At 71.1% G+C, this 114646-nt stretch carries 94 protein-coding genes and 4 pseudogenes (2 of these 98 running past the window's edge); 44 read left to right on the plus strand and 54 right to left on the minus strand.

Annotation, left to right across the window (positions count from 1 at the left end; translation table 11 throughout):
- From AC1P0E_RS01650 to AC1P0E_RS01660, 3 genes are all read left to right on the plus strand, one after another.
- Positions 1-1208: the 3' portion of a DUF4331 domain-containing protein gene (locus tag AC1P0E_RS01650; protein WP_482740346.1), read on the plus strand. Its footprint begins 361 nt before the window's first position; the window shows 1208 of its 1569 coding nt (coding positions 362-1569); its start codon lies beyond the left edge, outside the window; its stop codon occupies positions 1206-1208.
- A gap of 224 nt (positions 1209-1432) precedes the next feature.
- Complete coding sequence (locus tag AC1P0E_RS01655; protein WP_482740347.1) at positions 1433-2689, plus strand: tetratricopeptide repeat protein; 1257 nt, start codon at positions 1433-1435, stop codon at positions 2687-2689.
- A complete protein-coding gene (locus AC1P0E_RS01660; RefSeq protein WP_482740348.1) occupies positions 2686-4314 on the plus strand; it encodes a nickel/cobalt transporter in 1629 nt (542 codons plus the stop codon). The genes AC1P0E_RS01655 and AC1P0E_RS01660 overlap by 4 nt, the downstream gene beginning before the upstream one ends.
- A 217-nt stretch (positions 4315-4531) precedes the next feature.
- Here the strand turns inward: AC1P0E_RS01660 and AC1P0E_RS01665 are convergent, their stop codons facing one another.
- Complete coding sequence (locus tag AC1P0E_RS01665) at positions 4532-5137, minus strand: flavodoxin family protein (RefSeq protein WP_482740349.1); 606 nt, start codon at positions 5135-5137, stop codon at positions 4532-4534.
- A gap of 332 nt (positions 5138-5469) precedes the next feature.
- Here AC1P0E_RS01665 and AC1P0E_RS01670 point away from each other — a divergent pair, with 332 nt between their 5' ends.
- On the plus strand, positions 5470-5598 hold the full coding sequence (locus AC1P0E_RS01670; RefSeq protein WP_482740350.1) for a hypothetical protein: 129 nt from the start codon (positions 5470-5472) through the stop codon (positions 5596-5598).
- Positions 5599-5956: 358 nt separating this feature from the next.
- Here the strand turns inward: AC1P0E_RS01670 and AC1P0E_RS01675 are convergent, their stop codons facing one another.
- Both AC1P0E_RS01675 and AC1P0E_RS01680 read right to left on the minus strand, forming a co-directional pair.
- Positions 5957-6358, minus strand: coding sequence for a hypothetical protein (locus tag AC1P0E_RS01675; RefSeq protein ID WP_482740351.1), 402 nt, complete (start codon positions 6356-6358; stop codon positions 5957-5959).
- Between the two features lie 200 nt (positions 6359-6558).
- Positions 6559-7515 (minus strand): ArsR/SmtB family transcription factor, encoded by a 957-nt coding sequence (locus AC1P0E_RS01680; protein WP_482740352.1) that lies wholly within the window; start codon positions 7513-7515, stop codon positions 6559-6561.
- 384 nt (positions 7516-7899) lie between these two features.
- Here AC1P0E_RS01680 and AC1P0E_RS01685 point away from each other — a divergent pair, with 384 nt between their 5' ends.
- The 3 genes from AC1P0E_RS01685 to AC1P0E_RS01695 all read left to right on the plus strand — a co-directional run bounded on the left by AC1P0E_RS01685 (position 7900) and on the right by AC1P0E_RS01695 (position 10575).
- Positions 7900-8373, plus strand: coding sequence for a hypothetical protein (locus tag AC1P0E_RS01685; RefSeq protein ID WP_482740353.1), 474 nt, complete (start codon positions 7900-7902; stop codon positions 8371-8373).
- Between the two features lie 133 nt (positions 8374-8506).
- Positions 8507-9649, plus strand: a complete 1143-nt coding sequence (locus tag AC1P0E_RS01690) for a Gfo/Idh/MocA family protein (protein ID WP_482740354.1) — start codon at positions 8507-8509, stop codon at positions 9647-9649.
- Positions 9646-10575, plus strand: a complete 930-nt coding sequence (locus AC1P0E_RS01695; RefSeq protein ID WP_482740355.1) for a DUF6807 domain-containing protein — start codon at positions 9646-9648, stop codon at positions 10573-10575. The genes AC1P0E_RS01690 and AC1P0E_RS01695 overlap by 4 nt, the downstream gene beginning before the upstream one ends.
- Before the next feature lie 36 nt (positions 10576-10611).
- Here AC1P0E_RS01695 and AC1P0E_RS01700 read toward each other — a convergent pair whose 3' ends face one another.
- From AC1P0E_RS01700 to AC1P0E_RS01725, 6 genes are all read right to left on the minus strand, one after another.
- Positions 10612-11199 (minus strand): hypothetical protein, encoded by a 588-nt coding sequence (locus AC1P0E_RS01700; protein WP_482740356.1) that lies wholly within the window; start codon positions 11197-11199, stop codon positions 10612-10614.
- Between the two features lie 6 nt (positions 11200-11205).
- Complete coding sequence (locus AC1P0E_RS01705; RefSeq protein ID WP_482740357.1) at positions 11206-12066, minus strand: carbohydrate ABC transporter permease; 861 nt, start codon at positions 12064-12066, stop codon at positions 11206-11208.
- The gene (locus AC1P0E_RS01710) at positions 12063-13031 is read right to left on the minus strand and encodes a carbohydrate ABC transporter permease (protein WP_482740358.1); all 969 of its coding nucleotides are present in this window, start codon (positions 13029-13031) and stop codon (positions 12063-12065) included. The genes AC1P0E_RS01705 and AC1P0E_RS01710 overlap by 4 nt, the downstream gene beginning before the upstream one ends.
- 14 nt (positions 13032-13045) lie before the next feature.
- A complete protein-coding gene (locus tag AC1P0E_RS01715; protein ID WP_482740359.1) occupies positions 13046-14329 on the minus strand; it encodes an ABC transporter substrate-binding protein in 1284 nt (427 codons plus the stop codon).
- Positions 14330-14590: 261 nt separating this feature from the next.
- Positions 14591-15640 (minus strand): rhamnogalacturonan acetylesterase, encoded by a 1050-nt coding sequence (locus AC1P0E_RS01720; protein ID WP_482740360.1) that lies wholly within the window; start codon positions 15638-15640, stop codon positions 14591-14593.
- A 47-nt stretch (positions 15641-15687) separates the two neighbouring features.
- A complete protein-coding gene (locus AC1P0E_RS01725; protein ID WP_482740361.1) occupies positions 15688-20166 on the minus strand; it encodes a rhamnogalacturonan lyase family protein in 4479 nt (1492 codons plus the stop codon).
- Between the two features lie 201 nt (positions 20167-20367).
- Here AC1P0E_RS01725 and AC1P0E_RS01730 point away from each other — a divergent pair.
- Positions 20368-21444: pseudogene (locus tag AC1P0E_RS01730) on the plus strand (glycoside hydrolase family 43 protein); the annotation flags it as partial.
- 220 nt (positions 21445-21664) lie between these two features.
- Here the strand turns inward: AC1P0E_RS01730 and AC1P0E_RS01735 are convergent.
- Positions 21665-23233 (minus strand): glycoside hydrolase family 53 protein, encoded by a 1569-nt coding sequence (locus AC1P0E_RS01735; protein WP_482740362.1) that lies wholly within the window; start codon positions 23231-23233, stop codon positions 21665-21667.
- 110 nt (positions 23234-23343) lie between these two features.
- Entirely contained in the window at positions 23344-25368 is a 2025-nt protein-coding gene (locus AC1P0E_RS01740; RefSeq protein WP_482740363.1) for a beta-galactosidase, read from the minus strand.
- 376 nt (positions 25369-25744) lie between these two features.
- Between AC1P0E_RS01740 and AC1P0E_RS01745 the strand changes: the two genes are divergently transcribed.
- From AC1P0E_RS01745 to AC1P0E_RS01760, 4 genes are all read left to right on the plus strand, one after another.
- A complete protein-coding gene (locus AC1P0E_RS01745; RefSeq protein WP_482740364.1) occupies positions 25745-26506 on the plus strand; it encodes a DeoR/GlpR family DNA-binding transcription regulator in 762 nt (253 codons plus the stop codon).
- Positions 26503-27450 carry a 1-phosphofructokinase gene (gene pfkB / locus AC1P0E_RS01750; RefSeq protein WP_482740365.1) on the plus strand — a complete coding sequence of 316 codons (948 nt, stop codon included), beginning with the start codon at positions 26503-26505 and terminating at the stop codon, positions 27448-27450. Before AC1P0E_RS01745 ends, pfkB begins: the two co-directional genes overlap by 4 nt.
- A 144-nt stretch (positions 27451-27594) precedes the next feature.
- Positions 27595-29613: a PTS fructose transporter subunit IIABC gene (locus AC1P0E_RS01755; RefSeq protein ID WP_482740366.1), complete on the plus strand. Its 2019-nt coding sequence runs from the start codon at positions 27595-27597 to the stop codon at positions 29611-29613.
- Positions 29614-29758: 145 nt separating this feature from the next.
- Positions 29759-30037 (plus strand): HPr family phosphocarrier protein, encoded by a 279-nt coding sequence (locus AC1P0E_RS01760; RefSeq protein WP_482740367.1) that lies wholly within the window; start codon positions 29759-29761, stop codon positions 30035-30037.
- 300 nt (positions 30038-30337) lie between these two features.
- On the opposite strand, the gene AC1P0E_RS01765 is transcribed toward AC1P0E_RS01760, so the two are convergent.
- The 5 genes from AC1P0E_RS01765 to AC1P0E_RS01785 form a co-directional block, all read right to left on the minus strand.
- The gene (locus AC1P0E_RS01765) at positions 30338-31363 is read right to left on the minus strand and encodes an ArsR family transcriptional regulator (protein WP_482740368.1); all 1026 of its coding nucleotides are present in this window, start codon (positions 31361-31363) and stop codon (positions 30338-30340) included.
- A gap of 602 nt (positions 31364-31965) precedes the next feature.
- Entirely contained in the window at positions 31966-32319 is a 354-nt protein-coding gene (locus AC1P0E_RS01770; RefSeq protein ID WP_482740369.1) for a peptidoglycan-binding domain-containing protein, read from the minus strand.
- On the minus strand, positions 32316-34235 hold the full coding sequence (locus tag AC1P0E_RS01775; protein WP_482740370.1) for a PhoX family protein: 1920 nt from the start codon (positions 34233-34235) through the stop codon (positions 32316-32318). The genes AC1P0E_RS01770 and AC1P0E_RS01775 overlap by 4 nt, the downstream gene beginning before the upstream one ends.
- Positions 34235-36082, minus strand: coding sequence for a peptidoglycan recognition protein family protein (locus AC1P0E_RS01780; protein WP_482740371.1), 1848 nt, complete (start codon positions 36080-36082; stop codon positions 34235-34237). The genes AC1P0E_RS01775 and AC1P0E_RS01780 overlap by 1 nt, the downstream gene beginning before the upstream one ends.
- A gap of 345 nt (positions 36083-36427) precedes the next feature.
- On the minus strand, positions 36428-36799 hold the full coding sequence (locus AC1P0E_RS01785) for a hypothetical protein (protein ID WP_482740372.1): 372 nt from the start codon (positions 36797-36799) through the stop codon (positions 36428-36430).
- A 778-nt stretch (positions 36800-37577) separates the two neighbouring features.
- Here AC1P0E_RS01785 and AC1P0E_RS01790 point away from each other — a divergent pair.
- From AC1P0E_RS01790 to AC1P0E_RS01805, 4 genes are all read left to right on the plus strand, one after another.
- Entirely contained in the window at positions 37578-37787 is a 210-nt protein-coding gene (locus AC1P0E_RS01790) for a hypothetical protein (RefSeq protein WP_482740373.1), read from the plus strand.
- 354 nt (positions 37788-38141) lie between these two features.
- Entirely contained in the window at positions 38142-39134 is a 993-nt protein-coding gene (gene dhaK, locus AC1P0E_RS01795) for a dihydroxyacetone kinase subunit DhaK (RefSeq protein WP_482740374.1), read from the plus strand.
- 46 nt (positions 39135-39180) lie between these two features.
- A complete protein-coding gene (gene dhaL, locus AC1P0E_RS01800; protein ID WP_482745615.1) occupies positions 39181-39810 on the plus strand; it encodes a dihydroxyacetone kinase subunit DhaL in 630 nt (209 codons plus the stop codon).
- Entirely contained in the window at positions 39807-40217 is a 411-nt protein-coding gene (locus tag AC1P0E_RS01805; protein ID WP_482740375.1) for a PTS-dependent dihydroxyacetone kinase phosphotransferase subunit DhaM, read from the plus strand. The genes dhaL and AC1P0E_RS01805 overlap by 4 nt, the downstream gene beginning before the upstream one ends.
- Before the next feature lie 421 nt (positions 40218-40638).
- On the opposite strand, the gene AC1P0E_RS01810 is transcribed toward AC1P0E_RS01805, so the two are convergent.
- Positions 40639-44193 (minus strand): phosphodiester glycosidase family protein, encoded by a 3555-nt coding sequence (locus AC1P0E_RS01810; protein ID WP_482740376.1) that lies wholly within the window; start codon positions 44191-44193, stop codon positions 40639-40641.
- Positions 44194-44664: 471 nt separating this feature from the next.
- Positions 44665-46050, minus strand: a complete 1386-nt coding sequence (locus AC1P0E_RS01815) for an MFS transporter (protein WP_482740377.1) — start codon at positions 46048-46050, stop codon at positions 44665-44667.
- 216 nt (positions 46051-46266) lie between these two features.
- On the opposite strand from AC1P0E_RS01815, the gene aroQ reads away from it, so the two are divergent.
- The 4 genes from aroQ to AC1P0E_RS01835 are packed head-to-tail and all read left to right on the plus strand — an operon-like array spanning position 46267 to position 50199.
- Positions 46267-46722: a type II 3-dehydroquinate dehydratase gene (aroQ, locus tag AC1P0E_RS01820; RefSeq protein WP_482740378.1), complete on the plus strand. Its 456-nt coding sequence runs from the start codon at positions 46267-46269 to the stop codon at positions 46720-46722.
- Positions 46719-47615 (plus strand): shikimate dehydrogenase, encoded by an 897-nt coding sequence (locus tag AC1P0E_RS01825; RefSeq protein WP_482740379.1) that lies wholly within the window; start codon positions 46719-46721, stop codon positions 47613-47615. The genes aroQ and AC1P0E_RS01825 overlap by 4 nt, the downstream gene beginning before the upstream one ends.
- A gap of 38 nt (positions 47616-47653) precedes the next feature.
- The gene (locus AC1P0E_RS01830) at positions 47654-49492 is read left to right on the plus strand and encodes a bifunctional sugar phosphate isomerase/epimerase/4-hydroxyphenylpyruvate dioxygenase family protein (RefSeq protein ID WP_482745616.1); all 1839 of its coding nucleotides are present in this window, start codon (positions 47654-47656) and stop codon (positions 49490-49492) included.
- A 35-nt stretch (positions 49493-49527) separates the two neighbouring features.
- Complete coding sequence (locus AC1P0E_RS01835) at positions 49528-50199, plus strand: TetR/AcrR family transcriptional regulator (RefSeq protein WP_482740380.1); 672 nt, start codon at positions 49528-49530, stop codon at positions 50197-50199.
- Here AC1P0E_RS01835 and AC1P0E_RS01840 read toward each other — a convergent pair whose 3' ends face one another.
- Positions 50200-51168, minus strand: coding sequence for a DUF4331 family protein (locus AC1P0E_RS01840; protein WP_482740381.1), 969 nt, complete (start codon positions 51166-51168; stop codon positions 50200-50202).
- A 146-nt stretch (positions 51169-51314) separates the two neighbouring features.
- Between AC1P0E_RS01840 and AC1P0E_RS01845 the strand changes: the two genes are divergently transcribed.
- The 3 genes from AC1P0E_RS01845 (at position 51315) to AC1P0E_RS01855 (ending at position 53774) form a co-directional block, all read left to right on the plus strand.
- On the plus strand, positions 51315-52274 hold the full coding sequence (locus AC1P0E_RS01845) for a glycoside hydrolase family 16 protein (RefSeq protein ID WP_482740382.1): 960 nt from the start codon (positions 51315-51317) through the stop codon (positions 52272-52274).
- Positions 52275-52422: 148 nt separating this feature from the next.
- Positions 52423-53022 carry a hypothetical protein gene (locus tag AC1P0E_RS01850; RefSeq protein ID WP_482740383.1) on the plus strand — a complete coding sequence of 200 codons (600 nt, stop codon included), beginning with the start codon at positions 52423-52425 and terminating at the stop codon, positions 53020-53022.
- Positions 53019-53774, plus strand: coding sequence for a fibronectin type III domain-containing protein (locus tag AC1P0E_RS01855; protein ID WP_482740384.1), 756 nt, complete (start codon positions 53019-53021; stop codon positions 53772-53774). Before AC1P0E_RS01850 ends, AC1P0E_RS01855 begins: the two co-directional genes overlap by 4 nt.
- Here AC1P0E_RS01855 and AC1P0E_RS01860 read toward each other — a convergent pair.
- On the minus strand, positions 53761-55230 hold the full coding sequence (locus AC1P0E_RS01860; protein ID WP_482740385.1) for a UDP-N-acetylmuramoyl-L-alanyl-D-glutamate--2,6-diaminopimelate ligase: 1470 nt from the start codon (positions 55228-55230) through the stop codon (positions 53761-53763). The genes AC1P0E_RS01855 and AC1P0E_RS01860 overlap by 14 nt on opposite strands.
- A gap of 408 nt (positions 55231-55638) precedes the next feature.
- Here AC1P0E_RS01860 and AC1P0E_RS01865 point away from each other — a divergent pair, with 408 nt between their 5' ends.
- Positions 55639-56727, plus strand: coding sequence for a magnesium and cobalt transport protein CorA (locus AC1P0E_RS01865; protein ID WP_482740386.1), 1089 nt, complete (start codon positions 55639-55641; stop codon positions 56725-56727).
- Here AC1P0E_RS01865 and AC1P0E_RS01870 read toward each other — a convergent pair.
- Together AC1P0E_RS01870 and AC1P0E_RS01875 are read right to left on the minus strand one after the other, a co-directional pair.
- Positions 56722-58374, minus strand: a complete 1653-nt coding sequence (locus AC1P0E_RS01870) for an amidohydrolase (protein WP_482740387.1) — start codon at positions 58372-58374, stop codon at positions 56722-56724. The genes AC1P0E_RS01865 and AC1P0E_RS01870 overlap by 6 nt on opposite strands.
- 184 nt (positions 58375-58558) lie before the next feature.
- Positions 58559-59950 (minus strand): purine-cytosine permease family protein, encoded by a 1392-nt coding sequence (locus AC1P0E_RS01875; protein ID WP_482740388.1) that lies wholly within the window; start codon positions 59948-59950, stop codon positions 58559-58561.
- A 154-nt stretch (positions 59951-60104) separates the two neighbouring features.
- On the opposite strand from AC1P0E_RS01875, the gene AC1P0E_RS01880 reads away from it, so the two are divergent.
- Positions 60105-60713: a TetR/AcrR family transcriptional regulator gene (locus tag AC1P0E_RS01880; RefSeq protein ID WP_482745617.1), complete on the plus strand. Its 609-nt coding sequence runs from the start codon at positions 60105-60107 to the stop codon at positions 60711-60713.
- A gap of 1 nt (position 60714) precedes the next feature.
- On the opposite strand, the gene AC1P0E_RS01885 is transcribed toward AC1P0E_RS01880, so the two are convergent.
- The 5 genes from AC1P0E_RS01885 to AC1P0E_RS01905 all read right to left on the minus strand — a co-directional run bounded on the left by AC1P0E_RS01885 (position 60715) and on the right by AC1P0E_RS01905 (position 66580).
- Positions 60715-61383, minus strand: coding sequence for a response regulator (locus AC1P0E_RS01885; RefSeq protein WP_482740389.1), 669 nt, complete (start codon positions 61381-61383; stop codon positions 60715-60717).
- Positions 61380-62726, minus strand: a complete 1347-nt coding sequence (locus AC1P0E_RS01890; protein WP_482740390.1) for a sensor histidine kinase — start codon at positions 62724-62726, stop codon at positions 61380-61382. The genes AC1P0E_RS01885 and AC1P0E_RS01890 overlap by 4 nt, the downstream gene beginning before the upstream one ends.
- 25 nt (positions 62727-62751) lie before the next feature.
- Positions 62752-63921 (minus strand): acyltransferase family protein, encoded by a 1170-nt coding sequence (locus AC1P0E_RS01895; RefSeq protein WP_482740391.1) that lies wholly within the window; start codon positions 63919-63921, stop codon positions 62752-62754.
- On the minus strand, positions 63914-64891 hold the full coding sequence (locus AC1P0E_RS01900; RefSeq protein ID WP_482740392.1) for an alpha/beta hydrolase: 978 nt from the start codon (positions 64889-64891) through the stop codon (positions 63914-63916). Before AC1P0E_RS01900 ends, AC1P0E_RS01895 begins: the two co-directional genes overlap by 8 nt.
- A 141-nt stretch (positions 64892-65032) precedes the next feature.
- Entirely contained in the window at positions 65033-66580 is a 1548-nt protein-coding gene (locus AC1P0E_RS01905; RefSeq protein WP_482740393.1) for an MFS transporter, read from the minus strand.
- A 733-nt stretch (positions 66581-67313) separates the two neighbouring features.
- On the opposite strand from AC1P0E_RS01905, the gene AC1P0E_RS01910 reads away from it, so the two are divergent.
- The 3 genes from AC1P0E_RS01910 (at position 67314) to AC1P0E_RS01920 (ending at position 70312) form a co-directional block, all read left to right on the plus strand.
- The gene (locus AC1P0E_RS01910; RefSeq protein ID WP_482745618.1) at positions 67314-69107 is read left to right on the plus strand and encodes an ATP-binding cassette domain-containing protein; all 1794 of its coding nucleotides are present in this window, start codon (positions 67314-67316) and stop codon (positions 69105-69107) included.
- Positions 69108-69276: 169 nt separating this feature from the next.
- Entirely contained in the window at positions 69277-69600 is a 324-nt protein-coding gene (locus AC1P0E_RS01915; RefSeq protein WP_482740394.1) for a putative quinol monooxygenase, read from the plus strand.
- Between the two features lie 16 nt (positions 69601-69616).
- Positions 69617-70312 (plus strand): type 1 glutamine amidotransferase domain-containing protein, encoded by a 696-nt coding sequence (locus AC1P0E_RS01920; RefSeq protein WP_482740395.1) that lies wholly within the window; start codon positions 69617-69619, stop codon positions 70310-70312.
- 6 nt (positions 70313-70318) lie between these two features.
- On the opposite strand, the gene AC1P0E_RS01925 is transcribed toward AC1P0E_RS01920, so the two are convergent.
- The 4 genes from AC1P0E_RS01925 to AC1P0E_RS01940 form a co-directional block, all read right to left on the minus strand.
- Entirely contained in the window at positions 70319-73198 is a 2880-nt protein-coding gene (locus tag AC1P0E_RS01925; RefSeq protein ID WP_482740396.1) for an NHLP bacteriocin export ABC transporter permease/ATPase subunit, read from the minus strand.
- A gap of 1 nt (position 73199) precedes the next feature.
- Positions 73200-75476 (minus strand): NHLP family bacteriocin export ABC transporter peptidase/permease/ATPase subunit, encoded by a 2277-nt coding sequence (locus AC1P0E_RS01930; protein ID WP_482740397.1) that lies wholly within the window; start codon positions 75474-75476, stop codon positions 73200-73202.
- Positions 75473-76279, minus strand: coding sequence for a hypothetical protein (locus AC1P0E_RS01935; protein ID WP_482740398.1), 807 nt, complete (start codon positions 76277-76279; stop codon positions 75473-75475). The genes AC1P0E_RS01930 and AC1P0E_RS01935 overlap by 4 nt, the downstream gene beginning before the upstream one ends.
- Before the next feature lie 207 nt (positions 76280-76486).
- Positions 76487-76711, minus strand: coding sequence for a type A2 lantipeptide (locus AC1P0E_RS01940; protein ID WP_482740399.1), 225 nt, complete (start codon positions 76709-76711; stop codon positions 76487-76489).
- A 464-nt stretch (positions 76712-77175) separates the two neighbouring features.
- Here AC1P0E_RS01940 and AC1P0E_RS01945 point away from each other — a divergent pair, with 464 nt between their 5' ends.
- Positions 77176-77616, plus strand: coding sequence for a hypothetical protein (locus tag AC1P0E_RS01945; protein ID WP_482740400.1), 441 nt, complete (start codon positions 77176-77178; stop codon positions 77614-77616).
- An 18-nt stretch (positions 77617-77634) separates the two neighbouring features.
- Here AC1P0E_RS01945 and AC1P0E_RS01950 read toward each other — a convergent pair whose 3' ends face one another.
- Positions 77635-78360, minus strand: a complete 726-nt coding sequence (locus tag AC1P0E_RS01950; RefSeq protein ID WP_482740401.1) for a class I SAM-dependent methyltransferase — start codon at positions 78358-78360, stop codon at positions 77635-77637.
- A 121-nt stretch (positions 78361-78481) separates the two neighbouring features.
- Between AC1P0E_RS01950 and AC1P0E_RS01955 the strand changes: the two genes are divergently transcribed.
- From AC1P0E_RS01955 to AC1P0E_RS01970, 4 genes are all read left to right on the plus strand, one after another.
- Positions 78482-78964 carry an SPW repeat protein gene (locus tag AC1P0E_RS01955; protein WP_482740402.1) on the plus strand — a complete coding sequence of 161 codons (483 nt, stop codon included), beginning with the start codon at positions 78482-78484 and terminating at the stop codon, positions 78962-78964.
- A gap of 126 nt (positions 78965-79090) precedes the next feature.
- Complete coding sequence (locus AC1P0E_RS01960; protein WP_482740403.1) at positions 79091-81439, plus strand: FHA domain-containing protein; 2349 nt, start codon at positions 79091-79093, stop codon at positions 81437-81439.
- 12 nt (positions 81440-81451) lie between these two features.
- Positions 81452-82435 (plus strand): SH3 domain-containing protein, encoded by a 984-nt coding sequence (locus AC1P0E_RS01965; RefSeq protein WP_482740404.1) that lies wholly within the window; start codon positions 81452-81454, stop codon positions 82433-82435.
- On the plus strand, positions 82435-83442 hold the full coding sequence (locus AC1P0E_RS01970; protein ID WP_482740405.1) for a serine/threonine-protein kinase: 1008 nt from the start codon (positions 82435-82437) through the stop codon (positions 83440-83442). Before AC1P0E_RS01965 ends, AC1P0E_RS01970 begins: the two co-directional genes overlap by 1 nt.
- Positions 83443-83459: 17 nt before the next feature.
- On the opposite strand, the gene AC1P0E_RS01975 is transcribed toward AC1P0E_RS01970, so the two are convergent.
- Positions 83460-84755: a streptophobe family protein gene (locus AC1P0E_RS01975; protein WP_482740406.1), complete on the minus strand. Its 1296-nt coding sequence runs from the start codon at positions 84753-84755 to the stop codon at positions 83460-83462.
- 161 nt (positions 84756-84916) lie between these two features.
- Here AC1P0E_RS01975 and AC1P0E_RS01980 point away from each other — a divergent pair, with 161 nt between their 5' ends.
- The 5 genes and pseudogenes from AC1P0E_RS01980 to AC1P0E_RS02000 all read left to right on the plus strand — a co-directional run.
- Positions 84917-86137, plus strand: a complete 1221-nt coding sequence (locus tag AC1P0E_RS01980) for a DUF6777 domain-containing protein (protein WP_482740407.1) — start codon at positions 84917-84919, stop codon at positions 86135-86137.
- A 121-nt stretch (positions 86138-86258) separates the two neighbouring features.
- Positions 86259-87983, plus strand: coding sequence for an aa3-type cytochrome oxidase subunit I (gene ctaD / locus AC1P0E_RS01985; protein WP_482745619.1), 1725 nt, complete (start codon positions 86259-86261; stop codon positions 87981-87983).
- 32 nt (positions 87984-88015) lie between these two features.
- Complete coding sequence (locus AC1P0E_RS01990; protein ID WP_482745620.1) at positions 88016-88357, plus strand: hypothetical protein; 342 nt, start codon at positions 88016-88018, stop codon at positions 88355-88357.
- A 109-nt stretch (positions 88358-88466) separates the two neighbouring features.
- On the plus strand, positions 88467-89504 hold the full coding sequence (locus tag AC1P0E_RS01995) for an NAD-dependent epimerase/dehydratase family protein (protein WP_482740408.1): 1038 nt from the start codon (positions 88467-88469) through the stop codon (positions 89502-89504).
- Between the two features lie 124 nt (positions 89505-89628).
- Positions 89629-90495 (plus strand): annotated as a pseudogene (locus tag AC1P0E_RS02000) (SigB/SigF/SigG family RNA polymerase sigma factor); the annotation flags it as partial.
- Between the two features lie 13 nt (positions 90496-90508).
- Here the strand turns inward: AC1P0E_RS02000 and AC1P0E_RS02005 are convergent.
- From AC1P0E_RS02005 to AC1P0E_RS02030, 6 genes are all read right to left on the minus strand, one after another.
- Positions 90509-90958, minus strand: coding sequence for an ATP-binding protein (locus AC1P0E_RS02005; protein ID WP_482740409.1), 450 nt, complete (start codon positions 90956-90958; stop codon positions 90509-90511).
- Between the two features lie 57 nt (positions 90959-91015).
- Positions 91016-92155, minus strand: a complete 1140-nt coding sequence (locus AC1P0E_RS02010; protein ID WP_482740410.1) for an FUSC family protein — start codon at positions 92153-92155, stop codon at positions 91016-91018.
- Between the two features lie 103 nt (positions 92156-92258).
- Complete coding sequence (locus AC1P0E_RS02015) at positions 92259-92966, minus strand: HAD family hydrolase (RefSeq protein ID WP_482740411.1); 708 nt, start codon at positions 92964-92966, stop codon at positions 92259-92261.
- Positions 92967-93058: 92 nt separating this feature from the next.
- Complete coding sequence (locus tag AC1P0E_RS02020; RefSeq protein WP_482740412.1) at positions 93059-93235, minus strand: CsbD family protein; 177 nt, start codon at positions 93233-93235, stop codon at positions 93059-93061.
- Between the two features lie 104 nt (positions 93236-93339).
- Positions 93340-93546, minus strand: a complete 207-nt coding sequence (locus tag AC1P0E_RS02025; RefSeq protein WP_482740413.1) for a hypothetical protein — start codon at positions 93544-93546, stop codon at positions 93340-93342.
- 15 nt (positions 93547-93561) lie between these two features.
- Positions 93562-93933, minus strand: a complete 372-nt coding sequence (locus tag AC1P0E_RS02030) for a VOC family protein (RefSeq protein ID WP_482740414.1) — start codon at positions 93931-93933, stop codon at positions 93562-93564.
- Between the two features lie 140 nt (positions 93934-94073).
- Between AC1P0E_RS02030 and AC1P0E_RS02035 the strand changes: the two genes are divergently transcribed.
- The 4 genes from AC1P0E_RS02035 to AC1P0E_RS02050 all read left to right on the plus strand — a co-directional run bounded on the left by AC1P0E_RS02035 (position 94074) and on the right by AC1P0E_RS02050 (position 98013).
- Positions 94074-94616, plus strand: a complete 543-nt coding sequence (locus tag AC1P0E_RS02035) for a 2Fe-2S iron-sulfur cluster-binding protein (RefSeq protein WP_482740415.1) — start codon at positions 94074-94076, stop codon at positions 94614-94616.
- A complete protein-coding gene (locus AC1P0E_RS02040; protein WP_482740416.1) occupies positions 94613-95599 on the plus strand; it encodes an FAD binding domain-containing protein in 987 nt (328 codons plus the stop codon). The genes AC1P0E_RS02035 and AC1P0E_RS02040 overlap by 4 nt, the downstream gene beginning before the upstream one ends.
- Before the next feature lie 15 nt (positions 95600-95614).
- On the plus strand, positions 95615-97720 hold the full coding sequence (locus AC1P0E_RS02045; protein WP_482740417.1) for a xanthine dehydrogenase family protein molybdopterin-binding subunit: 2106 nt from the start codon (positions 95615-95617) through the stop codon (positions 97718-97720).
- 116 nt (positions 97721-97836) lie between these two features.
- Positions 97837-98013, plus strand: a complete 177-nt coding sequence (locus AC1P0E_RS02050) for a hypothetical protein (protein WP_482740418.1) — start codon at positions 97837-97839, stop codon at positions 98011-98013.
- Positions 98014-98061: 48 nt separating this feature from the next.
- Here the strand turns inward: AC1P0E_RS02050 and AC1P0E_RS02055 are convergent.
- Together AC1P0E_RS02055 and AC1P0E_RS02060 are read right to left on the minus strand one after the other, a co-directional pair.
- A pseudogene (locus AC1P0E_RS02055) lies at positions 98062-98271 on the minus strand (family 1 glycosylhydrolase); the annotation flags it as partial.
- Positions 98272-98879: 608 nt separating this feature from the next.
- Positions 98880-99299, minus strand: a complete 420-nt coding sequence (locus AC1P0E_RS02060; protein WP_482740419.1) for a CBS domain-containing protein — start codon at positions 99297-99299, stop codon at positions 98880-98882.
- Positions 99300-99411: 112 nt separating this feature from the next.
- On the opposite strand from AC1P0E_RS02060, the pseudogene AC1P0E_RS02065 reads away from it, so the two are divergent.
- A pseudogene (locus AC1P0E_RS02065) lies at positions 99412-99546 on the plus strand (Rho termination factor N-terminal domain-containing protein); the annotation flags it as partial.
- Positions 99547-99567: 21 nt separating this feature from the next.
- Here AC1P0E_RS02065 and AC1P0E_RS02070 read toward each other — a convergent pair.
- Together AC1P0E_RS02070 and AC1P0E_RS02075 are read right to left on the minus strand one after the other, a co-directional pair.
- On the minus strand, positions 99568-100377 hold the full coding sequence (locus tag AC1P0E_RS02070) for an SDR family oxidoreductase (RefSeq protein WP_482740420.1): 810 nt from the start codon (positions 100375-100377) through the stop codon (positions 99568-99570).
- A gap of 32 nt (positions 100378-100409) precedes the next feature.
- Positions 100410-101159: an SDR family oxidoreductase gene (locus AC1P0E_RS02075; RefSeq protein WP_482740421.1), complete on the minus strand. Its 750-nt coding sequence runs from the start codon at positions 101157-101159 to the stop codon at positions 100410-100412.
- Positions 101160-101794: 635 nt separating this feature from the next.
- Between AC1P0E_RS02075 and AC1P0E_RS02080 the strand changes: the two genes are divergently transcribed.
- Positions 101795-103063 (plus strand): MFS transporter, encoded by a 1269-nt coding sequence (locus tag AC1P0E_RS02080; protein ID WP_482745621.1) that lies wholly within the window; start codon positions 101795-101797, stop codon positions 103061-103063.
- Between the two features lie 19 nt (positions 103064-103082).
- Here the strand turns inward: AC1P0E_RS02080 and AC1P0E_RS02085 are convergent, their stop codons facing one another.
- The 11 genes from AC1P0E_RS02085 to AC1P0E_RS02135 form a co-directional block, all read right to left on the minus strand.
- Positions 103083-103976, minus strand: coding sequence for a glycosyltransferase family 2 protein (locus tag AC1P0E_RS02085; protein ID WP_482745622.1), 894 nt, complete (start codon positions 103974-103976; stop codon positions 103083-103085).
- A gap of 38 nt (positions 103977-104014) precedes the next feature.
- Positions 104015-105085 carry a glycosyltransferase family 9 protein gene (locus AC1P0E_RS02090; protein WP_482740422.1) on the minus strand — a complete coding sequence of 357 codons (1071 nt, stop codon included), beginning with the start codon at positions 105083-105085 and terminating at the stop codon, positions 104015-104017.
- A gap of 60 nt (positions 105086-105145) precedes the next feature.
- Positions 105146-106549, minus strand: a complete 1404-nt coding sequence (rfaE2, locus tag AC1P0E_RS02095; protein ID WP_482740423.1) for a D-glycero-beta-D-manno-heptose 1-phosphate adenylyltransferase — start codon at positions 106547-106549, stop codon at positions 105146-105148.
- Positions 106546-107184 carry a D-sedoheptulose-7-phosphate isomerase gene (locus tag AC1P0E_RS02100; RefSeq protein ID WP_482740424.1) on the minus strand — a complete coding sequence of 213 codons (639 nt, stop codon included), beginning with the start codon at positions 107182-107184 and terminating at the stop codon, positions 106546-106548. Before AC1P0E_RS02100 ends, rfaE2 begins: the two co-directional genes overlap by 4 nt.
- 108 nt (positions 107185-107292) lie before the next feature.
- A complete protein-coding gene (locus AC1P0E_RS02105; RefSeq protein ID WP_482740425.1) occupies positions 107293-108561 on the minus strand; it encodes a glycosyltransferase in 1269 nt (422 codons plus the stop codon).
- Entirely contained in the window at positions 108558-109523 is a 966-nt protein-coding gene (locus tag AC1P0E_RS02110) for a glycosyltransferase (RefSeq protein WP_482740426.1), read from the minus strand. Before AC1P0E_RS02110 ends, AC1P0E_RS02105 begins: the two co-directional genes overlap by 4 nt.
- Positions 109520-110602, minus strand: coding sequence for a glycosyltransferase family 9 protein (locus AC1P0E_RS02115; RefSeq protein ID WP_482740427.1), 1083 nt, complete (start codon positions 110600-110602; stop codon positions 109520-109522). Before AC1P0E_RS02115 ends, AC1P0E_RS02110 begins: the two co-directional genes overlap by 4 nt.
- Positions 110599-111195 carry a D-glycero-alpha-D-manno-heptose-1,7-bisphosphate 7-phosphatase gene (locus AC1P0E_RS02120; protein ID WP_482745623.1) on the minus strand — a complete coding sequence of 199 codons (597 nt, stop codon included), beginning with the start codon at positions 111193-111195 and terminating at the stop codon, positions 110599-110601. Before AC1P0E_RS02120 ends, AC1P0E_RS02115 begins: the two co-directional genes overlap by 4 nt.
- A gap of 167 nt (positions 111196-111362) precedes the next feature.
- Positions 111363-112442, minus strand: a complete 1080-nt coding sequence (locus AC1P0E_RS02125; RefSeq protein WP_482740428.1) for a glycosyltransferase family 2 protein — start codon at positions 112440-112442, stop codon at positions 111363-111365.
- The gene (locus AC1P0E_RS02130) at positions 112439-114112 is read right to left on the minus strand and encodes a carbamoyltransferase family protein (RefSeq protein ID WP_482740429.1); all 1674 of its coding nucleotides are present in this window, start codon (positions 114110-114112) and stop codon (positions 112439-112441) included. Before AC1P0E_RS02130 ends, AC1P0E_RS02125 begins: the two co-directional genes overlap by 4 nt.
- Before the next feature lie 79 nt (positions 114113-114191).
- On the minus strand, positions 114192-114646 hold the final stretch of the coding sequence (locus AC1P0E_RS02135; RefSeq protein ID WP_482740430.1) for an NAD-dependent epimerase/dehydratase family protein. The gene runs 508 nt beyond the window's last position; 455 of the gene's 963 nt are visible here — the last part of the coding sequence; its start codon lies off the right edge, out of view; the stop codon is at positions 114192-114194.

Here is a 114646-nt window from a genome sequence, read left to right on the forward strand (position 1 = left end):
TCAAGAACAAGATCCGCGATGCCGCCGACCAGTTCCTGTACAACACCGGGGTGGTGACGTCACTCAATGACCCGGACTTGAACTTCCGTCAGGTCTACGACCTGACCGTCACCGACTCACGCCGTCGCACCCGCACACTGCTGCGGGACGCGCCCGTCGCACCGTCACGCACCGGTGAGGCGTCGATGCCCGACTACGGCGCTCTGCGCGCGCAGGCCGTGCGCAACGCACCTCGCGGTGCCAAGGCGTTCGCCGGGCAGGCAGAAGACCCGTTCTTCGCCGACCTGCGGGTCTTCGACCTCCTCTACGGCGGGGACCTCAGCAAGCGCGGCCAGGACACCCTGGCCGGCTACAACGTCAACTCCGTGGCACTGCAGATCCCCAAGAGTCAGCTCGCCCTGCGCGGCAACACCTCCCGCAACCCGGTCATCGGTGTGTGGTCGACGACCGAGCGCCGCGGAGCCAACGTCACCGACAGCCGCAAGAAGACGAACGCCGGCTGGCGCCAGGTCTCACGCCTGGGCAACCCGCTGGTCAACGAAGTCGTCGTACCGCTGAAGTTCAAGGACGCGTTCAACTCGAGCTCGCCCCACCGGGACCGCACCGTGCAGGAGGTCGTCGACAAGGTCTACGACCCGATCCTGCCGAAGCTGATCGAGCAGGTGTACAACATCCCGGCGCCCCCGGCGCCGCGCAACGACCTCGCGGAGATCTACCTCACCGGTATCTGCAAGGCGTGCGGCCCCATCGAGGCGGACCTCAACGCCCACAGCCTCAACCAGGACGCGCCCGCCCGCAAGATCGTGCCGGCCGAGGAACTGCGCCTGAACATGGCCGTCCCGCCGGCCCGCGACCCGCAGCGACTGGGCGTCCTCGCCGGTGACCTGGCCGGCTTCCCCAACGGCCGCCGACTGGCCGACGACGTCATCGACATCTCCCTTCAGGCGGTCGAAGGCGCCGCCCAGACGGGCGGGCTCGTCGAGGCGCTGGCCGAGGGCGACAAGGTGGACACCAACGAGGTGCCCTTCAAGGGCAGGTTCCCGTACCTGGCCCTGCCGCACACCAAGAGCGTCAACAGCGGGCCGGGGGGCGGCGGCGTACAGCAGTCGGCCATGAACACCTCGCACGCCTCCGCGCTCGGCGGAGTGGGAGCTCTTCTGCTCGGCGCGGGTGGGTACCGGCTGCGGCGCCGCCGCGCAACCAGCTGACCGACCCCCTCGTCCCAGCCACATTCCAGGCCACGTGCCCGCACGCCGGGCGGGGCTCCCGTACCCCGCCCGGCTGCCTGATCCGACTGCCGCACCGAGGAGTCTCTGTGCCGCCATCACCCATGACCGCTCGGTCCCGCCGATCGCGCACTGCCCGCCACAGGCGGCTGCGCAACACGCTCATCACGCTTGCCCTGGGGTCTGTCCTGTTCACCGTGGGGGCGGTGGGTCTCGCACCACAGGGCCAGCCGGCCACCGACGACGCCCTGGCCAGGTCGAGCGGTGAGCGTGGCGCCGCGGCCGAGTCGTCCCTGGAGGCTTCCGTCGCAGCTCTCAGGGAGCGGGTGCGGCGGCTGCCCGGCGATCCGGTCGGCTGGGCCGCTCTGGGCATGACATACGTCCAGCAGGGCCGTACGACCGCGGATCCCGCCACCTACACACGAGCGCAGACCGCTCTGCGGAAGTCCCTCGGGCTTCAGCCGGACGACAACTTTCAGGCCGAGACCGGCATGGGCGCTCTGGCTGCCGCCCGCCACGACTTCCCGGGCGCCCTGGCCTGGGCCAGGAAGGCCACGGCGACGAACCCGTCCAGCTCCGCGGCGCACGGCGTACTGGCCGACGCCTACACCCAGTTGGGGCAGTACGAGGCCTCCTATCGGGCCGTGCAACGCATGACCGACCTCCGGCCGGACGCCGCCTCCCTGGCCCGCGCCTCCTACACATGGGAGCTGCGGGGCGACACGCGCCGCGCGCGGGAGCTGATGCGCAGGTCGCTCCAAGCGGCGTCCACCGGATCGGAGAGGGCGTTCGCACGTACCCACCTCGCCCTCCTGGCCCTGGAGTCCGGCGGTCCGGTCACGGCGTTGCGTGAAGCGGACGCCGGGTTTCGCGCGGCCCCCCGCGACCCCGCACTGCTGGAAGCGCGGGCCCGTGTTCACGCGGCTCTGGGGAACACCGGGCCCGCCGTCGACGACTACAACGCCGCCATCGCGATCACGCCGCAGCCCCCGTACCTCCTTGGCCTGGGCGAACTCCAGCAGTCACTCGGCCGCGAGGAACAGGCTGAGATTCAGTACGAGTTGCTGCGCGCCCAGGACCGGTTGCGTACCGCGAGCCGGGGCGCCCCGGACGTGGACGCGATCCTCTTCGAGGCCGACCACGGTGATCCGGTCCGGGCCGTCTCGATGGGGCGGCAGGCGCTTCGCGGCCGGCCCTTCATCGCCGTACAGGACGCCTGCGCATGGGCCCTCCATCGCGCCGGCCGTGACGCCGAGGCACTCGAGCATGCCGACCGGGCCCTGGCTCTGGGGACGCGCAGCGCCCTGTTCCATTACCACCGGGCGAAGATCCACCAGGCGCTGGGCGACCCGCGCGCCGCCCGCCAGGACCTCGACCGCGCGGTCACCATCGACCCGCACTTCCACCCGCTGCACGCCTCCGAGGCGCGCACCGCGCTCCGCAGAATCGACGGCACCCGATGAACCCGACCTACCGACGCGCCGCGTCCGGCCTCGTGACGGCCCTCCTGGTCGGCGCGTGCGCCGTGGCCACGGCTCCCGCTGCCACAGCTCATCCGCTGGGAAACTTCACGGTCAACCACTACACGGGGCTGACTCTGCGCCCCGACCGCATCGAGGCTCTGGTGGTCGTGGACCGGGCCGAGATCGCCGCCGCCCAGCAACGTCCGCTCGTCGACCGTGACGGCGACGGCAGCGTCGACGCGCGGGAGGCCCGGACCCACGCCCGACGCGACTGTGCGGAACTGGCCGGTCGGTTGCGGGTGAGCGTGGAAGGCAGTCCTGTCGACTGGAAGCCCGCCGGCAGCGCTCTGACCTACCATCCCGGCGAAGCCGGGCTGAAGACCAGCCGGCTTCAGTGCACACTGATCGCCCGGACAGACCTGCGCTCCCCCGCGGACATCGACGTACGCACCGGCTACGACAGCCGGCGAATCGGCTGGCACGAGATGACAGCTCGCGGCCAAGGCGTCGCCCTCACGCACTCCGACGTGCCCGCCCGCTCGTCCACCAACGAACTGCGAAGCTATCCGCAAGACCCTCTCGCCACCCCACTCGACCAGCGAACGGCCACGCTGCGCGCCGTACCCGGACACGGCGACGTCGGTGGTGCAGCACGGGACTCACTGCCCAACACGGGGCTCATCGGCGCCGTACTGGGCAAGGTTTCCGGCGTGTTCGACTCGCTGGTCGCCTCACGCGAACTGACTTTACCCATCGGGCTCCTGGCGCTGCTGCTCGCCGTGGTCCTCGGTGCTTCTCACGCGGCCATGCCAGGCCACGGCAAGACCATCATGGCTGCCTATCTGGCGGGGAGACGCGGCACACCCAAAGACGCGGTCACCGTAGGGGCCACGGTCACCCTCACCCACACCTCGGGCGTCCTCGTCCTCGGGCTCGCCCTGCCGGCCGCCACCCATCTGGCCGGGGAAACCGTCCTCACCTGGCTGGGAACGGCGAGCGGTCTCATCGTCACGGCCATCGGCCTGTGGCTACTGCGCTCCGCCGTGCTCGACCGGCCCGCTCACCATCATCATCACCATTACCAGCATCACCATCACCATCCTGGCCACACGCACGCCCACGGCCACGACGGCTCCGGTCACGAGCCGCCGGCGCGGGTGCCGGCTCGTCGGCCTCCCCACGAAGGCGCGGAACTCGAGGGGGACGGCTCAGTGGCCGTACTGACCAGGACACGCGACCACCACTCCCACCCGCACTCGGGTCCTACCAGCCGCCGGCCCGGCAGGACGAGGCGCACAGGACTGATCGGCATGGGCATCGCCGGCGGGCTCGTCCCGAGCCCCTCCGCACTCGTCGTCCTGCTCGGAGCGGTCGCCCTGGGCCGCACGGCCTTCGGCGTAACCCTGGTCATCGCCTACGGCCTCGGCATGGCCGGCACGCTCACCCTCGCCGGCCTGGTCCTCGTGCGGCTGCGCGACCGCATCGCGACCGGCATGGACACCACCTCGGCCGACCACTGGGCCCGGCTGAAACGACTCGCCCGTTACGGTCCCGTCGCCACCTCCACTCTCGTCCTGCTCGTCGGCATCGGCCTCACGGTCCGCGCCGCCGAGGGCCCCTGGTGACACGCGCCTCACCGGCTCCGTGTCGTGGTGTTCTGTACGAGGGCGTGCTCGCGGGTAGTCCGACCGGTGACTTCCGGCTCCCGAGCAATGGCCTCGACCGTTCAAGGATGTTTCGCGCCCCACATGTATGGGCGGATCCCTTTCGGAAGTAATTCGTTGCGGTACGAACCCCGGATTGGTGCCGCCGGTTCCCCGCCCGGTCCACCGCCGGTCGCCTTCAGGCGGGAGGCGCCTGCAGGGGGTGAGCGGCCAGTGCCTGGGCCGTGGTGTGCAGGTTGGCGGCCATGGCGCGGCCGGTCTTGTGGGACCAGTCGTGCCCGCGCTCGTCGTCGAGGTAGTCCGGACCGGCGCCCGGGCCCAGGTGCCAGTACGTCCAGGCCTGGCCCGGGATCGTGTAGCCGATGTCGCCCAGGGCTCCGCTGATCTCACTGATGACGTGGTGGGCACCGTCCTCATTTCCGGTCACGACGACACCGGCGACCCTGTTGTACGCCACTGGCCGGTCCTGGTCGTCGGTCTCCGAAAGCATGGCGTCCATCCGCTCCAGCACCCGCTGCGCGACCGAGGACGGCCGGCCGAGCCAGGTCGGGGACGCGACGATGAGGATCTCGGAGTTCAGCAGCTTCGCATGCACCTGTGGCCAGTCGTCACCCCTGCCCATGTCCGACTTCACGCCGGGCAGCAGGTTGAGGTCCACCGCCCGCACCGACTCCACGCTCACCCCCCGCGACACCAGTTCCGCGGTGACCACCTCGGCCAGTGCCTCGGTGTTCGACGGCTGGGGGGAGGGCTTGAGAGTGCAGTTGACAACCAGAGCTCGCATGCATGGTCAACTGCCCCTCCGTCTCGCTGTCACACAGTCCGACCGAACAATTCGCCCGAGGGAACCAGCACCTGCCGGACTCCGCGCCGGAGGGCGTCGGGGGCGCTTCCCCGGCATGGCCTATCGTGGCCGGTCAGACGGGGTGGGGCCGGCCCACCACAGAGGCTCATGGCAGCGGCATCGTCGTAGCTGTACCAGGCCCGGGCCAAACCGTCCCTGCTGATCTCTTCGGAGTGTTGTCGCGGGTGCCATGTGGTGATCCCTGCGGCAGGTCGGGGTATGCGGTACGCGCAGGGCGGCGGAGTGACTGGAGCGGAATCAAGGAACTCTGGATGGCCGGCGAGCCGACTCACGACGATTTCCAGGACCACTTCATCGATGCCGTCGTCGTGGCCGACATCGACGAAGGCACCGACGGCTGGAAGTTGGACGGAAGCGCGTACTCAATCGACCTCAGGTGATACCCGTGTCGAGCCCGCATGGCCAGAAGTGGCCTGATACCGGTCCACGTATCCGACCGGTGTCCGCGGTGCTGGTGAGCCCAGTGCACTCGCAGCTTGCCCTCCGAGATGCTCGGGGGTACACCCGAGCCCTGGCAGGCCGTCACACGGCTTGCCAGGGCACATTGATGGACAGCGGCTTTGCTCCCGTGCCCACGTCCGGCTCGCCTCGAGTGTGCGATTTGGCGAAGCGGAACTCCGTGCTGTGCTTTGGGGGCCTGGCCGTCGATGGAAGGAATCGCTGCCTCGTGGGGACCGGGGCGTCGCGTGTTGTTCCGCCCCAGGGCTGGTGCGGCAACTCACCGACCGGTCGGATGGGTCAGGGCCGGTTGTAGCGCTCGCACTTGAGTGGTTTCGCGTTCGCATCGTCAATACAGACGATGACATATGCGGCCCCACCGGGCACATCCGCGGGGATTCCGATGTTGAACGGATACGTCACGTCGCATTTGGTGCTGGTGCTCCCGGCGCCGAGCTGGTTGCCAGAGGCACTGTACGCGCCGAACCACGCCCTGCGGCAGCCGACGGCCCGGAGTGTTCCAACGGCCCCGACCGACCGGTTGTACCAAGTCAGGGTGCCGCGGACGTAGCTGGCCCCGTATGTGACGTCGAAAGGCTTGGTCGGGTAGGCGGCGGTCTGCGCGCCGGCGGCGGGAGCGCCCAGCAATGTGCCCGCGGTCAGCACGACGGAACCGAGGGCGGCGGCGAGATGAGTCTTCATGCGGTCTCCAGGATGGGATGAGCCGGTTGTGGCTTCACATCCTGGGCGGGTCGGCCACGTGCGGCCTACCTCTTAAGTCACCGCTTAAGGGGGGCGGGACGGCAGGCGCGGCGCCTCACGCACCTCGGCACGAGTGTCCGGTGGCACCCGCGCAGGGCGGCGCTACGCTCACCGGTCTGACGCCGCGGTGCCCTCGGGCCTCACGGTTCCGTCAGGGCACCGGTCCGCAGCAGGGCCAGCCCGAGGGGGGTGATGAGGTGCAGCACGGACCCGCCTCGGCGGCTGGTGGTGATGAGGTCCGTGTTCCGCAGCACGGTCGCGTGCTGACTGGCCGCTGCGGCAGTGACGTTGAGGCGGCGGGCCAGTTCGCTCGTCGTGCAGCCTTCTGCTGTCACCTGCAGGGCGGCAGCTCGCGTGCGGCCGAGCAGAGACTCCAGGTTCCGCACGGCGGAGCCGTCCGCTTCTGCCGTTCCGGTACCGGTCAGCGGCCGGCGGACAGCCGGCACGGTCAGTCGGGGTGGCTGGGCGGTATCGAGCGGGTCCCAGAGAAAGCTCACCGGGCGCTTCGCGAAGACCGTGGGCGTGATGATCAGTCCCCTTCCCTGGAGACGCACCTCGACTCGGCGCGGGTAGGGAGCTTCGAGCACCGGCGGACGCCAGCGGACCAGTGGTGCGCAGATCGAACGCAGCAGCAGATCGATGCCTCCCTCCAACACCAGGTTCGCGCAACGGGTGGACAGCGCGACCAGTTCGGACCGTCCTTGATGCCAGTAGGGCTCCACGGTCAGCCGATGGCAGGCGCGCACGGCCTCGGCGAGCTCCCGCCGCGCGTCGCGGTCGCCCTCGGACACCCGTCTGGCCCATGGCAGGTGCCCTGGGCGGAAGTCGAGACCCTCGAACTCGCGTCGCAGCCGGGACACCGGGGCGTGCAGCAGGTTGTCCACGGCGTGGTCCACAGAGGGCACATCGCCCATCAGGGCCAGCAGATCAAGCCCGGGACCGCGCACCGGAACCAGGGACGTCAGGGGGCGGGTGTCGGCTCCCATCCGGCCCGCGACCGCTGACCGCCACGTGCGGAAGTGAGGAAGCTCCCGGTTCTCTCTCAGCAGCTCCAGGCTGTAGTAGACCTCCGCTGCGACGCCGATCGTTGCAGCCACCCGTGTCCGGGCGAGATCTTCTGTCGTGAAGTGAATGCGTAACACCGACCGGCCTCCTGCCACCGAAGTAGAGCGCGTGAGCGCACCCCCAGCATGCTCCAACCCGCCGCGCCCGATCCGGCATTCAGCGTAGGCCGCGCCCGCTTCCTGACCGCGCATACGCCCGTGAACCGGTTCGTGCGACGGATCGGGCCTGCCCCGGCACGACTCGGATCATCGCTGACATCTCGGTCTTCTTCGGCGGCTTCGTCGCCGGGCCTGACCGCGGCTCGGACAACGGTCTGTGGGCGGTCACACCGGTACCCCGTGGTTCGAGGTGGAGGACGGGAACCACCCGCCGATCGCCGCGTCCGCCCCCACCGCCGTCCCGCCGGAGCAGGGGCGGTGTGGGCATGTCCGCAGCCGGAATTCACCGGCGACGAGATCGGCTTCACGCTCGGCAGCGCGCTGCCCGGCCGGATCCGTCTCTCCGGCCATCTGGACCGCATGACGGCGCATCAGCGCGGGCTCGTGCGCGAAGCCGTGTCGACGTACAAGCGCATCCGCGGCGACCTGCCCGCCGCCACGCCCTTCTGGCCACTCGGCCTGCCAGGCTGGGACGACCCATGGGTCGCGCTCGGCATGCGGTCGGACCGCTGCGCGTACCTCCTCGTGTGGCGCCGCGACGCGAGGGGACCGCACGAACTGCCCATCCCGCTCACGGACCTGAGGGACACGGTGAGCGCTGTGGAGGTGCTGCACCCGACGGGAGGCGACGCCAAAGCGGCGATGCGTCCGGGGGCCGCCGAGGTCGGGGTGACACTGCCCCGTACGCCGACGGCCGCGCTGCTCCGCCTCACCCACGGACGCCCACGGTGAGCGCCCGTCGCGCGAACGCCGTTGTCCGGCCACATGGGGAAGAGCACCTTGTCGCGGGCCGGGCCGCGCCCCTAGAGTTTCCACAGCTCGTGCAGCAAGCGCTTTCTACGGTCGTCGCGAGGAGCAACACTTCATGCCACGTCCCCCAGGCCGGCTGCGTGCCGCCGTCGTCGGTACCGGAGCCATCGCCCGCGGCAGCCATCTGCCCGCGCTCGCGGATCACTCCGACGACATCGAACTCGTCGCCGCCGTCGACGTGAACAGAGCGCAGCTCGACGCGTTCCGCGCCGCAGCCGGCGGCCCGGTCGCGGGCTTCGAGCGCCTCGACGAGATGCTGGCCGCCGCCCGCCCCGACCTGGTGCTGCTCGCGTCGCCGCCGGCGTTCCACCGCGAGCAGACCGTAGAGGCGCTGCGGGCCGGAGCCTGGGTGCTGTGCGAGAAGCCGCTGTGCCTGTCTCTCACCGAGTACGACGCGATCGCCGCGGCCGAGGGCCAGGAGGGCCGGGGCGGGCCGTACGTGTCCGTCGTCTTCCAGCACCGCCACGGCTCCGGCGCCGCGCACGCCCGCGAGCTGCTGGACTCCGGTGAACTGGGCACGCCGCTCGTCGCGCACTGCCAGACGACCTGGTACCGCGACACCGCCTACTACAACGTCCCCTGGCGCGGCCGCTGGTCCACCGAGGGCGGCGGCCCGTCCATGGGACACGGCATCCACCAGATCGATCTGCTGCTGCACCTGCTCGGTGACTGGACCGAGATACGGGCCATGGCGGGCCGACTGGTGCACGACGTGGAGAGTGAGGACGTCTCGACGGCGCTCGTACGGTTCGCGAACGGCGCCCTGGCGACCGTCGTCAACAGCGTCGTGTCACCGCACGAGGTCAGCCGGATCCGGATCGACTGCGCGGACGCCACCCTCGAACTCACCCATCTCTACGGACACTCCAACGACGACTGGGTCTACACCCCGGCCCCGCACGCCGCCGGCGACGCCCGTCGCGTCCACGGCTGGCGCACGCCCGCCGTCGATCTGCCGAGCTCCCACTCCGCCCAGCTGACCGGCGTCATCGCGGCGATGCGCGCCGGGACCCGCCCGCCCGGCGGCGGAGCGGACGCCCGCCGGACCCTGGAGTTCGTCGCCGCTCTCTACAAGGCGGCCTTCACCGGCGTACCCGTACGGGCCGGTGAGATCACGCCCGGCGACCCGTTCCACGCGGCCATGCACGGCGGTCACTGCGACTGGGCTCCCTCCGACGCGAGAAGCGGGGCGCGATGAGCGCCCCCGTCACCGTCACCCATACGCACGGCGAGAAGGTCGTGGTCTCGTACGGCGGGGTGGAGCTCATGACGTACGTCTACCGGCCCGACACCGAGGCGTTCGAGTCCCGCAAGCCCTACGTCCACCCGCTGCGCACCCTCGCGGGCCGCCTCGTGACGGGTTACCGGCCCAGCGACCACCGCTGGCACAAGGGTCTGCAGATGACCGCGAGCCATCTGTCCGGGCAGAACTTCTGGGGCGGCAACTCCTACGTCCACGGTGAGGGTTACCTGCCTCTGAGGGACCGGATCGGATGGATGCGGCACGACGGCTTCGACGCCCTGACGGTGTCGGACGACCGGCTGACGCTCGACGAACGGCTCACCTGGATCGAGAACGGCGGCGCCGAATGGGCGCGCGAGCGGCGCACGGTCGCCGTCCACTCCGTCGACCCGGAGCAGGGCTCCTGGGCACTGGACTGGTCGATCCGTCTCACCAACGTCCGTGACGAGCCGCTGCGATTCGGTTCGCCGACGACCGCCGGACGGAATGCGGCCGGTTACACCGGGCTGCACTGGCGCGGGCCCCGTGACTTCACCGGCGGTGACGTGTCCGGCCCGGACGGGCACGGAGGCGAAGGGGAAGCGGGGGCCTCCGAGATGATGGGCAGCGGTGCGACATGGCTGGCCTTCACCAGCGTGCACGACGAGGCCGACGCGCGCAGCACCCTGGTCTTCGCCCACGCCCCGGAGAACGACGGGGCCGTCCACCCGTCCCACTGGTTCGTACGGAGCGAGCCGACCCCCACGGTCGCCTTCTCCTGGGCCTTCTTCGAGGAGTTCACACTGCCGCCAGGGGCCGGCTTCTCCTACCGCTACCGGATCGTGGTGGCCGACGGCGAGCTGGACCGCAGGCGGATCGAGTCCCACCTGCGGTCCTGGTAGATCCTTCGGTGAGTCCTGGCGGGTGGAGAGTGCTGTTCAGCGGGAGGCGTGGCGGGTCTCGACGGCCAGCGCGGCTGCCGCTACGGCGCCCGTCACCGGGATCGCCAGCGGTGGCATGAACCAGGCGGAGCCGGCGACCACCGCGAACCCGCCGACCAGCAGCAGCGATCCGGCGGGGTCGCGCGCGGTCCGCGCGGCGGCCGCGCGCAGCAGGGCACGCCACGTCGCGCCGGGGTGCCAGGCGGCGGCCGCCCGCAGCACGCTGACCACGGCCCCGATGAAGGCGAGAACGCCCACCGCGCCGACGAACCGCCCGCCGGGCAGCCCGGCCCGTACGGCGGCGAGGTTCAGCCAGAGCAGCCACATTGCGGCGAAGCCGGACAGTCCCACGAGCCAGCCACCGCGAGCCGCGCTGCGGACATCGGCCGTGAACTGCCGCCACCCGGTGGTCTCGTGGCGCAGATGGCGGCGCAGGTGGCGGGCCCCGGCGGCGAAGGCGGCCGGGGCCGTCAGCAGCGGCAGGGCCGCCAGGGTCATCCACACGCCGGTGAGCAGGCACTCGGCGAACACACCGAAACCGGTCGCGAGCCGCGACGTCTGAAACGGGACGGGGCGAGTTGCCACTGCCGGTCAGCCCTTCAGACCTGAAGTCGCCATGCCGTCGATCAGATAGCGCTGGAAGGCGAGGAAGAACGCCAGCACCGGCAGCAGCGCGACCAGCGACATGGCGATCATGCCGCCGTAGTCGGCGACGGCGTCCTGGTCGATGAACATCTTCAGCCCCAGCGCGACCGTGTACTTCTCCGGCTCGTTCAGATAGATTAGCGGGCCCATGAAGTCGTTCCAGGCATTGATGAAGGTGAAGATGGCGCTGGTGATGAGGGCGGGCCGGCACAGCGGAAGCACGATCGACCAGTAGATGCGCAGGTGCCCGCAGCCGTCGAGCCGGGCGGCCTCGTCCAGTTCCCTCGGCAGGTTCCGCATGAACTGGAGCATGAGGAAGACGAAGAAGGCATCGGTGGCGAGGTACTTGCCGAGCAGCAGCGGCACGTAGGTGTTGATCAGTTCCATCTTCTGGAACAGCACGTACTGCGGGATCAGGATGACGTGGTACGGCAGGAGCAGGGTGCCGATCATCAGCGCGAACATCAGGTTCCGCCCGGGGAACCTGATCTTGGCGAAGGCATAGGCCGCGAGCGAGCAGGACAGCAGTACACCGGCGACCGAACCCACCGCGATCAGGGTGGAGTTGATGAAGAACGTGGAGATCGGGATGTCCGCGATGCCCTCGGTCAGCCGCCGGTAGTTGTCCGTGATCGGCTCGGTGGGGAACAGTTCGAGGCTGCCGATGATGTCGCTGCTCGGTTTGAGCGAGCCGCCGACGACCCAGGCGACGGGATAGAGCACCACCGCGAGCAGCGCCAGCGCGCCCAGGTGCCAGAGCAGCGAGCCGGTGCAGCGCCGCCGGGGCGTGGTGAGTGTGTCGCTCATCGGGCCGCCTCCTCGTAGTACACCCAGCGCCGCTGGGACCAGAACAGCACCGCCGTGACCAGGCCGACCGCGATCAGGAGCATCCAGGCCATCGCGGAGGCGAAGCCCATCCGGCTGTTCTCGAAGCCTTGTTGGTACAGGTAGCAGGTGTAGACGAGCGTTGCGTCGGCCGGTCCGCAGCTGCCGTTGCTGACGATGTACGCGGAGCCGAAGATCTGGAACGAATGGATGGTCTCCAGCAGGATGTTGAAGAACATCACCGGCGAGATCATCGGCAGGGTGATGTTCCAGAAGCGCCGCCAGGGCCCGGCGCCGTCGACCTCCGCCGCCTCGTACAGCTCCCGCGGCACCTGCTTGAGGCCCGCCAGGAAGATGACCATCGGTGCCCCGAACTGCCAGACCGTGAGAGCCACCAGGCAGTAGAGGATCCACGCCGGGTCGCCGATCCAGCCGCCCACGTCCATACCGAGGAACGTCTGCGCCCGGTCCACCACCGCCTCGTCGGAGAACAGGGCGCGCCAGACGATGGCGACGGAGACACTGGCGCCGACGAGCGAGGGGGCGTAGAAAGCGGCCCGGTAGAACGACTGCCCACGCCGGCTCTGTGCGAGGAGCAGTGCGATGCCGAGGGCGAGAAGCAGCTTCAGCGGGGTGCCTATGAGGACGTACTTGGCGGTGACCTCGACCGAGGTCCGCCAGCGCGGGTCGGCGAGCATCTCGGAGAAGTTGCCGAAACCGATCCACTTCGGGGAGTCGAAGAGGTTGTAGTCGGTGAACGCGAAGTACAGCGAGGCGACCATGGGTCCTGCGGTGAGCAGCAGGAATCCGGCGATCCAGGGCGACATGAAGAGGTAGCCGACCAGGTCGTCCCGTTTCGCCCTGCCCGGTTGTCCGGCGGCGGGTGCCGCCTCGCTGCCGGACAGTGGCTTGCCCTCCTGTCGCACGGATTTCTCCGCCTGAGTCATGGGTGGGCTTCCCATCACGAGTTGAGCGCCGTCTTCGCCTCGGTGAAGAACTGCTTCACGGAGTCCTCGACGGGTGCCTTGCGGAGCGACATGTCGTTGGCGATCCGCAGGAAGGCCGCCTCCACCACATCGGCGCCGGCCGGGTGCGGGGTGATGGGCTCCAGCACACCGGCGTCGGCTATCTGCTTCTCGTACTCGGCGATCTTCCTGCTGACCGGGTCGGTGGGCCGGAACGCCTCGAACTGCTCGGTGGTCGACAGCACACCCCGGTCGTACCCCATGATCCGGCCGGCCTCCGGGTCGTGGACCATGAAGTCGATGAAGGTCGCTACCTCGGCGGGGTGCTTGGTGCGGGCGCTGCCGCTGAGCATGAGCGAACCGAGGTACTGGCCGGTCCGTTTGCCGTCCTTGGTGGGGATGGGGGCGATGGTGTAGGAACTCTTGCCCTCGGCGCTGTAGCGGGCGGTGAAGTTGTCCCAGGTGAACTCGCCGGCCGCCAGGCCGCCGGCGAGCGCGGACTTGGGCTTGATCTGCTCGACCTTCTTCGGGTCGGCGTACAGTCCGGACTTGATGCGTTTCACCGACTCGGTCCAGTACGGGACGAGATCGCTCTCGTCGAAGCCGAGGTCCTTCTCGGTGAAGAACGCCTTGCCGTTCTGTCGGAGTATCAGGTCGTAGAGGTACATGATGCCGAACGGCCCCGAGTCGCCCGCGATACCGGCCTTGTCGTGGATCCTGATGAGGGCGTCGTCCCAGTCTTCCCAGGTCCAGCCGGGCTCCGGGGTGACGCCCGCCTTCTCGTAGACCTCCTCGTCGATGAGGCAGGCCATCGAGTTGGAACCGACCGGAACGCCGAGCAGTTTGCCGTCGACCTCCCCGAACTTCTCCAGACCGGCCCGGAAGTCGCTCAGGTCGAGGTTGCCCTTCTCCGCCTGGGGAGCGAGGTCGAGCAGCACCCGCTTGGCGTCGTACTTCCTCAGGAAGCCGATCGCGTTCTGGAACACGTCCGGCGGATTGCCGCCTGCGGCCTGGGTGTTGAACTTCTTCCAGAAGTCGCCGTACTGCTGGAAGTCCGTCTTGATCTTGATCTTGGGGTGCTTCTTCTCGAAGAGGACGATGGTCTGATTGATCTTCTTCGCCCGGTCGTCCGCGCCCCACCAGGCGTAGCGGATGGTGACAGGACCGCCGGACGAACCGCTGCCCGCGCCGCAGCCGGCGGCGGTGAGGCCGGCGCCGGCCAGGGACGCACCGGCCGCCTTGAGGAACGTCCGCCTCTCCACATTCCTGGTCATACGCATGATGCACCTTCTCGCCGTAGTTGGATGAAAGCTGGATGAATCGTTTCAGGAAAGCGCTTGCTGCGAAATGTAGGGGCGCCGACAAGACCCGTCAACGGTTCGGACGACACGAAGGAAACCCACACGTCGTCCGAAATACCGAACGCCATACGTGACTTCGGACGGCCAGACCGTAACGGAGCCTTCACATCTGGCGCCAGCCCCCGGCCGGGTCGTTCGACGTATCGCGTGGGGGCACGGCGGCGCCGTGGGGTGGGTCCCTCAGCGCAGGAGACGCTCCCGTACCAGGTGCTGGCTGCGCAGTTCCCCCAGGACCAGCCCGGCGTACTCGGTCGCGCCGCGCACCGAGGTGTGGGTGTTGTCGCGCTTCTCCGCGGTCAGGTAGAGCGGCTTGGACGCCTCGTAGCCGAGTTCCTCCACGCGCGCCTTGGTGAGCGCGGTGAGATCCACCAGCCCGGTGCCCAAACGCGCCGCCAGCGCGCGTATCTCGGCCGGATGGTCCACACCGAGGCCGTTGACCAGCAGGGCGGTGTTGTTGTCGAGAGTGCCGTCAGCGTTGAACCACCGGCGGACGATGGGCGTCACGAGGACCGGCCGGCCGCCGCGCTCGCGTACTCCTTCCACCAGTGTGGTGAGGTTGGCGCGGTAGGTGGCCGCGTCGGTCTGCTTGTCGTTGTGCGCGAGCTGGATCAGCACCAGGTCGCCGTGTTCGACGAGCGGCTGGACGGACGGGAAGAGCGCCGGGTGCCGCAGGTAGCTCTCGCTGCTCTCACCGGAGTCGCCGTAGTTGGCGACCGCCGCACCGCGCCTCAGGAACTGGGGCAGTTGCTGACCCCAGCCGGAGTACGGTTCGCCCGGCTGGTCGCACACCGTCGAGTCCCCGATGAGCAGGATCTTGCGGGCGTGGGGCGCGGGGGTGACCCGGACCGCGGCGACGGCGGGAGCCGCTCCCGCGAAGGTGAGGTCCAGACCCGGGGTGCCGGCCGGGCCCGTGGGTTCGCCCTCCGGGTCGCGGACGTTGACGGTGAAGCTGCGGTGCGTGCGCCGCCCCGGCGCCGTGGCGGTCTCCGCCAGCATGGTGCGGCGGGCCTCGGCGAGGACGGAGGTGCTGCCCGCGCTCTTTCCGCCGAGGGTGACCGATACGTCGTACGTGCCCGGTGCGACGTCGAAATGGCAGACGACGGGCGCGGTTCCCGTGCAGTGGCCGAGTCCTCCCCCGCGCCCGCCGCTGTGGGGCACGGCTCCGGCGGGCACGGCGGTCAGGCAGCCGAGGGTGGCCGTCAGGGCGACCAGCATGGCGGTGCGTTTCATGCGCGCTCCTTCATCAACGGGTGGTACGAAGGGAGTTGGCGGGGTGGTCATCGGCCGCTGTAGCGGATGCTCGGCGCGGGCGGGGTCCGCATCCCGGCGCCGATGAAGAAGCCGGGGTGCGGCGGCTGGTTGTAGCCGGTGTTCTGCCACGCGACCGCCGTGCGGTACTGCGGGTCGTGCATCAGGGTGCGCAGCCTCAACTCCGCCCGGTCGGTGGTGGTGTGGATGCGCAGAGCGGTGCTGTCCTCGTTCCGCCAGATGATCTCCTCGCGCCAGTCGCCGATGAGGTCGGCCTGCAGGACGGGCGTTCCCTTGGTGTGGTTGTTGGACAGCGTGCCGTCGGCGCGGAGGATCTCCACGGCCTCCTGCCGGCCCGGGTGCCACTTGCTGATGGTGCCGACGCCGTGGCCGGCCTGCTCGTCGAAGTCGTGGTCGACGATCTCGCGGAGCGGGTCACCGTCCCACCAGGCCGCGAAGTTCGCCGCCGGAATGCGCGTACCGAGCAGGGTGGAGTCGGCGGCTCTCATCTCCCCCTCGCGGGAGTTCCACACACCGTCGGAGGTGACGGCCCACGACTCGGCGCCGGGGTGTGCGGGGTCGATGTCGCCGGTCGCGGCCCGGCCGGTGTCCTGGTCGGCGGGCATCGACCACAGCACCTTTCCGGTGCGCGCGTCGCGCATGGTCGCCCCGCGGTTGCCGCTGTCGGTCATGCTCTCGTGTGCGGCGAAGACCTCGAGGCCGCCGCGGGCGGGGGCGAAGTCGCCGACGTGGAGGGCGTCCCCGTGGCCGAGTCCGGTGCTGTAGAGGCCCGTTCCGTCGTCGTCGACGGTCGCGGAACCGAAGACGATCTCGTCCTTCTGGTCGCCGTCGACATCGGCGACGGACATCTGGTGGTTGCCCTGGCCGGCGTACGCGCCGTTGCCCGCGTCCTCGGAGTCGAAGGTCCAGCGTTTCCGCAGGCCGGTGCCGTCGAAGTCGTAGGCCGCGATCACCGCCCGCGTGTAGTAGCCGCGGCTGAAGACGACGCTGGGTCTCTCACCGTCGAGGTAGGCGACGGAGGCGAGGAAGCGGTCGACCCGGTTGCCGTAGCCGTCGCCCCACGCGGCGACCTCACCGCGCGGCGGGTCGTACGGCACGGTGTCGACGGCCTCGCCGGTCAGTCCGTCGAAGACGGTCAGGAACTCGGCGCCCCGCAGGATGTAGCCGCTGGAGTCGCGGTGGTCGAGGCCGGGGTCGCCGATGGCCGTGCCCGCGCCGTCGGTGGTGCCGTCGGCGGTCTTCATGACGACCTCGGCCCTGCCGTCCCCGTCCAGGTCGTAGACCATGGGCATCGTGTAGTGCGCACCGGCACGGATGTTCCTGCCGAGGCCGATCCGCCACAGTCGGGTGCCGTCGAGACGGTACGCGTCGAGGTACACGAGGCCCGTGTAGCCGCTCTTGGAGTTGTCCTTGGCGTTGGTGGGCTGCCACAGCTGGAAGATCTCGTACGTGCCGTCTCCGTCCGCGTCTCCCGCACTCGCGTCGCCGGCGGTGTAGGAGTACGGCTGACCGTCCTCGGTGTGGTCGTCGGCCGGCCTGTCGAGGGGCACATCGCGGTACTGCCGAGACCACACCCCGAACTCGGCCGTGGTGCGGTGCCGTGGGTCCCCGCCGCGCGCCACGATCCGGTAGGCCGAGTCGGCGCCGCCCTCCGGGTCGGTGTAGTCGGTGCTCCCGGTGACCGGCTCGCGGTTGATCCTCTTCCCGTCGCGGTACACGTCGAACGAGATGCCCGACGGGTCGAGTCCGAGCATCCGCCAGCCGATGTACACCCCGTCGCCCGCGGCCACGGCGACGGGGGCGCGATCCAGCCGCTCCATCCCGCGGACCAGGGTGGTCACGGCGGGCGTGGTGAGCGCGGCGGACCGCCCGGACACGCCGCCGGCGTTCACGGAGGCCACGGTGTAGTGGTATTCGACGGTGGTCAGGACGTCGTTGTCGGTGTACCGGGTGCGGTCGGTCGTGCCGATGAGCGTATGAGGGCCGTCCTTCTGCTCGGCACGGTAGACCTGGTAGTACAGCGCCCGCGGGGCCCGCTTCCAGCGGAGCGACAGTTCGTTCTTGCCGGCCTTGCCGTGGAGCCTCAGCCCGGCGGGCACTGCCGCCTTCGCCACGGCCGGGTCGACGGCCACGACCGCGAGCGGCTGGGAGCGTACGGACTCCTGCCCCGAGGCGTCGACCGTCGTGACGGCGTAGAGGTGTTCCAGCCCGACGCCGGCTCCGGTGTCGGTGTACGACGGGCGCTCCGTCTGGGCCAGTTGCCGCATCCGGTCGCCGTCCTTGCGGTAGATCCGGTAGGCGGTGGCCTCCTCGGAGGCGTCCCAGGCCAGGTCGACCGTGGCCGTCTCCCCCGCGATGTCGAGGCCCGTCAGGGCGAGCCCGCTCGGGGAGGTGAGGACGGGGGTGACGTCCAGTCCGTTGAGGTGGGCGGTCTGACCGCTGATCACCACGTTCAGCTGTCCGTCGGTGACCTCGATCCCGTTGAACGCACGCTCCGTGATCTTTCTGCTCGCGGAGACCTGCCCCACGTTTCTGCCTTCGACGGTGAGGTCGGTCCTGGCGGTGCCGAGGGTGTCGCCGACATGGGCGTTGAGCGCGTACCGGCCGTTGGGTACGTCGAGTCTGAACTCGTAGCGACCACCGAAGTGGGCGACGAAATCGCGCTCCAGGTCGCCGGTGCCCTCGCCTCGATCACGCTCGATCATGCCGGTCGCGTCGGCGAGTCCGTGACCGCGCTCAGGTGTGTAGGCGGTGGTGCGGGTGACCTCGGTGTACCCGGCGGCGAGCGGGGCGCCGGCCGGCTGGAAGTCGAACCGGTACCGGGGCGTACGGGTCGTGAGGCGCAGCACGTCGGAGGGCGCGGAGTCGCCGCGGCCGTTGACGGCCACCACCCGGATGTCGTACGCACGGCCCGCTGCCAGGCCCGACAGCTCGGCCCGGGGCAGGACAGAGGTGCCCGCGAGCGTATAGGCGTCGTCGCCCTGGGCTGCTTCCTTGCGGAGCACCCGGTAGATGTCCGTGCCCGGTGTGGCGGCCCAGGAGAGCTCGGCCCCGGAGCCGGTGACGCTGCGCGTGGTGAGTCCGGTGGGCTTCGGGGGGACGCGGTCGGGGAGTTCGGTCCCCTTGACCTGGTGCGACAGCGGCAGGTCGAGTGCGGCTGTCCCGTCCGCCACCAGCCGGGCCATCCGGATGGCGCCGTACTCCTGGAAATGGGTGTCGTCGGTGGTGCCGGCGGGCCGGTTCGGGTACACCCCGGCCGGTACGTGCAGGAAGACGGACTTCGCCTCCTGTGGTCCGACGGTGTCGAGGTATGCGCGGCTGAGAGCGGAAAGGTCGACCAGAGCGGTGTTCTCCTCGGCGGCGAGCTGCTTCATCGCGGCCACGTACTCGGGGAAGGAGACGTTGAACATGCCGGTGGCCGGGTCGAAGGACCGCCGGGACACCGGTGTGACGAGGATCGGTGTGGCGCCGCGCTGCCGGGCGCCCTCGACGTAGGTGCGCAGGTACTCCTTGTAGTCCGCGGGGGAGGCGTACCGGTCGTCGACTCCCTTGGTGGCGTCGTTGTGGCCGAACTGCACCATGAAGAAGTCGCCGGGCCGCAGCGCCAGCAGCACGGCGTCCAGGCGGCCCTGGGTGAGGAAGTTCTTCGAACTGCGGCCGCCGATGGCGTGGTTGTCGAAGGTCACCCGGTCGGTGAAGAAACGACTGATCATCTGGCCCCAGCCGGCCTGCGGCGCCCAGTACGGGTCGTACGTCTGGACGGTGGAGTCACCGGCGAGGTGGACGGTGGGGAGGGTGCCGGGTGTCCGGGCCGGCCGGCGGGTTACGGCCAGGGCGTTGATCTTCGCGGCCGTGCCGGAGAAGTCGAGCGTCAACTGCTCGTCCACCAGCGCGATGTCGAACGACATCTCGAGGTACTGGCCGGCCTGCTTCGCCGTGGGCCGCACCTTCACCATCGACTCGGCTGTGACGGCGATGTCCGTGGCGGCGTCGGCGTCGCCCGCCACGAGCGAGACCGTGTAGTCACCGGGTGGCAGGTCCACCAGGAAGGAGGTCCGCTCGACGGTGACGAAGTCGGAGCGCAGCGGGTCGTCCGTCGCCCGGTCGGCCGAGGTGACCGCCGTCGTGTCGACGAAGCCGAAGCCGGCCTCGCGGGTGTAGGCGGCCGCTTCCGGCACTCTGGTCCAGCCTGCCGAGACAGCGCTCGTCGCGGTGCCGAAGTCGAAGGCCCTGAGCCGGGCGGTCTCGGCGGCGGACGCCGAGGGCGCCGGTACGCCGGCAAGAACCGGCAGCAGGGCGGCGCAGATCAGGACCGCTGCGCACCGCCGTCGCCTCCATCTTCGGCCCGGGCCACGTCTTGGGGACATACCTGCCTCCGGTCTCATCTGTGCGGCTCCATGAATCGATTCATCTTCACTCAACGCTCGAACCGCTGTGGCAGAGGAATGCGGGGTGCCTCGGCGGCGGGAAGCGCGCAGGCTGGGCATGGGCAGGTTCCCAACAGTTCATCACCAGGTCAACCCTTGTACAGCAAGGAAGTTGTGCGACGTCCGGATGATGGGACCCTGGCCTCGGACCCGTTGACGCTCCGGTGGCCGCCTGGCCACAATGCCCGGACGAAACGCCCGGACGCCTCCCGGATTGAATCCATCAAATTCTTCGGAAGCCCTCGACCTCACGGGATGGTCATGCGATCTCGCAGCGTACGCACACTGCTTGTCCCACTCCTCGCGTTTCTGGCCCTGGTGGCGTACACCCACGTTCTGGGCGCGCCGGCCAGTTCCGCACACGCCGGGCCGCGCCACCTGGAGGACCCACCGCAACCCGCCTACGCCGGCTACCTCTTCACCTACTTCACCGGCGAGGGCAAGGCCGACGGCGAGCAGATCCGGATGGCGCTCAGCGAGGGCGACGACCCCCTGCGGTGGCGGGAACTCAACGGCGGCAAGCCCGTACTGACCTCGGATCTCGGCGAGCGGGGCGTGCGCGATCCGTTCCTCGTACGGTCGTCCCCCAGCGGCAAGCGGTTCTTCCTGATCGCCACCGACCTGCGCATGCACGCGGGCAGCAGCGGCAGCTGGGACGAGGTGCAGCGCACCGGCAGCAGGTCGATCGTGGTCTGGGAGTCCAGGGACCTCGTGCGCTGGACCGGCCCGCGCCTGGTGGAGGTGTCCTCCGAGGCGGCGGGCAACACCTGGGCGCCCGAGGCGTACTACGACCCGACGATCGGCCGCTACGTGGTGTTCTGGGCCTCGAAGCTGTACCCCGAGGACGACCCGGAACACACCGGCTCGACCTACAACAGGATGCTGTACGCGACGACCAGGGACTTCCGCACGTTCAGCGAACCCAAGGTGTGGAACGACCCGGGCTACTCGGTCATCGACTCGACCGTGATCAGCCACGAAGGGGTGTACCACCGCTTCACCAAGGACGAGCGTGATCCGTCCTCCGGCTCACCCTGCTCGAAGTTCATCACCCAGGAAAGGTCGGCGAACCTGCGGTCGCCCTCGTACGGCTTCGTCGCCGACTGCATCGGCAAGGGCGCCGTGGAGCGCGGCGAGGGACCGACGGTCTTCAAGTCGAACACCGAGGACAAGTGGTACCTGTTCGTCGACGAGTTCGGCGGGCGGGGGTACGTGCCGTTCGAAACCACCGACCTCGACTCCGGCCGGTGGACCGCGTCCAGGGACTACGACCTGCCCGCCGGTCCGCGGCACGGCAGCGTGACGCCGGTGACCCGGGCGGAGTACGACCGGCTGCTGCGCCGGCTCGGCGGCTGAGGCGCGCCGCTCCCGCCCGGGGCCCCTCGCCCCTCGTTCCGGAGCGGCTCCGTGCCCGGCGGCGTACGGCGGAGCGGTCCCGCTCACCGCGTTGGACGCGAGGGCGCTGCGCCGCAGGCTCATCGGGCGGAGGGGCGGAGGGGCGGAGAGCGGGGGCGGGGCGGGGCTCGTCGGAGCCCGCCCCGCCGCAATGCGCCGTGTGTCAGCGGTGGTTGAACCAGTTCGCCGCCGGAAGCAGCTTGTTGTCGTAGCCGAACAGGGCCTGGTTCTCCCAGCCGTTGCCGGACGAGGGGTCGGCCGGGTCCCAGCCGTTGCCCGTGACAGCCGTCCAGGTGGGGTCCCAGTACAGGACGCCCAGACCACGGCCGTTCGGCACGGCCTCGACCACGTTCATCACATCGCGCAGCCAGGCCGACTGCCCTGCGGCGCTCGCCGGGTAGCCGGGGAGCAGCTCACTGCTCAGGTCGATGATGTTCTCATGACTGTCCAAGCTGTCGAGGCGGAAGGGGTAGGCGGTCTCGGCCACCACGACCGGCTTGTCGTAGCGGGCGGAGATGTCGTCGAGGTTGGCCTGCAGGTCGGACAGGTCTCCGTGCCAGTAGCCGTAGAAGGACAGTCCGATGATGTCGAAGTTCACGCCCTGCGCGGTCGCGTTGTCGAACCACCAGCGGTAGAGGCCGTTGTCGCCGCCGTGAGCCAGGTGCAGGACGGTCTGCGTCGATGACGAGACCGCCTTGGCCGCGTTGATGCCGGACTTGAGCAGGCCGGCGGTCTGGTTCCAGTTGTCCGTGGACCCCTCGGGCCACAGCATGCCGGTGTTGATCTCGTTGCCGATCTGCACCATGTCGGCGGTGGTGCCCTGCGCCTTCAAGGCGCTCAGCACGTCGTACGTGTGGTCATAGACGTCCGTGGTGAGCTGGTTGTACGAGTGCGAGGCCCAGGCCGCGGGCTTCGTCTGGGCACCCGGGTCGGCCCAGACGTCGGAGTAGTGGAAGTCGACCAGCAGCTTCATGCCCCGGTCCTTGATGCGCTGTGCCATCTGCAGCACCCGCGCCTTGTCGTTGTAGCCGTCGGCGGGGTCGACCCAGACCTTGAGCCTGCCGTAGTTGGCACCGGCGGACTCGAGGATGCCGAGAGCGTCCCCGGTCGTGCCCCCGCCGGTGCGGTAGGTGCCACCGAAGTCCTCGCTCTTCTTCAGCATCGACACGTCGACACCCTTGACGCCGAGCCCGGTCGATCCCGGTGTGAAGGAGAGATCGTCGACGTTGAGCCAGTTCCCGGCCTTGGCATCGGAGTTGATACTGACGGTGCACTGCCCGCCGGTCACCTTCACCGAGGTGACGAGGCGAATCCACGCGCCGTTGGGAGTGACCGGCAGATCGGTGCGCTGCTCGGCGGACCCGCAGTTGCGCAGGGCGAGGTACGCGGAGTTCTGACCGCCGCTCGACCGCACCCAGGCGCTGAGCTTGTAAGTACCGTTGCTGAGCCCCGACAGGTACTGGTACGTCTCGACCTTGTACGCGGAAGACGCCCAGTGGGCGAGACGGTTGCTGCCGCTGCGTCCGCCTGGCTCGGCGTACGAGGCCGCGTTCTGTCCGGCGACGGAGTAGGTGGACCAGCCCGACGTGCCTGATTCGAAGCCGGTGTTGGTGAGCGTGGAGGCGGCGCCGGCCGACTGACCGGGCAGCGCGGTGATCAGCAGGGCGCCGAGCACGGGCAGGACTGCGGCTCTGAGTGTTCTGCCGATGGTGCGGCGTCTGGCTGCGTGCATCGTCGAGTCCCTTCGACGGCGGAGGGCGGGAGTAGGTGGTGAGGTTGGTGCGGTGGTGCACCCGGGGGCGGCCGGCGGCTCGGCGGCCGCCCCCGGGGGTTCTGGGGGTGTCAGGCGTCAAGCCGTACGACCTTCACGGCGCCGGCCGGGACGGTGAGGTGCCCGGCGGCACGTTCACCGCCGAGAAGTTCGGTGCCGGGGGTCGCCAGCGGCACTTTGGTGTCCTGCGTCGTGTGGTTGATGGCGAAGAGGTACTCGCCGCTGTCGCCTGAGCGGCGTACCAGCTCGACATCGCAGGGCAGTTCCGTACGGGGGGCGATGCCGGCGTCCTCGCATGCGGCGTTGAGGATGGTGTTCAGCGCGAGCGGGTCGAGCCGGGTGGAGACGTACCAGGCGGTGCCTTTGCCGAGGCGGTGACGGGTGACGGCGGGGCTGCCCCCGGCCGGCCCGTCGGCGTACGTCCATACGGTCTCGGCGCCGCGCGGCACTACGAACTCGGTCCACACGTCGGCGGTGAGCGATGCCTGTTGAGGGCCGGTGATCCGTACCGTCTCGCCTTCACCGAGCGGCGACCACTCTTCGACGGTCAGGCCCAGTACGTCGCGCAGCGCGCCCGGGTAAGGGCCCGGATGCACGGCGTCGTGCTCGTCGACGATCCCGGAGAAGTACGAGACGAGGAGGGTGCCGCCGGTCTCGACGTAGCGCCGGAGGTTGTCCCCGGCGGTCTCGGTGGCGAGGTACAGGGCAGGGACGACGACCAGCGGATAGGCGGCCAAGTCGGCCTCGGGGTGGGCGAAGTCGACGGTCAGGTGGCGGTCGTAGAGCGTTTCGTAGAAGGTGTCGGCGCGCTCACGCGCGTCGTGGTCCTCGCTGGGGCGCCATTCCAGGCTCTGTGCCCACCAGGACGTCCAGTCCCACACCATGGCGGCGTCGGGAACGGTTCGGGTGCCGCGCAGCGCGGCGAGGGAGTCGATGTCGGTGCCGAGCCGGACCACTTCGCGCCAGATCCGGGAGTCGGTGCCGGCGTGCGGCAGCATCGCGGAGTGGAACTTCTCGGCGCCCTTGCGGGACTGGCGCCACTGGAAGAACATGGCGCCTTCGGAGCCGCGGGCCACATGGGCGAGGGAGTTGAGGGCCATTTCGCCGGGGCGCTTGGCGGGATTGCGGGGCTGCCAGTTGACGCCGCTGGTGGAGTGTTCGAGCAGCAGCCAGGGCGCGCCGCCCGCGACCGAGCGGGTGAGGTCGGCGGCCATGGCGAGGTTGACGTGCGTACGCCGGCCGTCGGTGATCAGGTAGTGGTCGTTGGTGACCAGGTCGACCTCGCGGCCCCAGGCCCAGTAGTCGACCGTGTCGCACTGGCTCAGCGCGGTCATGAAGTTGGTGGTGACGGGGACGCCTGGGGACAGCCGGTGCAGGATGTCCCGCTCGCCGCAGAAGTTCTCGCGCATGGTGGCGTCGGCGAAGCGGCGGTAGTCGAGCTGCTGGGCCGGGTTGCCGGTGGTGGGGGTGATGCGCGGCGGGTCGATGTGCTCGTACACGGTGTAGCGCTGGCCCCAGAAGGCGGTGCCCCAGGCCTCGTTGACTGCCTCGATCGTCCCGTAGCGCGCTTCGAGCCAGCGGCGGAAGTGTGCGGCGCAGTTGTCGCCGCAGTAGCAGGCGCTGACGGGCACGCCGTACTCGTTGTGGACGTGCCACATCGCGAGGGCCGGGTGCCCGGCGTACCTCCGGGCAAGCTCGGTGGTGATGCGTGCGGCGGCCTCGCGGTAGGCGGGGCTGCTGTGGCAGATCGCGCCGCGTGAGCCGAATGCGTACCGCATGCCCTCACGGCTGACCGGCAGGGCGTCGGGGTGAGCGCGGTAGAACCACGCGGGCGGGGCGACCGTGGGCGTTGCGAGGTCGACGCGGATGCCGTTCTCGTGCAACAGGTCCAGCAACCGGTCGAGCCAGCCGAAGTCGTAGACGCCGGGCTCCGGTTCGAGCAAGCCCCAGGAGAAAACCCCCACGCTGACCATGGTGACCCCGGCCTCGCGCATCAGCCGGACATCCTCGTGCCAGACACTTTCCGGCCATTGCTCGGGGTTGTAGTCCCCGCCGAAGGCGAGCCGGTTCAGGCCCTGGGGAGTGGTCTCCGGCATGAATCTCTCCTGAAGCGTCGGAAAATCAAACATCTGGGAACGTACACACATCCAGCTCGATGCAATGGCGCAACATAACCGCACAGGAACAACCATTGACAAGTGCCTGGGACGTTTCTCTGCTGTGAACGCTCACAGATGCAGAGCGGCCACCGTCGTCACCCTCGGCGCGAGAGCGGCCAGTACGTCCCTGCCCGGTCCGGCAGGCTCGTCGCAGGCCTGGGCTCCGTCCGGCCCCTTGGCTCCGCCAGGGCGCCATCCGGCCACCGAGCCTGTTTCCACCTGTTCACATGCCCGAATCTGTTTACTTCACCGATTTCCGAGCGTAGTCTCCACGAAAACCACAGGCTCGGTCATGGAACGGATGTAAAACCACATGTTCGCAGCGGAGCGTCAGCAGGAGATCATGCGCCTGGCCCGCGAAAGCGGCCGGGTGGATGTGCTGTCCCTCGCCGAGGAGTTCCAGGTCACCGCGGAAACCGTGCGGCGCGACCTCAAGGCTCTCGACCGGGCGGGGCTGGTGCGGCGTGTGCACGGCGGCGCCATCCCGGCCGGCCACCTCGACTTCGAGCCGGACCTCGCGGAACGGGACGCGGTCGCCGCCGACGAGAAGGAACGCATCGCGCGTGCCGCGCTCGCCGAACTTCCCGCCGACGGCAGCGTGATTCTGGACGCGGGCACGACATCCGCACGGCTGGCCGCCGGCCTTCCGGTGGAGTCGTCGCTCACGGTCGTCACGCACGCCCTGCCCGTCGCCGCCCGGCTCGCCGACCATCCGGGCATCGCCCTCCACCTGGTCGGCGGACGCGTGCGGCACCGCACCCGTGCCGCCGTCGACGCGTGGGCCCTGCGCGCGTACGGGGAGATCAAGGCCGACGTGGTCTTCCTGGCCACCAACGGATTCGACGTCGAGGGCGGCCTGACCACACCGGACCTCGCCGAGGCCGCCGTAAAGCGGGCCGCCATCGGGGCCGCCCGCAGAGTCGTCCTGCTGGCCGACTCCGCCAAGTTCGGGCAGCAGCACTTCGCCCGCTTCGGTGACCTCACGGACGTGGACCTGCTGATCACCGACACGGGCCTCAGCACCGACGACGCCCGCTCCATCGAACGGCAGGGTACGGAGGTCGTACGCGCATGATCCTGACCATCACACCGAACCCGAGCCTGGACCGCACCTACGAACTGCCGTACCTGGAGCGCGGAGCCGTGCTCCGCGCGGCCAGGGACCGGGTCGACCCCGGCGGCAAGGGCGTCAACGTCTCCCGGGCCGTCGCCGCGGCCGGCCACCGCACCATCGCCGTCGTACCGCTCGGCGGCCCGGAGGGCGCCCTGCTCGACCGGCTGCTCGGCGAGCACGGCATCGAGGCCGCCGGTGTCCCGATCGCCGGCTCGACCCGCGTCAACATCACCCTCGTCGAGCCCGACGGCACCCTCACCAAGGTCAACGCGGCCGGCCCGGAGCTCACCCCGGCGGACGCCGAGGCGCTGCTGGAAGCTGTGCGGGCCCGGTCGGCGGAAGCGGACTGGATCACCTGCTGCGGCAGCCTGCCGCGCGGTCTGCGCCCCGAGTGGTACGCCGAGCTGGTGGCCCGGATCCACCGGGCCGGCGCCCGCGTCGCCCTCGACACGTCGGGGGCAGCCCTGACCGCCGCACTGCGGGAACGGCCCGACGTGGTCAAGCCCAACGCCGAGGAACTCGCCGAAGCCGTCGGCCGTCCCCTCGCCACCGTCGGCGACGCCGTCAAGGCGGCCGAGGAACTGCGCGAGCGAGGCGCCCGGGCGGTTCTCGCCAGCCTCGGGGCGGACGGCCAGCTGCTGGTGGACGACACCGGCACCTGGTTCGGCCACGCGCTCGCCAACGCTGTCCGCAGCAACGTCGGCGCCGGAGACGCCTCCCTCGCGGGCTTCCTCACCGCGGGCGGCAGCGGACCCGCCGCGCTGGCAGCGGCGGTCGCCCACGGAACAGCGGCCGTCCAACTGCCGGGCAGCGTCATGCCCGCACCGGCCGACCTCGACCTGGCGGCGGTCATGACCACCGCGTCCGTCCCCCTGGACCGCCCCCTCGGGGAGCCGGCGCCATGACCGTCCGTCCGGAACCCGCCCGCCGCACGCGTACGGCGTACGCGGGCATTCGGTCTCGCCCGTGGTGAGGCCGGCCGGACGGGTGTCGCAGTACCACGTCCCCACCACCGCCCCTTCGGCGGTTCGCGAGCAAGGAGCCGCGTGATGAGTGAGTTGATCACCGCAGGACTGGTCGATGTCGACCTGTCCGCCGACACGAAGCAAGCCGCCGCCCGGTCGCTCGCCGAGCGGATGGTCGCGGCAGGCCGCGTCACCGATCTCGACGGCTTCCTCGCCGATGTGGCGGCACGCGAGGCCCAGATGCCGACCGGTCTCGACGGCGGCATCGGCATTCCGCACTGCCGGAGCGAACACGTCACCGCCCCCACCCTCGCCTTCGGCCGCAGCGCGGACGGCATCGACTTCGGCGCCCCCGACGGGCCCGCCGATCTGATCTTCCTGATAGCCGCACCAGCGGGTGCGGACGACGACCACCTGACGATCCTCTCGTCCCTGGCCCGGCGGCTCATGGACGCGGAGTTCACCGCCGCGCTCCGCGCGGAGAGCGACGCGGCGGCGGTCGCGGCCCTGATCCGGGGCGAGGAAGCGCCCGCTCCGGCCGGCGCCCCGGCGAGTGACGCTCCACGCGCCGATGCCCTCCCGGCCCCGGCCGACGCCCCGGCGGGCCCCGCCACGGTGTCCGCCCCGTTCCGCATCGTGGCCGTCACCTCCTGCCCCACCGGTATCGCCCACACCTACATGGCCGCAGAGTCGCTCCAGAAGGCCGGCGAGACCGAGGGCGTCGAAGTCGTCGTCGAGACCCAGGGCTCGGCAGGATTCACCCGGCTCGACCCCGCCGTGATCGCGGCCGCCGACGGCGTCATCCTCGCCCACGACGTGGAGGTCAGGGAGAAGTCCCGGTTCGCGGGAAAGCCCACGGTCGACGTCGGTGTCAAGGCGGCCATCAACCGGCCCGCCGAACTCATCGCCGACGTACGGTCCAGGGCCGAGCGCGGCGAGGTGACCGCCGCGGCCCCCACGGCGGCGCCCATGGACACCGGCGCCCCCGGCGACCACTTCGGCACCCGTCTGCGCAAGTGGCTCATGACCGGTGTCAGTTACATGGTGCCGTTCGTCGCCGCGGGCGGTCTGCTCATCGCGCTCGCCTTCGCCATCGGCGGATACGAGATCAGTGACGCCCCTTCGGTGGCCGAGCACTTCGTGTGGAGTGAAGCCGTGAGCTGGGCGGCCCTGCTGTTCCAGATCGGCGGCGCCGCGTTCGGCTTCCTCGTCCCCGTCCTCGCCGGATACATCGCCTACGGCATGGTCGACAGACCCGGACTGGTGCCCGGCATCGTCGGCGGCGCGATCGCGGTGACCATCAACGCCGGCTTCCTCGGCGGTCTCGCCGCCGGTCTCATCGCCGGCGCGGTGGTGATGGCCGTCCAGCGCGTCCATGTGCCGCCCGTGCTGCGCGGCATCATGCCGGTGGTCGTGATCCCGCTGATCTCCTCCGCGGTCGTCGGGTTCCTGATGTTCGTCGTCGTCGGCAAGCCGATCGCCTCCCTCCAGAAGGCCATGACCGACTGGCTGAGCGGCCTGTCCGGCGGTAACGCCGTCCTGCTCGGTGTCCTGCTCGGCCTGATGATGTGCTTCGACCTCGGCGGACCGGTGAACAAGGTGGCCTACGCCTTCGCGGTGGGCGGCCTCGCGACCCCGACCGACGGCAGCCTCAAGGTCATGGCCGCCGTGATGGCGGCCGGAATGGTCCCGCCGCTGGGCATGGCCCTGGCGACGACCGTGCGGGCGAAGCTGTTCACGAAGACGGAACGGGAGAACGGCAAGGCGGCCTGGGTACTCGGCGCCTCCTTCATCAGCGAGGGAGCCATCCCGTTCGCCGCCGCCGACCCATTGCGCGTGATCCCCTCGGCCATGGCCGGCGGAGCCGTCACCGGCGCCCTGTCGATGGCTTTCGACGCCACCCTGCGTGCCCCGCACGGCGGCATCTTCGTCGTCCCCCTCATCGGCGAACCGCTGCTCTACCTGCTGGCCGTCGCGGCCGGCACGGTGGTCACCGCCGCGCTGGTCGTCCTCCTCAAGAGCCGCCGCAGAGCGACGGCGCCGACCGAGACCGTTCCCGCGGCTGGGGCGGCTCCGGACGCCAAGGTGCCCGCGGCCGCCTGACCACGGCCCGGGGCTCAGGCCCCGGGCCGGAACCCGACCGATTCCGGGCCAGCACCCGCCCACCGGCACAGCGTTGTGCCTTCCACGGCGGAACACACACAACCACCGGCAGCCTCCGTCCCGTATCCCCCAGGAGTGTCCTCCCATGCCCCAGCGCACTGTCGTCATCGGTACCCGCTCAGGACTGCACGCCCGCCCCGCGTCGGTCGTCGTACAGGCGGCCGCCCGCCAGCCGGTCCGGGTGACCGTGGCCCGTGACGGAGGAACCCCGGTCGACGCTCGGAGCCTGCTGTCCGTCCTCGCCCTCGGCGCCCAGCACGGTGAGTCTCTCGTACTGTCCGCCGAGGGGGAGGGTGCGCAGACCGCCATCGACGAACTGGCCGCACTGGTCGCCGCCGACCTCGACGCGCAGGAGCAGCGGTGACCCGCCTGCTCCCACGCAAGGCAGGGTGCGGTCTGGGATCCTGTCAATGCCCTCGGGTCGCGGAGTCCTCCCTATGCAGCCAGTCCCACGGCGAGGCCGGCTCGGTACTCGCGTTCGTAGTCGATCGAACTCTGGAATCCGCACACGCTGTGCAGCCGACGTGTGTTGTAGAAGTAAGTCGGTGATCCAGGTGGCGATCCTGATCCGGGCTTCGGCCCGGGTGCGGAGGGTGTGACCGTGCCGTCGGGGGTGTTGAAGTCCGAATCTGGTGCGAACCGCCTTCGGCGCCGGACCGTCGGCTCAGACGACGGTGCCCGTGACGTCGTCCTCAGCCTTGCGCATGGCGGCGCGCAGCAGGGATACGCCCGTGGGTGTGAGGGTGTGCAGCACGGTCGGACCATTCCGAACGGTGGTGATGAGTCCCGCGTCGCGCAACGCGGTGGCGTGTCTGCTGGCGGCGGAGGACGAAACTCCGGCAGCGCGGGCGATCTCACCGGTCGTGGCGCCGGCGGACGCGGCGCGCAGGGCGACCGCTCGGGCACGCCCGAGCACGTTGGTCAGGGACTGCTCGGGGGCACTACCAGTCACCGAGCGGACCTCGGGCTCGTGGAGCAGCGAGTACCAGAGCATGGGTGGCAGTCCCGGGTCGGCGAAGGCAACCGGCTCGCCCCAGTTGAAGTACGAAGGGACGAGCGTGAGCCCACGGCCGTTCAGGTGCAGGTCCCGGTCATCCGTCTGCCTGGGGTAAGCGACCTCCAGGACGGGAGGGCGCCAGCGCAGCATGGGCCCGAGTCCCGCGAGCATGCCCTCCACTCCTCCGTCGAGGAGCCCGCGGCAGCGTGCCGCCCTCTCGGCCTCGATACGCGCCTGCACCTGCTCCTTGTAGGGGGCGACGACGACCTCGTAGTACGCGCGCAGCACCCCCACGAACTCCTTGCGCGCTCCTGGTCCGGCCAGTTGCCCGGCCCACGCAGGTGCTCCGACGGTCCGGTCGAGGATGACCATCTCCTCCATGACCCGTTGCGGAGGCGTAGCCAGAATTGACTCCAGTCCCACGTCCAGTCCGCCCACCGCACCGACCGGGGTGAGAAAATCCGGATAGTACGCGGCCCTTGGATACAAGGGCAGCAAAACACTCCGCAGGACGCGCTCCAGCCCCTTCTCCCGCAGTTGTTGCCGTGTCGTGCGGTACCACCCGGCGAAGGCCCACCTTCCCCTCCGGGACTGGAGCCGGTGCAGACTCGCGGAGATCTCGGAGAGCGGATCAGGAGCGGAGGCGAGCCGGGTCCTCGCCAGATCCACATCGGTGAAGTGAATGCGGAGCATGTCGTTCCCCCAGTTGCGTTCGGCTCTTGCTCTACAGCGCACCAGTGCTCGTTCGGCGCGGGATCGGCCGGGCGATCGTATGTGGCTGCGATCAAGAAACGATAAACGGGGGTTCAACGAGCGTGAGGCACGTACTTATTGGCGCTTACGCATGGGACAATGCAGGGCTCAAGTACAGGCCGGTGGTGCGCCGGGAGCATGCGGCTCTGCTCCTGGCGTCGGTATCAGGACCACGTGGGGGTTGGCCGTGTCCGGCGCGCCAGAACACCTCCGGCTCCCGTTCTACCTGCGATGCTGCAGCGACCGGTTGAGCCCAAGACGGCACTCTTCGCGAAGGAGACCGATCGGTGAGCAAGATATGCCGTTCGGTTATGCGGCCTGAGTTTTCTGGCCGTGCCACTGGCGTGCTTCGGCGATGGCCCGTTCGAACTCGTCCGGCGGATGAGGAATTCCCCGGAACAGACAAAGGCGATGGAACGCCGGCGGATCTTCATTCATCCCCGCACCAGCGATAAGCCCTTCACCCGGGTCAAAGCGTGGCCGAGCCGGCAGTCACGCTTGCCGCGTCAAGCAACTCCTGAGCGCTCACACATCAGGGGCGGTTACTGGTTGAAGGCGTGCAGACAGCGCCAGGTGTCGGGACCGATGATGCCGTCCACATCTGTGCCGCACCGGCTTTGCGCGTCCTTCGTGGCTATCTCGGTGATGCGGCCGAAGATCCCATCGATCTCCACATTGATGTAGCCCGCCCCCTTGTTGAGCATGCACTGCGCGTTCTTGACCGCGGTGCCGGTCGAACCACGTCTGATCTCCGGGTGGCTCTGGGCCTCGGGGCAATCGGCCGCGACGGCGGTGGTGCCGTACGGTGCGGGCTCGGCTCCGGCGGCCGGAGCTGAGGCTCCCAGCACGAGGAGCAGAACGGTGGTGGCTGACAGAGTGGCCGGCTTGATGTTCATGACGATTCCTTTCGACGCGGGTTTCGGACCAGGTGGACGGCGACGGTGGCGGAGCGGGGGCGGTTTCCCGGCTGCCCGGACGGCCAGGTACTCACCGCACCGGGGTTGGCGGCGTCCGGGGCGCCCCACCGGGCGGTGCGCTCGCCGGGGTGCTGGATGTTCACGAAGAGCGTTTGTCCGTCAGGAGTGGCGGTGACTCCAGTGACCTCGGCGCCGCGTGGGGCGGTGAGGAAGCGGCGGACCTTCTTGGTCGTGGGATCGGCGGCCAGCAGGGCGTTGTTGCCGGCCGCCTGATAGGCCGCCGCGGTGCTGTTCAGGGCGTGGCCGGAGACACCGGTGGAGATCCAGAGCGTTCCGTCCGCGCCGAACCAGAGGCCCTTGGGGGCGGCGAACGCACCGTCAGCACTCAGATCCGGGTCACCAGCGACGAGGAACTCCTCCCAGCGGAAGGAGGGCACGGTCTCCTCCCCGCCCTCCTCCTCGCGCCAGCGGATGACGCGCCCGTAGGGGTCGGCACCACGGGCGCAGGGGCCTGCGGCAGCCACACCCTGTGCCGCCCCGCCCCCCGCGCACGAGGAGCCGCCGGTGCTGTTGGCGAGGGCAAGGTACACGCCGCCGTCGAGCGGGTTCACCGCGACCCGCTCGGGCCGGGCGAGAGGAGTGGCGCCGAGGGCGTCCGCGGCCAGTCGGGCGCGCACCAGGACGTCGGCCTGGTCGTGCCAGCCCTTGTCGCGGGTCAGCGGTCCGTGGCCGTGCCTGAGCGGCAGCCACCGGCCGACGCCGTCGGGAGAGATCCTCGCCACGTAGAGGGTGCCGTGGTCCAGCGGACTCCTTCCCCGGTCGCGCAGTCGGCGCCAGCTGTCCGCGCTGACGTACTTGTAGAGGTACTCGCCGTCCTCGGCGTCCGTGCTGTAGACCACGAGGCGTCCGGCGGCTTCGGTCACCGTGGCGCTGCCGTGCATGAAGCGCCCGAGTGCGGTCCGCTTGACCGGGACGGAGGAAGGAGCGCGGGGGTCCAACTCCACGATCCAGCCGAATTCGTCCGGTCTCGCTTCGCGGGCCGCCAGGTCGAATCGCCGGTCGTTGCGGTGCCAGGGGTGGCCGAAGCCGTCGGCGGACAGGCCGTACCGGACGTGCTTCTCGCCGCGTCGCCAGTCGGGATCGTCGGTGCCGAACGCAGCGTTGAAGTTCTCCTCCGCGGCCAGGTAGGTGCCCCACGGAGTGACGCCGTGCCCGCCGCAGGCCAGCACGCCTCGCGACCTGCCGTCGACCGCCACGGGACCGGAGAACCGGACCGGCGAGTCGCCCGTGACCCTCCGGTTGTTCGCCGAATCCACGGCCTTCCATACGCCGCCGGACTCCCGCACCTCCAGCACGGTGAGGCCCTGTGCGGCGACCGCCTTGCCGTCCTCGCCGCCCAGCAGATCGGGGTCCGTCGCCTCGTGGCTGATGACCAGCAGCCCGCGGCGGCTTCCCGCGGCACCGTCGCCCAGGGGGAAGAACTGGACGCCGTGATGATGGCTGCCGACCTGCTGTGCCTGTTCGGCCGCCGTGCCGCTCCCGTCCGCCCGCCATCGGGGCCCGGCCGCGCGTACGGCCTGTCCCCAGGGGGCGAGCACCTCGGCGGTGCAACCCGCCGGGACCGTGACGGCATCCGCCTCACTCGCCGCCACCGCGGTGAAGGACGACAGGCCCCGGGGCGTCGCGCCGGACCGCCCGGCCGACGCGCTCGCGGCCGACGGCAGGGCGGCGGCTCCCGAAGTCCCCAGGCCGAGGAGACCGGCGGCGGCCAGGACTCCGCCCGTGACAACGCCTCGCCGGGACAGCCCTGTTGTCGGGTCGCCCGTGGTGCCCGTGGCGCCTGTGCTGTCCGTGGAGCCTGTGCTGTCCGTGGTGCCCATCGTGTCGTCCCGCATCAAAACCTCCCCTGGTTGAGCGCGGCCTGCAAAGCCTTGGTGGTGCCCGAGCCCCAGTCGCCGTCCACGGCCAGACCGGCGCCGATCATCTTGTTGAGGTGACCCTGCAGGGCCTTCACCGAGGCCAGACCGAAATCGCCGTCCACGGTCAGGCCCGCATCGGCCCAGGTGTTGAGGTGCTGCTGCAGGGCGCGCTTGGACGCAGGTCCCCACTCGCCGTCGGCGGTGACGCCGATCGCCTGTTGTGTCGCGGCGATCGTCTGCGGCCCGAACGCGCCGTCCACCGTCAGTCGTGAGCCGTCGTGGTAGCTCCCGTACGCGGCTTCCGTGTCCGGTCCCCACAGTCCGTCGGCGGTGCTGCCGACCTTGGCCTGGAGCCATTTCACGCCGGTCTCGGTCCTGGGGCCGAAGATGCCGTCGACGCCCAGGGCCGGGTTGTAGCCCAGGCCGTTCACGGCGTGCTGCTGGTAGACGACTGAACGAATCGTCGTCAGACCGCCGTCGGAGTAGGTGGCATCACCACCGGTGAAGTCGTTGTACGCGGCTTCGGTGGCGGGTCCCCAGAGTCCGTCGGCGGTGCTGCCGACCTTGGCCTGGAGCCATTTCACGCCGGTCTCGGTCCTGGGGCCGAAGGTGCCGTCGACGTCCAGGGCCGGGCTGTAGCCCAGACTGTTCACGGCGCTCTGCTGCGAGGCCACGGTCCGGATCGAGGTCAGACCGTTGGAGCTGTTGCCGGTACCGGTGTACGCCTTGTACGCGGCCTCCGTGTCCGGCCCCCAGATGCCGTCCACATCCGTACCGACCTTGGCCTGGAGCCATTTCACGCCGGCTTCGGTCCTGGGGCCGAAGATGCCGTCGACGTCCAGGGCCGGGCTGTAGCCCAGACTGTTCACGGCGCTCTGCTGTGAGGCGACCGACCGTACGGAACCGCCGCCGGTGTAGTCCCCGCCGCCGCCCACGACATCCTTCAGGCCGCTCACCGGCATACCCTCCCGGACCCACGACCGCAGGTCGTTCCCCGGGCAGGCGGTAGAACCCAGGGCGCTGTGATACGTGGTGCGCAGCCGGTGGCCGATCACCGCGTTCGTCTTCTCGTACAGGCTGCGGATCGCCACCTTCGCCGCCGAAGTCGCGTCCCCGTCACTGCCTATGAAGCACACCGCGATATGCGATCTGTTGTAACTACGCGTGTGCGACCCCTCGTTGTGCCATCCGCGGCCCTCGAAAATGCGGCCGCCCCGGTCCACGAGGAAGTTGTAGCCGATGTCCCACCAGCCTTGTCCATCCATGTGGTAGTTCTGGATTACCCGCACGGTCTGTATGGGAGGGCCCGCGGAGTAATGCACCACGAATCCTGTGCGCTCCGACGTCGGTACCTTCGCCACCTGCTTGGGTGGACGCGCTCCCCAACTCGACCTGGAAATGATCTGGAGCGCCTCGGAGTCCGGAGCGGGATCCGCCGGTGGGGCGGGGTCGATGCGCGAACCGTTCTTGGCGTACCGGGAGAGTATCTCGCCCGGGCAGTCAGTGGGCCAGCCACCCGCCTTGTGGGGGAATATCAGGCCTCCGGCCTTCTTCTCCCTCGGCAGTTCATGTCGCAGGTGGTAGATGAGATCCCTTATCGAGTCCAGCATTCTGCCCGTTGGCTCGTCAGATTTGGCCAGCATTCCCTGGATTGAGTAGAAGCAGGTGTTCCGGCCAAGACTGCGGGTGCGGTCCACGTCGATGTAGGCGCCGCCGTTCGCCTCGCCCCGCTCGTAGCCCCTGCCTTGATAGATCGTGCCGTGTGGGCAGACCAGGAAGTTGTATTCAATGTCCCCGGCTTCTTTGTAGTGATCCGGGAACATGCTCGCAATCTTCTTCTGGCAGTCCGTTTCCGAGTCCGGGGAGAACGGGAGGAGGCTCCCCATGTAGTGAATGAATACGCCACCCTTCCATGGCTCCCATGCCCTGGTGGATTTACTCGGGGGCCTACTGAATTGGTTGACGTACCAATCGTCGCCGCGACCTTCCTTCCATCGCGTGTGGAAGTCCATGCTGATGTACTGGGCCCAGAGTGCCCGCGGTGTGATATTTACTGACGCCATTTCCCGAAATCACCGTCTCCTCGGTCTGTGCTGGGCCCGTACGCTTTCGTCTGCGATGCCTCGCTGGACTTCTCCAGCGAGGCATCGGCGCAGGAAACTAGCCGATCACGCGGTGATCCAGTCCTTGATGCACGTGTTGTACGAACCGAAGTCGACGCACATACGCCACTTGGTGATGGAGGTGGAGTCGTAGTCGCTGCTGCAGCCGGACTTGGAGCCGTTCCCGTCGGTCAGCTTGTGCGTGACTCCACCGCGCACGTACTGCACGAACGGGACGTCCCCATCAGCGCTGTCGTCGCAGATAGTGATCGTCTTGTGTGTCGAGGTGACGGAGGCGTGGCCGCAGTCCTCGAGGCCCGCGACGCCGCAGCCGATGTAGTAGTCGTAGCTGGTGGCGTGTGCCTGGGCCGGGACGGCGCCGGCGAAGATCGCGGTGCCTGCCGCGGCAAGCGTGAGGGCGATGGACCGTATCCGCATGAGTGACTCTCTCCTTCTTCGGTGACGGAGGCCGCTCCGGTCCTGCCGGAGTCGAAGCGCTCCCTGATGCGAGAGAGACCAACGATTGCCCAGCGGCCGCCGCTGGGCCATGCTGTTGCGGCTGACGGCAAAAGCTGAGCTCATCGGGGGAGAACGACATGCTCCGCATCCACTTCAGCGAGGTCGACCTGGCCAGAACGCGGTTGGCCGCTGGGCCTATGCGCAGTGGCACCACACCGCACGCCACCGGTTGCGAAAGAAGGGCCTCGAACGAGCCCTGCACACCCTGCTGTTGACGCTGTTCCCCAGGGCCGCCCACTTCCCGGACTTCCTGGACCCCGGCCGAGTCGGCCGACGGGTTCGACGCAGGGCTGGGGGCCGGCCTGGCCAAACCCCTGCCGGTTCACCGCAGTCCTCGAAGGAGCGCTCGACTCGGCAGACAGGGACATCACGGCCCTCGCGGCAGGCGAGGGTACATCTCGGGAGCGGTGCCTGAAACGCGTGGCAGACCAACTCGACGCCACACCGGCCCAGACCGAAGAGTTTCTGGCCCTCGTTCGCGCCCGTCCGGCCGCATGCCGCGAACAGATCGAACAGGACAACCTCCAGGCAATCATGGAGCTCGGTCCGCACCTGAAGTTCCACGAGGCCCAAGCCCTGTACGCGAAGTTGTGCGACCGGACGAGGCTGGCGATGCGAGGAAAGCTGGGGCAGCGCCGGCCACTGCTGGCGACCGCCCCCCAGCCCTCGGCCCGCGTACAACGCAAGGCGGGTCACCATGGCAGACATCGCAGACACCCGCCAGCAACTCCTGACGGAGAACCTGAAGGACTATGTGGAGGCGGCCAAGCGCGCGGCGCTCGCAAACCCCAACCTCGCCACGGCAGGCGGCCCGGACGTGCCACTGCTCGCCACAGCCACATACGCCAGCGGGTCACCTTTCACCGCCACGCCGCACCGCCGATCTGGCCAATGCGGTGACTGCTGAGTTCGGCCACGTCTCACTCGGATCCCTGCTCCCCCTGCTCCCCCTGCCCTCCGGAACCGCCGGTAACGACTCACTGATGCGGAGTGATCGAGCACTGGCTCTCATGCAAGATCTGCGCCAGATCGAACCGCCATCTCATGAGGGCTGCTGCCAAGAGTTCAGCATCGCAATACGCGACGGTCGGCGACGTTCCCTCGATACTGGGCTCAGCCAGCCCAGAGACTCAGCATTAGGCGAGTATCAGCCCCGCCGGAGCCCGCCTGAAGCCGCCAAGATCGAAAATCGAAGATATTCAACCTGACCTGCGGCGATGCCGGTCAGGGTCACAGCTGCCATTTTCACCGGGAGGTACGCATGAGGATGCTCATCAACGTGGCCGAGACCGTCGTGGCCGATGCGTTGCGCGGGATGGCCGCCGCGCATCCGCGGCTCACCGTCGACGTGGAGAACCGGGTCGTCGTACGGTCCGACGCCCCCGTACCGGGCCATGTGGGGCTTGTGTCGGGCGGGGGCAGTGGGCACGAGCCGTTGCACGGTGGGTTCGTCGGGCCCGGAATGCTGTCCGCCGCCTGCCCCGGTGAGGTGTTCACGTCGCCCGTTCCCGACCAGATGGTGCGGGCCGCGGCCGCCGTGGACAGTGGTCAGGGTGTCCTCTTCGTCGTCAAGAACTACACCGGCGACGTACTCAACTTCGACATGGCCGCCGAGCTCGCCGAGGACGAGGGCATTCAGGTCTCCAAGGTCCTCGTCGACGACGACGTCGCCGTGACCGACAGCTCCTTCACGGCGGGCCGGCGCGGCACGGGTGGGACGCTCTTCGTGGAGAAGATCGCCGGCGCGGCGGCCGAGGAGGGCGCGCCGCTGGAGCGGGTGGAGGCCGTCGCGCGGCAGGTGAACGAGTCCTCCCGCAGCTTCGGGGTCGCGCTCAGCGCCGTCACCACGCCCGCGAAGGGTACGCCGACCTTTGATCTGCCTCCGGGGGAACTGGAGTTGGGGATCGGCATCCACGGCGAGCCGGGGCGCGAGCGACGGCCGATGATGACCTCGGGCGAGATCGCGGACTTCGCGGTCGACGCGGTACTGGAGGACCTGCGGCCGACGCGGCCCGTGCTCGCACTCGTCAACGGCATGGGCGCCACTCCGCTGCTGGAGCTGTACGGCTTCAACGCCGAGGTGCAGCGCGTCCTGTCCGAGCGGGGTGTCGCCGTGGCCCGTACGCTCGTCGGGAACTACGTCACCTCGCTGGACATGGCGGGCTGCTCGGTGACGCTCTGTCAGGTGGACGAGGAACTGCTGCGCCTGTGGGACGCGCCGGTCGAGACCCCCGCGCTCCGCTGGGGACGTTGAGCCGACGTACATCCGTAACGACCGCGTGTAAGGAGATCCTGTGCTTGTGCTCGACGCCGAATTCTTCCGTCGCTGGATGTCGGCGATGGCCGCCGCCGTGGACCGTGAGGCCGGCCGCCTCACCGAACTGGACTCGGCCATCGGCGACGCCGACCACGGCAGCAATCTGCAACGCGGCTTCGCGGCCGTCGTCACCGTGCTGGAGAAGGAGCCGCCCGTCACACCGGGTGCGGTACTGGCATTGGCGGGGCGGCAGCTGATCTCGACTGTGGGCGGGGCCTCGGGGCCGCTGTACGGGACGCTGTTGCGGCGTACGGGCAAGGCGCTCGGAGACAACGGCGAGGTGACGGCCGAGAAGCTCGCCGCGGCCCTGGGCGCGGGCGTCGACGCGGTGGCGCAGCTGGGCGGGGCGAAGGCCGGTGACAAGACGATGCTGGACGCGCTGATCCCGGCGGCCGCCGCGCTCGGCGAGACGCTGTCGTTCGGCGCGGCGCGGACCGCGGCCGACGAGGGGGCGCTGGCGACCGTACCGCTGCAGGCCCGCAAGGGCCGGGCGAGTTACCTGGGCGAACGCAGCATCGGGCACCAGGATCCGGGGGCGACGTCTTCGGCGCTGCTCATCGGTACGCTCGCCGACACGGCGGACACGGCGGAGTCTGCTGAGGCGGGCGCGTGAGCGGGGAGAAGCTCGTCGGGGTCGTGCTGGTCTCGCACAGTGCGTCGGTCGCCACCTCCGTCGCCGAGCTGGCGAAGGGCCTCGCGGGCGGCAGGGCGACGGCGCCGGTGGCCGCGGCGGGCGGCACGCCCGACGGTGGGCTCGGCACCAGCTCGGAGCTGATCGCCGAGGCGGCCAGGTCGGTCGACGCGGGCGCGGGGGTCGCCGTACTGGTCGACCTCGGCAGTGCGGTCCTCACGGTGAAGGCGCTGCTGGTCGAGGGTGACGAGCTCCCGGACGGAGCACGGCTGGTGGACGCGCCGTTCGTGGAGGGGGCGGTCGCCGCGGTGGTCACGGCATCGGCGGGCGCGGACCTGGACGCGGTCGAAGCCGCGGCGAAGGAGGCGTACGACTACCGCAAGGTGTGACGTTCAATGACGCCGCTCAGGCCCTTGCCTGCTCTGCTCGGCAGGCAAGGGCCTGGCTCGAGCGCCGGGGCCGGCCCGGGGTCGCGCGGCAGGCACGGCCCGAGGCTGCGAGGCAGGCGCGGCCCGGCGTTGCGTGGCAGGCCAGGGCCGGTGCCCGGCGGGTCAGGCGCGGCCCAGGTCTCGCCCGACAGGCACGGCCCGGCGTTGCGCGACAGGCCAAGGCCAGGTCTCGCGCGGCAGGCACCGCCCAGGTCCCGCCCGGCAGGCACGGTCCGAGGTTGCGAGGCAGGCCAGGGCCCGTGCCCGGCGGGTCAGGCAGCCCGGGGGCCGCAACCCAGGCCCCCGGGCTGCCTGTACGCCGGAGCCCTGGGGCACGGCCTCGGGGGCAGCACGACCGGAAGCCCGCACTCCGGCGTGTTACTTACGCACTGCGTGCGACCGGTGGCGTCGTCCCGGTCCTGTCCCTCTCCGCCTCGACGCGGATTTCGGTTCGCTGTGTCGTGCCGTTGACCGTCACCGCGAGCGTGATCGTCCCGGGGCGCAGCGCCGTCAGTTCGCCCGTCGCCGGATCGAAGGTTGCCGCGTGCCGTGGCCGGGCGTCCTTCGCTGAGCCGATGTGGAGGTTCGGGGAGCCCGTCCAGTCCGCGCTCAGCGGGAAAGCGACCGGGACCCGGCGCGCGCCCTGGGTGGCAGTTGCTTCCACTTCCGCGCCGCCGCCGGGAGGCAGTACGGACGGGGCGTCGAGTGCCAGAGCGTCCACGTGGGCGCGCGTCTGGACCGACACCCAGTCAGGGGCACCCTCCCAAGGGCGCTGCCGGGCCATCGCCTGCTCGGTGCGTGAGACCTTGTCGACTCCCACCAGCGACCAGCCGGTGAAGCCGCCCTCGTCCGCCGGGCCCGCCGGCGCCTTGCCGGAGTTGCCGTTGATGAGGTAGGGCACGCCGTCCAAGTGCGCGGCGTGGAAGACCCCCACGTGGCTGCCGATCAGGCCCGCGCCCTTCCCGGTCGTACGCCGGAAATCGGCCAGCCGGCTCTCGATCAGCGCGGCCTCCTTGCGGTCCCCCAGCTGGCTGCCCTTCTGTACGGTCGGGTCGCGCGGCGGGACGTGTTGGATCAGCATGACCGAGCTGACGCGGTCGTCCTTCGAAGCCGATTCGAGCTGCGCGTGCAGGTTCTTGATCTGTGCGAAGCCGCCGCCGCGCAGACTGAGGCTCGACGTGTCGAGGGTGATGAAACGGGTGCCCTCGTGGTCGAACGTCCGGTGCGCCGGGCCGAATTCGGCGACGAAGTTGTCGATCTTCCCGCCCATCACCTCGTGGTTTCCCGGTACGTAGTACCAGGGCAGGGCGTCCCCGAGTTCCTCCGTCAGGACACGGCGGGCGAAGGCGAGGTCCGCCGGTGAGCCCTCGTCGACGAGGTCGCCGTTGACGACCAGGAAGTCCGGCTTCGCCGCCCTGATCTCGCGCAGGGTCCGCCGCGCCTGCGCCACGATCGCGCTGTCCGGGTCGCGGGCGACGAACTGGGCGTCGGACATCACCGCGAACTGCCAGTCCCTGGCCTCTGTTTCGGCCGCCGTATCGATGAGCGGGTCCACGGGCACGGGCTGGTCGGGGAGTACGACGGTGGGCGGGACTTGCGCGGTCAGAGTGTCCACGACGATCTCGCCCATGTACTGCTTGGCGGCCGCCGTCTCGGCCAGGTAGAAGCGGTGCACTCCGATCGGCATGGCCGCGCCCGGCGGCACGGTGAAGGTGACCTGCCGCCAGCCGGTCCAGGTGATGAACGGGCCGCGCAGGAGCTGGTCGGAGCCGGCCGCGTCCTTCAGGTGCAGCGTCGGCCAGGCGCCCTTGCCGTCACCCTTGATCCACATCTTGAAGGACTGGGGCTGGCCGGCCACCGTGACCGGCGGCCGCGGCGGGTTGGCGTAGGCGGCGCGGGTCGCCGTCGACTGCGTGAAGTCGTAACTGAGCTTCAGCCCGGTGCCGGTGTGGCCTTCGGGCGTCGCCGCGACCGAGCCGCTCGCGCGGGCCTGGCTGAAGGTCCAGGACGCGGCGTCGTCGAACGCGGATACCGCCTGTTCGGTCAGGCCGACACTGACGGCGAGCGAGGTGACCTTACCGGCCACGGTGGCCTTGATCTCGCCGGCGCCGCTGCCCGTGCGGGAGGCGATGGTGAAGTTGCCCCGGCCGTCGTCGCGGATGTCGAAGAGCGCGCGGTCGTAGTCGAGCTTCACGTCACGCGGTTCGACGGGTGCGCCTGTGCCGTGGGCGTCGTATCCGATGATGCCGAACGCGCCGCTCGCTGCCGCGTCCGCCAACCCCACGCGTCGCGTGGTCGGTTCGACGCGGGCGAGGTCGTCGAGGACGGTCAGTCGCGTGCCGCCCTCGGCGGGTCCGCGGTGTGCGCGTACCTGTGTGGTGCCGCTGCGGCGCGCCGTGAACAGCCCGTCGCCGTCGACCCGGCCCACGGACGCGCGGGAGCTCTGCCAGCGCGGGTCCCCCTGCGCCGGACCGTACGTCTCGTCGTAACCGGCCGCGGTGAGCTGCCGCGTCAGGCCGGGGAAGACCCGCTCGGGATGGCCACCCTTGACGGGGTCGGCGGTCGGTGCGCTGCCGGCGGGCGTACGCGTCTCGACCCAGTAGCCGCGCAGGCGGCCGCTGCCGTCGGGGGCGGTGAGAGCGAGGCCGTTGGGCACGGTGCGTTCGCTGCCGTCGGACGGGCTGTTCTCCACCTGGAGTGCGTCGCTGCCGGGTTGGCGGGCGATCAGGGTCGACGAGCCGCCGCCGTCGAGGTTCAGCGCGCTGTGCGATCCGGCGCGTTTCATCATCACGGCCAGCTCGGTGAGGGTTACGCCACCGCTGTCGGCCTGACGGCCGTCGACGGTGATTACGTGCATCTCGCTGCCGTCCTTGGAGAAACCGACGGCGGTGCGGGGCGCGGCGGTGTTGTTGCCCTGGCCGTCGTGGTTCTGCGGTACGCCGTCCACGACGAGCAGTTCGCGGCCGCCGACGGCGGTGCGCGGCACGGGCCCGCTGTCGGTGCGGGCCTCGTACTCCATCGCTACCGGGTCGCCCGGCTCGAGCGCGTTCAGGGCCGCCGCACCGGCCTCGCGACCGACGAGGACCGTGGTGTCCTCGGGGATGGGCCCGGTGCCGGGCCGGTCGTCGACGGCGACGACCTTTCCGTCCCGTACGACCGCTTCGGCGACGGGAGTCGCGGCGTCGACCGTCAGCGCGCGGTCGGCCGCGCCCCAGCCGGAGTTGTACGCTCCCACTCCCCCGGGCGGGACATTGGCGGCGTTGTACGCCGCCAGGGGGTGCGTACCGGTGGGGAGGGCGAGTGTGCCGTCGAAGTACAGCTGGAGTACGCGGCCCGCACCGCCGGGACCGATTCCGACGGCGCGGTGGACGCCGGGGGCCGGGGAGTGGACGGGCTTGCCGTCCTTGATGCCGGGGCCTTGGGGGGCGCCGGTCTGGTTGATGTCGAAGAAGTCCGCGTTGATGGCGGCGACGGTACGGCGGCCTTCGCCCGGGTCGTGCGCGGCGGCGAGCGCGGAGACCGAGCGGCGGTCGGAGACCTTGCCGGAGGAGAGGTAACCGGCCTGGACGCCGCTGCCGCTGCCTCTGCCGCTGCCGCTGCCGGCGAGGTCGACGGAGAGCGAGTCGACGCGGAGCCACTTGTCCGATTCGAGGCGGTCGTACGACGTGAGGCGGATGCCGGGGGCGATCGGGCGAGCGCTGCGGGCGGTCTCGATGCCGTCGCCGTCGATGACGGATCTCGGGCTGCCGGCCGGGGCGCTCGCGGGTGGTGGAGCGACGGGCCTGAGGATTTCCGCGGAGTTGCGGGGACGGGGGTCGAGGGTCGCATCTGGGGTCGTATCGGCGGCCGCGGGGGCGATCGCCCCGGCGGTCAGTGCGGTCACCGTCGCGAGGAGCACGACGGGCCGTCTGAGGTAGCCAACTGTGCCAGGGCCCACAAGTCCTCCTGAGGAACGGCCGGTTGGGCGGGCAGCGGGCAGTAAGCGCTGTCGCCCACAGCATTGCCGCCGCGCGCGCCGACGCACCAGGGGGCGACCGAGGCCTCGGGGAAAACATGCGGCACCGATGAGGTGACGCCGAGTCGGGTCCGGACCGCCCCGGCGACCACGGGGTGCGGTTCCGATCACGTTAGGACGCGCGGCGAGGGTCGCGCGGGTAGTTGTTGACCACCGGACGCGCGCCCATCCGTTCGGCCTTGCGGTGGCCGACTGTCCGACGATGCGCCGGACACCGGCTCGGCGGGGCCGGCGGCGGCCCTGCCCTGCGGGGCCTGTTCCCCACCCCGCCCCTTCCCGAACTGGGGACAGGCCGGGGGGCCAAGCCCGGGCCGGGGCCCGGGGCACGGGACGGCCAAGCCCGGGACCGAGCCCGGGGCACGGGCCGAGGACAAGGCCGGAGCCGGTGGGGTGTCAGGCTGGTACTGATGGGCGGGGGTTCGTCTCGCGGCCGGCCGCGTGTGACCTCATGCCCAGTTCCTCCGTCGGCACCCGATACGTCTCCCGCGCCGTAGCGATCGCCACCGCGCTGATCGCGCACAGGACCGCCGTGAAGATGCCGACGCCCTCCCAGCCCCGCAGTCCCAGCCAGCCCTCCGGCGATGCGATGCCCGCGGCCGAGGCGACGGCGAAGCCGGCGGCCGCGAAGCCGATCTGGGTGCCGATGGCCATGCCCGACATGCGGACCCGGGCCGAGAACATCTCGCCGTACAGCGCGGGCCAGATGCTGTTGGCGGCGGAGTACACGATGCCGAGGCCGACGATGCCCGTGAGGAACACCAGCGGGTAGTTGTGGGAGTTGATGGCGCCCAGGTAGGCGAACATCATCACCGGGCTGCCGATGGCGCCGACCAGGAAGACCGGCTTGCGGCCGATGCGGTCGGAGAGCTTGGCCCACAGTGGGATCGCGCCCAGGGCAACGGCGTTGGCCACGACGCCCACCCACAGCATCACCGCCTTGTCCAGGCCGACCTCGTCGCTGGTGGCGTAGCTGAGCGCCCAGATGTTGAAGATCGTGGTGACGGTGGCGATGAAGGCCGCGCACGTCACCCGCAGCACGTCGGCCCAGTGGTCGCGGAAGAGCTCGGCCACCGGCATCTTCGCCACCGTGCCGCCGGCGACGGCCTGTTCGAAGACGGGCGTCTCCTCCAGCCTGCGCCGGATGTAGTAGCCGAGGACTGTGACGCCCGCGCTGAGCCAGAACGGCACGCGCCAGCCCCAGGTGAGGAGGTGCTCCTCGGGGAGCGCGGCGATCGGGATGAAGATGAGGGTGGCGATGATCTGGCCGAACTGGGTGCCGTTGAGGGTGAAGCTCGCGTAGTAGCCGCGGCGGTGCGCCGGTGCGTGTTCCAGCGACATCGACCCCGCGCTGGCCTGTTCGCCCGCCGCCGACAGTCCCTGCAGTACGCGCAGGAACACCAGCAGGGCGGGCGCGAGGCCGCCGATCTGGTCGCGGGTGGGCAGACAGCCGATGAGGAAGGTCGAGACACCCATCAGCATCAGTGTGAAGAGCATGATCTTCTTGCGGCCGTACTTGTCCCCGATGTGCCCGAGGAAGAAGGCGCCGACGGGGCGGGCGGCGTACGCGACGCCGAACGTGGCGAGCGACTGGAGCGTCGCGGTCGCCGGATCGGACATGTCGAAGAAGACCCGGGAGAAGATCAGCGCCGCGGCGCTGCCGTAGATGAAGAAGTCGTAGTACTCCAGAGCGCTGCCGATCCATGCGGCCACCGCCGCTTTGCGGGGCGTCCCCTGCGGCTTCGGTCCGCCGGCATCTGCGCGGACTGTCTGGTCGGTCACGTGGTACTCCTCGTCGAGTGTCCCGCCGCGGCGAAGTTACGAACCAGGTAGTTCATAAGCGCGATGCCGACATGTTTCAGCCACGTTCCGGCCATGTCAAGGGTCCTGGGCAGATCATCAATCGCCTCACCGGCAAGGCGCCTCGCCACTTTCCCTGTGTGTCGAGGATGGGCTATAAACAATTAACCGTTCAGTACATTGCGCCAAGGAGAGCCCATGCCGCACCTGTCCCGCGTGCTGGTCCTCAACGGACCGAACCTCAGTCTCCTCGGCCTTCGGGAGCCCGGGCTGTACGGCTCCGCCACCCTCGCGGACGTCGAGTCCCTGTGCCGGGACGTCGCCGCCCGCCACGGCCTCGATGTCGACTTCCGCCAGAGCAACCACGAGGGCGAGCTCATCGACGCGGTGCACGAGGCACGTTCCGGCGCCGCCGCGGTCGTCGTCAACGCGGCCGGTTACACGCACACCTCCATCGCCCTGCGGGACGCCCTCGCGACCGTGGACGCGCCTGTCGTCGAGGTGCACATCACCAACATCCACCGGCGCGAGCCGTACCGGCACCGTTCCTACGTCGCGGAGGTCGCCGACGCGATGATCTGCGGCGCCGGGGTCCACGGGTACGCCCTCGCCCTCACCCACGTCGCCCACCTCCTGGAGAAGAACGCAGCATGACCTCGACCTCGGCTGCCTCGGGCCCGTCCCCGGCCCCGCCCTCGTATCTGATCGGGCTCATCGGGTCCGGAATCGGCCCGTCCCTCAGTCCCGCGCTCCACCAGCGCGAGGCCGGGCACCACGGTCTGCGTTACCTCTACCGGCGCATCGACCTCGACACGCTCGGCCTCGGCCCCGACGATGTGGGCGCTCTCGTGCGTACGGTGCGCCGGCTCGGGTACGACGGCCTCAACATCACCCACCCGGGCAAGCAGACCGTCATCCCGTACCTCGACGACCTGTCCGAGGACGCCAGGGCGCTGGGCGCGGTCAACACCGTCGTCTTCGCGAAGGACGGCCGGTCCCGCGGGCACAACACCGACTGGAGCGGCTTCGCCCAGTCCTTCGCCCGCGGGCTGCAGGACGCTCCCACCCGCCGGGTCGTGCAGTTGGGCGCGGGCGGCGCAGGAGCCGCCGTCGCGCACGCGCTGCTTACCCTCGGCGCCGACCGCGTCACGCTCGTCGACGCCGACAGGAGCCGGGCGGCGGCCCTCGCCGCCGAACTCACCGCACGCTTCGGCGCCGGCCGGGCGTACGCCGGGCCCGAGGAGCAGCTCGGGGCGCTGCTCTCCGGGGCCGACGGGCTGGTGCACGCCACGCCCACGGGCATGGCCCACCACCCGGGACTGCCGTTCCCCGCCGAACTGCTGCATCCGGGGCTCTGGGTCGCCGATGTGGTCTACCGGCCCCTCGACACGGAGCTGCTGCGCCAGGCGCGGGCGCTCGGCTGCCGCACGCTGGACGGCGGCGGCATGGCGGTGTTCCAGGCCGCGCACGCGTTCCGGCTGTTCACGGGGCTGGAGCCGGACCCGGTCAGGATGCTCGCCCACATGGCCGCCCTCGTCGCCGCCTGAGGGCCGCGGCCCTCAAGGACAGGAGTTCCCCCATGCGCATGCGCAAGTCGATCGCCACCGTCTCCGTCAGCGGTTCCCTCACCGAGAAGCTGGAGGCCGTCGCCCGGGCCGGGTTCGACGGCGTGGAGATCTTCGAGAACGATCTGCTCGGCTGCCCACTGCCGCCGGAGGAGATCCGCAAGCGGGCCGAGAGCCTGGGCCTCGGCATCGACCTCTATCAGCCCTTCCGCGACTTCGAGGCGGTCGCACCCGACCGGCTCGCGGACAATCTGCGGCGGGCCGAGCACAAATTCCGGATGATGGAGCGGCTCGGCGCCGACATGATGCTGGTCTGCTCGAACGTCTCCCCCGGCGCGGTCGACGACGACGCGCTCGCCGCCGAGCAGCTGCGTCTGCTCGCCGAGCGGGCCGCGGACCACGGCATCAAGCTCGCGTACGAGGCGCTGGCCTGGGGCCGCCACGTCGACACGTACCTGCGTGCCTGGCGGATCGTACGGATGGCCGATCATCCGAACCTCGGCACCTGTCTGGACAGCTTCCACATCCTGTCGCGCGGTTCGGACCCGGGCGGCATCGAGGCGATCCCCGGCGAGAAGATCTTCTTCCTCCAGCTCGCCGACGCCCCGCTGCTCGCCATGGACGTACTCCAGTGGAGCCGCCACTACCGCTGCTTCCCCGGCCAGGGCGGCTTCGATCTCGCCGGGCTGCTCGCGCACGTCCTGCGCACCGGCTACGCGGGCCCGCTGTCGCTGGAGATCTTCAACGACAGCTTCCGGCAGGCGGACACCGGGCGGACGGCCGTCGACGCGATGCGGTCCCTGATCGCGCTGGAGGAGTCCGTCGCGCAGGTGCTCGGCACCGGCTCGCCCCTCCCCCGGCCCGCGCAGCCCGACGGCTTCGCCTTCGCCGAGCTTGCCACCCGTGATCACCATCGCCTGGGCGGGCTGCTCGGTGCGCTGGGATTCGCCCGTACGGGACAGCACGAGACCAAGCCGGTCGAGCTGTGGGAACAGGGCCGCGCCAGGATCCTCCTCAGCCGCCTCCACCCCGAGAGCCCCACCGACACGTCCCTGGTGGCCATCGGGCTGGAGTCCCCGGACCCGGCGCTCTGCGCGGAGCGCGCCAAGGCCCTGCTCGCGCCCGTACTCCCCCGCCATCGCGCCCCCGAGGAGGCGCGGCTCGACGCCGTCGCGGCGCCGGACGGCACCGAGCTGTTCTTCTGCGAGGCCGGACAGCCACGCTGGCGCGAGGACTTCGACGCCGTGACGCCGCCCGAGGGCCACATCGGCCGCATCGATCATGTGGCGCTCAGCCACCCATGGGACCAGTTCGACGAGGCGGCGCTGTTCTACCGCTCCGTGCTCGGGCTGCGGCCGCACGAGAGCGTCGAAGTGGCCGATCCGTACGGTCTGTTGCGCAGCCGCGCCATGTCGAACGCCGCCGGTACGGTCCGCCTCGCCCTCAACATCGCGCACGTCGGGGCGGCGCGGGAGCTGCCCGGGCAGCACATCGCGCTGGCCGACGACGACATCGTCGCGACCGCGCGCCGGCTCCGCGAGCTGCCCGACGACGTACTGCTGCCGATTCCCGACAACTACTACGACGACCTGCGGGCCCGCTACGACCTGGGCGAGGAGCGGCACCGGGAACTGCGCGAGCTCGGGCTGATGTACGACAGGGACGATGAGGGCGGCGAGTTCCTGCACCTCTATACGCTCACGGTCGGCCGGGTCTTCTTCGAGATCGTGCAGCGCGTCGGCGGCTATCGCGGTTTCGGCATGGCCAACACCCCGGTACGGCTCGCCGCCCAGCACGCGCCCGCCCCGGCCCCCGCGCCCGCCGCCCCCGCTCCGGAGGGTGACCGGTCCGCGCCATAGGATGGGAGCGTCAACGCGTCGACCGGTGGAGCCCCATGACCTCGCAGCCGGCCCCACAGGCCAACAAGGACCGCCGGCGGGACGCCGACCGCACCAAGGCGGAGATCCTCTCGGTCGCCACGCGGCAATTCGCGCGGCAGGGCTACACCGGCGCCCGGGTGGACGAGATCGCGTCCCTCATGCGCACCACCAAGCGCATGATCTATTACTACTTCGGCAGCAAGGAACAGCTCTACACCGCTGTCCTCGAGCAGGCTTACGCCGAAGTACGGTCCGCGGAGCGCGCCCTCGACGTCGACCATCTCGGTCCCGTCGAGGCGATCCGCACGCTCGCCGAACTCACCTTCGACCACCACGACGCGCACCCCGACTTCATCCGCCTGGTGAGCATCGAGAACATCCACCAGGCCGAGCACATCCGCAAGTCGCCGGCGCTCGCCAATCTGGGTACGCCCGCACTCGACCTGATCAGCAAGATCTTGGAGGCGGGCCGCGAGAGCGGCGAGTTCGTCACCACCGCCGACGCCATCGACGTACACATGATGATCAGCGCGTTCTGCGTCTTCCGGATCGCCAACCAGCACACCTTCGAGGCACTGTTCGGCCGCGACCTGACCGCCGCGAAGCACCGCGCGCGCCACCGCCGCATGCTCGGCGACATGGTCGCGGCCTACCTCACCGAAGGGGCGCGTGCGCCGGGCGCGTGACTAGCCGACTGCCGGATACGGGTGGGGCGTACCCAGATAGGGGAAGTCCAGGAACAGGTCGGTGTGCGGGCCGATGTGGTCACCGGCGACCTTTCCCGCGGAGATCATCGCCAGCCGGGCGGACGTGACGTCGTCGGTGAGGGCGCGGCCGTTGGGGTAGCGGGCGGGCTGGTCGCGGTCGTAGCGCAGGATGTCCGGCAGGACCGTGCGCAGGGTCTCCTCCGCGGCGTGCGCGTCGTAGCCGCCGGTGTGACGGAGCACCTCCGTCCACGGATGGCTGTACGTGGCCCAGTCGTCGGCGGGGTGCCCTTCGTTGTACGTCTCCTTCGCCTCGTCGGCGTTGAAGTACGCGGTCAGTGACGGGTGCGCGCCGCGGTCGACCGACTTGAGCGCGCCCTCCTGGCGCACGCTGACCCGCGCCCACACGCCGATGACCGGGTCCGGGCAGAGCTCGTCGCTCGGGACCTCCAGCACGATGCCCAGGACGTTCTTGTCGGCTCCCCAGTCCACGCCGGTCCACTGGAAGTCCTTGACGATGCCGTCCAGGTCGGCGAAGAACGGGTCGCTGCGCAGGCCGGCGGAGAAGAGGTACGGGCCGGACTCGGCCACGTGGGGCTGCGGCCCGAGCGCGACCGGCACCTCGGTGAAGATCTGCTGACCGCCGGGCTCCGGGTCGAGGGCCTGCGCACCCGTCGCCCAGTACACGGTCGCGGTCTGCCGCCCGTCGACGGCCGGGGAGAAGACGAAACTGAACGCCGCGTCGGCCCGGTCGTCGCCGTCCATGTCGACATCGATGCGGTAGACCGCGTCCGGGTGGAACGCCGCGCCCGCGGCCGGGGCGACCGGGTGGACGTTCATGATCAGCACGGTGCGTCCGCCCGGCACGGTGAACGCGAACAGGTCCGTCAGATCCAGTCGCGCATCGTCCATGGGCGACCGCAGATTCGGCCCGCTGAGGTGATGAGACATGTCTCCCACCCTCAGCCCCGGGCCCCTTCCGCGCACGGTGGCGCCCGCCATCCGTGGGCCCCGGGCGGTGTACGGCGGAGCCCCGTCCCCGTACGGTGTGGGGCGCACCGTCCGGAACAGGTATCGGTATCTGGAGGACCGGGCTCATGACCGTGACCACGCACCGGCGCCCACGGCGCCGTCTCCTGCCGGCCGTCCTCGCACTGGCTCTGGCCCCGGTGTCCTTTCTGTTCGCGTGGCTCATGCCCGCCTCGGGCGCGGTCGCGCCCTCGCAGGACGCCTGTCGCACCGTCGGTGACAGCATGCCGCGCGGTGACTGCGGACCTTTCCGGCAGGTCTTCGCCGAGGACTTCAACGGGGACACGGTCGCGCTCGGCTCCTTCAGCGACTGCGACCACAACGCGGACACGAAGGACGCGTACTGCGCCGGCCTGGAAGGCACGTACCGCGACGAGTGGTGGGCGTATCCGAGCAGTTGGCAGGACACGGCGACGTCCGGCGCCGACGGCAACGCGGTCAGGCCCGTGGGCGGCAACTACCACCCGGAGGACACCGTCAGCGTCGGTCCCGCCGAGAGCGGCGACGGGCGGATGAGCATCCGGATGTGGCGGCCGGAGGACGGCGGGCCCGTCCACGCGGCGGCCGTCGTACCGAAGAAGCTCATGGAGCAGACGTACGGGAAGTTCAGCGAACGCTTCCGGGTCGTGAAGGCCGCGCCGGGCTACAAGTCGGCGCACCTCTGGTACGGCAACGGGTGCGAGATCGACTTCCCGGAGCAGAACTGGACCGACACGATCACGGCGTTCACGCACCCCTGCGACGGCGGGCGGCAGGACATGTTCGCCACCGGGGCCCGCTGGACGGACTGGCACACCACGTCCGTCGAGTGGACGCCGCGGGAGATCCGCTACTACCTGGACGGCGTGCTCATCGGGTCGAGCACGCGCGGCGTACCGTCCGGGCCGCTGTCCTGGGTCCTGCAGAACGAGAGCGCGCTGTACGGTCCGCCCGCCGCACCCGGTTCGTCGGCGCAGATCGATATCACGTGGGTCGCCGGTTACGTATACGAAGGCGCCGCGTACGAGGGTGAGCCGGCGGGGAGTTGAGCGAACGGATCGACGACCTGGAGCCCGCCGGGCCTTCCCGGCGGGCTCCATTCGTGAATTCAACGCGTGCCATTGCCAGTGGACTTGCACAGCTCTACGCTCACACGATCCCTCTCATGAACAACGTTCACATATGGGGAAGTGAGACATGCGAAGCAAACTCCTCGCCACCACGATCGGCCTCACGGCCGCCTGCGGTCTGTTCCTGGCGCCCGGCGCCCGTGCGGAAGTCGAGCCCGGCGGCTGGACCTCCGTATCGCCGTCGTTCAACGTCCAGGAAAGGGGGTGCGGTCAGGTCGACAACCTGACCTTCACGCTGACGTGCTCCACCACGAGTGGCGACCAGCGAGCCGAGCGGCGGTACGCCACGTACACCGGAGGGACCCGCCAGTTCGAGGGCTACTTCCGGATCAGCAGCATGGGCGGCACGCGCGTCAGCCTCAAGCAGACCTTCAACGACTCCGCGCCGGGTCCGTACTTCATGCTGGCGGCCGAGCGCGGCGGGCGCCTGTACGCCGTGCACGGCGGCGACACGCTGTCGAACGCGGGGACGGTCGGCGCGACGGTCCGCGTGAACACGGTGCACCAAGTGGGCAGCGAGCACCGTACGTACATCAACGGCTCCTTGAAGCACACGTACGGCAGTCCTGGCGGCAGCTTCTACGACAAGTTCGGCGCGTACCGGACGAACAGCGGCAGCGGACCGGCCACGGTGATCTGGAGCAACGTGAAGTTCTGGCGCAAGTGACCGCGACGGCCAGGCCATGGGCCGGGGCCACGGCAGCGGCGCTCGTCCTCGCACCGGCCGCCTGCACTCCCCCGCCCGCCGCGGAAAAGGCCCCGCCCACCGTCACGCGCCTCACGGCTGCCCTCGACTCGCCCGTCGGCATCACCCTGCGGTGGACGGGCGAGGAGAGGGGCGCCGCCGGCCGCGTCGTCGAATTCGCGACACAGGCGCGGGGCCCGTACACGATCCTCCAGTACGTGCCCTTGAGCCGGCGGACGTACCGGCATCCGGACCTGATGCCCGGGACCCCGTTCTATTACCGTCTCCGCCCCTACTACGGCTCCGCCTCACGTCCGGTCGAAGTCGCCCTGCCACCCGGAGGGTTGTCGGCGAGGGACCAGAAGGACGACCACGAGTGGGCGCCGCCACGCACGGTGGGGAGCCGCGTCGTGTCCACGCATGCCGTTCGGGACGCCGGCTCCGCGCCGGCCGGCCTCACAGCAACCGTCAAGCACGCCAACGGGATCCGCTTCACCTGGACCGACCACGCCGCCGACGAGCAGGCCCAGTTGCTGGAAATCAGGCCCGCGGGCAGCCGCTCGTGGAAGCCGGCCGCCGTCCTGGACCCCGAGGTCGATTCCTTCGGACTGATCACCCTCCCCGACGAGAAGAAGGCGTCCTACCGGATCCGCGCCATCGCGTACGGCGAGCCGTCCAACGGCGTACACCTGACAACCGGCGCGGAGCCCGCCCCTTCGGCTACATCCCGCTGAGTTCGCGCACCGTCGCCATGTCGCTGAACGGGATCAGCAGCTCACCGACGATCTGGTAAGGCTCGCTGCCCTTCCCGGCGACCAACACGATGTCGTCGGGTCCGGCGGCGGAGAGCGCGTACTCGATGGCGCTGCGGCGGTCCGCGTACCGCTCGAACGGCGTTCCGGTCGCCTCGAGGCCCGGGGCGATCTGGTCCAGGATCTCCTCGGGATTCTCGTTCCTGGGGTTGTCCGAGGTCAGGACGCACAGGTCGGAGTGGGTCCCGGCGATCTCGCCCATCTCGGCGCGCTTGGTGATGTCACGGTCCCCGCCGCAGCCGAAGACGGTGACGACCCGTCCCTTGGCGAAGCCGCGGATGGTGGTCAGGACCTTGTCGAGCGAGTCCGGGGAGTGCGCGTAGTCCACGATCACGGAGGTGCCCGCCGGCGTCCGGAAACGTTCGAAGCGCCCCGGGGCCGTCGGCATCCGGTCCAGCGCGGCGACCAGGCCCGCCAGGTCGTGCCCCAGCACATGGCAGGCGGCGACGGTGGCCAGCGCGTTGGCGACCGAGAACCGGCCGGGCACGGGGATCGCCGCCGGGTACTTGCGGCCCTCGTGGTGGAGGGTGAACCGCGTGCCGTCGCCGTCCATGCTGAGGTCCGTCGCCCGGTAGTCCGCCTCGGCGTCCAGGGCGTACGTCGTCACCGCGTCCGGCATCATCGCCACGATCGAGGCGCCCACCGCGTCGTCCACGTTGACGACCGCGCGCCGGCAGAGCCCTTCGAACAGGCGCAGCTTGGCGTCCCGGTAGTTCTCCATGGTGCCGTGGTCGTCCAGGTGGTCCTGGGTGAGGTTGGTGAAGATGCCCACGTCGATGAACGAGTCGTCCACCCGGTGGGTCAGCAGCCCCATCGAGGTGGCCTCCAGGACCACGGTGGACACCTCGCGGTCCCGCATGCGCCCGAGCAGGTACTGGAAGTCCGGCGACTCCGGCGTGGTCAGCACCGACCTCGGCATGGGGATCACCTCGTCCCCGATCCGGCTGCCGCCCGTCCCGATGACGCCCACCTCGGCGCCCTCGGCGATCCGCAGCAGGGACTCGACCATGTAGGAGACGGAGGTCTTCCCGTTGGTGCCGGTGACCGCCACCATGTCCATGGCCCGTCCGGGCTCACGGTAGTAGCGGGAGGCGACGGCCGCGGCCGCCTTCCTGATGTCCGGCACGCGTACGACGCAGATGCCCTCGGCGGCCGGGGAGGCCTTGTCCATACCGTCGACGAGCACCGCCACCGCGCCGCGCGCGATCGCGGGGCCGACCGCCTCGGGACCGCCACCGACGTGACCGGGCACGGCGATGAACAGGGTCCCCGGCGTTGCCCGGTGGGCGTCGAAGCAGGTGCCCGCGGTGATCGTCGTCTCCGGATCCCCCGCGAGGACCTCGTGGTCATGGCCGGCCAGCAACTCGCTCAACTTCACAGGGGTCCTCTCGGGGGGGTACGGCGACGGCCGGTCGTCCGGCGTCGGCAAAGGCGGCGCCCAGGGCTGGGAGGCCCGGGTCACGGAGATGTCACAGCTGAGTACAAATACGTACAGAAAGGGGCGAAAGGGAGAGAGTGCTACGTGCGCCGAGCGGAGAAATCCGGACCAGAAACCGGTGGGCAGCAGCCGGGCTCTGCCGGTTGCGGGAGAAAGGGAATCGCTAGCCGTGGCCGTGCAGGGCCCGGCACAGGGCATGAGGAGGCCGGGTCAGGCACTCCCCGGCTCCATATGTGCTGCGACTCATGCTCTCGAGTGTACGGCCCCGGAGCGGCCCGGAGCACCCCTGTGAAGGGGGGCCGGAGCCCCGGTGGCACACTGGCCGCCGATTCGCCGAAGGAGCACTCCATGCCGTTGATCCGCACTCTCAGCAGGGCGGTTCGCCGCGCCTACCGCCCGAATGTGGATCTCAGCCACCCCACCCGGTCCCCGCTCGGCAGCGCGGTCGTCAACTGCGTCGTGTACGAGGACGGCGCACGGCGCCCCGGCGACTGTCCGGCGGAGGAAGCCCTCGCCCGGGTCCGCAAGGCCGGCCAGGGCTTCGTCTGGATCGGGCTGCACGAGCCGTCGGAAGAGGAATTCGCGGGTCTCGCCGAGCTGTTCGGGCTTCATCCGCTGGCCGTGGAGGACGCCGTACAGGCGCATCAGCGGCCGAAGGTGGAGCGGTACGACGACGTGCTGTTCGCCGTCTTCAAGACCGTCCACTACGTCGAGCACACCGAGCTCACCGCCACCAGCGAGATCGTGGACACCGGCGACCTCATGGTCTTCACGGGGCCCGACTTCGTCATCACCGTCCGGCACGGCGGCCGTGGCTCGCTCGGCCCGCTCCGTGAGGCCCTGGAGTCGGCGCCCGAGCGGCTGGCCATGGGCCCCGCCGCCGTGCTGCACGCCGTCGCCGACCAGGTCGTCGACGACTACGTCCTGGTGGCCGAGGCCGTGCAGGACGACATGGACGCGGTCGAGACGGCCGTGTTCAGCGAGCCTGCGGGCCGCGGCGACGCCGGCCGGATCTACCAGCTCAAGCGTGAACTCCTCGAGCTCAAGCGGGCCGTGGCGCCGCTGGCCCGGCCGCTGCAACTCCTCGCCACCGAGTCCATGCCGACCGTGGGACCGGAGATCCGGACGTACTTCCGCGACGTCGCCGGGCACCTGAGCAGAACGGCCGAGCAGATCGCCGCATTCGAGGGACTGCTCGACTCGATCCTGCAGGCCCATCTGGCGCAGGTGACGATCACGCAGAACGAGGACATGCGCAAGATCACCTCATGGGCGGCGATCGTCGCCGTACCGACCATGATCTGCGGTGTCTACGGCATGAACTTCGACCACATGCCCGAGCTGCGCTGGACGTACGGCTATCCCCTCGCCCTCACCGTCATGACCGTCGCCTGCTTCGCCATCCACCGGGCCTTCCGCCGCAACGGCTGGCTATGACCTCTTGACCACGATGTCGCCGCCCACGACGACGGTCTCGGCGACAGTGCCGGGGATGTCCTCGGGCGCGGCCCGAAGGATGTCGCGGGACAGGACGACGAAGTCGGCGAGCTTGCCGACGGTCAGCGAACCTCGCTCGTGCTCGAGGAAGTTGGCGTACGCCGAACCCATGGTGTAGCCGTGCACGGCGGTCGCCACGTCGACCGTCTCGCCCGGCATCCACGGCTCGCCGCCACCGAGCGGGCGGCGCGTGACAGCGGTGTAGATGCCCACCATCGGGTCCATCTCGGCGACGTTCCAGTCGCTGGAGAAGGCGAGCACCGCACCGGCCTCGTGCAGGCTGCGCATCGGCCAGGCCTTGTGCCAGCGGTCCTGGCCGACGTTCTCGGCCCAGTCCTTACCGGGGCCGGCTATCTCCGGGGCGCTGTGGCGCGGCTGCATGCAGGCGACGACGCCCAGTTCCTTGAAGCGCGGGGTGTCCTCGGGGTCGAGGCATTCGACGTGGACGACCTGGTGGCGCGCGTCGCGTGGCCCGTTCGCGGTACGGGCCCGCTCGACGGCGTCGAGGACGGTACGGATGCCCCGGTCGCCGGTGGCGTGGACGAAGCACTGGAAGCCGCGCGCGTCCAGCCGCGTCAGCAGCTCCGCGAACTCCTCGGGCGGGTAGAAGGTGTCGCCCCGGTGGTGGCCGCAGCCGGTGTAGGGCTCGAGGAGGGCGGCGGTGCGGGGTTCTACGACATCGTCGATGTAGAGCTTGAGCGGGCCTACGTTCAGCCGGTCGTCGTCGAAGGTGCGGGCGGCCGCCGCGAAGTCGTCGAGGTCGGCTTCGGTGGTGCCGCGCGGGTGGAAGAGGGCCGCGACGATCCGGGAGCGGAGCCGGCCCTCGGCGCGGGCCCGCTCGTACAGGGCGAGGTCGTCGAGTGAGTTCTGCGGCTCGACGACGGTGGTGATGCCGTACGTGATCGCGTCGTCGAGGCTCTGCGCGAGGCGTCCGTACTGCCGGTCGGGCGACGCCCACGGTACGGCGAGTGCGCGCAGGGCGCGGTGGCCGTCGCGGGAGAGGCCCTTGACGGCGAAGTCCTTGACGAATCCGGTGGGTTCGCCGGTCTCGGGGTCGGTCTCGGCCTCGCCGAAGGGCAGGCTCGTACGGCCCTTGGCGATGCCGAGGCGGCGCATGGCCGCCGTGTTCAGCCAGGCCGTGTGCACGTCGTAGCTGAGGACGAAGGCGGGGGTGTCGCCGGTGACGGGGTCGAGGTCTTCGGCGCGGGGCATCCGGCCGTCCGGGATCGCCGAGTAGTCGAAGGCCTCGGCCTCGATCCACTCGGCGTCGGGGTGGGCGGTGTGCCAGGCGCGGATGCGCTCGTGGATGCCGTCGAGCGTACGAACGCCTGCGAGCTGCACGCAGGCGTCGTCGGAGCCGAGCCTGACGTGGTTGTGGGCGTCGATGAAGCCGGGCAGCACGAGCCGGCCGCCCGCGTCGACGACCTCGGTGTCCGGTCCGGTCCACCGCTCGGCGTCGGAGTCGGCGCCGAGCCAGGCGATACGCCCGTCGCGTACGGCGAGTGCCTCGGCTTCGGGCCGAAGGGGGTCGACGGTGTGGATGCGGGCGTTGACGAGGAGCAGATCGGCCGGGGTGGTAGGGGGCATGAAGTGAACTCCTGGGGATGCGGTGCGCTTTTTCGGGGGCGTTGGGGTCGGTGCCGCGCCGGGGCGTCTCCTCGGGCGTCGAACGTTCGGGTAGTGCGTTGCTTCTTCGGGCGTGTTGCGTTCAACGCCCTGCGGGGAGCGCCCCGGCACGTCCCCTCCCGGCACCGTGACTCGTACGGCGGGGTCAGGCGGTACGCACGGGCCTGCGGGCGGTCAGCGCCCAGTAGGTGAGCGCGGAGACCACCGAGCCGAGGAGGGTGAGGTCGGCGCCGCCCAGCGGGGCGACCAGGGGGCCGGTCCACAGCTCCGAGTCGGCGGTGAGGCCGGCGAAGACGATGCCGGCGAGCAGGGCCGTCATGCCCGCCGGGTGGTAGCCCGCCCGGTACCAGTACGCGCCGCCCGGTCCGGCGTGCAGGGCCTCGGCGTCGTAACGGCAGCGGCGCAGCAGCATGTCGGTGAGGAATACGCCGGCCCACGGGGCGAAGACGATGATCAGGAGGGAGAGGAAGGAGAGCAGCGACTCGGTGAAGTCGGCGAAGAAGAGGGCCCAGAGCGAGCCGATGGCGGTGACGGCGGCGCTGATGAGGATGGCCCGCGACCGGCTCCAGGGGATGCCGAGTACCTGGAGGTTCAGGCTGGAGGAGTAGAGCGTGATGATCGAGTTGGTGACGGAGCCGAGGAGGACGAGGGCCAGGAAGACCGGCTGGAACCAGCCGGGCAGGAGCTGCTCGGTGCCCGCCACCGCGTCGGTCATGTCGGTCTGAGTGGCGGCGGCGACACCGGCGACGCCTAGCGCGACCGAGGAGAGGAAGCCGCCGAGGGCTCCGCTCCAGGTGATGGAGCGCAGGGTGGTGGTCTTGGGGAGGTAGCGGGTGTAGTCGGCGGGCATCGGCACGTACGAGAAGGGGCTGGACAGCATGACGACGAAGGCCAGGCTCCAGCCGGCGGCGCCGGGACCGACGGCGGGGGCTGTGATGTCCGCGCCGGGCAGGACGAAGACGAGCAGCGCGCCGAAGCCGGCGGCCAGGACGTACGCCATCCAGCGTTCGGCGAACTGCACGGTGGCGTGCCCCCACATGGCGACCGCGAAGGTCAGGGTGAGGGTGACCAGGAGGGCGAGGGCGCGGGCGGTGTTGCCTCCCTGCCAGCCGATCTGGGCGAAGAAGGCTTCCAGCGCGAGGGTGCCGACCACCGTGTTGACGATGGTGTAGCCGATGCTGACGATCCAGTTGAGTACTCCGGCGGGCCAGTTGCCGCGCGTGCCGAAGGCGGCTCGGGAGATCACGAGCGTGGCTGTTCCGGTACGGATGCCACTGAGGCCGGCGGCGCTGATGACGAAGAAGGCCAGGCCGCCGACGACCACGACGGCGGTCGCCTGCCAGAACGACAGGCCGAAGGCGACGGCGAGCGCGCCGTTGATCACGTAGGTGAAGGTCAGGTTGGAGCCGAACCAGAGCCAGAAGAGGTCCTTGGCGCTGCCGTGCCGCTCCTCGTCGGGGATGGGATCGATGCCATGGGTCTCGACGTGGAAGACCTCGTCGCTCTTCGGTTGCCGCTCCGCCGTGTGCGTTGCCATGCCACTCCCCAGCCATACCTTGAATGCCGTTCTAAGAGTTAGAACGGCATTCAAGATGCGTTGCCGCTCCCCCACCCGTCAAGACCTCGACGCAAATCCGCGGCTAAGGTCGTGACATCCGGTACGAACGGTGGAAACGGTGGAGGGGAAACGGGTGGCGGGAGCGGCGCGACGGCGCGACGGGCACATCGCCCAGGAGCGGATGCTCGAAGAGGCCATGGCGGTCATCGCCGAGCACGGCCTCGCCGCGCTCACCATGTCGGCGCTGGCCGAGCGGCTGGACACCAGCGGCGGCCACATCCTGTACTACTTCGGCAGCAAGGACCGGCTGCTGCTGGAGGCGCTGCGCTGGAGCGAGACCGACCTCACCGGGGAGCGCCGGCTTCTGCTCGCCCGCCGGACGACGGCGGAGCGCAAGCTGGACCAGTTCCTGGAGCTCTACCTGCCGCGCGGGCCGCGCGACCCGCGCTGGATGCTGTGGATCGAGCTCTGGGCCCGTACGCCCGCGAACGAAGACCTGCGCCGGGCCCAGGAGGAGATGGACCGCGCCTGGCAGGAGGACCTGGAGGCGCTGCTCACCAGGGGCGTGGCGCGCTCACGCTTCGCGCCGATGGACATACCGGCGCATGCCTCCGAGCTGTTGGCGCTGCTGGACGGGCTGAGCACGCGGGTCGTGCTGGGCCAGCGCGGCAGCGACCGCCGCCAGGCGCTGACGGCGGCGAGGTCGGCGGCCGGCCGGCTCATCCCCCGGACCACCGGGTGAGTCAGTAACCGGTCGGGCGCACCAGTCCCGTCTCGTACGCGAACACCGCGGCCTGGGTCCGGTCGCGCAGGCCCAGCTTGACCAGGATGCGGCTCACATGGGTCTTCACGGTCTGCTCCGCCACCACCAGCCGCCCGGCGATCTCCGCGTTCGACAGACCTTGCGCGATCAGGGACAGGACTTCGGTCTCGCGTTCCGTCAGGTCGCCGACGCGGTCCTTGAGCGGGGCCCGGGGCGCGTCGGTCAGCCGGGAGAACTCGGCTATCAGGCGCTTGGTGATGTTCGGGGCGAGCAGGGCGTCGCCGGCCGCCACCACCCTGACCGCCTGGGCGAGTTCGGCGGCGGAGGCGTCCTTGAGGAGGAACCCGGAGGCGCCGGCGCGCAGCGCCTCGTACACGTACTCGTCGAGGTCGAAGGTGGTCAGGACGAGGACCTTGACGGTGGCGCCGGCCGGTTCGGTGATGCGCCGGGTCGCGTCGATGCCGCCGAGCACCGGCATCCGGATGTCCATCAGGACGACGTCCGGGGCGAGTTCGGCGACCTTGGCGACCGCGTCGAGGCCGTCCACTGCCTGACCGACGACCTCGATGCCGGGTTCGGCGTTGAGCAGGACCGTGAAGCCCTGACGGACCATCATCTGGTCGTCGGCGATCAGCACGCGGATGGTCATGGACTGCCCTCCAGGGGAAGCGTCGCCAGTACTTCGTAACCGCCGCCGGGGGCAGGTCCGTTGGCGAACTCACCGCCCAGCATGGTGGTGCGTTCACGCATGCCGAGGAGACCGTGGCCGACGCCCTGCGAGGGCTCGGCCGGCCTCTTGGGCGCGGTGTTGGTCACCCGGACGGTGAGTCCGGCCGCGTGGTAGCCGATCTCCACCCGCGCCCGCGCTCCGGGCGCGTGCCGCATGACGTTGCTGAGCGCCTCCTGCACGATACGGAACGCCGAGAGCTCGACGCCGGGCGGCAGGGCGTACGGCTCTCCGGTGGTCACGGTGGTGACCCTGAGCCCGGCGCCGCGCACATTGCCGACCATCTCGTCCAGTTGGTCGAGGGTGGGCTGCGGAGCGTGCCGTACCTCCTGCGACACGGCGTCCTCGGAGCGCAGTACACCTAGCACCCGGCGCAGTTCGGTGAGCGCGCCGACGGCGTTCTCCCGTATGCCCGCGAGGTTCTCCTTGAGCTCGTCGGACGGGTTCTCGACCAGGTGGGGGGCGACCTGCGCCTGGATGGAGATGACCGACATGTGGTGGGCGACGACGTCGTGCAGCTCACGGGCGATCCGGTTGCGCTCCTCCAGGAGGGTGCGCCGGGACCGTTCCTCGGCAGTGATTTCTTCCTGTACGACCAGTTCCGTGCGGGCCACCTGGCGACCGCGCAGCGAGCCGCCGACCACCACGGCGGCGGTGAGGATTCCGGCGGCGCGGCCGACGCCGGAGAAGGGGCCGAGGGGAATGAGCGCGCTGCAGACCAGACCCGCCAGGAGGCTGATCGTCAGGGCCTCGACCGCGACGCGGGGCCGGACCCGCAACGCCAGCATGAAGAGCACGCCGGCCTGCGCGGCGATCCCGGCGCCCGTCCAGGGGAACAGCGGGTCCCAGGGGAACTGTGAGCCCGTGAGCCCCGGACCGACGCCGGGGCCGGTCCAGGGGAGCAACTCGTCCTGGGCGAACTGCGAGCCCGAGAGCCACGCGACGACGACCATGGTGATGGTCACCGCCCACCACGCCGGCAGCGGCCGGAACGCCGAGACGACGAGCGCCACCGACTGGGCCCCGGCGAGCCACAGGGCGTACCTGGTGCCCACTCCGTGGCCCCAGTCGGAGGCGAGATCGTTCACGCCGACCACGGCGAGGACTGCCGCGCACATCACCAACAGCAGCACGATGACCGGCTGCCAGACCAGCCAGCCGGGCCGTCCGCTGCGCGGCAGCGGGGCGGCGGCACCGGTCCACAGGTCCTCGCGCAGGTTGCGCGGCACCGCCCGCACAGCCTTCACCAGCCGCCGGTCCCCCATGCTCTCCCCCTTCACAAGATCCACCCTAGGCACTCCGCACCGCCGCGTCTCGGGCGGGCTGACTCTCGTACACGACCCGGCTGGTCTTTCGCGGCCGCGGCCGACCGTGTTCGTACGTATGGAACGCCGCCCAGCACACCCCCAACGCACCCGCGAACACCGGCAGCCAGGCCAGCCGGGCGAGCACCCAGCGGGGGCCGTCGGGGACGGTGTGCAGGCCGGGCAGGGCGTCGCCCGCGAGGAGGCCGGTCGCGGTGACCGCCATCATCGCCGTCTGGTGCCAGAGGAAGACCGTCATCGCGGAGAGATTGACCAGCGCCACCGCCGCCCAGGCGCCGGGCCGCGCGAGCGCCCGGCGCAGCGGGCCGAGCAGCAGCATCGCCGCGCCGCACTGGGCGAGGCCGAAGGTGACGGCGGCGAGGGTGGGCGGGTTGAGGTTGGAGATCGCGGCGCCGGGCACCCCGACCATGGACGCCGGGTAGCCGGCGAACAGGACCAGGAGCGTGGTGGCGACCGCGCCCCCGGCCAGCAGCACCCAGCCGGTCGTGCGGCCCCTCAGGCCGCCCCGCACCCAGGCCGCGCCCAGGCAGTACGGGACCAGCCAGCCGGCCGCCACATTGGTCCAGCCGAGCCAGGCGGGCCCGCCCAGGCCGAACCGGGCCAGGTCGACGTGGAGGACGACGGCGAGCGGCCACAGCGGGTGCAGCTTCGCCACCAGCGGGGTCGCCGCCGTCAACGCCGCGAAGACCAGCAGGAACCAGAGCGGGGACAGCACCAGCTTCAGCAGCGCGCGTACGGTCTCCGGACCCGCCCCGGACACGAGCATCACGCCGGCCGCCACCGCCCACACCACCAGCACCGCGGCGACCGGCCTGCTCAGCCGGGCGGTCCGGGCGCCGAGCCACTGCCGGTACGTCGCACCCCGGGCGCGGCCGGCGGCGTAACTCTTCGCGCCCACCAGCCCGCCCACCAGGAAGAAGACCGCCAGCGTCTGGAACAGCCAGGAGACAAAGGTGAGTTGGGGCAGGTAATGCAGCGGGCTGGTGGCGCGGACCGTACCGCTGTCCGTGACCAGGGCCGTCACCAGCCAGTGGCCGAGCACCACGCCGAGGATGGCGAGGGCGCGCAGCGCGTCGACGGCGCGGTCACGGCCGGGCGGAGTGGCCGAGTCGATCCGGCGGACGAGGTCACGCATGACGGTCCTCCTCGGCAGGGGTCTGTCCGGAGACGATCCGGGCGATGTTCTCCAGGGGTACGGAACCGGGCCTCAGGTAGTCGCTGTGGCCACCTTCGCCCGCCGCGAAGACCCGGGCGCCGAACTCGCGCGACACCGGATCGACACCCAACCCGACGGTGACGAAAGGGAGTCGGAGCTGTGTGTGCGGTACGCAGGCGACCCAGTCGCCGGCGCCCCGGCCGGCCCAGACGGTCGCGCGAGTACGCAGCGCGGCGGCGTTGTCGCCGCCCGCGCCGGGGCTGCCGTACAGGACTATGTCCTCGACGTTCGCGACTTCTGGCCCGGCGGCGGCCCGGCCGCAGACCACGGAGCCGTAGGAGTGGCACAGGAGGGAGGTACGGGTGGCGGGCCTGGCCACCGCCAGCTCCGCCACGAACCGGCGCAGGGCGGGGGCGGCGTCGTCGGCGCGGCCGGGTGTCGTCACTTCGGGGCTCACCGTGCCCGGTGTCTTGTAGCCGAGCCAGGCGACGACGGCGGACCGGCCGCCCAGCTCCCGCTGGAGCGCGGTGGCGCCGGCCCGGAGGCGCCCGTACCGGTCGAGGCTGGTGTCCGAGCCCGGGACCAGTACGGCGATCCGCTCGGCCCGGGACAGGTCGCCGAAGACCTCGGCGGTGCGGCCGCCGTCGCGGCCGTCGAAGGAGAGGAAGTGGCGCGCGGGGTCCGCCATGGCGCGCAGCGCGGCGGCCCGCCGATGATCGCCGTGGCCGCTGGCCGTCCGCCCGGCGGCCCGGATGCCGTCCCGGTTGGCGGCGTACCGCTCGGCGAGGGCCGCCGGGGTGGCGGCCCTCAGCGGGGCCAGGATGGCCGGGGCGGGCGCCGGGACAGCCGACGGGCGGGCCGCACCCGACACCGGCACGGCCACCGAGGCGATGACGAGTGCGGCGAACAGGGCGCGGCGCGGGCGGCTGGTGCGCGGGCGGGACGACATGGCGGATGGTGGTCCTTCCTTACCGGATCTTTCTCGTGCTTCCGGTAAGGAAGTTATGGATCACGCCTTGTGGTCGGCGTCCCGCCTGGGAGGGCACCTTGCGCGTAGCTCCGAAGTACTACAAGTAGGGCCCCGGGCCCGTCAGTGCGCGTTCTCCGTCGGGCGGAGGTCCTTGGGGATCTTCGCCCAGGTGAGCGCCGCCGCCGCGAGGGGCAGCGCCGCCGCCAGCAGGAAGGTCGGTGTCATGCCCGCCGTGAAGGCCGCGGAGACCTTTTCGAGCAGTTGGGCGCCGGCCGGACCGCCGGTCTGCCCGGCCAGGTGCGCCGCCTCACCCACGGAGTCGCGCACGGCAGCCGTCGCCGCGCCGTCCAGGCCGAGTTCGGGCAGGTGCGCCCGGTACAGGGCCGAGGCCACGCTGCCCAGGATGGCGACGCCCATCGCCGCACCGAGTTCGTAGCAGGTCTCCTCGATGGCGGCGGCGCCACTGACGTCGCGCGCCGGGGCCGAGGCCATCAGAGTCACCGAGGCGACCGTGGTGGCGATGCCGACGCCGCAGCCGAGCACGGCCAGCGCGAAGGCGACGGACGGGTAGCCGAGGGTGCCGGTCTGCTGGAAGACCCAGGGCAGCGCGAGGCCCGCGGTCATCATCAGCAGTCCGCCGCCGAGCACGTGGCGGATCGGGAGCCGGTGCATCAGGGCAGGCGTCACGAGCGAGGTGATGACCAGGCCGAGGGGTGCGGGAAGCAGCCGGATGCCGGCCTCCAGCGGGGTGTAGCCCTCGCCGTACTGGAACCACTGGGTGATCAGGAACAGCGCCGAACCCAGCGCGATCATCCCGAGGAAGATCGCGGCGGCGGCGATGCTGAACGGCCGGCTCGCGAACAGCCGTACCTGCAACAGCGGCTGCGCGAGCCTGAGCTGGCGGCGTACGAACACGGTCAGCGCGACCGCGGCCAGGACCAGCAGCGCCCAGGCGACCGGGTCGGCCGGGCCGCCCTTGCCGAGCTGCTTGATGCCGCCGGCGAGGGCGAGCATGCCGACGATCGACTGCCCGACGCCCCACCAGTCCCAGCGCCCCTCCCTCGGCTGACGCGATTCGGGCAGCAGCCAGAGGCCGAACGCGATGACGGCCAACGCGACGGGAATGTTCAGCAGGAACGCCGACTGCCAGCCGTTCTTCTCGACGAGCAGACCGCCCACGACCGGGCCGAGCGCCATGCCGCCGCCGAAGACCGCGGCCCAGACCGCGTAGGCGAAGGCGCGCTCGCGGGCCTCGGTGAAGACGTGCCGCAGGATCGACAGGGTCGACGGCATGATGGCCGCGCCGCCGACGCCGAGCAGCGCCCGGGCGGCGATGACCTGCCACGGCGCGGTGGCGAACACGGCGATCAGCGAGGCGAGCGCGAAGACGCCGAAGCCGATGAGCAGCAGGCGCTTGCGCCCCCAGCGGTCGCCGAGCGCGCCCGCGGTGACCAGTACACCGGACAGGGCGAGCGCGTACACGTCGATGATCCACAGCTGCTGCACGGAGCTGGGCTGCAGGTCGGCGACAAGGGACGGGAAGGCGACGTTGAGGATCGTGGTGTCCATCGCGATCAGCAGCAGGCTGCCGGAGAGGATCGTGAGGACGGCCCAGCGCCGGGGATCGAGCTGAGCCCGGGTGTCTTGCCGGGCGGGGGCGGGGTGCATTGGGTTCCTGTTCGGGTCGTGCCGGAGAGTGCCTGGTGACACCACTTGGTCTCGCTTGAGACATCAGTGTCTCAAATAAGACGCCAATGCGCACGCTCATTCTCCTGGCGAAACCCTATGCACCATTTCATCCCTTACGTTCCGATCGGCGCGGGTGCGGTGGACACGTCAGGGGGCTCGACGGGGTTCGCGCTGTGCCGCAGGAAGCATCTGCGAAGCCGGGAAGCCCGCCGCCGGCCCGTCCCGCCCCGGAGCCCCCGGACCACCCCGAAAGCGCTGCCGGGACGCACGGAAGGGGCGCGCTCCCGATCGCAAAGCAATCACCTGATCGGGTGCCTGACCTCTTCCGGGTGATCGAACGCCGGATAACAGACGGGCGACCCGGGCGCCCATTGGTGGCGGGCGCCGAAATCGAATCTCCGCGCGAGAGTTCGCCCGGCGCCTCCCGTAACGCCCCTTTGATCAGGTGCGTTGTCCGACCGCCAGCCCGCGTGCACCGCGATCCAGGAGGAACCATGCATCCCGTACCCTCTCCCGTTCATGTCGTCGGCCGACATTTCGCGTTCGAGTGCGGCCCCACCGCACTCACCCGGCACGTGCGCCTGGTTGACGCGACGGACGCCCACCCCAGGAGGCCGCGTTGAGCGCCTCGGTTCCCGCGCAGAAACAGGGCAAGCCGCGGCCGTCGGCGCCGCCCGAGCTCAGCTACAACGGGCGCGTCCACGGAAACGCCATGCAGGACGCCACGCTGTGGGAAATGGCGCGGCGCATCCCGGGAGCGCTCGGCCAGACCTTCCGGCTCGCCTGGTCGGTGGACCGGCGCATGGTCGTCACCGTCCTGGTGTGCCAGCTCATGTCGGGGATCGGTACGGCCGCGATGCTCACCGCGGTCGCCCGCGCCATGGGTCCGCTCTTCGGTTCCGACGACGCCAGGGCCGGGCTTCATGAGGCGCGCCCGGCGCTGGTGGTCGCGGCGGTCGCGCTGGCGGTCGGAGCGCTGTCGTGGATCCTTGCCGACTGGGCTACGCGCCGCCTCAACCCCCAGGTGGCGTCCGCGGCCGATCTGACCATGGTGGACCTCCACATGAAGGTCGAGCTGTCGACGTACGACCAGGAGGGTTTCACCGACCGGAGCCAGGCCGCCGAGATCGGTGCGCTGCGGGCCGTGGACATCGCCGAGGACGCCAAGACGCTGACGAACGGCTTCGTGCAGCTCGTCTCCGCCGCCTCCGTCCTCACCGTGCTGCATCCGCTTCTGCTCGTGGTGCTGATGCTGTCGGTCGTCCCGCGCGGCCTGGGTGGCGTGATCGCCGCCCGTATCGACTACCGGGTGTTCGACGCGTCCGTCTCCGCGCGCAATGTGCGGGGGATGATGCGCTGGTACCTCACCACGCCGACGCTCGCCGACGAGCTGCGCGCCAACACCATGCGCCCGTACCTGCACTTCTGGTACCGCACCATGTGCGACCGCATCGAGGGGAAGGCGCTCGCGGCGGCGCCGCAGTACCTGCGCGTCAACCTCGCCGCCGCGGCGCTGAGCGGCGTGTTCATCGTGGGCATGTGGGCCTCGCTCGCGGGGCTGGTGCTGTCGGGGCGGATGGGGCTCGCCATCGCCGGCACCGCGATCGTGGCCTCGCAGACCGCAGGCCGCGCGCTCAACTCGATCGTCAGGTACGGGGCGGCCATGTTCCACCACGGTCTCTATTTGGACGACTACCACCAGTTCCTGGCCCAGGCGCGCGAGACGACGACCCGGCGCGGCACAGTCACTGTCCGGGCCCCGGCGGAAATCCGGCTCGACGAGGCGTCGTTCACGTACCCGAAGAAGACCGCACCGGCGTTGCACCCGGTGTCACTCACCCTCCGCCGGGGAGAAGTGGTCGCGCTGGTCGGCGAGAACGGCGCCGGCAAGTCCACGCTCGTGCGCCTGCTGACCGGGCTCACCCTGCCGACCGGCGGCCGCGTGCTGTGGGACGCCACCGATCTGGCCGCGGCGGACGCCGAATCGGTGTGGGGCCACATCGGGCTGGTACCGCAGGCGAACGGACACTGGCCGCTCGCGGTACGGGAGAACATCACCCTCGGCCAGCCGCGCCATCACGGCGACGAGCTGGTCTGGGAGGCTGCCGAACAGGTCGGCATGAGCGAGGCGGTGGCCGGATTCCCCGACCGGATGGACACGTTGCTCGCGCGGTCGCTGTGGGGCGGTCACGAGCTGTCCGGCGGTCAGTGGCAGCGGCTCGCGTGCGGGCGCGCCCTGTACCGGCGGCCGAGTTTCCTCATCCTGGACGAGCCCACGAGCGAGATGGACGCCCGCGGTGAACACCAGATCTTCAACGCGCTGCGGGAGATGGCGCCGGGCCGCATCACCCTCGTCGTCACCCACCGGCTTGAGAACGTCCGCATGGCGGACCGGATCCTCGTACTCGACAAGGGCCGCATTCGGGAGGAGGGCAGCTTCGACCAGCTGGCGCACGCCGAAGGGGGCCTGTTCGCGGAGCTGTACGCCCTGTCTCAGGACCGCTGACTCCACTCGCCCCTGCTGATCGCGCAAACGTGGACCCGACGCCCGCACGTCGGGTCCACGGACTCGCGTTCCGGGCGCGGCCGTCATCGGCGCGATGTCGTCTTCGCACCGGCGGTGAAGGGCGGCGCCGGCTGGCGCAGTTTGGACGGGGGCGGCATAGAATGACCGAATGATCTTCATTGTTGTCAAGTTTCCCGTGAAGCCCGAGCACGCCGACGAGTGGCCCCAGCACGTGGAGGCCTTCACCAAGGCCACCAGGGGCGAGCCGGGCAACCTGTGGTTCGAGTGGTCGCGCAGCGTCGAGGATCCGAACACGTATGTCCTGGTCGAGGCGTTCCAGGACGACGCGGCCGCGGCGCATGTCAACTCCAGCCACTTCCAGGCCGCTTTGGACACGATGCGTCCCCTGGTGAGCCGTACGCCCGACATCGTCAGCACGAACATCGAAGGCGCCGACGGGTGGAGCGCCATGGGTGAACTCGAAATCGACTGATCAGGGAGTGTGCTCCATGTCGAACATCCTCTTCGTAGTGACCGGCGCCGACCACTGGACCCTGGCCGACGGCACCCGCCACCCCACCGGCTTCTGGGCCGAGGAGGTCGTCGCCCCTTACGAGGTGTTCACCGGCGCGGGCCACGAGGTCGTGGTCGCCACCCCGGGCGGCGTCGTGCCGACCGTGGACCGGGCCAGTCTCGCCCCGGAGGTCAACGGCGGCCCCGACGGCGCCGACCGGGTCGTACGGGCCCTCGCGTCCTTCAGCGGGCTTCAGCAGCCGCTGAAGCTGGAGGAAGTGGATCCGGCCGACTACGACGCCGTCTTCTACCCCGGCGGCCACGGCCCGATGGAAGACCTGGCGGTCGACGCCGTCTCCGGCAGGCTGCTCGCCGACGCGCTCGCCTCGGGCAAGCCGCTGGGCGTCGTGTGCCACGCGCCCGCCGCGCTGCTGGCAGCGCGGAACCCCGACGGCAGCTCGCCGTTCGCGGGCTACCGGCTGACCGGCTTCACCAACGCCGAGGAGACCCAGGCCGGTCTCGCGGACAAGGCGAAGTGGCTGCTCCAGGACCGCCTCGTGGAACTCGGCGCCGACTTCCGCGAGAGCGAGCCCTGGGCGCCGTACACGGTCGTGGACCGCAATCTGCACACCGGGCAGAATCCGGCATCGTCCGGCCCGTTGGCCGAGGAGATGCTCAAGACGCTGGGCTGAGGGGCGTCACGCCAGCTGGCGGCGGACCAGTTCGTGCAGCCGGCCGCCCGTGTCGGCGAGGAGCTGGGCGGGCGGTCCCTGTTCGACGATCCTGCCGTCCGCCATGACGATCACACGGTCGGCGTCCATGACCGTGGACAAGCGGTGGGCGATCACGAGGCGGCCGGCGCTCAGCCTCCGTGTGCTCTCCATGACGATGCGCTGCGTCTCGTTGTCCAGCGCGCTGGTGGCCTCGTCGAAGAAGAGGATGCGTGGGCGGCGTACCAGCGCCTGAGCGATCATCAGGCGCTGCCGCTGCCCGCCCGAGATCGCGCCGCCGCCGGAGATCATCGTGTGCAGCCCCATCGGCATGCGCCTGATGTCCTCGGCCAGACCGGCCATCTCGGCGGCCTCCCACACCTCTTCCTGGGTGAAGACCTCGGCGCCGCTGATGCAGTCCAGGATCGATCCGGTCAGCGGCTGCGCGTTCTGCAGGACCACGCCGCACTGACGGCGTACGGCGGCCTGGTCGAGCGCCGCCAGGTCCTGGCCGTCGTACAGCACACTGCCCGAGAGGGGCCTGTCGAAGCCGATGAGCAGCCGCAGCAGGGTCGACTTGCCGCAGCCGCTGGGGCCGACGATCGCCACGAACTCGCCCGGCCGCACTTCGAGTGACACGTCGTCGAGGACCAGGGGCCCGTCGTCGGTGTAGCGGAACGTAAGCTTCCGGGCTTCGATACCGCCGGACAGGGCACCCGGCTGGGCGCTGGAGCCGCGTACCTCCGGAGCCTCGTCCAGCACCGGCTTGATCTGCTCGAACATGGGCAGTACGGCGGCCACCGAGATGAGCGCGCCGCTGAGCTGGGTGACCGACGTCAGCAGCATGGTGACCGCCGTGCTGAAGGTCAGGAAGGCGCCGGCCGACATGCTGCCGCGGGCGGGCCCCGCCAGCAACATGAACATGATGAGGGAGCAGAGCGGCAGATAGATGGCGTCCAGGACCGTGGTCAGGTTCTTGATGCGGCCCGCGCGCTGCTGCATCTCCCGGGTGCGCGCGAACTCGCGGGCCCACGCGGCGTACGCGAAACTCTCCGCCGCCGCGACCCGCAGTTTGGGCAGTCCCCGCAGGGTCTGGAACGCCTGGTTGTTGAGCTTGTTGCCCAGCTCGACCAGCTTCCGCTGCCAGCGCACCTGCCACAGGCCCATCCCGAGGAACACGCCGCCGATGACGACCAGCATGGCGATCGCCGCGAGCGCCAGCGGCACGCTGAAGAAGAACAGCAGCGCCACGTTCATCACGCCGACCGTGCTCGCCTGTACGGCCACCGGCCCCAGCCCGGACAGCACCCTGCGGATGGCGCTGATGCCCATCGCGGCGCTCGCGAGCTCTCCGGTCGACCGCTCGGTGAAGAACTTCGTCGGCAGCCGCAGCAGCCGGTCCCAGACAGCGGGCTGGAGCGTGGCCTCGATGCGGCCTTCCATCCGGAGAATGGTGAGGTTCTGCAGCAGCATGAAGGACGCGGTGACGATGCTGGTGATCATGACGGCCAGGGAGACCTGGACGATGAGGCCGGTCTCGGCGTTCGGTACGTACACGCCGAGCACCTGGCCGGTCGCGATCGGGACGAGGCCGCCGAGGCCGACCGTCACCAGACCGCTGAGGAGCAGGTTCCGCAGGTCGAGCCGGGTGCCCTGGAGGCTGAAGCGCAGCAGGCGCCACGGGGTCATGGGCCGTTCCGGCAGGGGGCGGTAGAACATGACCGCGCGCGGCTCGAAGTCGTCCGCGTTGTCCTTGCCGATACGTATCCGCATGCCCGAGGCCGGGTTGACCGCCTCGTACCGTCCGCGGCGCCACAGCAGCGCGACGGGGGCTCCGGACTTGGCCCGGTGACCGACCAGCGGCCCGGAGTCGGCCCGCCACCAGCGCCCGTCGAGCCGGATGTCGCGGGTGCGGACGCGGGAGCCCAGCGCGATGCGCTCGACGGGGGTGACGCGGTCGTTGACCGCGCCGCCCTTCGGCGGCTCGGTGAGCGTGATCCCGGCGGCCTCCGCGACCCGTCGGCAGACCGCGAAGGTGGCGTCGTCGGTGGCGCGGTCCGTGCCCTGCGCGCCCCGCCCGGAGCGGTCGGGGCGGCCGATGGAGGCGACCAGGGCCTGGTCCGCCCGCGCGCGGACGGCGGCACCCGCCTTGATCCCGGCGGCCGTACGGTCCTCGTGGGCGCGCTCCAGCTCCTCGATCCAGTGGTCGACGGCGGACAGCAGGCGGTACTGCTGGTTCACCAGCTGCTGCCACATCGCCGTTTCGATCAGCAGGTCGCCCGCGGCGTCCGCGCTGTAGGAGGCGCCGTACTGCACGCTGCCGGGCGACACCGGCATCCACAGCACGTCGTCGTCGGTCACGGGGCCGTCGATGTCGGGCCGGCCGTCCAGCGGCGCCTGGAACAGCACGCCCAGGCTGCGCCCGATACCGAGCGCGAAAGCGTGGTCGAGCGGACTCTCGTACGCCGCGTAGGAATCGGTGTAGGGGTCGTTGTACGGATCGGCGTAGCCATCGGCGTACCCCGGCGGCCGGTACAGCTCCCGCAGCGGGATCCGCCGCAGCAGGCAGTCCTGCGACGGCCTGCCGAGCAGCGTGTGCTGCGGCCCTTCGACCGGGCCGAGCAGCAGCGCGCCCGCTTCGAGACGGCCGAGGAAGTGCCAGTGCCCCTGCTGGACGGCGTCGACCGCGAACAGGTCCAGGGCGCCGCCCACGACGAGCCACAGCACCTGCGGCCCCTCCAGCGGCAGGCTGCGCAGACCGGCGCAGTCGACGGGCGCGCCGAGGCCGCCCAGCGCGTAGGTCACCGTGTCGAGTCCGGCGGGGGTCCCCTCCATGGAGCCGCCCGCGTGCGGATGTACGGACGACATGTCAGTGCTCCTTGACCAGGTCGGCGTACGCTCCGCCGGTCGCGACCAGGTCCTCGTGGCGGCCGCGTTCCACGACCGAGCCGTGGTCGAGTACGACGATCTCGTCACTGTCGCGCACCGTGCTCAGCCGGTGGGCGATGACGACGCAGGCACAGCCGCGCCGCCGCAGATTGTCGATGATGATCCGCTCGGTCTCCGCGTCCAGGGCGCTCGTCACCTCGTCGAGTACGAGAATGCTCGGCCGCCTGACCAGCGCGCGGGCGATCTCCAGTCGCTGCCGCTGCCCGCCGGAGAAGTTGCGGCCGTCCTGCTCGACGCGGCTGTGGATGCCGTCGGGGCGCCGCGCGATCACGTCGTACAGCGCGGCGTCCTGGAGGGCGGCGACGACGGCCTCGTCCGGAATCGAGGGGTCCCACAGCGCCACGTTGTCCCGGACCGTGCCCTCGAAGAGGAAGACGTCCTGGTCGACGAAGGAGACGGAGGCGGCCAGCGCGCTGCGGGAGATGTCCTCCAGTCGCTGCCCGTCGATCCGGATCGCCCCCTCCCAGGGGGTGTAGAGACCTGAGATCAGCCTCGACACGGTCGACTTTCCGCTGCCCGACCCGCCGACGAGGGCGACCTGCTGCCCGGGTCCGACCGCCAGCGAGAACCCGGTGAGCAGCGGTTTGTCCAGAGGGCTGTAGCCGAAGGTGATGTCCTCGAGCGTCACATGGCCCGTGAGCCTGCGGGTGCTCTCGTCCGGCTCGCGGCGCGAGTACAGCACATCGACCGGGAAGCTCTCGACGTCCTTGAGCCTGGCCACGTCGGCGGCGAAGTCCTGGATGCGCCCCGCCACACCGTTGAGGCGGCTGATCGGCGCGGTGAAGCGCGCCACGAGCGCCTGGAAGGCGACGAGCAGACCGATCGAGATGTGCCCCTCCACGGCCCGCAGTCCGCCGATCCACAGGATGAGCGCGCTGTTGAGGGTGGCGAGGGTCGGCGCGACGACGGCGAGGAACGCGCTGGGTACGCCGAGCCGCTGCTGCACGTCCAGTGTGGTCGCGTGCTGCCCCGCCCAGCGGCGGAAGAAACCGTTCTCGCCGCCGGTGGCCTTCATCGTCTCGATGAGCTGAAGGCCGGTGTACGACGTGTTGGTCAGCCGGGCGCTGTCCGCGCGCAGCTTCTGCGTGTGCGTGGCCCGCAGCCGGATCACGATCCGCATCGCGACCACGTTGAGCAGCGCGACAATGACTCCGACAAAGGTCAGCTGGGGGTCGTACGTCCACATCAGGAAGGCGTAGAGGATCACGACCACCCCGTCCACCCCGGCAGCGGCGAGATCGCGCGCCAGCGTCTCGGCGACGGCGTCGTTGGACTGCAGACGCTGCACGAGATCGGCCGGGCTGCGCTGCGCGAAGAAGGTGACGGGCAGCCTCAGCAGGTGGCGCAGGAACCGGGCGCTGCTCAGCGTGGAGGAGATGATGCGTCCGCGCAGCAGGTTCGCCTGTTGCAGACCGGTCAGTACGGCGGTGAGCGCCACCATCGCGGCCATCGACGCGAAGAGCGGCCCCAGCATCGACGTCTGCCGGCCGATCAGGAACATGTCGATGTACGTACGGCTCAGGGCGGGCACCGCCGCGCCGACGGCGACCAGCAGCAGGCTGGCGAACAGTGCGGCAAGCAGGGTGCCCGTGGTCCCGCGCATCCGCGCCGGGACGGCGCTCATGACGCCGGGTTTACGGCCGCCGCGGCGGAAGGACTCGGAGGGTTCGAAGACGAGGACGACGCCGGTGAAGCTGGTGTCGAAGTCCTCCGTCGCCACGAAACGGCGGCCCTTGTCGGGATCGTTGACGTGGACGCCCCGGCGGCCGAACCTGCGCCCCATGCCGTCGTAGACGACGTAGTGGTTGAACTCCCAGAAGAGGATGGCGGGTGCCTGTACCTCGGCGAGCGCCGTCGCCTCCATCTGCATGCCCTTGGCCTGCAGGCCGTAACTGCGCGCGGCCTTCAGCAGGTTGCTGGCCCGCGAGCCGTCGCGCGAGACCCCGCACGCGATGCGGAGTTCCTCGAGCGGCACATGGCGGCCGTAGTGGGCGAGCACCATGGCCAGCGCGGCGGCGCCGCATTCCACGGCCTCCATCTGGAGGACCGTGGGCGTACGGACGGCCTTGCGCTTCTTGACCTGGACGGGCTTCGCACGGCGGCGCCCGCCCGCCGGGGTCTCCGGGCGGTGTCTGCGGCGGCCCGCCGGCGGCAACTGCGGCTGCGGCGGCGCCGCGGAATCGTTCGGTGCGGTCACGGAAGCAGCCAATCGATCGGATGCTGCTCGGCGAGGTGGATGGCGCCGGTGGCGAGGGTCATGGACTCGACGGCGTACGGCGGTCCCTGCGAAGTCGACCACGAGTAGCCCGACTTGGAGGCGGGCGACCGGTCCAGCCGGACAAGTACGGAAACGGGCTGGCCCTGCTTCGAGAACTCCTCGCCGAGCTGGCCGCTGCCGAGAAAGCCGGTGATCCGCTGTTGGGTCTGGGCGGTCCTGCCGACGGATTCGACCCGGCCGCGCAGTACGCCGTACTGCTGCGTCGCGACCGACTGGACGGTCAGGTCGACGGCGGCGCCGACGGGCACGGTGGAGCCGCGCTCGGCCGGTACGTACAGCATGGCCATGAGGGGGTCGTTCGCGTTCTTCACCCGTTCCACCGCCGCCACGTCCGCTCCGGTGGTCACCACGGAGCCGATGGCGGCGACGAGAGTCGTCAGCCGGCCTGCGGCGATGGTGCGTACGACGGTGTCGCCCTGGGCCGTACGGACCTTCAGCAGCGGGGCGTTGGCGGCGACGCGCTCGCCTTCCTCGGCGAGTACGGCGGTGACCTGGCCGGCGACGGGGCTCTGCAGGACGTAACTGCCCTGGGCGTGGGTGAGGATGCCGGGGGCGCCGAGCGTGGACGACACGGTGCCGGTCACGGCCCAGACGGCCGAGGCGATCATGACGACGACCGTGACGGTCAGAACAAGCCAGCCCTGGGGACGGGCGAATCGCACCGGCAGATCAATTTCTTCGGGCGATTGCAGCTTGGAAAGCGCCTGTTGGCGAAACTGCACGACACTCTTCCCTCAACCGCAATGGTCCGACTGCGTGGTCCGACTGCGATGGTCCGGCTGCAATGGTCTGTCAGGTATTCGGGCGGCCGTACGCCCCGGACCCTGGGTGGATCCGGGGGCGTACGGCCCGGCCGGTCGGCAAGGAGGGGACGCCGACGGGCCGTGGTCACCGCTGGTGACCGGTGCCGCTCGGCGGCACAGGCGAAATCAGACGCCGGCGACCGTGGCGGTGGCGAGGCCCGTGACGGCGCCGGTGTTGAGGCCGGTGACGCCCTCGACCGTGCCGACGACGGAGCCCACGGTGCCCGAGACGGGGACGACGGAGTTGAGGACGCCCGTGGCGTTGCCGACCACGCCGCCGAGGAGGCCGCCGGACACGTTGTCCAGGTCGTTGTCGGAGATTTCCTGGGTCGCAACCTGGGAGAAGTTCATGATGCGAGTTTCCCTTCGCGGTGAATATTCGAAATAACCGGGACCGGCCCTGACGGATAGGCCCTCAGTGCGAAGGATCAAAGCACGTAAGCGCGTTGGGCATCCAGTCGGGACATTGCGGATCCGGGCACATCTCTCCGTGGAATTACCGCGACGTGCACGTCCGTCCATGACTTGGTGACAGCTTCTTCACGGGATCGCCCGACGTGAATACCGGGCGCCCGGAGCCTTCGTGACGCCGAATAGGACATTACCCATCAGACGGGCATAGCCGCAGGTCAGATCCGGTGGAGCTATTGGGAGACGGTGTGCCGTCTGCACATTCGATGTGCAGATTCGCTGGTGTGACACGGCCATTACGGAACGCCACCCGGCCATCGAGGGGAGAAAGCGAGCGACTTCCGGCGACTTCCCGTCGGAAGGGGGCTGCCTAGGTCATCAGCGACATGGGTATGAAACCGGGCATGGAGCTGTCCGAAGTCACCTACCAGGACCCCGACGACGATTCCGGCGAGGCCGCCATGCGTACATACGCACGACGGGCCTGCGAACTGACCGGCATGGACCCGGAGTACGGCGTGCCCGCGCTCGCCACGATCGCGCTGCGCGAGTCCGCGTCCAACCACCCCCGCTGGCGGGTGAACACCACCGACTCCAACGCGCACGGCCCGGAGGTGGCCGACGGGCACCCGCGCAACTGCTCGCGCGGCGCCACGCAGTGCATCCCACCGACTTTCGCGGAGTACCACCAGGAGGGCACCGCCACCACGCCCTACGACGTGGTGGCCTGCATGTGCGCCACGATCAACTACGTACGCGCGAGGTACGGCGTCAATCAGTCCGGATCCAACTTCGCCGAACGGGTCCAGCAGGCCGACCCGAGCCGGCCACCAAGGGGGTACTGAGCGACCGAGCCGGCCCGGTCACACCTTCCGGGCCACCACCAGGCGCCAGTTGGGGCTCCCGTCGTCACGCCGGCCGAACTCCTCCAGGGGTTCCAGCCGCACCTGGAACCCGGCCCTGACCAGGTCGTCCCTTACACCCTCCAGCGGGAACGTCCGGTAGTACATGACGAACCGCGGCCGCCACAGCGCGTTGCGTACGCGCATGACGGAGTCGAAGCCGAGCAGCGTCCAGTACAGCCGCGAACCGACCGGCTGGGGCGCACCGATGGGGAACGTGAAGAGTCCGCCCGGCCGCAGCGCCCGGTGGACTCCGGCGAACAGCGCGGGCCGCTCGGCGGGCAGGAAATGGCCGAACGCCCCGAAACTCACCGCCAGGTCGAATTCCCGCGCGAACGGCAGGGCGCGCGCGTCGGCCCGCACCCACTCCACGGCGGGCATCTCACCGTCGTCGAACGCTTCCTGGGCGGCGGCGAGCATCCCGGCGCTGAAGTCCACTCCGGTGACCCGCTCCCGGCACAGCGGGCGCAGGACGCGCGTGCCCGCCCCGGTTCCGCAGCAGACGTCGAGCCCCGCACCGAACGGGCCGAGCGGCTCCAGGGCGCCTGCGACCGCGTCCAGGAACCGGTCGGGGGTGCGGAAGGGGGTGTGGTCAAACTTCGGGGCCAGCAGGTCGTAGCCGCGCTCGATGGAGGAGAGCGCCTGCACGGTCAGCTCGCGGAAGGTGGGTCCCTGGGAGGTGAACACGGACCCCAGGGTAGCCAGCGCCACATTCCGGCTCCTCCCACCCATTGACCAAAATGGGCTATGGCGCGTTAATTGACACGTAAAGGGCAGATAAGGGCTTTCTAAGTGGAGGCAGCCTGTCATGACCACTCACACCAGCATCGAGCAACACCCCGACGTCGCCGAGATGCGCTCCCGGTTCGAGCGGGCGACCACGACTCCACGCGCCCAGGCGATCGAGACACTGGCCCTCCTCACGGGTGTGTACCTCGCGGCGTCCCCGTGGATAGCCGGGTTCAACGGCCTCACCACCCTGGCCGTGTGCAACCTGATCACCGGTGTCGCGTACGCCCTGTGCATGGGCGGGTTCGGCTCGGCGTACGAGCGGACCCACTCCATGGCCTGGGCCGCCACCGCCATCGGCGCATGGACGATCGTCGCTCCGTGGGTCGTGGCAGGCAACGTCGACACCACGCGCAGCGTCGTCAGCAACGTGATCGTCGGTTGCGTGGCCCTGCTGCTCGGCCTGGCCATGGCGGCCATGAACAGCAGCGGCAAGACGTCCGACCGCAGCCGCTCCCGCGGCCGCGGCCGCCGGAACGCGGACGCCGGCACGATGGGCTGACACTCCTCACAGCCCGACAACACCCGGGCCCCGGCCGGTAGCGCGGCCGGGGCCCAGGCATGGCTCGGGAGAAGAGCCCGTCCGGCCGGGCGGGCGGAAACCGGGACCAAAAGATAGAATTCGAACATGGGACAGCGGCCTGTCGCGCCGACCGCGCCCGAGCTCGTCCTCGAAACTGAGGCGGGCTCGACGCTGATGAGTCCGAGCCGGGACTACCACGTCGGGCGCGACCCTCTGAGCGACATCGTCATCGACGACGCCCGTGTGTCATGGCATCACGCGGTGCTTCGGCCCGAAGCGGACCACTGGACGCTGGAGGACGAGCACAGCACCAACGGCACATACGCCGAAGGCAGGCGGATCCACGAGTGGGACGTCGGCCCCGGCAGCGTCATCCGCTTCGGCAGTCCGGCCGACGGTCCACGCGCGGTGCTCCTGGGACATGAACTCCCGCCCGCCGCGCCCGGGCGCCCGTCCGCCGTTTCCATGCCGGCGGCGACCGGCACCTTCCGGCAGCCGACCACCGTACGGCCGCTGCCGGCCCGCACCGTGCGCATCGGCCGCGCCGCCGACAACGACCTGGTCGTCGACGACCTGATCGTCTCGCGCGCCCACGCCGAGCTGCGGGCGCGTTCTGACGGTACGTACGAGATCGCCGACCTCGGCAGTCACAACGGCACCTTCCTCAACGGCCGGCCCGTCACCGTCGCCCGGGTCTCCCCCGGCGACATCGTCGGCATCGGACACTCCGCGTTCTGCCTGGTCGGCGACACGCTGCAGGAGTTCGTCGACACCGGCGAGGTCTCGCTCGACGTACAGGACCTCGCGGTCTCGGTGGACAAGGGCCGCAAGACACTCCTCGACCACGTCACCTTCCCCGTCGGCGAGAAGTGCCTGCTCGCGGTCGTGGGGCCGAGCGGGGCCGGCAAGTCCACCCTGCTCAACGCGCTGACCGGGCTGCGCCCCGCCGACCACGGCACGGTCCTGTACGACGGCCGCGACCTGTACCGGGACTACGCCGAGCTGCGCCAGCGCATCGGACTCGTACCGCAGGACGACATCCTGCACTCCCAGCTGACCGTGCGCCGGGCCCTCGGTTACGCCGCCGAGCTGCGCTTTCCCGAGGACACCGTGAAGAGCGAACGGCGGGAGCGGGTGACCGAGGTCATCCGCGAGCTGGGTCTGGAACAGCGGGCCTCCCAGCCGATCCACAGCCTGTCCGGCGGGCAGCGCAAGCGGGTCAGCGTGGCGCTGGAACTGATGACGAAGCCGTCGCTGCTCTTCCTCGACGAGCCGACCTCAGGGCTCGACCCCGGTATGGACCGCTCGGTCATGCACATGCTGCGCGGCCTCGCCGACGACGGCCGTACGGTCATCGTCGTGACGCACAGCGTGCTGAGCCTGGACGTGTGCGACCGGCTGCTGATGCTGGCGCCCGGCGGAAAGATCGCCTACTACGGGCCACCGGAGGACGCGCTTGCCTTCTTCGGGTTCGAGCAGTGGCCGGAGGCGTTCGAGGCCTTCGAGAACGACCGCGAGCGCGACTGGGCGGGCCAGTACCACCAGTCCCCGTTCCACCGGCAGTACGTCACGCAGGCCACCCGCCAGCCACACCTGCCGCAGGCCCCGGCGCCGGCCGTCGTCGCGCCGCCGGCCCGAACCCGGAGCCGGGGTGCGCAGATGCGGACGCTGGTGCGGCGGTACGCGGCCGCGCTGAGCGCCGACCGGACCTTCCTGGCGATCATGATTGCCCTGCCGTTCGTCATGGGCGCGATGGCGCGCGCCCTGGCCGGCTCGGAACTGACGCAGGACACAGCGATGAACGCGCTGCTCATCCTCTGCGTGGGCGGCGTGCTGACCGGCGCGGCCAACGCGGTGCGTGAGCTGGTCAAGGAACGCGTGATCTACCAGCGGGAACGGGCCGTCGGGCTCTCCAGATCGGCGTACCTGATGTCCAAGGTGGTGGTGCTGGGCACCATCACGATCCTCCAGGCCGTCGTCCTGACCCTGGTCGCCCTCGTCGGCGTCGATCTCGGCGCGCCGGGCGGCGAAGGGGTGCTCATGCCGCCGCTGGTGGAGATCATCGCGGCCGTCGCGATGCTGTCGTTCACCGCGATGATGCTGGGTCTGCTGGTGTCCGCGCTGGTACGCAAGGAGGAGGTCACGATGCCGCTGCTCGTCCTCCTCGCCATCGTCCAGGTCGTGTTCTGCGGAGCGCTGCTGAAGCTGGACGGGGTCGCCGGGGTCGAGCAGCTGGCGTGGCTGGTTCCGTCCCGGTGGGCGCTGGGCGCGATGGCCGGGACGATCGGGCTCGGCCGCATCGTGCCGGGCGAGCTGACGGCCGACCCGCTGTTCGAGCACTCGGCGGGGGTGTGGCTGCTCAACATGGGGATGCTGGTGGTGCTCTCCGCCGTCTTCGGGTACGTCGTCGTGAAGCTGCTGCGGCGGCACGAACCCGCCATCATGCGGAAGTAGGAACGGGGCGCCATGACGACTCCGGACTTCCGCCCCACCCATGTCGTCCCCCAGGACGGGCTGCCCGCCTGGGAGGCGCCGGACGTGTCGCTGCCCACCGAACCGCTCGACCCGCTGCTTCCTGTGCGGCTGATCGGCCGGCGCGGGGACTGGGGGCAGATCCTGTGCGCGAACGGCTGGTCGGCATGGGTCGACGGCCGCCTGCTCGTGTCCGTACCGCAGGAGCCGCCTGCGGCCGGAGCGCCGATGGCCCGTGCGGCGGACCCACGGCCGCTGCTGGCCCGCGTCGAGGAGTCCCTGAGCCAGTACCGGCGAGCGGCGGAGGACCTGACGGCGGGCCGCACGGACGGCGAGGATTTCCGCCGCCGCACACGGGGACTGCGGGTGGGGATGGTGGTCGACGGCGAGGCGGTGTGGCTGTACGACGCGGAGCACGAGCGCTGGATGTACTGCGACGGGACTCGCCTCACGACGTACGCGGCCTCGTCGTCCCCCGGCAACAACCACCCACCGCCCCGCGAACCCACCCAAGTAGCCGCGGCCGCGCAGCCCCCGGCCGACCCGCCAAGTGCCCCGGCCGCGCCTCGGGACCCCACGCAGGTGGTCACCCCCGCCACCCCCGACGACGCCGGAATCCCCACCGGCCCCGACGATGCCCGGGCGGCGCCACAGGAACCGACGCGCGTCGTCGCCCCGCCGGCGAACGACCGGTCACCGGACCCCGGCCGGCCGGTCGGCCACAGCCCCCGCACGCCCGACGACGCCGCGCCACCCGAACCCGAACCCACACGCGTCGTCGACCCACCGGCCACCGGTCCGAGCGGCCGCCCGGACAGCGGTCCGGCCGGGTCACCGGAGCCCACGCGGGCCGGCGATGCGGGGGCGGCGCATCCGGGTGCTGACGGCAGCCCCGACCGCGACCGCGAGGCCACCCGGCTCGCCGGGCACGGTGACGGGGCCCCGCCGCATCCCTCCACCCGGCCCGGTGACGGGTGATGGCGCGCGCGCCGCACGAGACCGGTATGGCCGGAAGGCCGTCCGAGCTGCTCGGAACGCAGATCGCCGACTACCTCGTGGAGAGCGAGATCGGCCGCGGCGGCATGGCCGTCGTCTACCGCGCCAAAGACCTCCGCCTGGACCGTACGGTCGCCCTGAAACTCCTCGCGCCCGAACTCGCGCGCAACGACACCTTCCGCCGGCGGTTCACCCACGAGTCGCGGGTGGCCGCCGCGATCGATCATCCGCACATCGTGCCGGTCTTCGAGGCCGGTGAGACCGACGGCGTCCTCTATATCGCCATGCGTTTCGTAGCCGGTCAGGACCTGCGCCACCTGCTCGACCGCCAGGGGCCGCTGCCGCTGGACACCGCGACCCGGATCGCCGCGCAGGTGGCGTCCGCCCTCGACGCCGCCCACGCGCACGACCTGGTGCACCGGGACGTGAAGCCCGGCAACATCCTGGTCGCGGAGGGGACGGACAGCGACCACCCGGAGCACGTGTACCTCACGGACTTCGGCCTGACGAAGAAGTCGCTCTCGCTGACCGGCTTCACCACCGTCGGCCAGTTCGTCGGCACACTCGACTACGTGGCGCCGGAGCAGATTTCGGGACGCCCGGTGGACGGCAGATGCGATGTGTACAGCCTCGCCTGCGTCGTACACGAAACGATGGCAGGGGGCCCGCCCTTCCAGCGCGACGACGACATGGCGCTGCTGTGGGCCCATCAGTTCGACCCGCCGCCGCCCCTGACCGGGCAGCGCCCGGACCTCCCGGCCGCCGTCGACGGCGTACTGGCGAAGGCGCTCGCCAAGAGCCCGGACGACCGGTACGGCTCCTGCCTGCAGTTCGTGGCCGCGCTGCGCGCCGCGGCGGGCGGACCGGGGCCGGGCAGCCGGCCGCCGACGTGGGCGGACCCGCACCTCGGCAGCGCCCAACGCGGCGCCGAGAGCCCGCCCCCGCCGCCGCGCTGGGCGCTGCCGGTCTTCCCCGGGTACTCCCGGTAGGCCGCGCGGCGCAGCGGTCAGGAGCCCTCCGCCGCGACCTCGCCCCGCCGGTGCACCCGTGCGGCGAGCAGGCTGCCGAGGAACCCCGCGACCAGCCCCCACAGCACGGCGATGCCGAGCGCCGTCCACAGGCGCGGCCGCAGCGAGACCTCCCCGCCGAGGCCGCCACCGACATCGAAGAGATCCGCGATCCCCAGCAGCGACAGCCCCATACGCGCGGTGAGCCGGGCGACCAGACAGACCATCAGCACGGTGAGGGTGAGAGCGACGGCCATGTGTACGGCGTGCTGCCACGCCCGCATCCGCGCGGGTGAGCGGACCGCCATGAGGAACGCGGCGGCCGGCACCAGGACCGCGGCGGCGACCAGCAGCCACCAGGCCCGTCCGTCGTGTTCGGTGAGCGTGCCGAGATTGAGGGTGGAGATGTCGCGCGTACGGAGTACCTGGTCCAGCACCTGCGGCATCGGCAGCCCGAACGGGCCGTCCACCTTCCCCTCCCAGGACGCGCCGAGACCCAGCGTGAGGGCGAGCCAGGCGAGGTTGGGCAGTCCGAGGAGAATCACGGCGAGGGTCTCGGCGCGGTGGCCGTGCGTCACCAGCACGACGAGTGCGAGGACCAGCCCCAGGGCGACGTACGAGAGCAACAGCACGACCATGGCGAAGGCGGCCGGGCGTACGGGCTCCTGAAAGCGCACCAGGCGGGCGGGGAGCGGGGCCCTGCGCGACACGAGGAGGGCGAGGACGAGGAGGCCCGCCAGCCACAGCAGCCCGAAGAAGAGGGTGAGGGGGACGTCGGCCCGGAACCCGATCCGGGGTGCGTCCTCGCCCAGCACATCCTCGAGGAGGCCGCCGGTCGGGTCCTCCAGCGGAATCCTGAAGGTGTACCGCGCGAGCAGCGAGAGGACGAGGAGCGCGAGTACCCACAGGACCGCCAACCGGGCGGCGCGTCCGGCCAGTTCGCGGGTACTGGCGACGGCGCGGTGCCGCAGCGGCCGCAGGAAGCCGGTGGCGATCACCAGGGCCCCGGCGAGGGTCACCGAGAGAGGCAGCACCGAGAGGTCGGCTCTGGTCTCCGCGATCGCCCCGGCGTCGCCCGAGATGTCGAGCGAGCCGCCGGCCGCCATCACCATGACGGCCGCTACGACGCGCGGGAACGCACCCCCCGGCAGGTCGGCAGCGCCCGCGGCCCACAGGCCGAGGGCTGCCGTGACGGCCATGGCCGCCAGGCCGGCGAGCACCGCCACGAGGGCGTCACGCCAGACGTGTACGGCGCGCGCGGCGCGACTGCGGTGGCTGAACTCCTGCTGGCTCACGCTGCCACGCTAAGCACGGGACGGGCAGTCCGCCGCCGGAGTGGGCCGACCGCGTCAGCTTGCGGGCCGTACGGGTACGAGGCACACAATAAGCACGCAAGGTAGGAAGAAGTGTACGCATCGCGACCTGCGACCGATCCCTACGTTGGGAAGAACCGCCCGTGAGTGCCGAACCGCCGACTTCCGGCCGCCCCACAGGACCTCCTTCCGGCCCGCTCTCCGGCCCCTCACAACCGGGCCAGGGGGGTCAATCGGGCCCTACGCCCCCGCCCGGAACACCTTCCGGCCCCCCGTCCGGCCCTCCGGGCGGCGGCGGTACGGGCGGTCCCGGTGGCGCGGGCGGACCCGAAGGCCCCGGCCGCCCCTGGTGGCGGTCCGTCCCCCGGGTCGCGGCCATCGCCACCGCCATCGTGGCCGCGGTGGTGGTGACCATCGTCCTCACCCGTCCGGACGACACCCGGCAGGCCGCGGGCGGCGAGCTCTTCCTGGAGACGGCCGGCTCGTCCGGGCCCGATCCGTACACCGAGTCGACCGCGCGGAACACCGACGCGGCGACGGCCTCACCGACCACACCGCCGAGCGTGCGGCCGAACGTGTCACCGACCCGGTCCAACGTCACCTCGGTGGTGGACGGGGCGGGCCGCGGTCTGTACGGCGGGACCCGGAAGGTCGCGAGCTGCAACGTGGAGAAGCAGATCTCCGCACTCACGTCCCAGCAGGACAAGAACGAGGCGTTCGCCTCCGTCCTGGACATCGAGCCCACCGGCGTACCCGCGTATCTGCGGTCGCTGACCCCCGTGCAGCTGCGGATGGACACCCGGGTCACCAACCACGGATACCGGGGCGGTGGTCCGACGCCCTATCAGGCCGTACTGCAGACCGGCACCGCCGTCCTCGTCGACGACCGCGGGGTGCCGCGGGTGCGCTGTGCGTGCGGCAATCCGCTGCGCCCGCCGGTCGCCCTGAAGGGCACGGTCAAGCGGACGGGCAACCCGTGGCCCGATTACCGGCCCGCGAACGTGGTGACGGTGAAGCCCTCGGCCGAACCGGTGGAGGAGTTCGTCATGTTCGACCCGGAGAGCGGCGACTGGTTCACCCGCGACAAGGGCGACACGGGCGTCGACGACGAGCAGACCACGCCGCCCGCCCCGGAAACGAATTCGTCCCCGCCGTCCCCGGACGATTCGTCACCGTCGGCCGAGTCGCCCGCCTCCCGGCCGCCGTCGGCCGAGTCCCCCGTCTCGGACCCGCCGTCGCCAAAGGTGCCGCCGGCCGAGCCGGACCCGGATTCCCCGGACCCGCAGTCTCCCGCGCCGGATTCCCCGCTGACGCCGCTGCCGCCGGCTCCCGACAGTCCGGCCCCCGGGGGCCCGACCGGGTGAATTCGACGACGTACCAGCCTCCGGTCGCACATCCGCCCCGCCCGACTGGTTTGCTCCCGGGCAGGCGGCCGACGGGCCGCCGCACGCGATCGCCCACCGGAGGAACCTCGTAGTGACGACGATGAACACCGCAGGATCGGCCGGCCCGGATCCGGAGAGTTACGAGGACGAGCTTCCGGTCCATCCCCACCGGCGGGGTGACGTCGTCATCAAGTGGCTGACCACCACCGACCACAAGACGATCGGTTCGCTCTACCTGGTCACGTCGTTCGTGTTCTTCTGCGTCGGCGGCGTGATGGCGCTCGTCATGCGGGCCGAACTCGCCCGTCCCGGCATTCAGATCGTGTCGAACGAGCAGTTCAACCAGGCGTTCACGATGCACGGCACGATCATGCTGCTGATGTTCGCGACGCCGCTGTTCGCCGGATTCGCGAACTGGATCATGCCGCTGCAGATCGGCGCGCCCGACGTGGCGTTCCCGCGGCTGAACATGTTCGCGTACTGGCTGTACCTCATCGGCTCGACCATCGCGGTCGGCGGCCTGCTGACCCCGGACGGCACGCCGGACTTCGGCTGGTTCGCCTACGCCCCGCTGAACGACTCGGTCCATTCGCCGGGCGTCGGCGCCGACTTGTGGATCATGGGTCTGGCCTTCTCCGGCTTCGGCACGATCCTCGGTTCGGTCAACTTCATCACCACGATCATCTGCATGCGCGCACCCGGCATGACGATGTTCCGGATGCCGATCTTCACCTGGAACATCCTGCTGACCGGTGTACTGGTCCTGCTCGCCTTCCCGGTGCTCGCGGCGGCGCTCCTCGCGCTGGAGGCGGACCGCAAGTTCGGCGCGCACATCTTCGACGCGGCCAACGGCGGGGCGCTTCTGTGGCAGCACCTCTTCTGGTTCTTCGGCCATCCGGAGGTGTACATCATCGCGCTGCCGTTCTTCGGCATCGTCACCGAGATCATCCCGGTCTTCAGCCGCAAGCCGATCTTCGGTTACATCGGCCTGGTGGGCGCGACCATCGCGATCGCCGGTCTCTCGGCGACGGTGTGGGCGCACCACATGTTCCCGACCGGCGCCGTGCTGTTGCCGTTCTTCTCGTTCATGACGTTCCTGATCGCGGTACCGACCGGGGTGAAGTTCTTCAACTGGATCGGCACCATGTGGAAGGGCTCGCTGAGCTTCGAGACTCCCATGCTCTGGGCGACCGGCTTCCTCGTCACGTTCCTCTTCGGCGGGCTGACCGGCATCATCCTGGCGTCACCCCCGATGGACTTCCACGTGACCGACTCGTACTTCGTCGTCGCGCACTTCCACTACGTCGTGTTCGGCACCGTGGTCTTCGCGATGTTCGCCGGATTCCACTTCTGGTGGCCGAAGTTCACCGGCAAGATGCTGGACGAGCGCCTGGGCAAGATCACCTTCTGGACGCTGTTCGTGGGCTTCCACGGCACGTTCCTGGTGCAGCACTGGCTCGGTGCCGAGGGCATGCCGCGCCGGTACGCGGACTATCTCGCCGCCGACGGTTTCACCGCGCTGAACACGATCTCGTCGGTCAGCTCGTTCCTGCTGGGCCTTTCGCTGCTCCCGTTCTTCTACAACGTATGGAAGACCGCGAAGTACGGTGAGCGGATCAGGGTCGACGACCCCTGGGGCTACGGCCGTTCGCTGGAGTGGGCGACCTCCTGCCCGCCGCCCCGCCACAACTTCGTCACGCTGCCCCGCATCCGCTCCGAATCCCCGGCGTTCGACCTGCACCATCCCCTGATCGCCGCTCTCGACCAGGCGCACAACCGCCCCGACACCTCCGCGACCGTGGCGCCGGGAGACAAGCAGGAGTAAGTACGCCGCCGGGGAAGGAGGAAGGCGTGAGCGTGGAGCCCGAGAAGGAGAGCGACCGCGGTCTGGCCCAACTGGAGGGCTATCTCCTGTGGAGCGCCGAGGTCGCGCAGGCGCGCCGGCACGCCGGCCGGTTCACCGACCAGTTGCCCTGGCTGACCACGGCGCAGCGCGAGGAGGTGGAACGCGTCTACACGGCCGAGCGGCTGGCCGCCTCGCGGACCATGTTGGTGCGCGTCTCGGCCCGCGCCACCGCACTGCGCACCGAGTACACCGAGCGCTACCGGAAGCTCAGGACGCGTTGCGTGGCGGTGTCCGCCGTGTGCGTCGGCGCGGCGAGCGGGGCGTGCGCCGCGCTCACCTTCCTCGTCCGGTAAGAACGAGTCTGCCGGGACCGCTCGTTTCACCCGCTTTGTTCTGGGGACCCGAAGGAAGTCCGCCTGGTTCGGGAGCACGGCAACGACGAGCAAGGTCACGGAGTGCCTCATGAACGTGAGAACAGGGCTGCGGGTGGTCGTCACGGGCGCCACCGGAAATGTCGGTACGAGTGTGGTGCGCGCACTCGCGGACGATCCACAGATCGGCTCCGTCCTGGGCCTCGCGCGCCGGGTGCCCGACCTGGCCTTTCCGAAGACGGAGTGGGCGGCCGTGGACCTGGGCGAGGAGGAGGACGGCGACGGGCTCGCCGGTTACTTCGCCGGCGCCGACGCCGTCGTCCATCTCGCGTGGCGGTTCCAGCCGACCCACGACCCGGTGCTGACCTGGCAGACCAACGTCCTCGGGTCCATCAGGGTCTTCAAGGCGGTCACCGTCGCCGGAGTGCCCGCTCTGGTGCACGCCTCGTCCGTCGGCGCGTACTCGCCCGGCCCGAAGGAGGCTCCCGGGGTGGACGAGTCGTGGTCCACGCACGGCTGGCCGGACGCGGCGTACTGCCGGGAGAAGGCCTACCTCGAACGGGTGCTGGACACCTTCGAGTACGAGCACCCGCATGTGCGCGTCGTACGCATGCGTCCGGCGTTCCTGTTCAAGGAGACGTCGGCGAGCGAGCAGCGGCGCATCTTCGCCGGACGCTTCCTCCCCGGCCCCTTGATACGGCCGGATCTGCTGCCCTGGGTGCCGGATCTGAAAGGGCTCGTTCTCCAGGCGCTGCACACCGACGACGCCGCCCAGGCGTACCGGCAGGCCGTCCTGCGCGAGGTGAGCGGCGCGTTCAATCTGGCCGCCGACCCGGTCGTCGACGCGCGGGTTCTCGGAGAACTGCTGGACGCCCGGGTGGTGCGGGTGCCCACGGGCGTGGTCCGTGCGGCGCTGGCGGCGGCCTGGAGCGCACACCTCGCCCCCGCGTCGCCGCACCTGTTCGACGCGGTGCTGCGGATGCCCGTGCTGGACTCGTCCCGCGCGCGCCGGGAGCTCGACTGGCAGCCGCTGCGTACGTCCACCGAGGCGATCGGGGAGTTCCTGGACGGCGTACGCAAGGGAAGCGGCGAACAGACCGCGCCGCTCGCGGGACACAGGGCGAGCTAGACCGGGCCCGTCCCCTCCGGATACGTCCGGCTACCTCGCGCAACAAAGCACCAAAACGCCCATTTGGGTAAGATATCGGCAGGACGCTCGTACGACGGTTCCCCCCGCGCGTCGAAGGAGCCTCATGTCCAGCCGCCTGCGTACTCGTGAACCCGAATCCGAATCCACCTCTCCCGGCTCCCGTCCGCCGGGGCTGGCCGGCCTCCCCGAGATCCCGGATCCATCGACCCTCTGCACGCTGGACGCACGCACCCTCTCCGACTCCCTGTTCGAGCGCCTGACGTCGCTGAAGGAGGGCACGCCCGAGTACGCGTACGTCCGCAACACCCTGGTCGAAATCAACCTCAGCCTGGTGAAGTACGCCGCCTCACGGTTTCGCAACCGGAACCAGCCCATGGAGGACATCGTCCAGGTGGGCACCATCGGCCTGATCAAGGCCATCGACCGCTTCGACCTCGGGCGCGAGGTGGAGTTCCCCTCCTTCGCGCTGCCGACGATCGAGGGGGAGATCAAGCGCTTCTTCCGTGACAACAGCTGGGACGTCCGCGTACCGCGCCGGCTCCAGGAGCTCCGGATCGACATCGCCCGGGCGTGCGACATCCTGGAGCAGGGGCTGGGCCGGGAGCCCACGGCATCCGAGCTCGCCGCCCACCTGGGCGTGGACGAGAGCGAGGTCCAGGAGGGCCGACGGGCGGCGAACGGCTACAACGCCCGCTCCCTCGACGTGGTGTTCGACGACGCGCCCGCGGGCTTCGCGCAGGGCTGCCTGGGCCAGGAGGTCCGCGCGTACGACACCGTCGAGTGCGTGGTGGCGCTGAAACCGATGATGAACGGCCTGGCCGAGCGGGACCGCATGATCCTCACCATGCGCTTCGTGGAGGAACTGACCCAGCGGGAGATCGGCGAGCGGATGGGCATCTCGCAGATGCAGGTGTCCCGGCTGCTGACACGCATCCTGACGACACTGCGGGACGCGCTCCTCGCGGAGGACGACGGCCTTCCCCCTACGCGCCCCGCCGCCGGGAGCCACGCGGCGCCGCCACCTCCACCCACACCGTCTTGCCGCTTCCCCGAGGCACAGAGCCCCAGCTCCGGGCCAGGCGCCGCAGCACCGTCAGGCCGTGCCCGCCGGGCACAGCCACATCCGACGGCCGGGGCTTCGGATGCACGGAGCTGCCGTCGGTGACCTCGATGCGCAGCCGGTCGGCTGTGCAGTTCAGTACGAATTCCCGCGGCCCGCCAGCATGCAGACAGGCATTGGTGACCACCTCGGACACGAGCAGCAGCACGTCGTCGACGACTGCCTGCTCCTCCTCGTCCGCGGCGGGAATCCACTGCCAGTCGGTCAGGGCCTCCCTGCTGAAGTCGCGGCAGCGGCCCACAACGTCCTCGGCGGCGCACAGGGTCAGCCGGCGGGTCTGGCCCCGCGACTGGAGGACGTCGCTCGGGACCATGACGCACCCCCTCGTCTCGGTGAGGCTTTGCGCACCGGGTGCCCCAAAAGGAGCGCTTTACCCACCGTCCCGGCCGCCATGTCGGCGAGCCTCGCTCTCCACCGGTGCCAGCTCGTAAAGGAGTTGCTGGGACTCCGCCACAAGGCCCCCGAGCGACGTGGCCGTCTCACTGTCCTGCTCGAGCAGTTGCCGCTTCAGCCGCCCGTGGGCGGCCCAGGCCGAGTCGAGCGCGACCGCCCGCTCCTCCCTCGTGCTCCGCCCCCGCGCTTCCAGGGCGCTCCGGTCTGCTTCACACACGTCGCCCGCCGCCCGCAGGAGGTCCGACAGGTGCGCCGTCGCCGCGTCGGGCAGCGGCCTCAGCATGGGCTCGGCGCTGACCGTGCTGGCGAGCGTGCGGGTCAGGGACAGCAGCGGGTCGGTGATCCGTTCCCAGGCGTGGTCCCACTCGGCCGACGGCAGCGCGGGGCCGGTACGGCGCAGCTTGTGGCCCGGGTTCAGGCGGTAACTCTCGCGGGACCACAGCCGTGCGTCGTGCAGGTCGGACAGAATGGCCGCGACCCGCCGCGCACGGTCGTGCCAGCCCTCGGCCTCCTGTCGCCCGTACTCCTCCCGCAGGCCGTCGGCGACGGTGTGCAGGAGGTCCGCGCTCTCGGCGGGCAGCCTGCTCAGGGAGTCCCGGACGCTGCGCAGGTGGACCGGCGGGAGGATCAGGGCGTTCACCGCGATGCCGATGACCGCGCCGACGGCCGACTCGAAGAGCCGGTGCAGGATGTCGAGGCCCGAGTGGGACCCGTAGGCCAGCACGAACAGTGCGGTGGTCGGCGCGTACAGGCCGTGCTCGCCGAAGCGCGCGTAGTTGCCGAGCAGGACGGTGACCGGCAGCACCAGGGCCATGGCGGTCATGGTGTTGCCCGTCAGATTGGCCGCTCCCGCCGCCAGTACGGTGCCGATCGCGATCACGATGAGCTGCTGCACACCGGACCGCAGTGAACGGTAGACAGTGCTCTGTACGAGTACGACCGCCGTCCAGGGGGCCATCAGGGCCATCGGCGCGTTCCACCACCAGCCGGTCAGCGCCCAGGCCGCCGCGGCGGCGCCCGCCGCCTTCAGGGACTGGGTGACCATGTCGCGTTCCGGTCCCGGCCCCGCGGCCGCGCGACGGGCGGAGCGCCCGATCGCCGACGCTTCCCAGGACACCCACCGACTTATACGGCCGAGTGCGGCACCACCGGTGCGCGACCGGTGGTCACTCTCACTGCCTGCCACTACCGCCTCCGGAGCCGGTGCCTGCTGCGCCTGTCTACGACGGGGCACGCGTTCCCGGTCGAGCGCCTTCCAATCGCTCCCGCAGCCGGGCGAGCGGACTGTCGTCGAGCCGCGCGAGCAGGTCGGCGGGGTCCCGGTAAACGGCCGCGGCGCCGGCCTTCTCGAGGTCGCCCTGGGGGATGCCGCCGCACCGGAACGCCACGCCCAGTACACCCGCCCGGGTGGCGGCCTCCATGTCCCACACCGTGTCACCGACGAACACCGCACGGCCGGCGGGTACGCCGGCCAGTTCCAGCGCCCGCTCGACCGGCTCCGGCGCCGGCTTGCCCTCGCCGACGTCTTCGGCGCTCGCTGTGCCGCCGATGGCGTCGTCGGCGTCGATGGCCCGGCGCAGGGCGTCGAGTTCCCCGCCGCTCGCCGACGTGGCGAGGATGACGGTCCAGCCCTGGTCCGCGAGCGCGCGCAGCAGCCGGCCGGCCTGCGGCAGGGCGGGCAGCCGGTCCGCGTACGTCGCGTACAGGGTCTTGTGGGCGGCGCTGATGCTGTCGTCCTGGCCGGTGTCGCGTTCGTCTCCCAGCAGATGGGCGACGAGGTCGTGGCCCGGCAGGCCGACGGCCCGGTGGATGTCGTGCATCACGACGTCGTGCCCGGCCTGGCGGAAGGCCTCCCACCAGGACGTCACATGCAGATGGTTGGTGTCGACGAGCGTTCCGTCGACATCGAAGACGACCGCTCGGTCCATGTCGCCGTTCCTTCCTCACGAACAGAACAAACCGACGGGCCGCGCGGCCGGGGCTGCGCGGCCCGTCTTCAGCACTTGCCCAAGTACCCGGGCTACTTGTTGGGCGACCTCTTCACCCGCTCGCCGGTCCTCTCGACCGTTTCGCGGGCCCTGCCGCTCAGCTGCTCGCCGCGGCCTTCCGCCTGCGTCGACCGGTCGTCGGTTGTCTTGCCGACGGCTTCCTTCATCTTGCCCTTGACCTGCTTCGCCTTCGCTTTTGCCTTGCTCACGAGGGTGTTCCTTCCACAGAGATCGGAGATGAGTGGACCTGGCTCGTCCACCTTGCGCCGGTCACTCCGTGCCTGCAATCCGGGAACGTTGCGTCACCGCTCATTCAGCCGGACGGCTCGTCCGGCACCGGTTCCCGTTCCTGGCCGGCGCCGGGTGTCTGCTTGCGCTCCTGCCGGGTACGGGAGCCGTCGGGGCCGTCGGAGCCGTTCTCGTCCAGCGGGTCCTCGCCGTCCTGTGCCTGCTGATCGGGCAAGTCCCTCGGCACGGGCGTGCCGTTCTCCTCGCTGTCCTGCGTCCGCGGATCGCTCATGGCCTCGGGTCCTCCCTATTCACGGCAGAGGCAGAACGGGTGGCCCGCCGGATCGGCGTACACGCGAAAGCCCCGCTGCCCGTCGTTGTCGTCCAGGTCGAGCGGGGTGGCGCCGAGTGCGAGCACCTGCGCCTGCGCCGTCTCGATGTCCGGTACGTCGAAGTCCAGATGCATCTGCTGCGAGTTCTCGTCGGCCCGCGGCCAGTCCGGCGGCCGGAAGCCCGGCGCGCGCTGGAAGGCGATGCGGGGCCCGCCGGGTACGTACAGGTCGTACCAGTCCTCGCTGTCCTTCTTCACGTCGCCGCCCAGCACCGCGGCGTAGAAACCGGCGAGTGCCTGCGGATCCGGACAGTCCACGGCCACGAGACAGTACTTCGCGATGGCCATACCGACCTCCTTGCTCAAGCTTGCGTCCCACCCCTGTACCCCTTCGAGCCCGGCTGAACCGAGCCGCGCGTGGAGCGACCTTTTGATAGGAAGGGGTACGAAGCGACACCTTCGGACTTCGGACTGAAAGGCGCGACGGAGTGGAGCCAACCAGCCAGCAGGAGAACGCGCACAGCTCGGTCCTCACCCTGCACGTCAACGGCACCCCGCACACGCTGTCGCTCGACCACCGCACCACCCTCCTGGACGCGCTGCGCGAGCACCTGGACCTCACGGGCGCGAAGAAGGGCTGCGACCACGGCCAGTGCGGCGCGTGCACCGTGATCGTCGACGGCCGGCGCGCCAACAGCTGCCTGCTGCTCGCCGCGGCCCACAACGGCGCGCACGTCACCACCGTCGAAGGCCTCGCCGACGGCGAGCGGCTGCATCCTCTCCAGGAGGCGTTCGTCGCGCGGGACGCCCTCCAGTGCGGTTACTGCACGCCGGGCCAGATCTGTTCGGCCGTCGGGATGCTGGCCGAGGCCGCCGAGGGACACCCCTCGTACGTCACGTCCCACCGGCACTCCCCGGGCGCTCCCGCCCCCCTCACCCCGGACGAGATCCGGGAGCGGATGAGCGGCAACATCTGCCGGTGCGCCGCCTATCCGAACATCGTGGATGCGATCGAGGAGGTGGCGCCGTGAAGCCGTTCGCGTACTTCCGCGCCGAGAGCGCCGAGGAGGCGGTCGGCGCCTTCGCCAACCATCCGGGCGCCCAGTACCTCGGCGGCGGCACCAACCTCGTCGACCTGATGAAACTCGGGGTCGCGGCCCCGGACCTCCTCATCGACGTCAGCCGCCTGCCGCTGGAGGAGATCGACGAGCTTCCCGACGGCGGGCTGCACATCGGCGCGGCCGTGCGCAACAGCGATCTGGCCGCCCACCCGGCCGTGCGTTCGCGCTACGCCGTCCTGTCGCAGGCCCTGCTCTCCGGCGCCTCGGGACAGCTGCGCAACACCGCGACGACCGGCGGGAACCTCCTCCAGCGCACCCGCTGCACGTACTTCCAGGACATCTCCAAGCCCTGCAACAAGCGCGCCCCCGGCACCGGATGCCCCGCCCGCGACGGCGTCCACCGCGATCTCGCGGTGCTCGGCCACTCCGCCCACTGCGTCGCCACCCACCCCTCGGACATGGCCGTCGCACTGTCCGCCCTCGACGCCGCCGTCCACCTGCGCGGCCCGCAGGGCGCACGCACCGTCGCGGTCACGGACTTCCACCGGCTGCCGGGCGAGAGCCCCGATCAGGACACCGTCATCCGTACGGGCGAACTGATCACCGGCGTTACTCTCCCACCCGTTCTGCCCGGTACCCGGTGCGGCTACCGCAAGGCCCGCGACCGCGCCTCGTACGCCTTCGCGCTCGCCTCCGTCGCCGCCGTCCTGCGCGTCGAGGGCGGTGTCGTACGGGACGCCGCCCTCGCCTTCGGCGGGCTCGCGCACCGGCCCTGGCGTGCTCGCGCCGCCGAAGAGGTGCTGCGCGGAGCGCCCGCGACCGAGGAGACGTACGCCCGGGCCGCCGACGCCGAACTCGCCGCGGCCGAGCCGCTGCGCGACAACGGCTTCAAAGTGCCGCTCGCCCGGAACCTCGCCGTCAGCGTGCTGGCCGAGCTCGCTTCCCGTACCTGAGGACGTGACAACCGCATGACGCACGCACCGACCCCACTGGGCACGCCCGCCGTCCGCGCGGAGGCTCGCGACAAGGTCACCGGCGCCGCACGCTATGCCGCCGAGCACACCCCGCCCGGCTGCGCGTACGCCGTGCCGGTGCCCGCCACCGTCGCGCGCGGCCGGGTCACCGCCGTACACGCCGACGAGGTGCTGGAGCTGCCAGGGGTGCACGCCGTCCTCAGCCACGAGAACGCGCCCCGCCTCAAGGAGCCGGACGACCCGATCCTCGCGGTGCTGCAGAACGCCCGGGTCCCCCACCGCGGCTGGTACGTCGCCCTGGTGGTCGCCGACACTCTGGAGAACGCGAGTGCGGGGGCCGAGGCGCTGCGGGTCGAGTACGCGTCCGAGGAGCACGACGTACGGCTGACCGCGAGCCACCCGGGTCTCTACACACCGGAGGAGGCGAACAGTGAGGTCCCCGCCGTCCGGGAACGCGGCGACTTCGACTCGGCCTATCCCGCCGCTGCCGTCCGGATCGACGCCACGTACACCATGAGCGCGCAGCACAACCACCCCATGGAGCCGCACGCTTCGACCGCGTGGTGGGACGACGGACGTCTCACGGTGCACGACTCCAGTCAGGGCTCCACGAAGGTGCGGGACTCCCTGGCCCAGGTCTTCGGGCTGGAGCAGCGGCAGATCACTGTCATTTCCGAACACGTCGGCGGCGGGTTCGGCTCGAAGGGCACCCCCCGGCCCCAGGTGGTGCTGGCCGCCATGGCGGCGCGGCACACCGGGCGCCCGGTCAAGCTGGCACTCCCCCGCCGCCAGCTCGCGGCGGTCGTCGGGCACCGCGCGCCGACCGTGCAGCGGGTGCGGCTGGGCGCGGGCGCCGACGGAGTCATCACCGCGCTCGCGCACGAGGTGGTCACGCAGACGTCGACGGTCAAGGAGTTCGTGGAGCAGGCGGCTGTTCCGTCCCGCGTCATGTACACCTCGCCCCACAGCCGCACCAGCCACCGGGTCGCGGCGCTGGACGTGCCGTCACCGTCGTGGATGCGCGCTCCGGGCGAGGCGTCCGGGATGTACGCCCTGGAGTCGGCGATGGACGAACTCGCCGTCGCCGCCGGTCTTGACCCGGTGGAACTGCGGCTGCGCAACGAACCGGACGCCGAACCCGACAGCGGCAACCCGTTCAGCAGCCGGCACCTGGCCGAGTGCCTGCGGGAGGGAGCACGGCGCTTCGGCTGGGAGGGGCGCGACGCGCGGCCCGGCATCCGCCGCGAGGGGGATCTGCTGCTCGGCACCGGGGTCGCGGCGGCCACCTATCCCGTGCTCGTCAGCCCGTCCGCCGCCACCGCGCACGCCGTGCCCGACGGCACGTACGTGATCCGGGTCAACGCCACCGACATCGGCACCGGGGCCCGGACGGTGCTCGCGCAGATCGCCGCGGATGTGCTGGACGCGCCCCTGGAATCGGTGCGCGTGGAGATCGGCAGCAGCGATCTGCCGGTGGCGCCGCTCGCGGGCGGCTCGTCGGGGACGGCGTCGTGGGGCTGGTCCGTACACAAGGCGTGCACGCTCCTCGTCGAGCGGCTGGGTGACCGGTCCGGCGGCCTGCCGGCCGAGGGGGTCACCGCCGCGGCGGACACCGAGCGTGAAGCGGCGGAGGAGTCTTCGTACGCGCGGCACGCCTTCGGCGCCCACTTCGCCGAGGTGCGGGTCGACACCGTGACGGGAGAGGTCCGCGTACGCCGCCTGCTCGGTGTGTACGCCGCCGGGCGCATCCTCAACCCCCGTACCGCACGGTCGCAGTTCATCGGCGGCATGACCATGGGCATCGGCATGGCGCTGACGGAGGCAAGCACCATGGACCCTGCCTTCGGGGACTTCGCGGAACACGATCTGGCCTCGTACCACGTGCCCGCCTGCGCGGACGTGCCCACGATCGAGGCGCACTGGGTCGACGAGGACGATCCGCACCTCAATCCGATGGGCAGCAAGGGCATCGGCGAGATCGGAATCGTCGGCACGGCGGCGGCCATCGCCAACGCGGTCCACCACGCGACGGGGGCGCGCCTGCGGGAGCTTCCCCTGACACCGGACAAGGTGCTGCCGCACCTGCACCCGACGGGGTGAGTGGTCCACTGCTTGCCCTCGCCGGGGAATGACCGGCATGCGGCGGGGCACAAGGCTGTCAGCGGCACAGCCACCCGGTCTGCGCGTGGTGCGCCGTCGAGTGGCAGGAGAAGCACATGCTGGCAATCGCGGCGGCGGTGGTGTTCGTCATCGCCTTCATCATCCACGCGACCGAGACGTCGACGGAAGCGATCTTCGGACCGACGAGCCTCATGCTCGTCGGGCTCGCCCTCCTCGCCCTGCATGTGGCGGGTGTGGGCGCCGGGTGGTCGGCCCGGGGTCGCCGGCGCTGACAGGAGCCGCCCGGGGCGGGGGCCCCGCCCCGGGCGGTCCGCGCTGCGTCAGGCGGCGCGGGCTGCGCGTGCGCGGTGATCGCGGATGAGGCCGGCGTAGTGGTGACCGCTCCCCTTGATCGTGCGGCGCTGGGTCTTGTAGTCGACATGGACCAGGCCGAAGCGCTTGTCGTAGCCGTACGCCCACTCGAAGTTGTCCAGCAGGGACCAGGCGTAGTAACCGGCGAGCGGCGCGCCCCGGCGCACCGCGCGGGCGCACCCTCGGCACTCCCAGCGGGAGAGCGCTCTCCGAAGAGCATCGCCAAAGGGGACGGAGACTGTCAACGGATCACCGGTCCGTTTGCCGCATCCGCTCCGGGGCATTCGCCGGAAGGACGGATTCCTTCAGATTCGATGGGTTTTCTCATGGGCACACCTCCGAACGATCCCGCCCCGCCCAATCCGACCCCCGCGCCGGGTCCAGGACCGCAACCAGGGCCCGCGCCAGGTCCGGTGCCGGCGCCCGGGCCCGACCCGGTGCCCCCGGCTCCGCCCCAGCCCGAACCGGACCCTCCCGCGCCGGTCCCGCCGCCCGAGCCCGAGCCCCGGCCGGGCCCGCTGCCGGGGCCGTTCCCTCCCCCGGAGCCCGTCACCTGAGAACCCCGTCACCTGAGAACGTGGCCGCCCGCGGGCCCGCTCCCCCGAGTCCGGACAAGCCAGAGCCCCCGGTGGCGTCCGGGGGCTCGGCTCAGCAACTCCGCTTCGGGGGCGCTTACTGAGTTAACAGGCCCCACCCTGCCCGCGCCGGGCGAGGCGTGGCGGCAGCGACCCTCCGGCGGGACGGAGAGCCACCCGTTGGGGTGACCGCGCGGCCGACCGCCCGTCCGTTACGTATTGGGCTGGGCGGCGCTCACGTCGCCGAGCGCGGAATCCGGGTCGCGCTCGATCGCCAGGTCGGCCATCGCCACGATGCCCACCGCGGTGGTGCCTTCGACCACGGGCAGCCGACGCAGCGCGTGTTCACGCATCAGCTCAATGGCGCGGTCGACTTCGTCGTCGGGCGTGACGGTGACGAGGTCGGGGCTGCAAGCGTCCCTGACGGTCGTCTCGCCCGGGTCCTTGCCTTCCGCGAGTACGCGCACCACCAGATCGCGGTCCGTGACCAGTCCGCGCAGCTCGTCGCCCTCGGCGACCAGAACCGCGCCGATGTTCTCCTCGCGCATCCGGTGCGCGACCTCGCTCACTGCCGTGAGCACGCCCACTGTGACGGGGGCGCTCGTCATGATTTCGCGAACTTGCTGACCCATCGGGTCCTCCATCGGACGGGCGGCGGAAGCCGCAGCCCCCTTTGACCGGCCGGGTACCCGCACTGAGCCCGCTCAAGCACCGTGCGCACGCCGAGCCTCGCCGTTTCTTCCGCAGGCTTCCAAGCAGCATCTGTACGACCTGGCCAAGCGGCTCGGGATCGACGGGCGCTCCAGGATGAGCAAGCCCGATCTGCTGGAGGCCGTCCGCAAGGCGAACCGTTCGAAGACCCGTGAGGCCAGGACGTAACGGTGCTCATCCGGCCGAGGCTCAGGGCCGGCGCCAGGCGTCGTCGTCCAGGTGGGAGCCCGCCATGGGGCCCATGCGCAGCATGCCGCCGTCCACCGGCCACGAGGCTCCCGTGACGTACGAGGCGTCCGGGCCCGCCAGGAAGGCGATGACGGAGGCGACTTCGCGCGCGTCGCCGGGACGCCGCAGGGGAATGCCACGGCGTACCTCTGTCCGTGCGTCCGTGTCTTCCTGGCCGGTCATCGGGGTGGCGATCTCGCCCGGAGCGACCGCGTTGACCGTGATGCCGTACTCGGCGAGTTCGAGTGCCATCACCTGCGTCAGCAGGCCGAGACCGCCCTTGGCCGCGCAGTAGGGCGCGGCGCCGACACGTGGCGCGGTCTCGTGGACGGAGGTGACGTTGACGATCCGGCCTCCGCCGCCCTGCTGGATCATGCGGCGCGCCGCCCGCTGACCGCAGAGGAAGGGGCCGATCAGGTCGACGTCGACGACCTCCCGGACCTTCGCGAGATCGAGTTCGAGGAACGGTGTGGCGGTGCCGGTGCCGGCGTTGTTGATCAGAACGTCGATGCGGCCCAGCTCCTGGGCCAGCCGGTCGACCACTTCGGCCGCGTCGGGCAACCGTGTGAGGTCCATGGCCGCGACGGACGCGCGACGGCCGTACCCGCGTACCTCTTCCGCCGTCTCTTCGGCGCCCTTGCGGTCGGTGTGAAAGGTGATGCCGACGTCCATGCCCTGCGCGGCGAGGCGGACGGCCGTGGCGCGCCCGATGCCCGAGTCCGCGCCGGTGATGACGGCGACTGGCGTGTGTGCGTTCTCACGGCTGGACATGGACGGGTCCTTGTCTTGGGTAGGTGGTGGGATCAGGGCCAGGACGGCTCCTTGCGCGGTACGACGACCAGCTCGGACACGGCGCTGCCGGCCGGGACGGACAGGGCGTACAGCACGGTGTCGGCGACGATGTCCGGGCTCTGCAGCATGGAGACGTCGGCGTCGGGGAAGCGCTCCATGATGAACGGTGTTTCCATACCGCCCGCGATGATGCCTGTGACTCCGATACCCGGGCAGTCCCGCTGCGCCTCCTGGAAGAGGGTGTGGGTGAACGCGCGCAGGCCCGACTTGCCCGCCGCGTAGGGGCCGGCCTCGGTCCAGGTGCGGTTCGAGGCGGTGGAGAGGATGTTGACGATGTGACCGCCGCCGCGGGCGACCATGCGGCGGTAGGTCTCCAGGCACAGGTACATCGGCCCCAGCAGGTTCGTCGTGACGACCCGCGTGACCTCGTCGGCCGTCAGGTGCTCGATGGGCTTGGAGACGTCCACGGCCGCGTTGTTGACCAGGATGTCCACCGCCTGCCCTTCGGCCTCCAGGTCCTTGAAGACCTCCGCGACGGCCGTGGCGTCGCGGACGTCCATCTCCACGAAGCGCGCGTCGCCGCGCCCCACGGCGCCGAGTTCGTTGCACAGGTCCCGCGCCAAGTCCTTGCGCAGGTCCGCCACCAGTACGGATGCCCCGGCCCCGGACAGCCTCCGGGCGATCGAGGCCCCCAGCCCCCGCGCGCCGCCGGTCACCAGTGCCTGCTTGCCGTGAAGGTCGACCCGCACTCCGCTTTCCATACCGCTGCCTTCCGTTGCCTCCGCCGTGCCGGATGGGGGCGGTGTGCGCTCGGCAACCGCTCCGTATCTCACTGTGAGCCCCACGGACGTGTCCGGCACGCCGGACTACGCCGCTGCGCAGCGGCCCGCCGGCTGTGGCCACGGTCACGCGCCGGTCCTGCGGCCGGGGTCGTCCGGCACCTGTGAGCAAGCGCACCAGCAGTACCGGATCCCTTACGGCCCAAGGGACAGGGGCCCTCGGCGACCGCTCAGCGGTGCGCTCTTGCCCGCACCTTCCGAGCCCTTCTGCCACGATGGTCCAGGCCGCGCCCCGGAAGCACTCTCCGCCCCTGAACAGGCGTCATGAGTCCGCCCGACGAGCGGCACAGTCCAGCACCAGCCATATCCGGTGGAGCGGCCGCGCAGAGCAGCCGGTGTCCGAGCTTCCGCCGTTCCGCCACTTGAGCCCCGGCTCGTCTTCCGAGTAACTCACTGTGTCTTCTTTGCCTGCGGGCCCCGCGCCCACCCCTGCCCTTGCCCCTGCGTCGGCCCATGTCCCCGACGCCGTCGCTCCCACCCGGCGGACGCGCTTCGGCCGTCCCGTCAAGAGCGGGGCGGACGACCACTCGCCGTGGCGTTCCCTGAAGTACCGCAGCATGCGCTGGTGGTCGGTGGCGAACTTCGTCTCCAACGCCGGTACCTGGATGCAGCTCACGGTCCAGAACCTGCTGGTGCTCCAGATCACCGGCTCCGCCGCCGCGACCGGACTGTCCATGTCCGTCCAGGCCGCTCCCGGTCTGCTCATGAGCATCGCGGGCGGCGCCGCCGTCGACCGGTGGCCCCGCAAGCTGACCGCCGCCGTCAGCCAAGGGCTGCTGGGCGGCGTCGCGTTCCTGACGGCCGTCCTGGTCGCTACGGATCAGCTGAACCTCGGGGTCCTGATGGCGCTGGCAGCCGTCACGGGTCTGATCGCCACCGTCGACGGACCGGCCTGTGCGCTGCTGGGCAACGATCTCGTCCGTACGGAGGACGTCCCCTCCGCCATCGGGGTGGGCTCACTGATCCACAACGCGGGCCGCCTCGTCGGTGCCGCCATGGCCGGTATCACGGTCGGCTTCCTCGGCACCGCCGCCGCGTACGCGGCCAACGGCCTGTCCTTCCTCTTCGTCGCCTCGGTCATTCCCTTCCTGCGTCCGGTGCACAACGCCGTCAAGGGCGCCATGGCCTCCCCGAAGGCACCGGCTGCGGCCAAGAGCGACGCGGGTGACACCGCTGACGACATGTCCGTGCGGCAGGGCGTCGTCTACTTCATGCGCCGCCCCCGGCTGGTCGCGCTCGCGGGCATCACAGGGATCAGCGCGGTCTTCGGGCGCAATTACGGACTCACCCTGGCCGTCCTCGTGACCGGCCCGCTCGCCGGTGGCGCCGGGGCGTTCGGCACCGTCTCCACGGTCCTCGCCGTCGGCGGCATCGTCGGTGCGGTGCTCGGCGCCCGGCTGCGCAAGCCGTCCGTACGTCTCGTGGGTACGCTCGCGGCGGCCGGCGCCCTCCTCCAGGCGGTGGCGGGATTCTCGCCTTCGCTCGCCGTGCTGCTGGTGCTCGTCCTGCCCATGGCGGTGGTCGAGTCGATTTCCGACACCGCCGGGACGACCGTTCTGCAGACCGACCCGCCCGCCCACATGCGGGGGCGCGTGCTCGGTGTCTGGGGCACCATCAAGACGTCGTGGGGTCTCGCGGGACCGCCGGCGCTCGGCCTCCTGATGGAGCTGGCCGGGGCGCGCGGCGCCCTGGTGTCCGGTGGCCTGATCATCGCCGGCGCGATCGGGGCCGCCTATGTGCTGCGCCGCCGGACGGCGGCGACCGTGGTCCTGCGGACGGAGCAGCCGGTGGTGACCGGCCGGCCGGCCCTGAGCACGGCCGCCTGATTCCCGGCGCGGTCGGCCGTCACCCGTCATCGCCCCAGGACGATGTCTCCAGCAGCCGGATACGACGCTCCACCCGCGACGGCACCCGGCGCCGCCGGGACAGCGCCGCGGGCAGCCGCCGGGCGGTGTCGGCCAGCGCGAGCCGCGCCTGCGGATCGTCACGGCTGTCCATGGCCAGCCTCGCCGACTGCGCGAGGGCCTGCCGCAGTGGCCGCCGCAGCCATGCGGTGAGCAGTTCGTTGCGGCGCATCCGGGCCACCCGGCCGGGGCGGGTGTCCCCGTCCGGGTCGTGCCGGGCGACGACGCCGGGACAGTACGCCAGCCCCCAGCCGTGAGTGTCGAGGTCGATGGCGAGCAGCTGCTCCTCACCGCCGACACCCAGCAGCGGATGGAATCCGCCCACTTCCAGGAAGGCAGCCCGTCGCACCACGGCCGCGCACGCGAGGAATCCGAGTACGGAACGGCCTGGCAGGTCCGGTTCCTGGCCCAACGGCGAGTCGCGCAGCTCCTCGTTGAGCGGATCGGGGTCCGCGTCCGGACCGACGAGTGTGGTGGCGGACACCAGCCCCAGGCGGGGGTACGCGTCGAGCACGTCGGCCGCCCGGTCGAGGGCTCCCGGTTCCCACCACGAGTCGTCGTCGCTGAAGGCGATGTACGGCGTGCGGAGTGCGGCGGCGCCGTACGTACGCCCGGCAGCGGCCAGGTTACGGCCCGGTGTGAGCAGTCGTACCGCGGGGAACCGTGCGCGCACCGCGTCCGCGGTGCCGTCCGTGGAACCGTTGTCGACGACCGCGACCGGTGGCCGCTCCGGGAGCCCGGCCAGGCGGTCCAGGGTGCGCAGCAGGCTCGTACGCCGGTTCCTGGTGATCACCACGATTCCGGTGCGCGGCCCGTCCGCCGGCTGCTCGCTCACCACGGCGGCGGCCCGCGTGCGGCCGGTCGGCCGCCCGCTCACCGCGAGCCCTCCGGAACCAGCGGCCGGTCCGCCTCCGTACCGTGGTCCGGTTCCGGCAGTTCGCGTACCGCCTCGACGACCTCGTCGACGGTGATCCGCAGCAGCCGCTCGTCCGGCAGCGGACCGTGGGCGTCCCCGGGACGCGGTGAGTCGTCGCCGCCGGGATGCCACAGCACCCGGTGCCGGGCGCGGGGCGGCGGTCCCCACAGGCGCGGGGAGACCGGGCCGAACAGGACGACCGACGGTGTGCCGAGCGCCGTCGCGAGGTGGGCGAGCCCGGTGTCGCCGGCCAGCACGCAGCGGGCCCGGGCGACGAGCGCGGCGAGCTCGTCGAACGGCACATCACCCGCACCGCCCAGCACCGCGTCCGGCGCCAGCCCGGCCTCCGCCGCCACATGCCGGGCCAGCGGGCCCTCCCCCGCGCCGGCGGTCACCACGACCTCGTGCCCCGAGCGGTGCAGCGCCCCCACCACGGCCGCGAACCGCTCCCTCGGCCAGCGGCGGGCCGCCGCGTCGGCGCCGGGGTGCACCACGACCGCGCCCGGGGCCGGGGAGGGGACGTCGGGCGGCGGCAGCCACAGTTCCTCGGGGTCCGCCGCGATGCCGTACCAGTCGAGCAGCCGGCACCAGCGGTCCCGTTCGTGCTCGTCGGGGCGCCAGCACGGGCCGTGGACACCGGGTGTTTCCGGGTGCGCGTACGCGAAGAGCCGCCCCGGCCGCAGCCGCTGGAGCAGCAGATGGCTCGGCGGCCCGTTGCCGTGCAGGTCCACGGCGATGTCGGGCTCGCGGCCGTCCCAGGCCAGCTCGGCGGGCACGCCCCGCCCGGGGGCCGAGGCGGGCAGCAGCCGGTCCACCAGGCCCGTCGCGGCCGCGGCGGCGGTCAGCCGCTCGGGCGCCGCCAGCACCACCTCGTGCCCGGGCAGACCGCGCCGCAGCGCGCGCAGGGCGGGCACGGCGGTCAGCAGATCGCCGAGCCCGAGCGCCCGCAGTACCAGCACGCGCGGCCGGGCCCTCCCCGGAGCCTCGCCGCCGCTCGTCAGCGGCTGTGTCCGCTTCTCGGCACTCATGTCGTGGCTGCCTCTCCTCATTGGCGTCGTTCGGGTCCGTACGTGGCCGGCAGGCCCGGGTCAGGGCGAGGCCGGCCGCACCCGTACGGCCGCCTGCGCCGCCCGGTGGGCCAGCAGCGTGGTGGAGCGGCCGACCAGATAGGGGAGTACGACCGCCTGTCCGCCCCACGTGCGCAGCACCTCGGCCTCGGGAAGGTCTTCGACGGAGTAGTCGCCGCCCTTCACCCAGACGTCGGGCCGCAGCCGGCTCAGCAGCGCGGCCGGGGTGTCCTCCTCGAAGACCGCGACGGCGTCCACGCTGCCGAGCGCGGCGAGGACCCGCAGCCGGTCCGCCACCGGATTGAGCGGGCGCCCCGGCCCCTTGCGGCGCGTGAGCGACGCGTCGGAGTTGACGCACACGATGAGGCAGTCACCGATACGCCGGGCACTCTCCAGCAGCCCGACATGACCGGCGTGCAGCAGGTCGAAGCAGCCGCCGGTCGCGACCACCGTGCCGCCGCGCGCCCGGACCCGCTCCGCGAGAGCGAACGGGTCCGTCTCCGGGGCCTCTTCCTCGGGGCCGGAGGCAGGCTCCGTGCGCCACAGCGCCGGGTTGCCCGCGCCGCCCGCCGCCACGAAGGCGGCGGCTTCGGCGACGGCCCGCTGCACTGCCTCCTCCGGAAGCAGCCCGTCCGCCAGCGCCGCGGCCGTCGCGGCGGCGAAGCAGTCGCCCGCCCCGCACGGGTCGCCCTGGGCGCGGTACGGCGCCGGGACGAGCATCGGCGTACCCGCGCCGGGGCGGGTGAGCAGCACGCCGCGCTCCCCGAGCGTCACGGCGACGGCCGCCGCCCGCCAGCGCTCCGCCAGGTCGCCTCCGCGCCGGGCGTAGGCCCGCAGGGACTGGCCGTCGGCGGGGCTCAGCGCGCAGGCCTCCGCGCCGTTCGGGGTGACGATCCGCGCCCCCGGCACCGGGTCGTCGCCGCTCAGGTGGGGGTCCCACACCAGCGGCGTGCGGCGGGCCACGGCCTCCAGGTGCGGTCGAACGGCACTCGCCGTGTGGCGCCCGTAGTCGGCGACGAGTACGGCGTGGGCCTGCGCCAGTGCCTCGCGCACCGCGTCGTCCGGCTCGCCGGGCGTCCCGCCGCCGCGGTCGATGCGCACGAGTGGCCGGCCTCCGGCCAGTACCCGCGTCTTCACCGGCAGGGTGCCGTCCAGCGGGATCTCCACCAGCTGGACCCGGCCGCGCAGGGCGCGGCGTACGGCTTCGCTCGCCGGGTCGTCGCCGAGCGCGGTCACCAGGATCACTTCGCGGCCGCCCCGGGCGGCCAGCGCGGCGGCCAGTCCTGCCCCGCCCGGGTGGCTCTGGTCGCCGGTGACGTCGACCACGGGGGCGGGTGCGTCCGGGGACAGCCGGGTGGAGACGCCTTCGATGTCCTCGTCGAGCAGTACGTCGCCGACGACGACCAGGGGCTTGCGGGCGGTCATGACAGCCTCCGATCGGCCGCGACAGGCCTGGCGGTGGTCCGGTCCGGAGCGGGCGCCCCGCCCGCCGCGTCGAAGCATTCGCACAGCAGGTGTACGGCGACGAGGTGGGCCTCCTGCACGGTCGCCGTGGTGTCGGCGTCGACGCACAGGGCCTCGTCGGCCGCCTCGGCCAGCGGGTTGGGGCCGGGTCCTGTCAGCGCCCATACGCGCAGTCCCGCCGCGCGGCCCGTCACGGCCGCCGCGATCAGGTTGGCGCTGCGGCCTGAGGTCGACAGGAGGACCAGGATGTCGCCGGGGCGGCCGTGCGCGGACACCTGGCGGGCGTACACCTGGTCGAACCCGTAGTCGTTGGCGATGGCCGTCACGCTGGAGGTCTCCGCGTGCAGGGCGATGGCCGAGTAGGCGGGGCGTTCCTGCCGGTAGCGTCCCACCAGCTCGGCGGTCAGGTGCTGGGCCTGGGCGGCGCTGCCGCCGTTGCCCGCTGCCATCAGCCGGCCGCCGACGGGGAGTACGGCGGCGAGTTCGGCGCCCCAGGCGGCGAGTTGAGGAAGGCTCCGGCGCCGGAAGCCGGTGAGCGCGTCCTGCAGTGACTGGCAGTGCCGGTGCGCGGCGTCGAGTACAAGGGATTCGTTCATGCTGGCCGGGCGTACCGCGTCCGGGGGGACGACGGCCGGACCCGCACCTCCTTCGGACATCGGTGCTGCGCGGTCGGTCGGGAACACTGCGGCCGGTCGGACCGGGGTTCAGATCGCCCCCGTGACGGCGGGCTGCGGGGTGAGCACCTCGCAGTACACGGACTCGGTGGCCGCGGCGACTCTCGGCCAGCCGTAACGGCTCAGCACCCGGCGGCGGCCGGCCTCCCCGCACGCCTCCCGGACGGCGGGGTCGGCGAGCAGTTCGCCGACGGCGCGGGCGAGGGCCTCGGGATCGCCGGGCGGCACCAGCCGTCCGGTGGCCGGGTCGGCGACGGTGTCGAGCTGCCCGCCCACCCCGCTGGCGACGACCGGCTTGCCGCAGGCCATGGCCTCCAGCGGCGCGATGCCGAACGGCTCGTAGTCGCCCGGGCACAGCACCACATCGGCGGTCCGCAGCAGCGGCGCCACCTCCTCGCCGGCCACGCCGCCCGTGAACCGCACCCGGTCCGCGACCCCGGCGTCGCGGGCGAGGTCGCGCAGCCGGCGCACCTCGGGGTCGTCGTCGAGCCGGTCCGCCGCCGGCCCGCCCACCACCAGGAGTTCCGTGTCGGGCAGCCGGGCGAGCGCGCCGATGGAGATGGCGGCGCCCTTGCGCGGGACCAGGCGGCCGAGCTGGATCAGCCGGTGGCGGTACGTACCGTCCCGGTCGGCGACCGGACCGTACGGTGTGAACTCACCGGTGTCGACGCCGCACGGCACGACGCTGACCTTGCCGGCGGGTACGCCCATCCGGCCCAGTTCGGCGACCTCGTCGCGGCAGGTGGCGACGACCCGGTCGCAGCCCAGGCCCACCTCCCGTTCGCAGGCGATCCGCGCGGGCGGGCTGGTGTCGGCACGCCTCTGATGGCGTCGCTTCACCGTTCCGAGCGCGTGGTACGTGTGCAGGAGCGGCAGCCGCAGTTCGCGCGTGGCGTGGAGCGCGGCGAGCCCCGACATCCAGAAGTGCGAGTGGATGAGGTCGGGGGGCAGTACCTGCCACTCCCTCGCCAGGTAGCGGCCGAACGCCAGCATGTGGGGCAGGAGTTCGTCCTTGGGGATCTGCTCCGGCGGTCCCGCGGGCACATGGTGCACCTCGACGCCCACTCGCAGTGGCACCCGGTCCGGCAGGTCGCGTGAATCCCGCCGGGTGTAGACGGTGACGCTGTGACCTCGGTCGGCGAGTGCGCCCGCAAGGCGCGCGACATGGACGTTCTGGCCGCCCGCGTCCACTCCGCCCAGGGCGGCGAGGGGGCTCGCGTGCTCGGAGACGAGCGCTATCGACAGGGCGGCGGTGCTGCCGATGCCGGTGCCGATGCTGATGGGGCCGAGGGATGTCATGAGCGCACCTCCGTCATCACGCGCTCCCAGTCGTTCAGGAAGCGTTTGAGCCCGTACCGTTCGAGTGCCGCCTGGCGGCCGCGCGCGCCGTCCTCGGCCGCGGCTTCCGGTTCCTCCAGGTAGTGCCGGGCGGCGCGCGCGAGTACTTCGGGCCGGGTGGACAGCGTTCCGGTGCCGGGCGGGATCGCCTCGACCGCTTCGGTGGTGGCGAGCGCCACGACGGGCATGCCCAGATGCATGGCTTCCAGCAGGGACAGCCCGAGCGACGTCCAGCGCACCGGATGCAGATACAGACGTCGTTCCGCCAGGGCGGCGTGCAGTTCGCGCTGGGGAAGATCGGTGGCGTGCAGCCGGTCGTCGGATATGCCCAGATGCGCGGCCAGGCCCTCGGTGCGCATGCCGAAGACGTCCAGCGGCGTCGATTCGGACAGCGCGGCCAGCAGGTCCGTACCGGTGTAACGGCCGCGCCGGACCGGGTCGTTGACCACGACGGCGGCGCGCGGGAGCCAGCCGGTGTACTGGTGCCCCGGGTCGACGATGCCGTGCTCGACGACCTCGGTGCGCGTGGAGCCGTTGTCCCAGAACAGCCGGTTGAAGTGCGTGACATGGACGAGCGTCAGGTCGTCGCGGTCCGCGAAGGGGTGCCTGGTGTCCGGTACGTCGCCGTCCGGCGTGTTGTGCTCCAGATACACGGCGGGTACGTCCCGGCCGGGGCGGCGTCCGCCCAGCCAGCGTTCGGCGAGTTCGAGTTCGTGCGGCCGCTGGAGGACGACGAGGTCGACCTGCGCTTCGCGCAGCTCCTCGGGCGTCAGCTCCCGTACCGAGTCGGGCCAGGTGTAGGTCCTGGCCCGGCCGAGCCCGTCGGGATCGCGGCCGGGCGTGACGGGAACGAGATAGGTGTGAGGTCCCTGGACGAACGCCGTGGTCCAGGAACCGTGTACGTGCCACAGCAGGATGTTCATGCGGTCGCTCCTCCTCGTTCCTTTTCGGATACGCCGCCCGGCACCGCCGGGCAGCCCGCTTCGGGCCGCGTACGGCCGCCGAGTGCGGCCACGGCGGCGAGCACCTCCGCGTCGCCGACCCCGTCGAGGCAGGGGTGCCCCGGAGCCGGGCAGCGCCGGGCCCTGGTCCCGGCACACGGCGCGCCCTGGTCACCGAGCAGCACGTGGGGTACGCCGTACGGGCCCCAGCGCTCGGCCGGCACGACCGGCGCGAACAGGGAGGCGACGGGGGTCCCCACGGCTGCGGCGAGGTGCGCGGGGCCGGTGTTGCCGACCACCGCGACGCGCGCTGCGGCAAGGACACCCGCCAACTGGTGCAGGTCGGTGGCGCCGCCGAGGTCGAGGGCGTGCTTTCCGGCGACTTCGGCGGTCAGGTCCTTCTCCGCCCGGCCACCGGTCACCACGACACGGTGGCCCTCGGCGCAGAGCGCGGCGGCGGCCCGCGCGGCGCGTGCGGCGCTCCAGGCGCGGGCCGGGACGGCGGCGCCGGGATGCAGGACGACGTACGGGCCGGGGCCGGTCAGGTCGGCGGTGTCGGGCGGGGGGATGATGCGCAGCGCGCCGTCGTCACCGGGCGGCAGCGGGAACCCGGCGTCCCGCGCCAGATCCAGGGCCGCCTCGGCCTCATGGCGGTGGGGCAGCCGGTGGTGCCGCAGGTCGAGGAGGGCGCCGGGGTAGTCCTCACTGTCGGCGGCCGTCCATCGCACGCCCGCGAGTTTCAGCAGCAGGGCGGCGGGGAGGGGGCTCTGGTGGTATGAGACGAGCACCAGGGCGCGGTCGAAGCGGCGGGCGGAGAGTGCGTCCAGCAGCTCCCGGGTGGCCTCGCCCGTCACCGGCGCGGGTTCGATCCCGACCCAGGGGGCGTCGTACACCAGCACCTCGTCCACGCCGGGGAGCAGCCGCGCCGCCTGAACGCCGAGCGGCCCGCACAGCAGGGCGGTGTGCGAGGAGCCGGCCGCGACGGCCCGTACGGCGGGACCGGCGAGGAGTACGTCGCCCGCGCTGTCCAGGCGCACGACGAGGGTCCGGGGATCGGTCATCGCGGGTCCCCCGCCTTTGGACCGGCGGCGGCGCCGGAGCGGTTCAGGACAGACGCGGCGCCGGGAGACAGCACCAGCCGCACCGCCTCGAGCAGGTCGACGGCCGTCTCGTGGGCCGCCTCGGTCTCCTCGGGGCGGGTGACAGGGGTCGGCACCAGCACACCGCGCGCGCCCGCGGCGCGGGCGGCCGCCACATCGGAGCCGATGTCCCCGATCACGACGGTGCGCGCGGGTGACACGCCGAGCCGTTCGCAGGCGGCGAGTACCAGACCCGGCGCGGGCTTGCGGCAGCCGCAGCCGTCCTCCGGCCCGTGCGGACAGACCGCCCAGACCGCGAACGGCCCGAGGAGCGCCTCAACTCGCAGTTGCACGGATTCGACCTGACGGCGGCTCAACAAGCCACGGGCGACGCCCGACTGGTTGCTCACCACGCCCACCGGAATCCCGAGCGAGCGCACTGCGGCAACGGCTTCCCGCGCCGACGGCATGAGCTCCACCAGCGCCGGGTCCCCGTTGTACGGCACATCGGCCACAAGCGTCCCGTCCCGGTCGAAGAGCACCGCCTCCACAAGCCCCTCACGCGCGCCCTTCAACGGCGCCGACCATCCCTGCCGGGCGTCCGGAGACTCGTCCCGGCGAGCATCCGCGGACCCGGCCGGCCCGTACGAGGCCGACGAAGCGCCCGCGTGCCCGCCCGAGGGAACGTCGAACAGCCAGAGGCCATTCGCGGGCTCCGCCGGCCGGGGCGTTGGAGGGCGGGTCATGGCCGCACCCGTACCTGGACCGGCTCGCGCGGTGCGCGCGGCGGGGCCGCGGCCTCGTGCGGGCCGAACGGAGTCGCGTGGCGGTACTTGACCCGGCCGCGCAGCCAGTGCCACGTGGCGGCGGGCGGGATGAGCACGCTCGTCAGGGCCATGGTCGCGACCTCGTCCCGGGTCCGTGGGCCCGGCTCGATCCGCGCCCGGGCGAACTCGGCCGTGCCGGCCAGCCACACGGCGGCGCACGCCGCTGCCGTTCCTCGCCGCCCGGCCACGGCACACGACATGGCCGTCAGCGCGGCGCCCGTCACCACGAGGTGGCGGGGCAGGCGCCCTCGTGGCGCGTCCGCCCGGGTCCACCAGTTCCGGCCGTGCCGCCGGTTCATCAGTACGTCGTCCGCGTTGCCCCGCTGGAGGCGTACGGAGATCATGCGGTCGGCGCGGCGGACCGGGTGGACCGTGCTCCGCGTTCCCGCGTTCACCGTCCAGCCCGCCGACAGCACCCGCAGCGCGAGGTCGGCGTCCTCACGGAAGGCCCGGCGGAAGCGTTCGTCGAAGCCGCCGACGGCTTCGAGCGCGTCCCGGCGGTACGCCATGTCGGCCGTGATCCACCGCGCGGTGGCCAGCCCGGCGGTGTTGCGTTCCCAGTCCGTGGGCCGCCGGTCGGCGGGGAGCGGCACCGTGATGCGGGCGGTGACCGCCGCCGTCCGGTACGTCGCCGCCGCCAGGTCCCTCGCGAGGTCGGCGGCCCAGGTCGGGCCCGGTACGACGTCGTCGTCCAGGAAGACCGCCCACGGCACGGGCCCGGCTTCCCGCCAGCCCCTGTTGCGCGCCGCCGCCGGACCCCGGGCCCGGCCGGTCACCACGGTGGTGAGCGGCCGCAGCACCTCCGGAACATCGACCGGAAGGGGTACGCCGCCGGGTTCGCGGCGGTCGTCGACGAGCACCACCTGAGCGGGCTTCGGTCCGGTGCCGGCGGCCAGCGCCCGCAGGCACGCGTTCAGGCTGCGGCGTCCGATCGTCGGAATCACCACCGCGTAGGCGGGAGCGGGCACCGCTGTTTCCTCTCCGTACGGAGTCATCGCACCGCCCCGTCGTCGTAGGTGTCCGAAGAGTGGAAGAACTCACCGCGCCGGATCGCGTACGGCCCGATCGCCAGCAGGTCCACGGGCGACGAGCCGAAGCACTCCAGCGCGTCGCGCGGGTCGTCCACCATGGGCCTGCCCGCCGTGTTGAGGCTGGTGTTGACGACCACGGGCAGGCCCGTGAGCCGCTCGAATTCGCTGAGCATCCGGGCGACCAGCGGCTCCCGCGCCGGGTCCACGGTCTGGATGCGGGCGGTCCCGTCGACGTGCACGACGGCCGGGATGCGGTTGCGCCACGCCTCGGCCACATCGTGGACGAAGAGCATGTACGGGCTGGGCATCGGGCCGTCGAAGATCTCGGGTGCCCGGTCGGCCAGCACCATGGGCGCGACCGGCCGGAACTGTTCGCGGCCCTTGACGTCGTTGAGCCGTTCCAGATTGCCCGCGTGCCCGGGATGGGCCAGCAGCGAGCGGTGGCCGAGCGCCCTGGGCCCGTACTCCGAGCGTCCCTGGAACCAGGCCACGATGGCGTTGTCGGCCAGCGCCCGGGCCACGGTCGCGGCGATGTCCGCCGGCCGGTCGAACGGCACGGCCGCCGTCTTCAGCCAGGCTCCGAGCTCCGCGTCCGACCAGTCGCGGCCGAGGTCCGCGCCGGCCATGGGCTCCGGCTCGTCCCCTCCGTCGGCGGCGAGCAGCAGGGCGCTGCCGAGCGCGGTCCCCGCGTCACCGGCGGCGGGTTGCACCCACACGCGGGAGAAGGGGCCTTCGCGGGCGATCCGGGAGTTGGCGACGCAGTTGAGCGCGACGCCTCCGGCGAGCGTGAGGAGGCTGTCGTGCGTCTTGCCGTGCAGCCAGCGCACGAGGTCCAGGAGTGTTTCCTCCAGGACGGCCTGGGCGCTCGCCGCGACATCCGCGTGGTCCTGGGTCCATGCCTCGTCGGGGCCACGCGGCGCGCAGAACTCGTGCCAGGGCACCCCTGTGGCGTGGAACCCGCCGTCGCCGGTGGGGTACACGTGGCGGCGCAGCTCGGGCAGCATGCGCGGGGTGCCGTGCGAGGCGAGCGCCATGACCTTGAACTCGTCCGACGAGCGCAGGAATCCGAGGTGCTCGGTGAGTTCCTCGTAGACCAGACCGAGCGAGTGCGGCAGGTCCTGCGCGTGGAACGCCTCGAGCCGGCCCCGGATCCGGCGCGCGGCGAGGTGCGAGGCGCGTTCCCCGCGCCCGTCGAGGACCAGTACGGACGAGGTCTCGGCGTCGGACGCGGCGAACGCGCTCGACGCGGCATGTGCCATGTGGTGCGGTACGAACCGGACGATGCCGGGGTCCAGTCCCGGCAGGGCGTCCTTGAGGAACGCGGGGGCCTGGCGGGCGTACGTCAGCCGCAGGTGGTCCCAGGGGTCGTCGAGGCCCATCGCCTCGGCGGCCCTGGCGAGTTCCGGATCGAAGGAGTACGCCACCGCGTCGAGGTCCTGCGGGCGCAGGTTGGCGCGCTTCAGGCACCAGGCGGCGGCCTTCTCCGGCAGTTCCCAGGCGGAGAACGGCACGGGGCGCTTGCCGTGCTTGCGCCGGGAGAACCGCTCCTCCTCCGCCGCGGCGACGGTCCGGCCGTCGATGACGAGGGCGGCTGCGGGGTCGTGAAAGAGAGCGTTGATTCCGAGGATGCGCATGGGGGTCCCAGGCCTTTCGGCGAATCGGGGCGAAGCCGGGTCGCGCGGGGAGGCGCGGCCGGGAGGGCATTCGGCCGGATCAGCTGTCCACGTGGGCGCGATACCAGGCGATGGTGCGCTGCAGGCCTTCTTCGGCGGGCACCCGCGGCTCCCATTCGAGCTTGTCGCGGGCCAGCGTGATGTCCGGGCAGCGCACGGCGGGGTCGTCCGTCGGCCGTTCGATGAACCGGATCTCGGAGCTCGATCCGGTGAGTTCGATGACGAGCCGCGCGAGTTCGAGCATGGTGATCTCGGTGGGGTTGCCGATGTTCACGGGGCCGCGCATGCCGTGGGCCGCCGCGGCGAGAATGCCGCGCACAGTGTCGTCGACGTAACAGAGCGACCGGGTCTGGAGCCCGTCACCGGTGACGGTGAGCGGCTCGCCGGCGAGCGCCTGGCGGATGAACGTCGGTACGGCGCGGCCGTCGTAGCCGCGCATGCGGGGGCCGTAGGTGTTGAAGAGCCGCACGATGCCGGTGTCGGTGCCCTGGGCGT

The sequence above is a fragment of the Streptomyces sp. TRD_SC_5 genome (assembly GCF_056836825.1).

Bases quoted from the DNA above. Each gene is read 5' to 3' on its own strand.
- AC1P0E_RS02125 (WP_482740428.1), bottom strand. From the start codon at position 112,442: ATGACTCCGTACGGAGAGGAAACAGCGGTGCCCGCTCCCGCCTACGCG.
- AC1P0E_RS01895 (WP_482740391.1), bottom strand. From the start codon at position 63,921: ATGCGTGACCTCGTCCGCCGGATCGACTCGGCCACTCCGCCCGGCCGT.
- AC1P0E_RS01885 (WP_482740389.1), bottom strand. From the start codon at position 61,383: ATGACCATCCGCGTGCTGATCGCCGACGACCAGATGATGGTCCGTCAG.
- AC1P0E_RS02050 (WP_482740418.1), top strand. From the start codon at position 97,837: ATGCTGGCAATCGCGGCGGCGGTGGTGTTCGTCATCGCCTTCATCATC.
- AC1P0E_RS01715 (WP_482740359.1), bottom strand. From the start codon at position 14,329: ATGCGTATGACCAGGAATGTGGAGAGGCGGACGTTCCTCAAGGCGGCC.
- AC1P0E_RS01960 (WP_482740403.1), top strand. From the start codon at position 79,091: ATGGGACAGCGGCCTGTCGCGCCGACCGCGCCCGAGCTCGTCCTCGAA.
- AC1P0E_RS01825 (WP_482740379.1), top strand. From the start codon at position 46,719: ATGACCTCGACCTCGGCTGCCTCGGGCCCGTCCCCGGCCCCGCCCTCG.
- AC1P0E_RS02105 (WP_482740425.1), bottom strand. From the start codon at position 108,561: ATGACATCCCTCGGCCCCATCAGCATCGGCACCGGCATCGGCAGCACC.
- AC1P0E_RS01955 (WP_482740402.1), top strand. From the start codon at position 78,482: ATGACCACTCACACCAGCATCGAGCAACACCCCGACGTCGCCGAGATG.
- AC1P0E_RS01690 (WP_482740354.1), top strand. From the start codon at position 8,507: ATGCCACGTCCCCCAGGCCGGCTGCGTGCCGCCGTCGTCGGTACCGGA.
- AC1P0E_RS01910 (WP_482745618.1), top strand. From the start codon at position 67,314: ATGCAGGACGCCACGCTGTGGGAAATGGCGCGGCGCATCCCGGGAGCG.
- AC1P0E_RS01695 (WP_482740355.1), top strand. From the start codon at position 9,646: ATGAGCGCCCCCGTCACCGTCACCCATACGCACGGCGAGAAGGTCGTG.
- AC1P0E_RS01870 (WP_482740387.1), bottom strand. From the start codon at position 58,374: ATGCCCCCTACCACCCCGGCCGATCTGCTCCTCGTCAACGCCCGCATC.
- AC1P0E_RS01670 (WP_482740350.1), top strand. From the start codon at position 5,470: ATGGCCGGCGAGCCGACTCACGACGATTTCCAGGACCACTTCATCGAT.
- AC1P0E_RS01775 (WP_482740370.1), bottom strand. From the start codon at position 34,235: ATGCGGGACGACACGATGGGCACCACGGACAGCACAGGCTCCACGGAC.
- AC1P0E_RS02100 (WP_482740424.1), bottom strand. From the start codon at position 107,184: ATGAACGAATCCCTTGTACTCGACGCCGCGCACCGGCACTGCCAGTCA.
- AC1P0E_RS02030 (WP_482740414.1), bottom strand. From the start codon at position 93,933: ATGGCCATCGCGAAGTACTGTCTCGTGGCCGTGGACTGTCCGGATCCG.
- AC1P0E_RS01875 (WP_482740388.1), bottom strand. From the start codon at position 59,950: ATGGCAACGCACACGGCGGAGCGGCAACCGAAGAGCGACGAGGTCTTC.
- AC1P0E_RS02015 (WP_482740411.1), bottom strand. From the start codon at position 92,966: ATGGACCGAGCGGTCGTCTTCGATGTCGACGGAACGCTCGTCGACACC.
- AC1P0E_RS02070 (WP_482740420.1), bottom strand. From the start codon at position 100,377: ATGTCCAGCCGTGAGAACGCACACACGCCAGTCGCCGTCATCACCGGC.
- AC1P0E_RS01710 (WP_482740358.1), bottom strand. From the start codon at position 13,031: ATGACTCAGGCGGAGAAATCCGTGCGACAGGAGGGCAAGCCACTGTCC.
- AC1P0E_RS02080 (WP_482745621.1), top strand. From the start codon at position 101,795: ATGCGCTGGTGGTCGGTGGCGAACTTCGTCTCCAACGCCGGTACCTGG.
- AC1P0E_RS01900 (WP_482740392.1), bottom strand. From the start codon at position 64,891: ATGTCGTCCCGCCCGCGCACCAGCCGCCCGCGCCGCGCCCTGTTCGCC.
- AC1P0E_RS01785 (WP_482740372.1), bottom strand. From the start codon at position 36,799: ATGCGGATACGGTCCATCGCCCTCACGCTTGCCGCGGCAGGCACCGCG.
- ctaD (WP_482745619.1), top strand. From the start codon at position 86,259: ATGAACACCGCAGGATCGGCCGGCCCGGATCCGGAGAGTTACGAGGAC.
- AC1P0E_RS02005 (WP_482740409.1), bottom strand. From the start codon at position 90,958: ATGGTCCCGAGCGACGTCCTCCAGTCGCGGGGCCAGACCCGCCGGCTG.
- AC1P0E_RS01675 (WP_482740351.1), bottom strand. From the start codon at position 6,358: ATGAAGACTCATCTCGCCGCCGCCCTCGGTTCCGTCGTGCTGACCGCG.
- AC1P0E_RS01660 (WP_482740348.1), top strand. From the start codon at position 2,686: ATGAACCCGACCTACCGACGCGCCGCGTCCGGCCTCGTGACGGCCCTC.
- AC1P0E_RS01925 (WP_482740396.1), bottom strand. From the start codon at position 73,198: ATGTCGTCCGTACATCCGCACGCGGGCGGCTCCATGGAGGGGACCCCC.
- AC1P0E_RS01735 (WP_482740362.1), bottom strand. From the start codon at position 23,233: ATGCACGCAGCCAGACGCCGCACCATCGGCAGAACACTCAGAGCCGCA.
- AC1P0E_RS01830 (WP_482745616.1), top strand. From the start codon at position 47,654: ATGCGCAAGTCGATCGCCACCGTCTCCGTCAGCGGTTCCCTCACCGAG.
- AC1P0E_RS01890 (WP_482740390.1), bottom strand. From the start codon at position 62,726: ATGGGGGACCGGCGGCTGGTGAAGGCTGTGCGGGCGGTGCCGCGCAAC.
- AC1P0E_RS01920 (WP_482740395.1), top strand. From the start codon at position 69,617: ATGTCGAACATCCTCTTCGTAGTGACCGGCGCCGACCACTGGACCCTG.
- AC1P0E_RS01835 (WP_482740380.1), top strand. From the start codon at position 49,528: ATGACCTCGCAGCCGGCCCCACAGGCCAACAAGGACCGCCGGCGGGAC.
- AC1P0E_RS01845 (WP_482740382.1), top strand. From the start codon at position 51,315: ATGACCGTGACCACGCACCGGCGCCCACGGCGCCGTCTCCTGCCGGCC.
- AC1P0E_RS01945 (WP_482740400.1), top strand. From the start codon at position 77,176: ATGGAGCTGTCCGAAGTCACCTACCAGGACCCCGACGACGATTCCGGC.
- AC1P0E_RS01755 (WP_482740366.1), top strand. From the start codon at position 27,595: ATGAGTGAGTTGATCACCGCAGGACTGGTCGATGTCGACCTGTCCGCC.
- AC1P0E_RS01850 (WP_482740383.1), top strand. From the start codon at position 52,423: ATGCGAAGCAAACTCCTCGCCACCACGATCGGCCTCACGGCCGCCTGC.
- AC1P0E_RS02025 (WP_482740413.1), bottom strand. From the start codon at position 93,546: ATGAGCGATCCGCGGACGCAGGACAGCGAGGAGAACGGCACGCCCGTG.
- AC1P0E_RS02075 (WP_482740421.1), bottom strand. From the start codon at position 101,159: ATGGAAAGCGGAGTGCGGGTCGACCTTCACGGCAAGCAGGCACTGGTG.
- AC1P0E_RS01725 (WP_482740361.1), bottom strand. From the start codon at position 20,166: ATGCCCAGCCTGCGCGCTTCCCGCCGCCGAGGCACCCCGCATTCCTCT.
- dhaK (WP_482740374.1), top strand. From the start codon at position 38,142: ATGAGGATGCTCATCAACGTGGCCGAGACCGTCGTGGCCGATGCGTTG.
- aroQ (WP_482740378.1), top strand. From the start codon at position 46,267: ATGCCGCACCTGTCCCGCGTGCTGGTCCTCAACGGACCGAACCTCAGT.
- AC1P0E_RS01905 (WP_482740393.1), bottom strand. From the start codon at position 66,580: ATGCACCCCGCCCCCGCCCGGCAAGACACCCGGGCTCAGCTCGATCCC.
- AC1P0E_RS01720 (WP_482740360.1), bottom strand. From the start codon at position 15,640: ATGAAACGCACCGCCATGCTGGTCGCCCTGACGGCCACCCTCGGCTGC.
- AC1P0E_RS01745 (WP_482740364.1), top strand. From the start codon at position 25,745: ATGTTCGCAGCGGAGCGTCAGCAGGAGATCATGCGCCTGGCCCGCGAA.
- pfkB (WP_482740365.1), top strand. From the start codon at position 26,503: ATGATCCTGACCATCACACCGAACCCGAGCCTGGACCGCACCTACGAA.
- AC1P0E_RS01840 (WP_482740381.1), bottom strand. From the start codon at position 51,168: ATGTCTCATCACCTCAGCGGGCCGAATCTGCGGTCGCCCATGGACGAT.
- AC1P0E_RS01770 (WP_482740369.1), bottom strand. From the start codon at position 32,319: ATGAACATCAAGCCGGCCACTCTGTCAGCCACCACCGTTCTGCTCCTC.
- AC1P0E_RS01995 (WP_482740408.1), top strand. From the start codon at position 88,467: ATGAACGTGAGAACAGGGCTGCGGGTGGTCGTCACGGGCGCCACCGGA.
- AC1P0E_RS01665 (WP_482740349.1), bottom strand. From the start codon at position 5,137: ATGCGAGCTCTGGTTGTCAACTGCACTCTCAAGCCCTCCCCCCAGCCG.
- AC1P0E_RS01705 (WP_482740357.1), bottom strand. From the start codon at position 12,066: ATGAGCGACACACTCACCACGCCCCGGCGGCGCTGCACCGGCTCGCTG.
- AC1P0E_RS02090 (WP_482740422.1), bottom strand. From the start codon at position 105,085: ATGAGTGCCGAGAAGCGGACACAGCCGCTGACGAGCGGCGGCGAGGCT.
- AC1P0E_RS02115 (WP_482740427.1), bottom strand. From the start codon at position 110,602: ATGACCGATCCCCGGACCCTCGTCGTGCGCCTGGACAGCGCGGGCGAC.
- AC1P0E_RS02060 (WP_482740419.1), bottom strand. From the start codon at position 99,299: ATGGGTCAGCAAGTTCGCGAAATCATGACGAGCGCCCCCGTCACAGTG.
- AC1P0E_RS01965 (WP_482740404.1), top strand. From the start codon at position 81,452: ATGACGACTCCGGACTTCCGCCCCACCCATGTCGTCCCCCAGGACGGG.
- AC1P0E_RS02045 (WP_482740417.1), top strand. From the start codon at position 95,615: ATGACGCACGCACCGACCCCACTGGGCACGCCCGCCGTCCGCGCGGAG.
- AC1P0E_RS01780 (WP_482740371.1), bottom strand. From the start codon at position 36,082: ATGTTCCCGGATCACTACAAAGAAGCCGGGGACATTGAATACAACTTC.
- AC1P0E_RS01760 (WP_482740367.1), top strand. From the start codon at position 29,759: ATGCCCCAGCGCACTGTCGTCATCGGTACCCGCTCAGGACTGCACGCC.
- rfaE2 (WP_482740423.1), bottom strand. From the start codon at position 106,549: ATGACCGCCCGCAAGCCCCTGGTCGTCGTCGGCGACGTACTGCTCGAC.
- AC1P0E_RS02110 (WP_482740426.1), bottom strand. From the start codon at position 109,523: ATGAACATCCTGCTGTGGCACGTACACGGTTCCTGGACCACGGCGTTC.
- AC1P0E_RS01740 (WP_482740363.1), bottom strand. From the start codon at position 25,368: ATGCCGGAGACCACTCCCCAGGGCCTGAACCGGCTCGCCTTCGGCGGG.
- AC1P0E_RS01970 (WP_482740405.1), top strand. From the start codon at position 82,435: ATGGCGCGCGCGCCGCACGAGACCGGTATGGCCGGAAGGCCGTCCGAG.
- AC1P0E_RS01940 (WP_482740399.1), bottom strand. From the start codon at position 76,711: ATGAACTTCTCCCAGGTTGCGACCCAGGAAATCTCCGACAACGACCTG.
- AC1P0E_RS01915 (WP_482740394.1), top strand. From the start codon at position 69,277: ATGATCTTCATTGTTGTCAAGTTTCCCGTGAAGCCCGAGCACGCCGAC.
- AC1P0E_RS01790 (WP_482740373.1), top strand. From the start codon at position 37,578: ATGGCAGACATCGCAGACACCCGCCAGCAACTCCTGACGGAGAACCTG.
- AC1P0E_RS01865 (WP_482740386.1), top strand. From the start codon at position 55,639: ATGCCGTTGATCCGCACTCTCAGCAGGGCGGTTCGCCGCGCCTACCGC.
- AC1P0E_RS01765 (WP_482740368.1), bottom strand. From the start codon at position 31,363: ATGCTCCGCATTCACTTCACCGATGTGGATCTGGCGAGGACCCGGCTC.
- AC1P0E_RS02130 (WP_482740429.1), bottom strand. From the start codon at position 114,112: ATGCGCATCCTCGGAATCAACGCTCTCTTTCACGACCCCGCAGCCGCC.